The sequence below is a fragment of the Cohnella cellulosilytica genome (assembly GCF_042431195.1).
GTDB lineage: Bacteria > Bacillota > Bacilli > Paenibacillales > Paenibacillaceae > Cohnella > Cohnella cellulosilytica.
In genome coordinates this window covers 1-115343 of record NZ_JBHMDN010000013.1, presented here as the reverse complement: position 1 = coordinate 115343, position 115343 = coordinate 1, and the positions used below count along the sequence as shown (strand labels likewise).

Below are 115343 nucleotides of genomic sequence, written 5' to 3'. Positions count from 1 at the left end.
TGGGGAAACTGCTGCAAGATCATCTTGCAGGAGGCAAAACGATTGAGGAAGTGCTGCAAGGAGCCGACAAAAAAGCCGAGCAATTGATCAAGCAGGCGCAATAGTTCCGAGCTGGACCTTATGCAGCGAATTTGCAGAGATAAGAGGATGTGGTTATTCACTTGACCACATCCCTTCCATTTTGGCATCGGGAGGCAACTGCCCGAATTATTGAGGTGAGCACATTTGCAACGGACGCGATGGCGTAAAGAGCTTGTATTTCTCGCATTTATTTTGCCTGCGCTAACCGCATATTTGATTTTTTATTTGTATCCGATGCTCTCGACCTTTCTGTATAGCTTCACCGACTGGACAGGTTATCGGAAGACGATCCAGTTTGTCGGCTTGCAAAATTATATCGACCTGCTGAAAGACGACGAGGTATCGATCGGAATCAAAAATTCGGTCATCTATGCGCTGGCGATGACGATCCTTCAGAACCTGTTGGCGTTACCGCTCGCAGTGCTTCTGAATCGTCGGTTGAAAACGCGCAATTTGCTGCGCACCGTATTTTTCGCGCCCGCCGTGTTAAGCCCTATGGTTGTCGGCTATTTGTGGGGCTACCTCATGTCCGCAACGGATCATGGATTTCTGAATCAAATGCTGGCTGAATTCGGAATGAATAAAGTGAACTGGCTAGGCGACCCCAAATTGGCGTTATATTCTATTATTTTCACCCAAGTATGGCAATGGACCGGGTACGCCATGGTTATTTATTTAGCCAATCTGCAGGGGATATCAAGGGAACTGTACGAATCCTCGGGGATAGACGGCGCGAATGGATGGCAGAAATTTTGGCACATTACGCTGCCCATGCTGATTCCTTCGATTACGTTCAATACGATCATGAGCATGATCGGCGGTCTGAAGGTGTTCGACGTGATCTTTGTTATGACAAACGGGGGCCCGGGGCATTCTACGGAAACGATTGTCATGACCCTGATTTCAAAAGGGATTACGCAAGCGCAATATGGCTACGGTTCAGCGTTTGCCGTCGTGTTTTCGCTCTTGATTATGGTGATCGTCTTCTTTCAACTGCGAGTATTGAAGAGATGGGAGGACAAACTATTTTGAATAAGAATGCGCCTCTCGGATTAAGAGTGAACTGGCGGAAGCGAATGTCCGTACGATCCAAGCATGACCTTGTTTTAGAAATCATTTTGATTATCGTCGCCGCAATATGCTTGCTGCCTATCTATTATTTGCTGAATACGACTTTTCGCACGCCGAATGAGGTGTTGGCCAGTCCTTTGGGCTTGCCCAAGCAAATCGATTTTAGCGGTTATGTGAATGCCTGGAAAGTCATGAATTATCCGAATGTATTCAAGAACAATCTGATTATTGCCGTTACTTCGGTCGGAGGCGTCATTTTTCTGTCCTCTATGGCTGCATATGCTTTCGCCAGACGGTCAGGCAAGGCGTACCAGCTGCTATTCGTCACGATATTGGTCGGGGTCATTATGCCCTATCAAGTCGCCACGATTCAATTGTTTCGTGTGCTGAAGGATTTCCACCTTATCGATTCGCTGTGGGGCGTTATCCTCGTAGAAATTGCCATAGCCGTTCCTTTTAACGTGTTTCTCATTAAAAATTTTGTGAACGGCGTGCCGATTCAATTGGAGGAGTCCGCCTATATCGACGGGGCCGGCGTGTGGAAGACGTATTGGAGGATAACGTTCCCGCTGTTGAAGCCCGTCATTGCCACCTTGACGGTACTGGATTCGTTAAGCGTATGGAACGATTTCTTTATTCCTTTGCTGCTCTTGCAATCGCGGGCGAAAGGCGTCATTCTGCTCGAGGTCTATCGCAATGTCGGGGAATTCCAGACGGAGTGGACGAGCTTTTTCCCGATGATGGTGCTGGGAGTGGCTCCGCTGCTGGTCCTCTACCTCATCATGCAACGATTCATTATCGAAGGCATCTCTACAGGAGCCGTTAAGGGCTGAAGCGGAGCAGATTCAGTGCAGGATACCGATCGCGTCAAAATGACGAATACAGATGAAACAAGGAGACTTTGGGCCATGCATCCATTTAACGGTTTGAATATGGGACTCGGAAACTTGATGAGATTATCCGGTGCTAGGACACGGTCGATCAGCCCCGAGAATTTCTCCGGGGCCAAGGGAGAAGGCGGCAAGGCGGTAACGGGAACCGGCGCGAGTTGCGCGCAGGACTTGGGAGTGGGATGGAAGGTATCGCCTTCGGTCGAGATTCAGCCCGGCGAGACGTTCACCCTGGGCGAGATTCATGAAGCGGGCGCGATCCAGCATATTTGGCTGACCTGCTATCCGGCTATTTGGCGACACTTGATTTTCCGAATTTACTGGGACGGAGAAGAACAGCCTTCGGTGGAAGCGCCGGTCGGAGACTTCTTCTGCAATGGATGGCAGGATAAATGCAATGTAAATTCACTGCCCGTAGCGGTAAATCCTGCCGGCGGCATGAATAGCTATTGGCAAATGCCGTTCCGCCATTCCGCCCTCGTCACGATGGAGAATACTTCGTCTGAAAAAGCGCTGGTATACTATCAAATCGACTATACGCATACGGAGGTGCCGGAAGACGCGGCCTATTTTCACGCGCAGTGGCGGCGGAGCAATCCGGTGGGATACAAGGATGTGCATACGATCGTTGACGGCATCCGGGGCAAGGGGCAATACGTCGGCGTTTACTTGGCCTGGCAGGTGAACAATAACGGATGGTGGGGCGAGGGGGAGGTCAAGTTCTACCTGGATGGAGACGAGGAGTATCCGACCATCTGCGGTACAGGAACCGAGGACTATTTCGGCGGCGCCTTTAACTGGGAGCATCCGGCCGGGCAGTACGGCACATATTCGACGCCGTTCCTCGGCATGCATCAGGCGATCAAACCGGACGGGCTATATCTCAGCCAGCCGCGCTTCGGCATGTACCGCTGGCACGTGATGGATCCTATCCGCTTCGAGCACAATCTTCGCGTGACTGTCCAGGATATCGGCTGGCGCTCCGGCAGACGGTATTTGCCGCAGCAGAGCGATATCTCGTCCACCGCGTTCTGGTACCAGGCGGAGCCGCACGCGCCGTTCCCCGGGCTGCCGGACAACGATGCAAGAGAAGTCACTTGATGCACGTCCCATCTCCGGCGAACATTTGCGTGCTGCCGAACGGAGAGGAAGGGACCAGCACACCGAACGCCTTGCTGCGTTGCCGGTGTGTTTTTTTTGCGAGCCGGCTTTGTCCCTTCCTCTCTCCGATGACGAATGCCATGCTCAAGGCGGGCCTTCCGTAAAGGCGCTCGAGCGGGAAGACAACGATGGAGATTGAAAAACCGTAATGCCGGTGCTTGCATAGGGGAGAAAACGGGAGACGGGATGATGTATAATCAGAGCAGGAAAGGCCGCTGTCTTCCGGGCAAGCATAGGGACGAAGCGAGAGAGTCGGGAGGGGAGATGCGCAATGATTGTCATAGGCCTGACCGGATGGGGGGATCACGATCCGCTGTACCCTCCCGGAACGGCGGCGAAGGATAAATTGAAAGTTTACGCGCGGCATTTTGCCCTTGTGGAGATGGACAGCGCCTTCTACGCGGTGCAGCCTCCGGATCGGATGGCGCGTTACGCGGAGGAAACTCCGCAGGGCTTCGGCTTTGTCGTCAAAGCCTATCAAGGCATAACGGGCCATCTGAGAGGCAAGCCCTATTACGAGAACGACGACGACATGTACGGCGCGTTCCGGGACAGCCTGACGCCGCTGCGGGAAGCCGGCAAGCTGACGGCCGCGCTGTTCCAGTATCCTCCCTGGTTCGATTGCACGAAGGAGAACGTCCGCCTGCTGCGCGAGACGAAGAAGCGGATGGAGGATTTCCCCTGCGCGCTTGAGTTCAGGCATCAGAGCTGGTTCGTGCCGGAGATGAGGGAGCGGACGCTTGCCTTCATGCGGGACGAAGGCTGGATTCACAGCGTGTGCGACGAGCCGCAGGCGGGCGTCGGCTCGATTCCGACGGTCCCCGAGGCGACCCGCGCGGATTGGACGCTTGTCCGTCTGCACGGCAGGAACGCCGGGGGCTGGAACCAGAACGGCAACGCCGACTGGCGGGCGGTCCGGTATTTGTACGATTACAACGAGAGCGAATTGGCGGAATGGGCGGCGATTGTGCGAGGACTGGCGGAGAGCAACCGGTCGGTCGGCGTCGTGTTCAACAACAACTCCGGGGGGCATGCGGCCGGCAATGCCAAGCAGCTGATGCGTTTGCTGGGGCAGCCCGTATACGAGCTGCCGGTCGCGCGTGAGCCGGAGCAGCTGGATTTGTTCAACTTCTAGAACCGAGGATACGATCGAAGAGACGAACCCATGGAGCGGAGAAAGGGAAGATTGACTATGCTTAAATTCGGCATCATCGGAACGAACTGGATTACGGACGATTTCATCGACGCGGCGAAGAGGAACGAGGATATCGCGCTGACCGCGGTATACTCTCGAACGGAGGACAAGGGACGCGCGTTCGCGGACAAGCACGGCATCCCGAACGTCTATACGGATCTGGAGCGGTTCGCGGCGGCCGGGGAGTTCGACGCCGTCTATATCGCGACTCCGAACGCAACCCATGCCGATCAGGCGATTCTGTTCCTGGGCAAGGGCAAGCATGTGCTGTGCGAGAAGCCGCTGGCCTCCAACGCGCGCGAGGCGCGGCGGATGATCGAGGCGGCGATGGCCGGCGGCGTGCTGCTGATGGAGGCGATGAAGTCGACGTTCACGCCGACGTTCCGCGCGGTGAGGGACAACCTGCACAAGATCGGAACGGTGCGCCGGTATTTCGGCAGCTACTGCCAATACTCCTCGCGCTACGATCTGTACAAGCGGGGAGAGCTGCCGAACGCGTTTAATCCGGCCTTGTCGAACGGCTCGCTGATGGATCTCGGCGTCTACTGCCTCTATCCGCTTGTCGTGCTGTTCGGAGCGCCGGAGCGGATCCAGGCGAGCGCGTTTAAGCTGGCTTCGGGGGCGGACGGGGCGGGCAGCCTGCTGCTCGGCTACGAAGGCATGGACGCGGTCGTGCACTATTCGAAGATCGTCGACTCATATTCCTCCGCCGAGATTCAGGGAGAGAACGGAACGATCGTGTTTGACAAAATCAGCCGCCCCGACCAGGCGCATATCCGTTACCGCGACGGCTCGGTCGAGGAGCTGACGCAGCCCCAGGAAGACAACGCCATGTACTACGAGGTGCGGGAGTTCGCCGACCTGATCGCGAGCGGGAAGCTGGAATCGGATGTCAACTCTTACGACAACTCGCTCCAGGTGATGGAGCTGATGGACGAAGCCCGCAGGCAGACGGGGCTCGTCTATCCGGCGGACAAGGACGAGGAGTAACGGGTGTCGGCCGTTGGCAGACCCAGGGCGTTTAGCTTTTTGTATCTGGTCAAGAAACTGTTTGTAAACTTATGTCAGCGAGGCGAATCGTGATGGAAAATCAGCAAATCGGAGTCATCGTGGAGCAGGGGCCGCAGGATTGGGCGATCGTGCAGCAGCGCGGCGGCGCGGCAGCCCTCGAATTGTCCGGAAAATGGCGCATGGACGAGCCGGCGCGCGAAGCGCAAGCATACGTCCGGGCCGTTCGCGAGGAGAGCGGGGAGACGGTCGTCGGTTGGACGAAGGCCGAGATGACGGAGGAGCGGGGCTGGAGGGCTGTCTTGAACGACGTTCCGGCAGGCGGCCTGTACCGGATCGAGACCTGCCTGCAGATCGACGGCAATCCCGCGATGGAATGGGCCGTCCGCGGAGATATGATCCACCACGTCGGCGTAGGCGATCTGTGGATTATCGCGGGGCAGAGCAACGCGGCCGGCTACGGCAAAGGACCGGTCAACGATCCGCCGGAGCTCGGCATCCACCTGCTGCGCAACAGCGGCCGATGGGACCTCGCCACTCACCCTTTTAACGAATCTACGAACACGCTTCATATAGAAAACCGCGAGACGGCGAATCCGGGGCATTCGCCTTTCCTCGCTTTTGCCAAGCTGCTGAAGAAAGAGACCGGCTATCCGATCGGCCTCGTGCAGACGGCGCTCGGCGGCTCGCCGCTGAAGGCGTGGAATCCCGGGGAGGACGGAACGCTGTACCGCAATATGCTCGCCGTCTTGCGCGCCGCGGGCGGCTCCGCGAGGGGCGTCGTCTGGTACCAGGGGTGCAGCGACTGCGGTCCGGGAGATTGCGAGACTTATGAGGAACGCTTCCGGCAGACGGTCGAGCGGTGGCGGGCCGACCTGGGCGATCCGGAGCTTCCATTCGCCACCGTGCAGTTGAATCGCCATACGAAGGACGCGACGGAGGACGACAACCGTGCATGGGGACTCGTGCGCGAGCATCAGCGTAATGCCGCCCGCGTCATCCCGAACGTAACGGTCGTTCCGGCCGTCGATTGCCCGCTGTCCGACGAGATTCACAACAGTCCGGCCGGCAATCTGCTGATCGGGGAGCGCATGGCTCGGGCCGTGCTTGCCACGGTTTACGGGCGGAACGTCCATTACCGGGCTCCGGAAATCGCGGATGCGCGCTACGACGCCGGCTCCGCCACGGAAGCTCCCTTCGTCGAGGCCGTGTACGAACACGTCGGCGGCCATTTGATCTCGATCGGACCGAATCAGCCGGTGTTTACGATTGAGGACGAGCTCGGCCGGGCGGAGATTGAAAATTGGTCGATCGCCGGCGGCAGCGTCGTCCGCATCGGGCTGAAGCGGCCTCTTCGGGGGCAGGCGTATCTTCACGGCGGATACGAGAAAAACCCGGCCGTCTATTACCCGGTTGACAGCGTGACGTATATGCCGCCGCTCGCCTTTTACCGGTTTCCGATCCGGTAACGGGCTCTAGAAAGGAGGGGCCGCCGATGGCGAATACTCACGTCTATACGAAAAGGGAAGAGATCGCGAACGCGATCACGCACGGCATCGGAACGCTGCTCAGCATCGCCGGGCTCGTGCTGCTGATCGTATTCGCGAGCCGGGAAGGCACCGCTTGGCACGTCGTCAGCTTCACGATCTACGGCGTGACGATGCTGCTGCTGTACACGGCTTCGACGCTTGTGCACTCTTTTCCCGAAGGCAAGGTCAAAGATTTGTTCGAGACGTTCGATCATTCGTGCATCTATCTGTTCATTGCCGGGACCTATACGCCGATTTTGCTCGTCACCCTGCGCAGCCCGCTCGGCTGGACCCTGTTTGGCGTCGTGTGGGGGCTGGCGGTCGCCGGCGTCGTATTCAAGGCGTTTTTCACGAAAAAGTTTCTGGTGCTGTCCACGCTGTTTTACGTCCTGATGGGCTGGCTGATCGTCTTTGCGTGGAGGCCGTTGAACGCGCTGCTCGTTCCCGAAGGGCTGAACCTGCTGATCGTCGGAGGGCTGCTGTACACGATCGGTTCCGTGTTCTACGTGTGGCGCGGATTTCCGTACCATCATGCCGTCTGGCATCTGTTCGTCGTCGCCGGCTCCGTGTTCCACTTCTTCGCCATATTGCTGTACGTGCTGTGAAGCTTAATCCTCCCGCAGCAGGCCGAGCCTCTGCGCGGCGATGACGGCCTGCGTGCGCGAGGAGACGCCGAGCTTGCCGTAAATGCGGGAGGAATACACCTTGACGGAGCCCTCCGACAGGGACAGGATCTCGGCGATCCGCTTGTTGGACTCCCCGAGCCGAATCAGGTCGAGCAGGCGGATTTCCGCGCGCGTCAGCGGCTCGATCAGGCCGCCCTGCGCCGCCGCGACCTCCTCCCGCGCGTCGTCCGGGAACCGGGCGAGCAGTCCGCTCACGTACGTCCGCGATCCCGCAATCCCGGAGCCGGGATTCTCCTGGTCCAGACTGGCCAAATATTTGCGCAGCAGCTTCTCCGTCCGAACTCCCCCTTCCAGGAAAGTTCTAACATATCCGTTGGCTTCCCCGATCGCGATCGCTTCGCGCAGGGTCTTCATCGCTTCCGCACGCTGTCCCGTTCGATCCAGAAGCTCCGCCTGCAGGAGCCCGATTTCCGTCAGTCCCGCCAAGCTCCCCTCGCGGGCCGCCTGCGGCTTCATCCGCTGCAGCAGACGGAGCGCCTCGGCTTCCTTGCGCTGCGCCGACAGCAGCCGGCATAACGTCAAATAATCGTATTCGCGATGGTAGGAAGGTCTGTCCTTGGCTTCGATCCGCAGCTTGGCGACCTCCTTCTTCGCCAGATTCGTCGAGCCTTCCATCAGGTGGAGGCGCGCCTTGGCCGAGGCCAGGAAGCCGCTCCAAATCTCGTTGCCCGGCCCGGCGACGCGAGCCTCCGCTTCGTCCAGCGTCTCGTGGGCGAGCTCGCGCTGCCCGGAAAACCAATACAGGTTCGTCTGCGTGATCCGGCACGGCACGAACAGCCCCGGCACAAAGCTGCGATGCGCGGCCCGTTCGATTCTCTCCAGAAGCTCGGCGCTTTCCTCGAAGCGATCCCATTCGTAGAACCCTTCCGCCAACGCCTGCAGCACGTACAGGTTGATCAGCGATTCTCCCCAGCCGTGCCGTTCGAGCGCGCCGGCGAACAGCCGCCCGATCTGCTCCGTCTGCGCGGAGAGCACTCCCTTCAGGCCGAAGGCGGTCCGCCGGGCAAGCGGCTCCGTCAGATTGTAGTTGAAGTTGAAGAACAGCGGATTGCGCGGCAGAAACTCGTCCAGAATTCCGTCCGAGAAGGCAAACCACTGCTCGAATTCCCCGAACGTGAACAGCAGGTTCGATCTGACGAACAGCAGGCCGCTCCGCAGCCGCTGACGGTCTTCCCCGGCGTCCGGCGAACGGGCCGACGCCTCCAATTGCTCCAGACATCGCCCGGCGAGCTCGCGCTGGCCGGTTACGACATACAGGAAGGCGCGCAGAAGCGCCATGTCCGCAGACAGCTTCGTCTCCGGCGGGAAGCCGTCGAACCACCTCAGCAGGGTGGGAAATTCGCCGCGCTTAAGCACGTCCGGAGCATGGCGTTCCAGACAGCGTTCCGCAAGGTCGTAATCTCCCCCCGCCAGGGCGCAGTCGATCGCTTCGTCGAGCAGACCCCTTGCGGCGAGGCTTTCGGCCGCGGCCAGATTGGCGCTCCTCCACAGCTTCGGATCGGACTCCTTGACGCGATTGCGCAGAAAATCCGCGAACAGACGATGGTAGCGAAACCAGTCGTCATAGTCGTCCAGCGGGACGAGGAACAGGTTCCGCGACTTGAGCCGTTCCAGCATGCTCCTGCCGTCCGCACGCCCGGTGACAGCGTCGCACGATTTGGCGTCCAGCCGCCGCAGCGCGGACGTGGCGTACAGGAAATGCCGCATCTCCTCCGGCAGCCCGGCGACGACCTCGTGGAACAAGTAATCCGCCACATGGCGGTGATGCCCCTTGAACCGGTCGATGAACGCTTCGCGATCCTCGGCTTCCCGCAGGGAGATCGACGCCAGCTGCAGCCCCGTGATCCAGCCCTCCGTCCGCTCGTGCAGCTTGCGGACATGATGCGGCTCCAGGAAGGACGAAGCTTCGCGGCAGAAGCCTTCCGCCTCCTCCGCCGTGAACAGCAGCTGGGAAGCGTCAATGACGGTCAGCTCGTCGCGCGCGATCCAGCGGGATACGGGGAAGGGAAGCTCGCTGCGGCTGGAGAGCACCAGGTGGAGTCCGAACGGTTTATGCTCGATAAAATAGGCAAGGCTGTCGTGAATCCGCGGCTCCGTAATCGCGTGATAATCGTCGAGCACGAGCACGGCCGGACGACTTAAATTGCACAGCCGATTCATGAACGCGTCGAGAAAGGTGCTCGCCGACACGCCGGGAAACGTGCGGACGAGCTGTTCGTATTCCTGGCGTTCGTCGGTCTCGATCAGGGGAGACAGCGCTTCGGCCGCATACCGCCAGAAGCGGACGGGGTCGCTGTCCGCCTCTTCGAGCGACACCCAGGAAGCGTCCCTTTCGGTCAGGCTGAGCCACTGGCCGAGCAGCGTCGTTTTGCCGAAGCCGGCGGGAGCGCTGACCAGGGTGAGCCGGCCTTGGACCGCCAGCTCCAGACGTTCTATAAGTCTGCTCCGCTCGACCAGACTTTTCCTGGCGACCGGGAGACGGGTTTTCGAATAGAGCAGCACCGATTCCGGCGATCGTATCATGTTATCCCCGCGCTTCCTGCGATTCTCGTTTTCTTTCTACTTCTCTATTATAACCGCTGCGGCTGCGGGAGATCGACCGCCTCTCGCCCCCTTTCTAAGCATTCATTAAGGTTCCTTCTATAAAATGGGGGGAAAAGACAGACAGCGTCACGATACGAACGGTCGATAGAGGCGCGAAGGGGAGAGTCCGGTGAGAATTTTGGTGGTCGAGGACGACCGTCCGCTGCGCGAAGCGGTGGCGACGGTGCTTAAAGAAGAAGCCTACCAGGTGGACGAGGCGGACAACGGACCGGACGGTCTGTATATGGCGCAGCAGCGTGTCCACGACTTGGTCGTGCTGGATATTATGATTCCCGGCATGGACGGCTTGGCGGTGCTCTCCGAGCTGCGGACGCAGGGCGCCGCGATGCCGGTGCTGCTGCTGACGGCGCGGGACGCCGTGGCGGATCGCGTCAAGGGACTGGATTGCGGGGCCGACGACTATCTGGTCAAGCCCTTCGCGACACCCGAGCTGCTGGCGCGTATCCGGGCGCTACTGCGCCAGCTGTCGGCGGGAGCGCCGGACGGCGAGCTGCAATACGGAGGGCTAAGCTTGAAATGCTCGGCCAAGGAAGCCTGCGCGCAGGGGAATCCGCTTAAGCTTACGCTGAAGGAATACGAGCTGCTGGAGTATTTCATGCTCGGCAGAGAGCAGATTTTGACGAAGGAGCAGCTGCTCGACCGGGTATGGGGAATCGACTCGGACGCGGGGCTGGGCGTCGTCGACGTATACGTCCATTATTTGCGGAGGAAGCTTGCGCCGTCCGGGCTCGACAGCTACATTCAAACCGTGCGCGGAGTCGGCTATCTGCTGAAGGAGAAAAAAGGATGATTAATCGTACCCGCATGCAGCTCACGATTCGGAACGCCGCCGTGCTGTCCGTCATTTTGATCGGTTTGAATCTGACCGTGTACATCGTGATGAAGCAGATGCTGTTCGCCCAAGTCGATCGGGCGATGAACGGCGTTAACGCCACGACGACGGTGGCCGCCGTGGCGCCCCAGATTTCCGGCACGAAGGGACTTCCGTTGGACAGGGCCGTGACGTTCCGGGTCGCGCAGATGGACAGGCCCGTGATTCAATTGTTGTGGACGGACGAGGACTGGCCGCTGCCGCTGCCGAACAAAAACGGATTTACCGACGAGCAGTTGGAACGGCTGAAGCCCTCGAAGCTCGACGAGCCGTATACGGTGAAGGCGGGAAACCAGTATTTTCGGGTGCTGAACGTCGCCGGCAGCGGCTTGACGGTGACCGGGGGGCTGACGATATCCGGAGGTGAGAGCACGACCTATACGATTAAGACGCAGCAATCTCTCAGCAACGTATCCGCCGAAATCGGCATGCTGGACAGGCTGCGTCTCATTCTGCTGCTCGGAGGCGCGGCGGGGCTGATCGTAGCGATCGGAGCGGGCTTCTATCTGGCCAACCGCGCGCTGATCCCGATTCGGCTGTCGCTGGAGAAGCAGCAGCAATTCGTCTCGGACGCCTCTCACGAGCTGAGAACGCCGCTGTCCGTCATTCAGGCGCATGCGGAGCTGCTGCTGCGCCATCCCGGGCATACGATTGAGCAGGACAGCAAGCACGTATCCACCGTTCTGCAGGAGGCCCGGCGAATGAACAAGCTCGTCGGAGGCTTGCTGACGCTCGCCCGGTCGGACTCCAACCAGCTGGAGCTGGAGCGCAAGCCGGTCCGGCTGGACCTGATCGTTCGGGAGAGCGTGAGCAAGATGGAGATGCTCGCGGAGGTGAAGGAGCTGATTTTGAACGCCGAAATCGACGATTCGATTCCGCTTGAAGCGGACGAAGAGCGTCTGCATCAGTTGCTCGCAATTCTGCTGGACAATGCGATCAAGTATACGCCGGAGGGCGGCGTCGTGTGCGTCGTCTGCCGCAAATTGGCGCATACCGCCCAGCTCGAAGTCGAGGACACGGGCATCGGCATCGCGCCGGAGGAGCTGCCCCGCGTCTTCGACCGTTTCTATCGCGGCGATAAGGCCCGCGGCAGACGGGAGGGCGGGTCGGGGCTGGGCCTGGCGATCGCCCGCTGGATCGTGGAACGCCACGGCGGCAAAATCCGTCTTGAGAGCAAGCTGTCGACCGGCACTCACGTCTATGTCACCTTGCCGCTGTCTTCTAAATAATTAGAGACTTAGAGACTCGCTGGGCGGTGCCCGCCGATTTCACCCCATTGGAGCTCCGATGTCCTATTTTTTCGAGTATCGTCCCCGGATTCCGCCCCATTGGAGTGCCGATGTCCTATTTTTTCGAGTATTGTCCCCGGATTCCACCCGAGTGGAGCTCCGATGTACGATTTTTTGGAGTATTGTCCGCCGATTCCGCCTGATTGGAGCTCCGATGTACGATTTTTTGGAGTATTGTCCGCCGATTTCGCCCCATTGGAGCTCCGATGTCCTATTTTTTCGAGTATCGCCCGCCGATTCCGCCCGATTGGAGCTCCGATGTACGATTTTTGGAGTATCGCCCGCCGATTCCGCCCAATTGGAGCTCCGATGTCCTATTTTTTCGAGTATCGCCCGCCGATTCCGTCCCATTGGAGCTCCGATGTACGATTTTTTGGAGTATCGTCCCCGGATTCCGCCCGATTGGAGCTCCGATGTACGATTTTCTGGAACAATCCCTCGCGGAAGTCTCTTCATGGGGAGCGTGCCCTATGCTATGCGCGAATCGTTCGGTCGTAGATAATTCGATTTCCAAACACTCTTTCAGGGCCTCGACCTCTCTAACCGATTTTTAAGAATCGCTCCCCATACTTGGCTGTGGAAATGACCAGTCGAAGGGAGAGCGATAGGATGAGAAACAATCGCGGGAAGATCAGGAAGCTAAAGGCGGGGACAGGGGCGCTAGTTCTGGCCGTGACGTTAACGCTGACGGGGTGCATGGCCGGCGGCGGCAAGAAACCGTCGGCCGGAGGAGTGGGAAGGGACGCGCAAGGCTCGCTGAAGGTCGCTTATTTTAACGAGCAGGCGTTTTACCAGCAGTACGGCAACGCGTTCCAGGCGATGTTCCCGAACGTGCAGCTGGAGGTCGTGCCGACCGATACGGTGTTCAGCGGCGACGATCCGGTCGCCGGTATGGAGAAGCTGCTTGCGGAGCAGCACCCCGACGCGCTGATGCTGACGGAAGAGCAGTATGCGGCGCTGGCGAACAAAGGGCTGCTCTACGATCTCGACGCCGCGATCAAGCAGGACGAGTTCGATCTCGACGCCTTTGCGCCCACCGTCATCGACCTGCTGAAGGCGCGCGGGGGCGGCAAGCTGTACGGACTCAGCCCCAGCTTCAGCAGCCGGGCGCTCTATTACAACAAGGGCCTGTTCGATCAGCACGGCATCCCCTATCCGACGGACGGCATGAGCTGGGAGGAAGCGATGCAGCTGGCGGCCCGGTTTCCGGTCAAGAAGGACGGGGACGACCCGCTGTACGGATTGTTCCAGCCTTCGCAGACGACGGAGGCGTTCGAGCTGGTCCGCACGATCGGCGAAGCCAAGGGGCTTAGCTACGCGGACGCCGATGCCGGCACGGTGACGATCGACTCGCCGGAATGGAGGGAGATTATCGCAGCCGTCGTCGACGGCTACAAATCGGGCAGCATCTCGATGCCGTCCTCGCAGGACGGAGGAATGGGCGGCGGCATCTCGCTGCAGGGAGCGGGAGGCGGCCGGACGTTCCGGATCGGAGGAGATTCGATGCGCTTCATGTCCGGTCAGGCCGCGATGGCGATTGACGACTCGATGCTGATGATGATGATGGGCATCGGCAGCCGTACGGGCGGGGCGGACGTATCGGTCAAAGCCGCCGCGCCTGCCGGCAAAGGCGGACCGATCCAGTTCAAGGATATCGATTGGGACGTCGTGACGTTGCCGACGGACCCTTCCCAGCCGGACGTTGCCGACGGGATGAGCCTGGAGAACGTATTCGCGATCAACGCGTCTTCCGAGAACGTGCCTGTTGCCTGGGAGCTGCTGAAATACGCGAACGGAGAGCAGCTGGCCAGGACGAATGCGATGTCCGCCGCCTCCTTGTCCTCCAGAACGGCGTTCAAGAAGCAGGAAGAGGGCAAAAACCTCGACGCCTTCTACGCACTCGGAGTCAATGCGCAGATTTTGCTGCAAAATCTGCCGGAAGGCTTCGAGGCCTCGTTCGGCAAGCTGGCCTCCGAGCAAATCGTCCAGGCCGCGGATGGAAAAGCAACCGTAGACGAAGCCGTGCAAGCGATCCAGACGCAAGGCCAGCAGCTGCTCACCAAAGCGCTGGCGGGAGAGGAATAACCGCAATGGAGAAGGAGGAGCAATTGTTGGAGGCTTCCGGCATCCGCAAAAGCTTCCAGGCGGGAGGACGCAAGGTCGAAGTGCTGAAAGGCATCGAAATGACGCTCGTCTCGGGCTGCCTGACGATGCTTCGCGGACGATCCGGCTCGGGCAAGACGACGCTCATGAATGTGCTCGGAGGGCTCGATCGGCCTTCCGCCGGGGAGGTGCGCCTCCGCGGGCGCGCCCTGGGCGGATGGAGCGACAAGCAGCTCGCCGCCTTGCGGCGGAAGGAAATCGGGTTTGTGTTCCAATCGTCGGCGCTGCTCCCGCTGCTCAGCGTCCGCGAGAACGTGGAGCTGAGCTTGCGGATGGCGGGTATCCCGCGTTCCGAATGGCAGGCCCGGACGGCGCGCTGTCTGGAGGCGGTCGGCTTGGCCAAGCGGCGCGACCACCGTCCGCACGAGCTGTCCGGCGGAGAGCAGCAGCGGGTGGCGATCGCCAAGGCGATCGCGCACAAGCCGAGGCTGCTGCTGGCGGACGAGCCGACCGCGGAGCTGGATTCGGCGATGGCGGCGCGGATGATCGGCGTCTTTCGCGACATCGCGGCCGCGGAAGGAACGGCGATCTGCATGACGACGCATGATTCTGCGCTATGGGAGGCGGCGGATGTTGTATATGAAATGGCCGATGGCCGGCTTGTCGGACAATAGGAGAAGGCGATCGCCGCACTGGCTGCCGACCGCGGCGCTTGCGCTGGCGCTGCTTGCGGCGCTGACGGGCTGCTCGCTGCTGCCGCAGGAGGAGGAGCCGGAGCAGCTGCCCGAAATCCGCACGCCGAAAATTTCGCAGAAGCCGGAATACGAGGTGAAGCGGGGGACGCTGGAGACGAAGGTTAGCGCGGCGGGCAAGCTGATGTCCGAGAAGGAGGAAAACCTCTTCTTCACGGAGGACAACCGTCGGATCGTCGACGTCCGCGTGAAAGCGGGCGACGAGGTGAAGAAGGGACAGGTGCTGGCCGAGCTCGATACGGGCGATACGGAAAGCCAAATTATGCGCAAGGAGATTGAGCTGGAGAAGGCCGAGCTCGATCTGAAGGAAGCGATGCGCGAAGCCTCCGACGAAAGCGAGGTCGCGCTTCGCAAGCGGCAGCTCGATTACGAGCTGCTCAAGAAGGAGCTGGCCGAGCTGCGCGGCAAGCTGGACGGCTCGAAGCTGGTCGCTCCATACAGCGGTACGATCGTCAGCTTTACGGCGAAGAAGGGCGATCTGGCGAAAGCCTACGAGAAAATCGGGCGGATTGCCGATATGAACGCGCTTGTTGTCGCCGTCAAGCTGAGCTCGAGCGATCTGGAAGACGTCGCTCCGGGCATGGAGGCGATCGTCGGGATCAACGCGGCCGGCGAGCATCGGGGCAAGGTGCGGCGGCTGCCGGTCGGCACGGATGATTCGGGGGAGGATTCGCTCGATGCCTACGCTCTGATCGATCTGTCGGAGCTGCCGGACGGCGTCGGGCACGGTACGCCGCTGAACGCCTCGATCGTCGTCGAGAAGCGGGAGCGGACGCTGTATATTCCCACAGCGGCGCTGCGCAAGCAGAATAACCGCAATTACGTCATCGTGGCGCAGCCCGACGGGAGCAAGGGCGAGGTGGATGTGGAGGTCGGCATTCAGACGGCGACCGAAGCGGAAATCATCAAGGGGCTGGAGGAAGGCTGGAAGGTCGTGGGCAAATAATGCGAATCCTCGGCTATCTCCTGCTGAAAATGTGGAAAAACCGCGCCTACACGCTCAGTACGCTGCTCGGCTTGACCGTGGCCGTCTCGTTCGCGATGAGCATTCCGATGTACGCCGACGGGACATTAAAGCGGCTTGTCGCCAAAACCCTTCAGGAGGAGACGAAGGGGCTGCCGGCCGCCTCGCTGTACATCAAGTATCAGCCGGGAGCGGCGAAGGACACGGATCTCGAAAGTCTGGACGAGCTCGACCGGTGGATAGCCGGAGAGCTGCCCGGGCGGATCGGGTTTCCCGCGGACGCGTATTCCGGCCGGATGAATTTGCCGGCCTCCACGGTGCGGATGGCCGAAGCGGGGAACGGAAGCTCCTCGCGTCTCGTCCGCATGGAGCTTGCGGCCCAGAGCGGGGATTTCGAACGGCTTGAAATCGTGCAGGGACGGAGCCCCCGGGACGGCGTGCAGGATGGAGCGGTCGAAGTGCTGGCGCTGGACGAGACGCTGAACCGTTACGGCTGGAAAGTCGGCGACAGGCTGCTCTACGACGCCGTCGATATCGACGGGAAAAAGAAGCGATTGACTCTCCAGCTTTCGGGGGCTTACCGGCTGAAGGACGAAGCGGATGCGGGCTGGGCGATCGACGGCAAGGACAAGCTGGCGGAAAGTCTGCTCGTCAGCCGGGGGACGATGACGGGAAGCCTGCTCGGGGACGGCCGCCTTGCCCTCGATGCGGCGGGCTGGTTCTACGCGTTCGATCTGAGCGACATTCGCATCGGCAGCCTCTCTCCGCTGATCGGGGAGCTTGAGCGGCTGGACAACCAGCTAAGCCGGATGCTCGACAGCGCGAAGGTGAATCTGTCTTTCGTCGACATGCTGCACGACTTCAATCGTCAAAGCCTGCTCCTGCAGGCGATGCTGTTCGCGCTGGCCGCTCCGGTGCTGGCGATGGTGCTCTATTTCGTCGCGATGAACGCCAAGCAGGCGCTCGACCGGCAGCGGGGCGACATCGCGGTGCTGCACAGCCGGGGAGCCAGTCCGCGCCAGATTGTGACGCTGTACCTGATCGAAGCTTCGCTGCTGGGAGCCGCGGCGCTGCTGCTCGGCATCGGACTGGCCTGGCTGATGGCCAAGACGATCGGCGCTTCCAACGGCTTCCTCGAATTCGTCGGGCGCCGGTCGATTCCGGTCGGGCGCAACGGCGCCGCATGGCTGTTCGGCGGCCTGGCGGCGGTCGCGGCGATCGTCGCCACCGTCGCGCCGGTCCGCGCCTACGCGGAAGCTTCGGTCGTCAAGCATGCGGGCCGCTCGAGCGGCGGCAAGCCTCTCTGGCAGAGGCTGTACGTCGACGTCGTCCTGCTGGCGGCGGCCGCGGCCGCCTGGTACTTGGTGGAATCCGGCCGCATATCGGCCGGGAGCGCGGGCGGAGACGGGATCGAGCCGACGATATTCGTGCTGCCGACCTTGTTTCTGTTCGCATCGGGTTTGGTTGCGTTGCGGCTGTTTCCGCTGCTGCTCCGCCTCTGGAACGCGCTGGCGGGAAGACGAATGCCGGTGACGATCCATCTGACGATGACGCAGCTGTCTCGGTCCGCGGGCGTGTTTCACCCGATTATGATTTTGCTCATTCTGACGATCGGACTTGGCGTCTACAACGCCTCCGCGGCGCGCACGATGGACGTCAACGCGACGGATCGCGCGCAGTACCAATACGGGAGCGACGTTGTGCTGACGGCGGCCTGGGAAGGCGTCCAGGACGAGAGCGACGCGAACAAAATCTATTACAACGAGCCGTCGTACGCCGCTTATTCGAAGCTGGAAGGCGTGTCGGCCGCCGCCCGGGTGATGCGGACGAACGGCAAAGCCTCGATCGGCGGGAAGGCGGCCGGAGCGGCGCAGCTTCTCGGCATCGACAACGCCGAATTCGCCAGGGCGGCCCGTTTCCGCGAGGACCTGTATCCGATTCGTCCTTATTCTTATTTGGACGCGCTCGGCCAGACCGAGCAGGCAGCTCTCGTGTCCGCGGGCTTCGCCGAACGTTACGGCGTGCAGCCGGGCGATCCGTTAACCGTGGCCGTCGGGTACGGCAACGAGCCCGTAGAGCTGGTCGTCGTCGGAATCGTCCCTTACTGGCCCAGCCTGTATCCGGACGAAGCGCCCTTCGTCGTGGCCAATCTGGAGTACGTGTATCAACAGATCGATAAAATTCCGTACGAGGTGTGGCTTAGGATGGAGGACGGGGCCAGGCTGGCTCCCGTGCTTGAGACGTTGGCGCAGCGGGGAATCGCGGTTGCCAGCGCGGAGGACGTCCGGGGAGAGCTGGCGGAGCGGCGCAACCATCCCGCGCAGGGCGGCGTCTTCGGCATTCTCGGCCTCGGGTTTCTGATCTCGCTGCTGGTGTCCTTTCTGGGGTATGTGATTTTCTGGTTTTTCACGCTGTCGCGGCGGGTCGTTCAGCTCGGCGTTCTCAGGGCGATGGGGCTGTCGCGCGGCCAGCTTGCCCGCATGCTGCTGCTGGAGCAGCTGCTGACGACGGGGCTGTCCGTCCTGGCCGGAGGCGGTCTCGGCGCGCTGGCCGGCCGACTGTTCCTGCCCTTCCTGGGCGGCGGGACGACGGAGGGAGCCCGGCAGGTTCCTCCGCTGAGAATCGTGTTCGAGGCCGGGGACACCGCCAAGCTGGCCGCCGCCGTCGGGATTATGCTCGCGGCGGGCGCCTGCCTGTTCATCGTTCAGCTGAGGAGGCTGCGCATCGCGCAGGCCGTGAAGCTGGGCGAGGAGCACTGATTACGGGCAAGGAGGAGAGCCGCCGATGATCCATTGCGAGGACTTGGTGAAAATATTCAAAACCGACGACGTAGAGGTCGTCGCGCTGCAAGGCCTGAATTTGACGGTCGAGCAGGGCGAGATGATGGCGATTATCGGCAACAGCGGCAGCGGCAAATCGACGCTGCTCAACATCTTGGGCGGGCTCGACCGGCCCTCCGCGGGCCGCGCTGTCGTCGGATCGTGGAACCTGCTGAAAATGACCAAGGAACAGCTCATCGAGTACAAACGAAAAACCGTCGGCTTTATCTGGCAGAACAACGCGCGAAACCTCGTGCCTTACTTGACCGCGCTGCAGAACGTCGAGCTGCCGATGGTCATCGGAGGCAAGGCCGACCGCGCCTATGCCAAAAGGCTGCTGGAGGCCGTCGGGCTGGAGCATCGGATGGGCAGCCGGCTGACGCAGCTCAGCGGGGGCGAGCAGCAGCGAGTCGCGATCGCGATTGCGCTGTCCAACCGGCCCCGGCTCGTGCTGGCCGACGAACCGACGGGCTCGGTGGACAGCGCGGCCGGCGAGCGGATCCTCGATATTTTCCGCCGGCTGAACCGGGAGATGGGCGTGACGATCGTTATCGTCACCCACGATCTCTCCGTCGCGGACAAGGTCGACCGCGTCGTCGCCATCCGCGACGGCATGACGAGCACGGAATGGCTGAAGCGGGAGGATGCGGAAGCTTCGCCGCGGGAGAACGGCACGGTCGCGGGTCAAGACGGCGTTCGGTTCGGCGATCGTCACGAGGAATACGTCGTGCTCGACCGCGTCGGCCGGCTGCAAATTCCGCAAGCTTATTTGGAGGCGATGAACGTGACGGGCAAGGCGGTGCTGCAATTCGACGGGAGGACGGTCACGATCGGCCCGCCGGATGCCGCGCCCGCTGCGGGGGAGCGGGAAGGGGGCGGAGACGATGGAGCCGGCGACGGCTGACGCGGCGGGCCGGCTGTATGCGGCCTATGCGGGCGATCTGAACCGGTATATGCTCTATTTGACGCGCAATCGCGAGGAAGCCGCCGATCTCGTGCAGGAGGTGTTCCTCAAGCTGTGCCAGCAGGAGCGGCCGCCGGAGCGCGCCAAGGAATGGATGGCGTCGACCGGCTATCGCCTCTTCGTCGATCGGTGGCGCCGCGGCCGGCGCATTCGCTGGCTGCCGCTGGAAGGCGGGGAGGCGCGGAGCCTGCACGCTCCCGAGCAGGCTTTGCTGGACAAGGAGTTCGCGGAAGCGATGCGGCTGCTTCTGCTGCGTTTTCACACGCGCCGGCGGCGCGTGATGGTTTTGCGGTTTTACAAGGAGTACAGCTGCGGGGAAATCGCCCGCGTTCTCGGCTGCTCCGAGAACACCGTCAAGTCGGACATCCGGCGCGGCAAAATGCAGCTGTCCAAGTGGCTGACCGACGCGGCGCTTTCCATTCCGTCCGGCCTCGTCCATAATAGAGAGGCGAGAGCTTGACGAAAGGAAGAGATCGATGGCGGCGAAAAAAGGCAAAATCGTCGGACCGGAGGCGCCGCGGCTGCTTGAGCCGTTTGCGATGTTCGACACAACGGTGGACGATTACGAGATGGAGGACAAAATGCCGTTCGAGACGTGCCGGTTCGTTCCCGGGACAATCGCGAACCAGTCGGCGGACAAGGTGCTGTTCGACTGCGTCGTATTCGATCGGGTGACGTTCGAGAACGTGACGCTGGAGCGGGCGGAGTTCGTCGACGTCGTGTTCGACCACTGCGACCTGTCCAACGTCGTTTTCCGCGATGCGGTGCTGCACCGGGTGGAATTTAATCATTGCAAAATGCTCGGCCTGGACCTGTCGACGACAACGCTGCGCAACGTGAAGTTCGAGGAATGCGTCGGCCAGTACGCGATGTTCCGTTTCGCGGACATGAAGCATGTCGCGTTCCGCGACGGCGGCTTCGACAAGGCCGACTTCTACGAGGCGCAGTTCAATCAGGTCGAATTTTCGCGCTGCGAGCTCGATCAGGCGCAGTTCGTCGGAGCCAAGCTGAAGGGCGTCGACCTGAGCAGCTGCGAGTTCCGGACGCTCGGATCGTCGCTCGAGGATTTGCAGGGCTGCGTGATGAGAACGGACCAGCTTTCCGGCGTGGCCCATTTGCTGGGCATCGTGCTGAAGGACGATTAACGGAGCGACTGATCGAAGGACGGCCGTCGGATGCGAACGAACGCGGCGCTTGGAGAAGGACGACAATCGAGTGCGAACAGACGCGGGCGCCGATTGTCAAATGCGAACAAACGCGGTTCGGAAGAATCGAATAGACGGGCGCGAATGAACGCCAACCCTCGGCTTTGAATAGGATAATACCTATTCAAAGCTTTTTTTTCATGAGGGAGAGAACGAGGATGAGGAACAAGGGCAGAATCGCCGCGCTGCTGCTGGCGGCTGCGTTGATCGCGTTGGCCGTATCGGCCTGCGGCAAGAATGGGGGCAAGTCGGGAGAGCTGAGGACGGTCAAGTTTTCCGAGGTTATTCGTTCCATTTTCTACGCGCCGCACTACGTGGCCATGTCTCGGGGATTTTTCGAGGACGAGGGGCTTAACGTCGACATGAATACGGCGCAGGGCTCCGACAAGGGGGCCGCCGCGCTGATCGCGGGAACGGCGGATATTTCCCTGGTCGGTCCGGAGACGACGATCTATATTTTCAACCAGAAGGGCGAGAAGACGCTTAAAGCGTTCCACCAGTTGACGGACAAGGACGGCTCGTTCCTGCTGTCGCGGGAGCAATTGGACGACTTCGAGTGGAGCGACCTGAGCGGTAAAACGGTTCTCGGCTGGAGGCCGGGCAGCGCGCCGCAGATGGTCCTGAACTCGATGCTGATCAAGGAAGGGACGGAAGGCGTCAACGTGATTACCAATATCGCCTCGCCGGCGCTGGCGGGCGCGTTCGCGAGCGGACAGGGCGATTTCATCCAGCTGTTCGAGCCGGTCGCCTCCACGCTCGTTCAGGAAGGGAGGGCCCACTACGTCGCCTCGCTTGGCGAAGCGTTCGGCGAATTTCCGGAGACGTCCTACGTCGCCACCTCGGACTACATCAAGAACCATCCGGACGTGATCCAAAGCTTCGTCAACGCGGTCGCCAAAGGCGCCGAGTGGCTGAACACCGCATCGGACGACGACATTGCGAAGGCGCTGGCGCCATTTTTCGAGGGGACCTCGGACGAATTGATCCTGCAGTCGGTTAACCGGTACAAGAATCAGGGAACGTGGCCGACGCATCCGGAGCTGACGCAGGGCCAATTCGATACGCTGCAGAACGTGCTGGTGGAAAACGGCGTGCTGAAGGACGCGGAGCGAGTCGCGAACATGGACGATATCGTCGACATGAGCTTCGTGCATAAACTCGGGAAAACGGAATGATGAGGCTATGGCGCATATTGAGCTGAAAGACGTCGGACTGAGCTATTTTACGCCGAAGCAGGAGACGGAAGCGCTGCGCGACGTGAACCTGTCGATCGGCCGGGGAGAGTTCATCAGCGTCGTCGGACCGAGCGGCTGCGGCAAGAGCACGCTGCTCTCCCTCGTCTCCGGCATGCTCGCCCCGACGAAGGGGAGCGTCCGCATCGACGGGGACCCGGTATCCGGTCCTTCGCGCAAAGTCGGCTACATGCTGCAGCACGACCATCTGTTCGAATGGCGGAACGTGCTGAACAATCTGCTTGTCGGCGCGGAAATCCGCCGCATGGACCGGGAGCGGGCGAAGCGCAGGGCGCTGGAGCTGCTGGAGCGCTACGGGCTGGGGGAATTCGCTGCGCACGGGCCGGGGCAGCTCTCCGGCGGGATGCGCCAGCGGGTCGCGCTGATCCGTACGCTGGTGGCGGAGCCGGATATTTTGCTGCTCGACGAGCCGTTCTCCGCCCTCGATTACCAGACCCGGCTCAAGCTGTCCGACGAGGTGCATCGCATCATCAAGGAGCAGGGCAAGACGGCCGTGCTCGTCACGCACGATCTGTCCGAGGCGATCAGCATGGCCGACCGGGTGATGGTCATGTCGAAGCGGCCGAGCACGATCTCGGGAGTTCACGAGATTCGTTTCGCGGAAGGCGAAGGCCTGTCGCCCTGGCAGAAAAGGCAGGCGACCGGATACAACGGCATGTTTAACGTCATCTGGAAGGAGCTGGAGGAGCATGTCGTCTCCGCTATATGAACGTTACCTGCGCCTCCAGAAGCGCCGGCAGCGTCTCGTGTTGTGGTCGCGTCTGGCGGTGCTTGCCGCGTTCCTGGGCCTCTGGGAGTTCGCCGCCCGCTCGGGCTGGATCGATCCGATGCTGACGAGCCGCCCTTCGCAGCTTGCGTCCGCTTTTCGCGAGCTGGCTTTCGAGGGCAATCTGCTGCGGCATACGTGGATTACCGGCTGGGAGACGCTCGTCGGCATCGTCGTCTCGATGCTGCTCGGCACGGGGATCGCCGTCGGGTTCTGGTGGTCGACGTTTGCCTCCAGGGTGCTGGAGCCGTACGTCGTCGTGCTGAACGCGCTGCCCAAGGTGGCGCTCGGCCCGATTTTCTATATTTGGCTGGGCGATCGCTATTCGATCTACGGCATGGCGGTGGCGATCTCGATCATCGTGACGATCATCATGGTGGAGAGCGGTTTTAAGGAAATCAGCAAATCGAAGCTGAAGCTGATGGAGTCGTTCGGGGCGACGCGGGGGCAGATGCTGCGGATGGTGCTGCTTCCGGCCAGCATCCCTTACTTCATCGCCACGCTCAAGGTCAACGTCGGTCTCACTTTGGTCGGCGTCGTGATGGGCGAGTTTCTGTCGTCGAAGGCGGGGCTTGGTTACCTGATCATCTACGGCGGGCAGGTGTTCCAGATGACGCTCGTCATGGTCAGCATCGCCATGCTGGCGCTGCTCTCCGCGCTTCTGTACGGCGCGGTCAACGCCCTGGAGCTGCTCGCGCGCCGGCGCTACCATCACGAGGAATGAGCGGAGGCGAATCGTGAAAACTGGGCGTTCGTGCCTGCGGCAAGTTTATGGAGCGCAGCAACGGCCTCGTAATCCTCTTTGGCGGCTGAGCGGTATTGGCTGTCCATCAAGCGGACGCCTCCTCCTGAAACAAATACGGCACAAAAAAATCAGCGCCCTCGCGGCTGCCCTTACGGCGGCATTGCGTGCGGCGCTGTTCTGCTTTCTTGTTCATGACGACTTGCGTTTGCGGCTTTCTGTGCCAGCGAATGCGGTTCAGCTCGGGATCGATCCGACCGGACAGCTCGGCTTCGCGCTTGCGCTTCTTCATTGGCGACTTGCTCATAGTTTCATTCCTCCTGTTCATAGTACGATCATAACTTATCGGAAACCTCAATAGCAACAATAGGAGCTGGTGACCACAGAAACGGAACGGAAAAGGGGAAGGGGGCGGCGCAATCCTGTAGAAGTTGTCAGAAAACTCTTTACATCAGGGTCTATTTACCTAGATAATCAAATTGATACCGGAGCGGCCGCGAGCCGACGAAGGAGAGAACGCTTTGAATTCTCATGCCTCGTTCCAACCGATCGAAACCTATGAAATAGACGCTGTCGTTGAGAGACAGAAGCGGTATTACCTGACGGGGGAGACCAGACCGGTCCCGTTTCGCAGGGCGCAGCTGGCCAAGCTGCGGGAAGCCTTGCTGCGGTTTGAGCCCGAGCTGCTGGCCGCCCTCCGACAAGACCTGAACAAATCCGAGCAGGAGGCGTACACGACCGAGATCGGCATCGTGCTTACGGAGCTTCGGATTGCGCTGCGGCATGTCCGCCGCTGGTCGAAGCCGGATAAGGTGCGCACGCCGTTGACTCATTTCGGAGCGAGCAGCCGGATCGTCCCGGAGCCTTACGGGACAACGCTCGTTATAGGACCTTGGAATTATCCGGTAAACCTGATGCTCGTGCCGGTCGTATCGGCGATCGCCGCCGGCAACACGATCGTCATGAAGCCGTCCGAGATGGCGCCGGCGACCTCCCGCGTGCTGGCGACGCTTGTGCGCGAAACGTTCCGTCCCGAATACGTGGCCTTGATCGAGGGGGAAGCGTCCGTCAGCACCGAGCTGCTGAAGCGGCCGTTCGATCATATCTTTTTCACCGGAAGTCCGCAGGTTGGCCGCATCGTAATGGAAGCCGCAGCGAAGCGGCTTATTCCTGTCACCCTGGAGCTCGGCGGCAAAAGCCCGTGCATCGTCCACAACGACGCCTGCCTGGCGCTGGCTGCCAAGCGGCTTGTCTACGGCAAGCTGACGAACGCCGGGCAGACGTGCGTGGCGCCCGACTATTTGCTCGTGCACAAGGAAGCGAAGGCGGCGCTGTATAAGGAGATCGAAAGCGTCGTTGAAGCCTTCTACGGCAAGGAACCTCTTCGCGACCCGGATTACGGGCGGATCGTGAACGAACGGCATTACCGCAGGCTGCTCGAATACTTGAAGGACGGCCGCATCGCGTACGGAGGGCAGACGGACGACGCGGCTCTGAAAATCGCCCCGACGCTGCTGGAAGGCGTGTCTTCGGCATCGGGGGCGATGCGGGAGGAAATTTTCGGGCCGATTCTTCCCGTGCTCGAATACGAGACGCTCGACGAGCTGCTGGCGATCATCCGGGAAAACCCGAAGCCGCTGGCGCTGTACGTCTTCTCGGAAAACAAACGGTTCCAGCAGGACATTATCCGCGAGGTGCCGTTCGGCGGAGGCTGCGTCAACGATACGCTGATGCATCTGGGCACGCCGTATTTGCCGTTCGGCGGCGTAGGCACGAGCGGGATCGGCAGCTATCACGGCGAGCACGGCTTCCGGACGTTCTCCCACTACAAGAGCGTGCTGAAGCAGACAAGCCGCTTCGACTTTCCTTTTCGTTACCCGAAAGCCAAAAACGGCCTGACCATCATACGCAAGCTGCTTCGATAATACGACGAGAGGAAGATCCTTCTGACGCCCGATTATGCGACGTACAAGCAAGCGTTCGCGAATGTCCCGATGCCGTTCGCCTATCTGGATCGGGATTTGCTGGATCTCAACATTCGCCATATCGCCGCCGCGGCCGGAAGCAAAAAAATCCGCATCGCCAGCAAGTCGATCCGTTCCGTGGAGGCGCTTCGCTATATTTTTCGCGCGGACGACCGCTTTCAGGGCATCATGTGCTACTCGGCGGAGGAGGCTTGTTTTCTGGCGGGAAAAGGGTTCGACGACCTGCTGCTCGGCTATCCGACGTGGGAGGCTTCGGGCATCGGACGCCTGGTCGATCGGATCGGCGAGGGGCGCCGCATCGTCTTTATGACGGACTGTCTCGAGCATGTCGAACGGATCGAGCAGATCGCCCGGGCGCGCGGCGTGCGCGTGCCGCTCTGCCTCGATATCGATATGTCGTCGGATTATCCGGGTCTGCGTTTTGGCGTATGGCGCTCTCCTCTGAGCGAATGGGATAGCGTGCGTCCGGTCGCGGAGCGGATTGTCCGTTCCGAGTGGGTCCGGCTCGAAGGCATAATGGGCTACGAGGCGCAGATTGCCGGAGTCGGCGACAACGCTCCGGGCGCCGCGATCAAGAACGGACTGGTCCGCCTGTTGAAAAAGCGTTCGATTCGCGAGGTGGCAAGACGAAGACAGGAGATCGCGGAACGCCTTCGTTCGCTGGGAGCGGAGCCGAAGCTCGTGAACGCGGGAGGGACCGGCAGCTTGGCCAGCTCCCGCGAGGAGGAGGCTGTCACGGAGCTGACGGCGGGCTCGGGGTTTTATTCGCCCGGGCTGTTCGACCATTACCGCGATTTCCGGTACGCTCCGGCCGCCGGGTTCGCGGTCGAGGTCGTCAGGAAGCCGCGAGCGGACATCGTCACCTGCATGGGCGGCGGATATGTCGCTTCAGGGGCGGCGGATAACGCCAAGCTTCCGACGCCCTTTTTGCCGGAGGGGCTGGAGTTGCTGTCTCTGGAGGGAGCGGGAGAGGTGCAAACGCCGCTTCGCCGAAGGGGCAATCCGGAGACGGAGCTTGCGCTCGGCGATCCCGTGTTTTTCCGCCATGCGAAGGCGGGGGAGCTGTGCGAGAGATTCGATTCGTTGTTCGTCGTTTCGGATGGAACGGTGATCGACCGCTTTGCGACTTACAGGGGCATGGGGGAAAACTTCTTATGATAAAAAGCGGACGCAAGTGGCGAAATTGGTCGAGGATCGTAAGCGCGACTCCGCGAACGGTTCTGTACCCCCTGCATATCGAAGAAGTCGTGGAGGCCGTCAAGCTGTGCCGCGAGCAAGGGAGAACGCTGCGCGTGCTCGGCTCCGGGCACTCGTTTACGGCGATCGCCGCATCAGACGACGTTTTCGTCTCGCTCGACCGGATGCAGGGCATCCTGCATGTGGACTGGGAAGCCTGCACGGCGACGGTATGGGCCGGCACGAAGCTGCGGATGCTCGGAGAGCTGCTTCATTCCGAAGGGCTGGCGCAGGAAAACCTCGGAGACATCGACGTTCAATCGATTGCCGGCGCGATCAGCACCGGCACGCACGGAACCGGCCTGGCGTTCGGGAATATTTCGACCCAGGTGGTCGGTCTGACCGTCGTGACCGCAACCGGAGAGGTGCTGGACGTGACGGAGAGGTCGCATCCCGAGCTGTTCAAGGCGCTGCAGATTTCGCTCGGAGCCCTCGGCGTGATCGTCCAGGTGACGCTGCGGCTGCAGCCCTCGTATAAATTAAAGTACGAGAGCGCCCGCCTGCCGCTGTCCGAATGCATGGAGCGTTTGGACGACCTGACGCGCCGCCACCGGAACTTCGAATTTTACTGGTTCCCGTACGCGGAGCCGTGCCAGCTTAAAATGATGAACGAGACGGAGGAGCCGGCCACCCCGGATAAACTGTCAAGCTACCTGAGCGATCTCGTGCTGGAGAACGTCGTGTTCGGCGCCCTGTCCGGCCTGTGCCGCTGGGTGCCGCGGATGAGCGCGTCGGTAAGCCGGCTGTGCGCCGCCGCCGTGCCGACCGGAAGCCGAATCGAGATCAGCCACCGGGTGTATGCGACGAAACGGCTTGTCCGTTTTAATGAAATGGAGTACAATCTACCGATCGAGGCGCTGCAGCCCGTCATCCGGGAAATGAGGGAGCAGATGGCCCGCGAAGAGTATCGCGTCCATTTTCCGATTGAATGCCGGTTCGCCAAGGGCGATCAGATTTGGCTGAGTCCCGCTTACGGCAGGGATTCCGCTTATATCGCGGTTCATATGTATCGGGGCATGCCTTATGAGCGTTTTTTTGCGGATATGGAGCGAATCTTTCTTCGGCATGGGGGACGGCCGCACTGGGGCAAGCTGCATTCCCTGCAGGCCGCCGAGCTGCGGAAAGCTTATCCGATGTGGGACAGGTTCAAGAAGCTGCGCGCGGAAATGGACCCGGGCGGCAACTTCCTGACGCCTTATTTGCGGAAATTGTTCGGGATCGAAGCCGAGAAATAGTTAAAGCGCGTGTTCAGAAAGTTCCGCTTCGCGATCAAAATTGGACGTTTTGAACAACCGCTTAAAAGAAGGAGTGTCCGGATCATGCCTCATTTGCTGTTCCGGGGCGTACCGCCGGAGCAAGTCCGCGCGATCAGCGCGCCGCTTGTCGCGGAGCTGGCTTCCGTGTGCCGGTGCCCGGAGGACTATATTTTGTTGGAATGTTTACATACGACGGCCCTGTTCGGGGGAGAGATCGTCCCTTCCTATCCGTTCGTCGAGGTGGCCTGGTTCGACCGGGGAACGGCCGTACGGGACCTCGCAGCGGCTTGCATCGACCGCCATGTCCGCTCGCTCGGCGTGCCGGAGCTGGAGATCGCTTTCCGCAATTACGAGCGGGACGGCTACTATGCCAACGGAGAACGGCTCGGCGAATCGGCCTCGGCTCCGGAGGCGCAGGATGCGGAAGCGCTGCTGGCGGAGAATAGACGGCTAAAGGAAGAACTGTACAAGGCGAGAAAAGCGATTCAGTCGAAGTCGGCCGGCTCGGGCTCCAGTATGTCGAGCAAGCTCTATGACGCGTTAAGAGAGTAGATACGATTGCGAGGTTGGATGCATGGGGATGAGCAGCAGCTTGAAGTTCCGTGCCGACGGGACGTTCACGATCGTTCAATTCACCGATCTGCACTGGACGGACGGAGGAAAGAAGGACGCACTCACCCGCGCGCTGATGGAACGGATTTTGGAGGAGGAGCGCCCGGATCTGGTCGTGCTGACCGGCGACGTGATCGACAGCCTTCGCTGCGCCGATCCGCTCCGGTCCTTCCGCGAGGCGCTGTCCGCCGTCGTTGGCAGCGGCATTCCATGGGCGGCTATCTTCGGCAATCATGACAGCGAAGGGGATGTTGCGCGGGAACGGCTGCTGGACGTTCAACTGGAGCTGGCGGGAACGATTGCGCAGCCGAGTCCGCACGATATTTCCGGAGTCGGCAACTTTGTCGCGCGAATAGAGGATGCGGCGGGGCGCACGGGAGCGGCGCTTTATTTTCTCGACAGCGGCGCTTATTCGGAGCTTCCGGGCATAGACGGCTACGACTGGGTACGCGCGAATCAGATCGCTTGGTTCCGCGAGCAAGCGGGGGCGCTGCGGCGGGACAACGGAGGCATTCCGGTTCCGGCTTTGCTGTTTCTGCACATTCCGTTCCCAGAGTACCGAGAGATATGGAATACCCGCGTCTGCAGAGGCCGCCGCTTCGAAAAGGTGCACGCCCCGGGGATCAACTCCGGCCTGTTTGCCGCGCTGGTCGAGACCGGCGGGACGGCGGGCGTTTTTTGCGGTCACGATCATATCAACGACTACATTGGCGAACTGGACGGCATCCGTCTCGGCTACGGGAGAGCGACCGGCTACAACACCTACGGACGATGGTTCTACCAACGCGGTGCACGCATCATCCGGCTTCGCGACGGCGAGCCGGGCTTCTCCACCTGGCTGCGACTGGCGAACGGCAGGAAAGTCGGCCCCCAGCCCCGCCACTCTCCGCACTGGTTCTCACGCGCCTAATCGTTATGCCGCCCCTCACAAACCGGGATTCCGGCGTCCGATGTTCTACAGAATCGGTTATCGCGCCTCACAAATCAAGATTTCGCCCCACGATGTTCTAAAGAATCGGTTAACTCGCCTCACAAATCAAGATTTCGCTGCTCGATGTTCTAAAGAATCGGTTAACGCGCCTCACAAATCAAGATTTCGCCGTCCGATGTTCTAAAGAATCGGTTAACGCACCTCCCAAACCGGGATTTCGCCTCCCGATGTTCTACAGAATCGGTTAACGCGCCTCACAAACCGGGATTTCGCCTCCCGATGTTCTACAGAATCGGTTAACGCGCCCCACAAACCAAGATTTCGCCGCTCGATGTTCTAAAGAATGGGTTAACGCGCCCCACAAACCGGGATTTCGCCGCCCGATGTTCTAAAGAATCGGTTAACGCACCTCACAAACCGGGATTTCGCCCCACGATGTTCTAAAGAATCGGTTATCGCGCCTCACAAATCAAGATTTCGCCCCACGATGTTCTAAAGAATCGGTTAACGCCCCTCACAAATCGGGAATTTGGCGTCCGATGTTCTAAAGAATCGGTTAACGCGCCTCCCAAATCGGGAATTTGGCGTCCGATGTTCTAAAGAATCGGTTAACGCGCCCCGCAAACCAAGATTTCGCCTCCCGATGTTCCACAGAATCGATTAACGCGCCCCACCAGCCCCCAATTTCCCGCCCAATGTTGCCTCCCTTATCCGATAGGACAAGTTGTTACTTAACGTATCTAAATGCTAAATTTTTTCTCATAAAAGAAACAAATTGTATCTGATCCGCGTTAAATCCTATACCGCCGCAATCCGATCGGCCCAACCTCAGAGGGCGGAGGAGAAGCGGTGAATAAGAGGAGGTAGCGGGATGAGAAAAATCGTAACGGGAATGCTCGCGCTGCTGTTGGTGCTCGGGCTTCCTTGGACCGCTTGGGGGGCCGCGAACCTGTCGACGGAGCAGAAGTTCGAGGAGCTCAGGCAGAACGGCATCTTTACCGGTTTCTCGGACGGAAGCTCCCGCCTGTACGACTCGATGTCGCGGGAACAGCTTGCCGCGGTGCTGTACCGGCTGCTGGAGCTGCCGGCGGGCCGCACGGTTCCCAGCTACAACGACGTGTTAAAGACGCGCTGGTCGTTTAGCGAGGTCGAGGCCGTCGCGCGGGCGGGGCTGATGAACGGCACGAAAACCCGAACGTTCTCGCCGACGAGCAACGTGACGGTGGAGCAGCTCGCCGTCATCCTGACCAGAAGCTACGGCTTAAGCGGCCCGAGCTCTACGCCGGTAACGGGGCGAGTGTCCCCGTGGGCCAGGGGAGCCGTCGGCCTGGCGCTCGACCGTAAGCTCATTCCGCAGCTTAGCGACTACACGGTAGACGCGACGCGCGGCTTGCTCGTGGAGGCGGCCTACGAAATTTACGCGGAGATGCGCGTCAAACCGCTGTTCGTGCGTTCCGTCGAGCAGTTGACGAACCAATCGGTCAGAATCCAGCTTTTCCAATGGGCGGACCCGGGAGACAAGACGATCGACAAGAGCAGATTCGTCGTCAAGGACGTTTACGGCAATACGCGCAACGTGCTGCAAGCGACCGTCGCCCAGGATGGAATGTCCATCGTGCTGTGGACCGATCGGCAGCTTGGCGGCGTACTGCATACGGTCACGATCGACGGAGCGACATGGAGCTATATGTCCGCGCAGGAGGATACGACGAAGCCGGGGATCGTCTCGCAGCCGGTTAAGGTGGCCCACAAAACCTACGAGCTGATCTTCTCCGAGCCGGTAGAGCAGAAATCGGCGACCAATTCCGCCAACTACCAGTTGAGCGGAGGACTTCGGATTACAAGCGTTAAGCTCTCGCAGGACGGCCGCACAGTTACGTTCACGACTTCGGATCAAGCGGACGGCAAAAACTATCAGCTGACGGTGCGGAATGTGAAAGACCTTGCGGGCAACGTAATGGATACGCGCGGCGATCTGTATCTGACAGGAAGCAACGACAATACGAAGCCGAAGGTCGCGGAAGTGAAAATCGACGTGACGACGGCGCTGATCTCGGTGAAGTTCAGCGAAAAAATCGATCCGAAGCACGCGGCGCTAACGGGCCATTATACGATCGACAAAGGGCTGTCCGTCGTTCAGGCGACGCTGGACGGAGACGGAAGGACCGTCGTCCTGAAGACGACGCCGCAGCGCGACGCCACGTTCTATACGCTGACGGTAAGCGGCATTCCCGATCTGGCGGGCAACGTGATGGACGCGTCGACCAACTGGCGTTTCGGCGGGGTTGCCAACCCGCTCGAGCAGGCCGTTCTGCAGAGCGCGGCCGCGATCAACAAAAATACGGTGGAGCTGACGTTTAATCGCGCGCTGTCCGATGCCGATGTCGGCGGAGTCAAGCTCGGCGGCATGACGGATAACGGAGCCGCGGTTTCGATGTCCGACTGGAGCGCTTTCGTTCAGCGCAAGCCGGGGAGCGACAGAGCGGTGACGATTCAGTATCGGACGAAGTCCTCGGCCAATCCCGACTTGTTCCGCTCGGGTCATGTCTACACGGCCAAGGTTTCCGGCGTATCGGCCTTAAACGCGGCAGGAGGAGCGGATACGGCGGTATTCGCCGGCACGCTCGTCGATAACGCGGTCCCGTTCGTCACGCAAGCGATCGTCCTCGATGGCAAGACGGTTAAAGTGCTGTTCAGCGAACCGGTTAAAAATGTGAGTGCTTCCGCTTTTCAGCTGCGCGAGGTCGACAGGCGGGAGAGGGGCATCGATTACGTCGAACAGGAGAATCCCGGCAAAATCGTCTCGGAAGCGATTCTTAAGCTGGATGACGAATTGCGGTCCAACCGTCATTACGAGCTGACTTTCCGGGCGAATTCGGTGACCGATGCGGCGGGCTGGAACGGCTGGAAGACGAAGGAGGGGGACAAGGCGTTCGCGGTGCGATTCAACACTTAAACCGGGGCATGTATCCAAATCCGGTCCGCCGCGTTAAAATGGTCGAGTGGGCCGTCGCGCGCAGACGGCGATAATGAAGTTCGCACGGAGGAACCGGAATGTATGTAGCAGTCGGATATTTGATCGTCGTTAATCTGATCGCGTTTTATTTAATGGGGCGCGACAAAGCGTTGGCCAGAAAACGAGAACGAAGAATTGCGGAGAGGACGCTGTTTCTGTGGGCGGCGATCGGCGGTTCCGCGGGGGCGATCGTCGGGATGAGGACGTGGCGGCATAAAACCAAGCATGCTTCGTTCACGTTCGGCATGCCGGCGATATTGATCCTGCAGCTTGCGCTTGTCTACTGGTACTTCAACTGACGCTCGACAGCGATGTAAAAAGGGCCAAACCTGCGATTTTCTCGGCAGGTCAGCCCTTTTTTCACGATTCGGAAAGTATAAAATTCGCTAATCTATCCGGAATCGTCTCCGAGAACAAGGCATTCATCGTCTTAAGGACGCCGCAGGCGTTTTTGCTGGTTGCTTTTCCCCGTCAGCGCATCGTCTCAAGAAGCTTCCCGATCAGTATCCGGGTATCGTCCCATTTGTCCTCCGGCGCACGGATGCCGACGATTTGGCGTTCGCCGCCCACCTCGACGCCGTTGAATATCGGGTGCCCGGTCAGATCGATGCCGTAGGCGTAATCCGCGGTATCGTCTTCGGTCCTTGCCTTGCGGATCAGGTTTTCCGGAATCGTCAGTCCGGTCTTGGCGGCGAACTCGTCGAGCTTGACGAATAAGCCTTGCATGGCCAGACTTTCGAAGTTTCTCTCGTCCGTTACGTACACTTCGTCTTTCTCGGTAATGAGCATGAGCACGCTTTTCTGCTGCAGCGCCATGTCCTGCTGGCTCTGGATTTCCGGCGGGTTGTAGACGAGAGAGGTTTTGATTCTCTGCCATTCGGGAACAAGATTCAGCATGTTCTGCTCCAGGAGCTCGGTATCCGCAAAATAGAAGTTGCCGAATACGCTTACCGACAGGTTGGCGGGCGGCGTATTGGCGGCTTCCCTTCTCTTGTCGACGCCTTCCTTGATCATATAACCGGCGACCAGCACGATCAGCAGGCCAACGATGACATGAAGCTTGTAGTAGTAGAAAAAATGGCCGATCTTCGATTGCTTCACGACGGTAACGGTTTTCTCGGATTCGATGCCGATGATGAGGTTGTACGCCTGGTTGATCTCGGTCAGGTTCAGCGTTTCTCCGTCTTCTTCGCCGGCTTCCGAACGGGTTTTCTCGGAACGCGCCCGCTTCAACAAAATAAAGTAGCGATTTTCCACTTGTTCCCGCGTCGCGTCCTCCGGAAGTCCCAACAATTCGTAAGCCTTTTTCATTTGTTCGTCCAATTCGGTCACTCCAGTCCGCCTTCCGTTCTGTCTGCCTACTTAAGAATGATACACGAAGTGCGGAAGCTCGCGCAAACTTACCACGTTTTTAAGACGGCCACCGCTTCGCCTTCCTGCGCGGACGCGGATTTGCCTTCCGGCTCGCGGACGGACGTTCTGTCTTCGGAAGCGGCCGCGGCCTCCGCTTCGGCCCCGTCGTTCATTCTGCTCGTCCCGTGGAAAATGCCCCCGGATTCGATGGAAAGCTCCAGCGCCGACAGATTGCCGTTTAACCGGCCGGTCGACTTGATCGTCAGCTTGGCGGCCGCGGCCACGTTGCCGACGACCTTCCCGGCGATGACGATGTTGCGGGCCTGAATGTGGGAGCGGGCGATGCCGTTCTCCCCGATCGTGACATCCCCGGCGCAATCGATGTCCCCTTCCATCTGGCCTTCGACGCGCAGGCCGGCTTCCGACTTGATTTTGCCTTCGAACGCGGTGCCCTCGCCGATCAGCGTGTCGGTCATATTCGGATCGATCTTCGATTTTTTGCTTTTAAACATGTTATTGGCTCCTTCTCGTTGCTTTAAGATAGGGCTCGGGATCGACATGCTCGCCTTTAACGATCACTTCGTAATGAAGATGGGGACCGGTGCTTCTTCCTGTGGAGCCGAGCTCCCCGATAATATCACCCTTGCGCACCTTGGACCCTACGGTCGCGATAATTTTGCTCATATGGGAATAGTGCGTCTGAATGCCGTTGGAATGGTTGATCAGGACGTTGTTGCCGTGGGAGCTGCTGTGCCCGGCTTCGGTTACGGTGCCGTCCGCGGCCGCATAGATCGGTTCTCCCGTCTTGCCTCCGATATCGACGCCCGCGTGATAAGTCGCCCTGCCCGTGAACGGGTCCTTGCGAATGCCGAACGTCGACGTAATTCGCCGCGAATCGGTCGGCCAGATCGTCGGGGTGACGGCCAAAATTTGCAGCTGCTTGGCCACCGCTTCCTTCGTCAGCTCCAGCTTCGGCTTCATCGTCGCGATCTGTTTGCCGAGAGATTGAAGGCTTTCGCGGGTCTGATCGACGAGCTGGTTCATCTCGGCATCGCTGACCGGAAGCTCTTCGCCGCCCGTCCCGCCGTCCATGGCGTATTCCCCGTCGTCGTTCTCGGCTCCGGACGCTTTGCGGGACGCGGAAGAGGAGCCGGCGTCGAGGCCGACCATTTCCTTCAATTCGGATTCCAGGCTGTTGATGTCTTTCATGCGTGTGGCCATCGACTTCGCCTGCTCGGCCAGGTCGGCCAGATCGGTCTGCAGCTCGTTGATATGTACGTCCTTGTCTTCCAGAATTCGCTCGTAATCTCCCGTTGCCGCGGAAAGCTCCAGCTCAAGCTGACCGATCCGGCTGACATTCCCGCGATAGAGCCATACGGCCGTCGCGCAGCTGACGATCAGAGCGAGAACGAGCGCCACCGCGACCGCAAGCGCAAACGACGAGAGATGAAATCTTTTCACCGCGCTGTTCGCATCCGGGATCACCATGAAGGTGAATTTCCTATTCCTCCATTTCATGACTTTCCTCCTGCTTTTTCTTACATTTCGTCTTATTCGGCTTGATCTTCTCCATCATTATCTGAGGTAATTCGACCCATTTGTCGCATAATCCTTTTTTACCTTAAAAAAATGATCGGAATCAATAGTGGAAAAGGAGGAATTTGTCGGATCGGGGCGAATCCTAACTATAATATATCGATACTCGGGGACGAGTCTTAGGATTAGGGAGGACAATAATGATCAAGCTAGCAGGGATAGATATCGGCAATGACAGCGTAAAGCTGGTAGTGAGCGAATCCAACGACCCTGTCGTCATTCCGAATATCGTGTCGCCGGGGTACGAAAGGCATATTCTTCAGGAAGAGGATTCCCCCCTCAAGGCGCTCGACGTCATGGTCTATAGTCCCAAGCTGAAAAAGAAGGGACAGCGCTATTTCGTCGGCATGCTCGCGTCCGAGGACCAGGACAACGCCGAGCTCGAGGAGACCGACAACAAAGCCACGAGCGACCAGTCGCTTATCGTCGCTCTGACGGCTCTTGCTTATGCCAGCGTCACCAATGTGGCCCATTCGCTCAACCCCGGCCAAACGATCGATCAGGTCGAATACGTCATCGGCACGGGTTTGCCGGTTCGTACTTATGCGCGTTATCATCAAACCTTCGAGGAGAGGCTGGTAGGGGAGCACGAAGTGACTTTCCTGTCCACGCCGAAGCTGAGAGGTCGCACGGTAAGAGTCAATATCCGCAGGGCGATCATCTCGATCGAGGGCGCGGCCGCATTGTTTCATATGGCGACGCACGAGAATTTGCAGGTGCGGGATGAGGAGCTGTATTACGGCTGCATCGGCATTTGCGAGATGGGCGCGCTGACGACGGATTTCCCGGTCGTCAAGCGGATGAGCATCGACAATCAATTCAGCACCGGCGAACAGCTGGGCCTTGCGTCGTATTTGGATTCGATTATTCGCGATGTGGAGGACCAGTACGGCTACCGCTTCCCGAGCCGCGCGAAGCTGATTCAACGGATTCGCAAGCATGAGTTCCTGATTCAGCGGGTCGGCGAGGGCCAGGCGGATATTCGTCCGATCGTCGACAATTACTTCGGTCGCGCCGCGCAGAAGATCGTCGATCTGATTCGCAAGCGCTGGAAGAAGTATCCGGACATTCAATGCTTCTATGTGCTCGGCGGAGGGGCCGCCGCGCTTCGTCCGTACATTCTGGACGTGGCCGAGAACATGCGCCTGCGTTTCGTGGACAACAGCGAGCTTCAGAACGTCTACGGTTATTTGAAGCTGGCGAAGAACAAGACGTCCCAGCAGGAAGCGATCTAACGCAGCCGACAACGTGGAGAAGACCGCGGGAGACAGACATTCCCGCGGTCTTTTTTTGACGATTTTCCCGTAAGCCGGGGCAGCTAAAATGCTCCGTTTATTACCATGGGGATATATCTCCTTCCGCTGCTGATACGGTCATGAAATTAGAATTGATTAACCCGTAACAGGGTAATTTCATGACCGTATGAGGCAGGCGCTTCGCTCTACAGGAGATATATCCCCATTCTTTTTACGATCATTTTAGTTGCCCCTGCTTGCTTACGGAACAGCCTCTTTGGACGAACGTAGTGATACGTTATTCGGAGGAGCGGTTGCGCCTGCCGAGAAAGTCCCGGTAAATGCCCGGGGTCGAGTCCGGGATCAGGAAGGCGCCAACCGCCTTCTCGTAAAATTCGGCCGGACCGACGCCTCCGATAATCGCGTAGACGTAGCCGGCCTCCCGCATGCTGTGAAGGCTCTTGAGCAGCAGCGCCTTGCCGATGCCCTTGCCTTGCTCCGAGTCCAGCACCCGGGTCGGGCCGAAGAAATTCGGCGCCGTCGCCTCGTAGCAGGCAAAGCCGAGAATGTCGGTCCCGCGCGTCGCGAGGTAGCAGCTTACCGGCAGGCGGGCGAAGCATACGTCGGCCTCTCCCGAGGCGCTGACGGTGGAATGCTCGGCGACCCACTCGACGACGCGGCGCTTGTCCGGAGCCAGCGCGCGGTGGATGCGAACGCCTTCTTCGCGTTCCAGGCGGGCGAGCAGATCGTCGTGAGAGGGCAGGTTCAACAGGTTGACGAGCATGTCGGCCATAGCTTGATCTCTCCTTTTACAGTTGGGCGGCTTCGCTAACGGTTCAGCCGCCCATTCGTCGGTCAATTCGTCAGTACGGTAACGGACGGCTTGCCAAGGGCTTCGGTTTTTCCTTGCAGGACGTTCGCGACGGCATCGAACGCTTGAGCGGTATATTCGTAGGCGGCAAGCGACCAGACGTTCGGGCTCAGCGAGCGCAGATCGTAGGGATTGCGCAAAGCGACGGCGACGACCGGCGCGTCCAGCTCCGCAAGCCGATTGACCAGCTCCAGCTGCCCCGGGTACAGGTGCCCGTTGTACGTGCCGACGACGATGGAGGTGGCTCCACAGGCTCGTTCGGAGATTGCCGCGATTTCCTCGGCGGTCGGGTTCGAGGGCGTCACCTCGGCTTGGCCGCCCAGCTTCTCCGCCATGTAGACGGGAAAGCTCAGCGGATCGTTCGCAAGGTTGGACACCTGCGTGGCGCGGAAGACCGGACAGCCTGCGAAATAAGGACGATCCCCGAGGGGAGGGAAGCGGTTTTCGGGCATGCGGATCGGCGTTAACGTACGCCCCAGCAAGTCGAGGTTTTCCCGGCGATGGGCGTCGCTGCCGACGATGGACGGGTCCGGCGCCGGACGGTTCAGATAATCCGCCTTAAGCGCGGCGATCCGCTCTACGGACTGCTCCCATTCTTCCGGGTCCAGCTCTCCCGATTCCAGCGCCCGCAGAATCGCTTCGGCCGAGTCCGCGGCCAGTGCAGCCGTATGGGAGACGAGCACGAGGTCCGCGCCGGCTTTGATCGCCTCGACCGTGCCTTGAACCGTGCCGACGGTGTGCTGGATCGCTTTCATCTCCAGGCAGTCGGTCATGATCAAGCCCTGGAAGCCCATTTCTTCCCGAAGCAGCCCGGTCAAAATTTGACGCGACAGCGTCGCCGGCTTGCCGGGATCGACCCGGGGAAAGACGATATGCGACGACATGATCGCGGGAATGCCCGCTTCGACCGCGGCCTGGAAAGGCGCAAGCTCGACGCTCCGCAGCTCGTCCATCGTCTTGTCGACGACCGGAAGCGCCAGATGGGAATCCACGCTCGTATCTCCATGTCCGGGAAAATGCTTGCCGCAGCTGAGCGTGCCGCTGTCGTCCAGTCCCCGCATCATCGGGAGCGCGTAGCGGATCACCGTCTCCGGCCGCTCCCCGTAGCTGCGGACCCCGATGACCGGGTTGGCGTCGTTGGAGTTCACGTCCAGCACGGGGGAGAGATTGAAGTTGACGCCGAGGGCTCTCAGCTCCAGTCCGGTTATTTTCCCCGCGCTGTAGGCGTTCGCGGGATCGCCGGTCGCGGCGATCGCCATCGCCCCGGGAACCCGGGTGGCGTCGTCGGAGAGGCGGGAGACGGCGCCGCCTTCCTGATCGATGGCGATAAAAGCGGGCCGTCCGGTTTCTTGGATGACCAGACGCTGAATGTCCTCGCACAGTTCTTGCAATTGCTCCTTATCCGTAACGTTCCATTTGAACAAAATGACGTTGCCGATTTTCCATTTTTTCACCAGAGAGATAAACTTATCGTCTAGCCGCGGGCCATCGAATCCGGCCATCATTCGTTGTCCGACCTGAGCGATCAAGGATGGAGTCCCGTCCATATTAAGCACCTCCGCGTTAGTTTGCACGGCTTCGTCCGCCCCTGATGGCGGCCTTAAGCCTGCCGTCGTGCCGCTCCAGAAGAGCGGCGGCCTCGGCGGCGTCCACCTTGGCCTCGAGCATCAGAATGGCGGTCTTCACGTGCAGGTCCGCTTCCTTTAACGCCTGCCGGGCTTCCTCTTCCGAGACGCCGGTTACTTGCCTCACGATGCGGATGGAGCGGTCGTACAGCTTGCTGTTGCTGGCTTTCAGATCGACCATCAGATTGTTGTACACCTTGCCCAGCTTGATCATCGCGCCGGTCGTCAGCATGTTCAGCACCAGCTTCTGTGCGGTACCGCTCTTCAGCCGGGTGGAGCCGGAGATGACCTCGGGTCCGACGACGGGGGCGATGCAAATCTCGCACAGCTCGCTCAGGCGGGAGTTGGGGTTGGTCACGATGCCGATCGTCGCCGCGCCGATCTCGCGTGCTTGGTCGATCGCTCCCAGCACGTAGGGGGTCGAGCCGCTCGCGGTGATGCCGACGACGACGTCGCCGGCGGTCACGCCTTTGTCCAGAATGAGCTGCGCTCCGCTGCCGGAGTCGTCCTCGCATCCTTCCACGGCCGTTCTCAAGGCGACGTCGCCGCCGGCGATGTAGGCTTGAACCAGATCGGGATCGGTCCCGTAGGTAGGCGGGCATTCGCTGGCGTCCAGAACGCCCAATCTTCCCGAAGAGCCGGCTCCGACGTAGAACATCCGGCCTCCGCTTCTCAACGACTTCACGATCAGATCGACCGCCGCGGCAATGGAGTCGACCTCTTGGCGGACCGACAGGGGAACGCACTGGTCTTCGTCGTTCATCAGAAGCAGCATGTCCCGCGTGCCGGATTCGTCGATCGAAGCGGTGGCCGGATTGTTCATTTCCGTTGTCAATTGAGAGAAGTATGAAGTCATAAGTCATCCATCCTTTTCTGGACGCGATAGAGGTTTGATTCTGTCGAACGCTCTGCGTATAATGAGAATAATTTTCATGTTTATTAATTTTAGGAAGCGGGTGCGAGCTATGACCAATATAGAGATCCGCGTGCGCAACATTTACAACGATTTAAGCAATTCGGAGAAAAAAGCGGCGGATTATTTTCTGGCCGATGTCGAAAGAGTGTTTCATCAGCCGATCGCCCAATTGGCGGAAAGCGCCGGCGTCAGTCAGGTAGCCTGGGTCCGGTTGGCCAAGGCGCTCGGCTTCGACGGTCTGAAGAGCATGAAGAGAAGCCTGTTCAGCGAGCTTAACAGCAGCTACATCGAAGACGTGGACAAGAGCCGCTATATTTTCACCGATATTAAAGACTATTCCGGCCTCTCCGACGTGTTCATGGCCATCAAGAACAGCAGCGTGCAATCGATCGAGGATACGGTCAACCTGCTGAACGCCGACGTCGTGGAGGCGGTTGTGCAGCGGCTGATCGACGCACGCTCGGTCAAGCTGTTCGGCGTGGGCGCTTCCGCTCTCGTCGCCGAAGATTTCTACAACAAGCTGCTGCGCATCGGCAGCAACGTCTGCTTCAGCCATGACGGACATATCCAGCTCACCTACGCGGCCAACACGAGGGAAGGGGACGTCTGCTTCTTCATCAGCCATTCCGGCATGACCAAGGAAGTGCACGAAGCGTTCGATATCGCCTCCAAAACCGCCGGAGCCACGATGGTGTCCTTAACCAAGCTGGGCAAAAATCCGTTGGCCTCCCGCGCGGATTTCGAGCTCTATACGTCGTCCCCGGAAATCAATCACCGGAGCGGGGCGATGAGCAGCCGCATCTCTCAGCTTATCGTGATCGACGTGCTGTTCACCGCGCTGGCGAACCGCAATTACGACAACGTCATCCACAGTCTCATTCGGAGCTCCGAATCGTGCCGGTCGTACCGTAAAATTTAGCGCGTTCACCCTTTGACCGACCCGACCGTCAGGCCGGCGACGAAGAAGCGCTGCAGCAGCGGGTAGAGGATGATGATCGGCAGCGTCGACGTAATGATGACCGCCGATTTGATCGACATGGCGATCGTGCTCTTGTCCGCGGCTCCGGCGCCGTCTCCGACCATCGACGTGCCGTTGACGATGTTGCGCAGGAACAGCATGACCGGATACTGGTCGGTATTGAGATAGATCAAGCCGTTGAACCAGTCGTTCCAGAAGAAGACGGCGGTGTACAGCCCGATCGTGGCAAGCGCCGGCGTGGACAGAGGCAGGATGACCCGCCGCAAAATGCCGAAGTAGCTCAAGCCGTCGATTATGGCGGCTTCTTCTATTTCCGAGGGGATGGCCCGGAAGAAGTTGATCAGAATGATCAGGTTGAACTGGTTAAGCGCGAACGGGAGCAGCATCGCCCATACCGTGCCGGTCAGATGAAGGTTGGAGACCAGCAGATAAGTCGGGATAAGCCCGCCGGAGAAAAACATCGAGAACACGATCAGCATCATGACCAGCTTGTGCCCGTACAGGAATCGCTTGGACATCGCGTAAGCGAACAAGGCGCTCATGAGAAGCGAGATCAGCGTTCCCGCCGCGGTATAGAAAATGGTGTTGCCGTAAGCCTTAAAGAAGTTCGGATACGTGAGAATCTGGTTATAGGCCTCGAAGTTCCAGCCGACCGGGAACAGCGTTACCTTGTTGTTGATGATCGCGTCGGGGCTGGACAAGGAGAGCGCCAGCATGTAGAGAAACGGGACGAAGCAGATCAGGACGACGAAGATCATAACGGCGTAGATCAGCACGTCGGCGAAAGTCAAAGGACGAGATTTGCGCTGCGTATTCATAGGGGGCCGCTCCTTTCCGGATTAATAGATGCTTTCGCCCGACATTTTTTTACTGAACCAGTTCGTGGCGGAGACGAGGATGACGCCGATCACTCCGCTGAACAGGCCGATCGCCGTCGCGTACGAATAATTCTGATTGGTCAGGCCGGTGCGGTAGACCAGCGTATCGATGATGTCGCTGACCATGGCGTTGGACGGCGTATACATGAGCAGCACCTTCTCGAAGCCGAGGCTGAGCAGCGAGCCGACGTTCAGAATGAGCATGACCATAATCGTCGACATGATGGACGGAATCGTCACGTAGACGACCTTCTGGAAGCGGGTAGCCCCGTCGATATCCGCCGCTTCGAACAGCTCCCGGTTGACTCCGGTGATGGCGGCCAGGTAGATGATGGCGGTCCAGCCCGTAAACTGCCACGTCTCCGTTAAAATGTAGAGCGGCCGGAAATATTGCGGCTCGTTAATGAAATAGATCGGTTCCATGCCGAACAGAGCGCCCAGCAAGCGGTTCAGCAGCCCGGAGCTGGGGGACAGCAGCTCCCCCAGGATGGCGATGACGACCACCGTGGAGATGAATCTCGGCATATAGCTTACGGTCTGTACGAATTTGCGAAATCGTTTGGAACGAATCTCGTACAGCAGCAGGGCGAAGATAATCGGAATCGGAAAATTGATCAGAATGTTCCCGAACGACAGGATAAGCGTGTTGTTGAAGGCCCGCCAGAAAGCCGGGTCCTGCATGAAGCGCTCGAAATAGGCCAGCCCGACCCATTCGGTGCCGTAAGGCCCCATGGCCGGCCGGTAGCGCCGGAAAGCGAGCACGTTGCCGATCAGCGGGGCGTATTTGAACAGCAGAAAGTGGCATAACGGCAGCAGCATCATGACGTAGAGCTGCCAATAACGGCGGAAATGGCGCAGCCTCGGGTTCGGAGGAGCGTAGCTTCCGCTCGGAGTTTTCGATAGGAGTGTCGAATCTGCCAAAAGCTTCACCTTCTTCGCATGGATGAGGGACGATAGGAGCGTGCGATCCGATGAGCAAAGACCCGCCGCGGAAATGTCGGTCAGCCCGTGACTCGCTTTTTCCCGGCAGGTCTTTATTCTTATCGCTTCAGAAATACGGAATCCTTGCCTTATTTACAAGTTGTCGTTGTAGAGCTGGGTGAAGCGTTCGATCTGCAGTCCTTTCATTTCCTTGACGTACTGGTCCCAATCCTTGTCCAGGCTTTTCTTGCCGGTCAGGAACGCGTCGGCCCACACCTCGAACGTGTCGGCGAGCGGCGTCTGCAAGGACGCGGCTTCTTCGGCGATCATGTCGTCGAACATCGGCGTCGGAGGAATCGGCTGGATCGAATCCGGCATTCCGGCGACGACAGCGTTGATCTGGCCGTAGTTTTCGTCGTACTTGGTCATTTCCTGCGCGTTGATCCAGACCAGTTGGGTTACATCGGAGCCCGCGCCGTATTTCAGCTGCATTTCTTTGTAGATGCCGTTCGGCGAATTGACGATGTCGTCGGCGTATTTGATTTTGTCGCCGTCCATCGTGTACGTCTGGCCTTCCACGCCAAGCCCCCAGATTTTCGCGCCTTCCTCGGAGAAGAAGATTTCGTCGACCGTTCTGACCAGGCGCTCGAAGTCCGGCCGGTCCGCCGCTTTTTTCGGGAACAGGATGCCCGATCCGGTGCTGCTCTTCTGCTGGTGATGCGCTCCGGCCGGTCCGGCGAGCGGAGGATACATCTGCAGCTTAAAGCCGGCTTCCGTCGCGGCGCTCTCGACGCCGCCGATCTGGTCGTAATAGGCGTAGGTGGCGAACGATTTGCCGGTGGCCATCTTCTGCGACCATTTGTCGCCGTCGATCGGGTCGGCCATTTCCGGATCGAGCAGACCTTCCGCGAACAGCTTGGAGAAGAACTTCATGTATTCCTTGTACTGGTCGCTGATCGCGCCCGGGAAGTACGTTTGGTTCGCATAGTCCCAGCTCAGCGTTTTGGAGCCGTCCGCTCCGTTCTTGCCGACGCTGATTCCGTAGGACGGCATCGTCATGCGATAGAGCACGCGAGGGCCGGCGAGAATCGTCAGCGGGTAGGAATCCGGATTTTCTTCCTTGAACTTCTTCAGCACGGCGTACAGATCGTCGAACGTTTGCGGCGCTTGCAGTCCGTATTTCTCCAGCAGGTCCTCCCTCAGGATAAGACCGCCGTCGTAGAACGGCTTGTCGTACAGCGAAGGCAGATAATAGCGTTTGCCGTCCTTCAGGTTCAGGCTCGCCACTTGATCCTCCAGGCCGAAGGCTTGGACGCGGGCGTTAAAGTTCGGCGTCCAGTCGGAGTAGTCGCTGATCGGAACGATGGCGCCGTTCAGCGCCAGAGAGGCGTTCTCGCCCTTGGTGGACTGGTACAAAATGACGTCCGGAGCGTTGTTGCCGGTGTTCAGGGCGAGCGAAACCTTCGTCTGATAATCGGCGATCGGGATGATTTCGAATTTGATGTCGGCGTTAAAGCGTTTTTGCACTTCCTGCACCGTCAGCCAGTCTTCCTTAAACGGCAGCGTTGCGTTGTCGGAGTAGAAGACCGAGAACTTGATCGGTTGTTCCGATTGTCCGTCGGGCGATCCCGACGAATCGGGGCTTTGGCCCGAGGCGGCCGGCGACGAAGCCGACGGCTGGGCGTTGTCTTTTTTGGAGCTGCACGCGGCCAATGAAGACGCTGCCAATAGAAAGACGAGAATGAGGAGAGCGCTTTTTTTCTTGGACATACTTGGCATGACCTCCCGGTTTTTTGAATGGACGAACAAGTGATGGCGAAACGCTTGAGCGAATAGTAACATACTTTTATTTCAATGGTCAACGGTTAATTACGAAACTTTATTTCTGATTTTGAAAGGGCTTTCCGATCGGGAGCAAACGTTGTCGAATTGTCCTAGAGACAGGCAGCGCCCGGCGCAAATTCTGTTGTGGAAATTGCCCGAACCTCTCCCGCCGTCGCAAGAATAAAAAGGAATTCCGCGAACTTCAGGGTTTCCCATTGTGAAACTTTTTATTGCTTAATATTTTGTGAATTGAAACCGGAAGGAACTCAGCCTTGAAGGAGCGCAGCCCCAAAATTTCGCCAATCCTCCGATTGGGCGCCCGATGTTCTACAGAATCGGTTAACGTACCGCACAATCCACCAAATTCCCGCCCGATGTTCTACAGAATCGGTTATCGTACCGCCCAAGTCACCAATTGTGCACTCGATGTTCTACAGAATCGGTTAACGTACCGCCCAAGTCACCAATTTCGCACTCGATGTTCTACAGAATCGGTTATCGTACCGCCCACCACCAATTTCGCACTCGATGTTCTGACTGTCCTTTACGGGCTGGTGGACTGTCGTCGATGTGCCGATGATCCGTCAAATAACAGTCCCGCAGGGCGTTATTCGTCGATGTCACCGTTGATCGGCCCAATAATGCTCCGCCAAGATGGAACTGGACAGCTTCGTCCGATTTTGGTGTCTGAAACAAGGGGATAGGAGGAGGACTCGCACGTTGGCGCACGGAGAGGGGGCAAGCGAAAGGTTACTCTATTTTCACATCCGCTTTACCTTCGGGAGGCCTTGGCGAGAGTAAGTCCTGTGGCCGGCCATGAAAAAACGGCTCCCGCCGTCCTCGGTGAAGGACAGGGGAACCGTTAGACGAGCTTAGGAAAACAGCTTCTTGCCGTCAATCCAGGTCGATACGAGCTTCAGCTCGTCGTCGAGCAGGAGGAAGTCCGCTTGCTTGCCGGCTTCGAGCGTGCCGATCGAGGCGTCCAGGCCGAGCTGGCGGGCGGGATTGGCGCTGGCCATCCGGCTGGCTTCCTCCAGCGAAACGCCGATCTTCCGGACGAGGAAACGAACGGCGGAGATCATCGTCAGCGTGCTGCCGGCCAGGCTGTCGTTTTCCTTCAGCCGGGCGACGCCGCATTTCATGTGAACGGGCAGCCCGCCAAGCTCGTAATCGCCGTCGGGCATGCCCGCGGCAGCCATCGCGTCGGTGACGAGAATGACGTTGTCCACGCCTTTGGCCCGGGTGATGAGCTTGACGCCGGCCGGGTGGACGTGATGGCCGTCGGCGATCACCTCGGCGACGATGCGGTCGTCCGTCAGCACCGCGCCGACGGTGCCCGGGTTGCGGTGATGCAGCGGCGTCATCGCGTTAAACGTATGCACGGCGTGGCGCAGGCCGCGGTCCGCCGCGGCGACGACCTGGTCGTAGGTCGCGTCCGTATGGCCGCAGCTGGGAACGATGCCGTTGGCGGCCAGCTTCTCGATATAGTCGAGCGAGCCCTCGATCTCCGGCGCAAGCGTCTGCAGCTTGACGACGCCGGGGAAGCGTGCGACCCAATCGTCCAGCCATTCCGGCTGCGGCGGCAGAATGTAGGCCGGGTTCTGGGCGCCCTTCCATTTGACGCTGACGAACGGGCCTTCGAGATGGACGCCGACCAGCTTGGCATAAGGCATCGGCTTGGCCATATAATCGGCCGCCAGCGCAATCACGGCGGTCAACTCCTCGCGCGGCGCCGTCAACGTCGTCGCGAGCATGCTCGTCGTGCCGTTCGAGGCGTGAAACTTCGTAATCGCCCGGATGCCTTCTTCGTCGGCGTCCATAAAGTCGTGATTCGCGCCGCCGTGGACATGAACGTCGACAAAGCCGGGAACGAGCCAGGCGCCTCCGGCATCCACTCGTTCGACCTCTGTAAGCCGTCCGCCCAACTCCCGGACGCTTCCGACCTCCGCGATTTTGTCTGCTTTCACATGAACGTACCCGTCCGCGATCGTTCCTTGGGGAGCAACGACCCGGGCTCCGACGATCAACAGCTCCTTCTGCGCTTCGCTCATGCGAGTTTGCCTCCTGCGGCGGAATCAAGCAGTACGATGAGATTCGGATGGGTTTGCAGCAGCGAGGCCGGAACGTCCGTCGTGATCGACCCCTGCAGCGCTTCGCGGATAATGTCGGCTTTGTCCGCGCCTTTGACCACAAGAAGAATTTTCTTCGCCTTCAGAATCGTGCCGACGCCCATCGTCAGCGCCTGCTTCGGCACGTCGTCGATCGAATCGAAGAATCGGGCGTTCGCTTCGCGGGTTTTCTCGGCCAGCTCCACGATATGGGTGCCCTTGATCAAAGCATGCGCAGGCTCGTTAAAGCCGATATGGCCGTTATGCCCGAGACCGAGCAGCTGCAGGTCGATCTGCCCGGCCAGCTCGATCGCTTCGTCGTAACGGCGGCATTCCTCCGTCAGATTCGCGGCGTTGCCGTTGGGAATATGGCGCTGCGCCTCCGGCAAATCGATGTGCGAGAACAGATGGGCGTTCATATAGGAATGGTAGCTCTCCGGATGGTCGATCGGCAGATTGACGTATTCGTCCAGATTAAACGTGGTGACGCTGCGGAAGCTGACCATGCCTCTCCGGTAGTCGCGCACGATCTGCTCGTAAATGCCGACGGGAGTCCCTCCGGTGGCCAAGCCGAGCACCGCTCGCGGGATCGTCTGAATTTGTCCGACGATAATGTTGGCCGCCGCCTCGTTAAGCTTCTCGTCGCTGTCGAACATGAGGATGTTCATTTCGATTTTCTCTCCTTTTTGCCCGTTGAATACTGCTCTACCGTTTGATAAGACTGCTTCAGCCGCGGGACGTACAGCTCGAAATGCTCGCTGACCAAGCCCGTGAACAGCACGTCGATGACGTGCAGCGTCGCCATGCGCGAGGCCATGTCTCCGCGCCGCATCCCGATTTCCGCCGAGGAAGTGAACAGCTTGATGCTTGCCTCCTCGGCCAGCGAATTCGCCCCGAAGCGGGTAATCGACAGCGTCGTCGCTCCCCGCTCGGCCGCGCAGCGAAGCGAGTGAATCGTCTCCGGGGTTTCTCCCGAATACGAGATGCCGACGGCGACGTCCTTGTCGGTCAGCGAAGCGGCCGACGTCAGCTGGAGATGCGGATCGGAGAACGCGGCCGCCGCCTTGCCGATCTGAATCAGCTTGTGGAAGAAATCCTGAGCCACGATGCCCGACGTCGCCGATCCGTACAGATCGATGCGCGCGGCGTTGTGCAGCGCTTCGATGGCGAGGCGGAGCTGCGCCAGATCGAGCACCTGGGTCGTATCGGTAATCGACCTCAAATGGTTCGACGTAATGGCGGACACGATCTCCGGCAGCGGATTGCCCGCCACGATGTCCTGATAACGGCTCGAAGTCGATGTCATCTGGACGAGCTCGGTCGCCAGCCGCTGCTTGAAGTCGGGAAAGCTGTGGGAATGGAACGTTTTGCAGAAGCGCGAGATCGTCGCCGGACTGCTCCCGGAACGCTGCGCCAGCTCCGTGATCGTCATCTGGACGGCCTCATGGGGGTGCCGGAGCAGGAAGTCGGCCAACGCGCGCTCCTTCGCATGAAGACTGTCCCATCTTTCCTGAATCGCATGAAGCAAACTCATCGCGTACCCCCTTATTCCAGAAAATTAATTTCTTGATTTCATAAAATAATAAGAAAACCATTTTCATGATCATTCTACTGCATCTTGCGCGTCCGCGCAATCGGTTCCCGCCCTTTCCGGCGGAGTCGAACAACGCGGCAGCGGGGACAAAATTGCTTTTTTCATAGGCAATTTTGTTCTTTTGCGAAATTTTTCGCTTTTGCGGCTCGATTTTGAACTATAGTTAATTAGATAGAAGAAATTGACTCCGGCGGGGTCTGTGCTATAGTGGAGAAAGTATTGAAAATAATGGAAAACATAGCGGGCGTTCGATGCCGAGGGGAGAGAGCATTCGATGACAGGCGGGGAGACGACGGGCGAGGAAATCGTCCGCGCCGAGGGCATTAAGCGCGTGTTCGGCAGAGGATCGGGAGCGGTCACGGTTTTGAAGGATGTGGATATCCGGCTGACGGCGGGAAAGCTGGTTGCGCTTAAAGGACGGTCCGGCTCCGGCAAAACGACGCTCATCAACCTGCTGAGCGCGCTGGACCAGCCGACGGAAGGCACGATTACGTTCGACGGGCGGGAGCTCACGGCGATGTCGGGCAAGGAACGGGACGAGGTCAGGCGCAAGGAAATGGGACTTATTTTCCAATCGTTCGCCCTGATTCCGTTAATGTCGGCTTTCGAGAATGTGGAATTCGTGCTGAGAGTCGCGGGATATCCGGCGCAGGAGCGCAAGCGGGCGGCGACCGAGGCGCTGGAGAGGGTCGGCTTGAAGCAGCGGATGCATCACCGGCCGTTCGAAATGTCCGGCGGCGAGCAGCAAAGAACGGCGATCGCCCGCGCCATCGCCCACAAGCCGAAGCTGATCTTGGCGGATGAGCCTACGGCGGAGCTGGACAGCCGGACGGGCTTGCAAATTATAAAAGCGTTCAGGGATCTGGTGGAGCGCAGCGGGGTGACGATCGCCCTGACAACGCACGACCCGGCAATTATGGAAATCGTAGACCACGTATACGAATTGGAGGATGGACAAATTGTCTCGCGTTCTTAGAAAATCGGCTATTCTTGGAATCGTTTTCACGATTGGCGCCGCGCTGTCCGGCTGCTCGCTGCTGCCGAAGGAGGAGCAGGAGCTTAAGCCTCCTCTCGTCAAGCCCCGGCAGGAAAATTATTCGACGGTTACCGCGGAGAAAGGCACGATCGTCAAGGCGATATCGGGAAGCGGCGTGTTCGAGTCGGTATCGACGAGCATCGCCCAATTTTCCGGGCAAGGCGGCCGCATCGACGAGATTCTCGTCAAGTCGGGCGACCAGGTCAAGAAAGGCGATCTGCTCGTGCAGCTCATCGTTGACGGTCTGGACATCCAGCTCAAGGAGCAGCAGCTGGCGCTGGAGAAGGCGAAATACGCATTCCGGCAAGCTCGCGAATCCGACGAGCAGGCTTTCAATATCGCCGGCCTGCAGGTTGAAATTGAGCAGTTGAAGTACGATCGGCTGGCCAAGCAGTTCAATTCCAAGCAGCTCGTCTCCGAGATCGACGGGCAGGTCGTGTTCGCCGAATCCTTGACGGAAGGCGACTACGTCGAGGCGTATCAGACGCTCGTGACGATTGCCGATCCGTCCAGCCTGCGCATTTCCCTGCGCGTCGACAACGCGAACGACATTCGCGAGGTGCAGGTCGGCGTTCCCGCCGAGGTTTCCTTGAAGGGAGAGAAAATCGTCGGCACAGTGACGCAGACGCCGTCCTCCGCGCCGGAGACACTGAATCAGCAGCTGGCCGAGAAGTACGCCAAGACGCTGTACGTCGAGCTGCCGGAACTGCCCAAGGAAGCCAAAATCGGCTCGATCGCGGACGTGAAAATCATTACGCAGCAGCGGGAAGACGTGGTCAAAATCCCGCGCAGCGGCTTGCGCTCGTACCTGGGACGCAATTTCGTGCGCGTGCTGGAGGACGGCGAGCGGCTGCGGGAGGTCGACGTAGAGCCCGGCCTGGTCGGCTCCACGGAAGTGGAGGTCGTCAAAGGGCTTGACGAAGGCCAGATCGTCGTGCTGCAGTAGCAGGTTTCGCCTTCGGGGCGCAAGGGGGTTACGCTTTGGCTTTGTTCATCATGATCATTCGTAAAATGGTCAAAAATAAATGGCTCGTATCGAGTTTGTTTTTCGGCATTCTGATGACGGTGGCGTTGGTCGGCACGATGCCGATTTATTCCGAGGCGATTCTGAGCCGCATGCTCGTCAAGGATCTGGAGACGTTCCAGAACGAGAGGAGCACCTATCCCGGCCAGCATTGGTCGATGGTCGGATTTTACAACGAAAGCCTGGAGAGACGGCAGTCGGTAATCGAGACGCTGGATCGTTACATGGAGCAATCCGCCGCTCCGGGATTCGGCATTCCGGTCAAGGAATTGGTGAAGGAGCGGCGAACCAAGTCGGTTCGGCTTGTCCCGGAGCAGGAGCCGGACAAGAAAAACGCGCTTACGACGACGCTTCGCGCATACAGCGACTTCCAGAAGCATATCCGGCTCGTGGACGGACGGCTGCCCGCCCAACAGCCCGTAGACGGCGTTTACGAGGTGCTGCTGACGGAGCAGGCGCTGATCCGCTTCGGGCTTGTGCTCGACCAGGTGATGCTGCTGAAGGACGACGGCATACAGGGAACGGTCAAAATCAAGCCCGTCGGCATGTTCACGAAGCTGGAATACGACGATCCGTATTTTCGGAATTCGAGCCTGAGCGATCTGGGCGCGGCGTTCGTCATCGACTACAAGCTGTTCGAGAACGAGTTTATCCGGGGCGGCAAAGTGCCGGTCAGCGCGAGCGGCTGGTATTTCGTGCTGGATTACACGAAGATGGAGCTTCGCAACGTGAACGACTTCATTGCCACGGACAAAGCGATCCGGGCCGAAGTGCAGTCGAGATCGGCCGCGTTCCAATCCGAGTTCGGCGCGCCGACGATTCCGACGATCGAGAAATATTTCGAGCGCTCGAAGCAGCTCGGCAAGCTGATGTGGTCCTTGAACGTGCCCGTGCTGATTATGCTCGGCTTCTATATGTTCATGGTGTCCAATCTGATCATCGACCGGCAGAAGAACGAGATCGCCGTCCTGCGGAGCCGCGGCGCGGCCAGATGGCAGGTCGTCGCTTCGTTCGCGATCGAAGGGCTGCTGCTGTGCGGCCTCGCCTGGTTGATCGGCCCGCTCATCGGCCTGGGACTGACGAAGGTGCTGGGCGCTTCCAACGGTTTCCTGGAATTCGTGCAGCGCGCCCGCATGACGGTTCGGTTAAACGAGCAGGCGTATCTGTACGGCGGAATAGCGGCCGGCGCGTCGTTCCTGATGATGCTCGTTCCCGTGCTGCTGGCCACCCGGGTGTCGATCGTCGGCCACAAGCAGCAGCTGGCGAGAATGCAGAAAACGCCGTTCTGGCACAAGGCGTTCCTGGACGTGCTCGCGCTGGCGGTCGCTTTTTACGGACTGTATACGTTCCGCAACCGCTTGAAGGATCTGCAAACCCTCGGTCTCGGCGCGGACGATCTGAACCTGGACCCGCTGCAATTCGTCATGCCGGCCCTGTTCGTCGTCGGCGGAGGGCTGCTGATTCTGCGGCTGTACCCACTCATGCTGAAGCTAATTTACTGGGCGGGACGCAAGTGGTGGCCGCCGTCCTTGTACGCTACGCTTATTCAGGTCGGACGTTCGAGCAGCCAATATCAGTTTTTGATGATCTTCCTGATCATGACGATCGCGATCGGGGTGTTCAGCGCGGGGGCCGCGCGAACCCTCAACATCAATACGGAGGAACGCATTCGCTACGCCAACGGGGCGGACATCGTCCTGCAGTCCCAATGGCCCAACGACAAGCCGCCTCCGGCTCCGCCGGGCGCTCCGGCGCCGGAGCCCGTCCAGACGAACAAGCCCGTGCATTATTTGGAGCCGTCGTTCGATCCGTTCCGGACGCTGACGGGCGTGGACGAGGCGGCCAAGGTGTTCGTCAAGGACAACGCCGCGTTCTCGGCCGGGGACAAGACGGGCACGATTAAGCTGATCGGCATCGATACGGACGATTTTGGCCGCACGGCCTGGTTTCCCGATTATCTGCTGGACTATCCGCTCTACGAATATTTGAATCTGATCGCGTCGGACCCCCGGGGCGTGCTCATTTCCCGCACGATGGCGGACCAGCGCGGGCTGCAGAAGGGCGACACGATCAATATCGGGTGGGAGAACGTCAACTATCAGCCGTTCGTCGTGTTCGGCATTATCGATTATTTCCCGACGTTTAATCCGAACCCGCCGCAGGGCACCGTGAATTCGGCCGACAAGAACGGGCAAGGTTCCGCGCCGATGCTCGTCGTCGGCAATTTGAACCGGATTCAGTTCCAGCTTGCCCTGGAGCCTTACCAGGTATGGCTGAGGCTGAAGCCGGGAGCTTCGACGAACGATCTGTACGCGAGCATGGAAGAGCAGAAAATACCGCTGATCAGCATCGTCAACACGAGGGAGGAACTGACCAAGGCGAAGAACGATCCGTTCCTGCTCGCCTTGAACGGGATATTGACGCTGGGTTTCCTGATTTCCATCGTGATCAGCTTCGTGGGCTTTTTGCTGTACTGGATATTGTCGCTGAAAGGACGGACGCTGCAGAACGGAATCATGCGCGCGATCGGCGTGTCGCTGCGGCAGTTGATCGGCATGCTGGCGCTGGAGCAGCTGCTGACGTCGGGAGCGGCGGTGCTGATCGGCGTTCTGATCGGCAATCTGGCCAGTCGACTGTATGTGCCGAACTTCCAAATCGCGTTTAATCCGAGCAGCCTTGTGCCTCCGTTCAAGGTGATGTTCGAAGCGATCGATTTTGCGAGGCTCTATTCCGTCGTGGGCGTCATGCTCGTGCTGGGGCTTGGCATTCTGTCCTACATGCTGTCCCGCATCCGGGTTCATCAAGCGCTCAAGCTGGGGGAGGACTGACCGATGATTACTTGCGAAGGCTTGGTCAAAATCTACAAAGCCGCCGATCTCGAGGTGTTCGCCCTGCAAGGCTTGGACCTGCAGATCGAAGCCGGCGAGCTGATGGCGATCATCGGCAACAGCGGCAGCGGCAAGTCGACGCTGATGAACATGCTCGGCGGCCTGGACCGGCCGACGGCCGGCAAGCTGGAGATCGACGGCAAGAACATGCTGAAGATGGGCGAACGGGATCTCGTGCGCTACAAGCGGGAGAGCGTCGGCTTCGTCTGGCAGAACAATGCGCGCAATCTGATCCCGTACTTGACGGCGCTTGAGAACGTGGAGCTGCCGATTCTGCTCAAGGGCAGGCGCAAGCGGCTCCGCGCCCTGGAGCTGCTCGAGGCGGTCGGACTGACCCATCGGAAAAACAACAAGCTGCACCAGCTCTCCGGCGGCGAGCAGCAGCGCGTGGCGATCGCCATCGCGCTGGCCAACCATCCGAAGCTGCTGCTGGCCGACGAACCGACGGGGTCGGTGGATTCGAAGATGGCCGACCAGATTCTCGACTTGTTCCGCGAGCTTAACCGGACGATCGGCATTACCGTCGTGATCGTTACGCACGACCCGCTGCTGGCGAAGAAGGTCGACCGGGTCGTCGCGATCCGCGACGGCAAAATCTCCTCCGAGATGCTCCGGCGCAAATCCTACGCCGAAGAGCTGGCCGAGCTCGAGCTGGGCATCGCGCAGTCGGAGGAGGATTCGCACGTCGAGTACGCGATTCTCGACAAGGCGGGACGGCTGCAGGTTCCGGCCGCTTATCTGGAATCGATCGGCGTGAAGGACTCGAACAAGATCAAGCTGGAGCTGGCCGACGGCAAAATTCTGTTGACCTCACCGGAAGCCCCCGCGGCCAAACCGGAGGAGGAGCCGGCAGGAGAGAACGGATAAGCCCGTTCTCTTCCGGGGCCGGAGAATCCGGCAAGGCATGGCCGATGGCCCTGCTCTCCGCATCGACCGTCGCATAAGCTGAACGGGAGAAGAAATGCGGAGAGGAGGGCTCGGTTTCGTGCGGAAACGGGGGAAAGCGCGCGCCTGCGCCAGGCGGCGCAACAAATGCTGCCGATGCTGCCGGTGCCGTCGAGCGGCGGCGAGAAGAAAAGCGAAGCGCGGACGGCCGCGTGTCGGCCGCGGGAGCAAGCGCGCACGGGGCCCGACGGCAGCGCGCGTTCGTCCCGTAAACGTATTTCCGACCGTGCTGCGGCATTTTCACGTGCTGCCCGCGGATTTGGACTTTCACAGCGAAGTCGCGATTCGGGCGGACGCGTTCGTGAACGACGCCGGGGCTCCGGCTGTCGAGCTGCCGATCGCCGGCGAACGGGGATATTATAACTTGTTCGTTAACGGCGTGATGCAGCAGGGCGGGCTTTATCGCGTGACCCCCGAATCCGTCGCGATCGCCGCGACCGGACAGACGCTGAAGGCGGGAACGGCGATTGTCCTGGAAACGGTGCGGTTCCGGGCGGAGACCGCTTGAAATGGGGAAGATGGCGGCAGGATTAGCCCTATCAAAGGCCGGATACGGACATAAGCTATAGGGACTTCCGAGCGAACGAGCCGGGAAGTCCAGTCCGTCCGAGCTGGAGAAAGGGGGAAAATGCCATGGCTTTAACGATCTTCAATATTGCGGTCACGGTCGAAGCGACCGCAGAGACGACCTCCAATCCGGCCGTCTCGAAATACTATTACGTTGTGCCCGCGCCGGTTACGGTCACGAACGCGGCGCCGCTCGTGCTGGCTGCGACGAGCTTCTTCGCGGATACGGGGGACGCGGCGACCGCGTTCGAGGCCGTCGCGACGGATAACGGCTACAGAACGGTTTACGTAAACGGCATACCGCAAATGGACGATTTGATCACTCTTTCGACGACGACGTTGACGTTGACTCCGGAAGACGGAGAGACGATCGACCTGGACCTCAATACGCCGATCGTTCTGGAAATCGTCAACTTCGATCCTGCAACGACGGTGACGGTCACGACGTAATCCGCTTCCCGTCAGTCGGGCAATCTCCGGAAAAGAGAAGAGACCGGTATCGCCAAGCAGCCGCTTGAGCGCTGTTCCGGTCTCTTCGTCGTGCGCGCCGAGGCAAATCGGTCGTGAAAACCAAACATTTGGTCGGCAAATCGAAAGCGTCCGGGAACGGCCGTCAGTACAATGGGAGCAGGGCTTCCCGATTGAACAGGCGGAGGCGATCAGATGGCCGTCAGGCAAGGGAGAACGATGGCAAATACGCTCCTTTTCGCGTATATCGCGGACGTATCGGAAGAGCTATAATACAATGACAATCCCACCGAATGCGAAGGAGGAACGGCGGCCGTGCGCAAAATCCAACCCTACGTCAACTCTCTCCGCTTCAAATTTTTCGCCGCCGTTTTGGTCATTTTCGTCCCTCTCGTCACCGTGCTTGTCATCAACAACTTTTACTCGGTAGACGTGGTCCGCAACCAGGTCGCCCAATCCAATAAAAACATGCTCGGCCTGTACATGGGCCAGATCGATCAAAGGCTGGAAGAGGTCGACAAATATTTGGCCAACACTCTGGAGAGCAACTTGAGCATTCTGGACATGGAATTTCCCAAGTCGCGGGACGAGGACCGCTATAATATCGCGAAGTTGACGCTGTTCAGCACCTTGAGGGACGATCTGGGCTATTATCCTACCCTGGACGCTTTCTACGTGTACTCCTCGGTCAACCGGGACCTCGTGATCAGCCAGACGCTGCCCGACAACTTCGAAGCGCGCGAAATGGCGAGACAAGAAATGCTGAGGATGGTGGAAAGCGAAGCCGGCACGATCGATTATTCCCGCTGGCATGTCTGGAACGGCGAGAGCGGCGACTATTTGTTCCATCTCATGAAGTCCGGCAACGTGTATATGGGGGCATGGATCGGCAGCGACAAGCTGATGGTCCCTTTGAATCTGATCGATCTGGGGGAGTCCGGCGCGGCGGTGATTACGACGGAGGACAACGAGCCGATGAGCCACGACGATTTGATCGAGGACAAGGGCATCGACTTGAATTTCCCCAGCGAATCCTACGCCATCAGCGGAGAAGGCAGAGACACCTACCTGGTTATGGGCGAGAAATCCGAACGGGGCAACTTCAATCTTGTGGCGATCGTGCCCGAAAAAGAGATTTTGCAGAAGCTGCCGTATCTTCAGCGGGTTTCGTCGATCATTTCCGTCGCGGCGGTGCTGTTTCTTCTCGTATTCGTCTTTATGATGAGGAGCATTTTCCTGAAGCCGGTCAAACGGATCGTCATCGCGATGCGCAAGCTTCGGGACGGCAACTGGGACTCCCGACTGGATCAGAAGCCGACGTCCACCGAGTTTCAGATCGTGAACGAGACGTTTAATCGGATGATCGAAGAAATCCACCACCTGAAAATCAACGTATACGAGGAAAAGCTGAATCATCAGCGCGCGGAGCTGAAGCATCTGCAGCTTCAGATCAACCCGCATTTTTTCCTGAACACGCTCAACATCATTTATAACTTGGCGACGGTCAAAGAGTTCTCCCTGATTCAGGAGATGTCCAAATGTCTCGTCTCCTACTTCCGCTTCATGTTTCGCAGCAGCTCCTACTTCGTGCCGCTCGGCGACGAGCTCGCCCATACGGCGAACTATTTGCGGATTCAGCAGCTGCGCTTTCCCGACATGTTCCAGTATCGCGTCGACAAGCCGGAGGAACTGCTCGAACAAGAGGTTCCGCCGCTCATCGTGCAGACGATGGTGGAGAACACGATCAAATACGCTGTGAACATGGACGAGCCGATCCGGATCGACGTCGAGGTCGCGCAGGCTGAAGACGCTTCGGGAGATTCCCGGCTCGTCATCCACGTTAAGGACACCGGAGCCGGGTTTCCCGACGAAGTGCTCAAGCGGCTTGCGCTGGACCCGGAACCGCAAGCGGAAAGCGAGAGCGGAGAACAGATCGGAATATGGAACGCGAGAAGGCGGCTGCGGCTGCTGTACCAGGAAAAGGCGACGATCGACTTCTACAACGAAGCCGGCCGGGGCGCGGTCGTGCGGATCGAAATACCGATGGACAAGAAAACGGGGTGATTCGCGATGTATCATGCGTTGATCGTGGACGATGAGATTCATGCGGTTAGAGGTTTGCAGGCCGGGGTGAACTGGAAGCGCCTGGATGTCGGCGACGTTCATACGGCACTGAGCATGAAGCAGGCCCAAGAGATTTTTCAAAACCATCCGATCCATCTGATGGTGTGCGATATCGAGATGCCGCAGGGCTCCGGCCTGGAGCTGGCCGCGTGGGTTAAGGAGCGTTTTCCGGAGACGGAGACGATCTTCCTGACCTGCCATTCCGATTTTGCGTTTGCGAAACAGGCGATTCAGTTGGACAGCTTCGACTACCTGCTCAAGCCGGTCGATTATTCGGAGCTGGAAGTCGTCGTCGGGAAAGCGCTCGGCAAAATGAAGAAGGAAAAAGAGCTGCGCTCCTTCGAGGAAACCCATCATCATTACCGCAAGCTGTGGGAGTACCATCGTCCCGTCGTAGCGGATCGGTTCTGGCAGGACCTGATCCACCGGAAAATCCCATCGAACCCGTCTGCCATTCAGGAGCATCTGAGCGCGGCGGGATTGCCGTACTCCGAAGACGTCCGGTTTATGCCCCTGTATATTCGCGTGCAGAGATGGCACAAGGAATTGTCCGAGCGAGACCGGAGAATTATGGAATACGCGATTCGCAACGTGCTGGAGGAAGTGATGAAGTCGGTTCCGGGAACGGCCGTCATTCCGGTTGAAGACGGAGCTTTGCTCATGATCGCGCCTCTGGACGAGCCGGACGAAGAAGCGCAAATCCGGGAGCACGGAGATGCGTTCATCCGCAATTGCAATCAATATTTGTATTGCGATCTTAGCTGTTACTTCGGCGGCATGATCGCTCTTCACGAACTGGCGGATATGCTGCGGAGGCTGCAGGAGCTGGATGAAAACAACGTTACGCAGGTGAATCGCACATTCATTCTTGGCGAGAAGCGGAGGCCGGAAAACCCGATGAAGCCGGCCCCTTTGGCCGAATGGGGCGAGTGGATGAAGCAGGGGTCCCGCGACAAACTGATCGGCCAAGTCTCGCTTTATCTGGAATCCTGGAAAGGAACGGGCAGCGGCGCAGACGCGCAAACCGTTCATTCATTTTATCAGGACTTCCTGCAGATGGTGTTCTTCGTTTTGCAATCCAAGGGACTGCAGGCCAATCGGGTATTCGCTCACAATCTGCTGACGGACAAGCCGGAATCGGTGCTTCGTTCGCTTTCCTCTCTGCAGGAGTGGACCCGTTACGTGATCGAAGTGGCGATGAACCATATCCATTCCATCGAAGAGAATTTGTCCGTCGTGGATAAAGCGAAGCGATATATTTTGGAGCAGATCGGCCAGCAGGATTTGTCCCGGGAAGTCGTCGCGAGCCATGTGTTTCTGAATCCGGACTATTTGACCCGGATTTTCAAGAAGGAGACGGGCATGTCGCTCTCGGACTACCTGCAGACGACGAGAATCGATTACGCGAAGGAGCTTCTCGCGGGGACGGGCCAATCCGTCAGCGACATCGCGATCGCTTCCGGGTATTCGAATCTGTCGTATTTCTCGACCATCTTCAAGAAAGCGACCGGCATGAATCCGGTGGACTACCGCAAACGGGCCCAGCGGCATTAGGAAGGACAGAGGGGGGACCGTCAAGGAACGAAATTCGTTCCTCTGGCGGTCCTTTCTCTTTTAGCGCTATCCCGTCCACTCAGGCTTTATTTGCACAGCATTCTGGATATGCACGTCGTGCCTTTTCCGTTCATTTGCCGCTATCCCGTCCACTCAGGTTCTCTGCGCCACATTCTGAATTTGCACATAGTGCCTTCTCCGTTCATTTGCCGCTATCCCGTCCACTCAGGTTCTCTGCGCCACATTCTGAATTTGCACATAGTGCCTTCTCTGTTCATTTGCCGCTATCCCGTTTACTCAGGTTTTCTACGCTACATTCTGAATTTGCACATAGTGCCTTCTCTGTTCATTTGCCGCTATCCCGTCTAGTCAGGTTTTCTGCGCCACATTCTGAATATGTACGTAGTGCCTTTTCCGTTCATTTGCCGCTATCCCGTTTACTCAGGCTTTCTACGCTACATTCTGAATTTGCACATAGTGCCTTCTCTGTTCATTTGCCGCTATCCCGTCTAGTCAGGTTTTCTGCGCCACATTTGAATATGTACGTCGTGCCTTTTCCGTTCTTTTGCCGCGGATGAGGGATTGGCTTTGGCCCGTTCGAAAAGGAGCGGATCATCCCAATTTATGGGGTTGTTGCAGTGAGGCTCGAATCGGTTTCCCAGGCCGGGAGAGACCGCTAGACTTCGTGAGTTCAGGACAGGTGATTGTGGAAGAATGGATGCAATTGGCGGGCAACTGAACGTGACTCTCAACTGACTCAAAGGGATAGCGGCAAAAGGCGAGATAGTGGAAGACAGCGGGAGCGTGGACTGAACGGAAGGGATAGCGGCAAAAAGGGGCAAAAATCGGAAAGATAGGCATGGTGTGCACTGAATAAAGGGGATAGCGGCAAAAGGAATGGGAAGTGGAGCGGTAGGAAGTGGACGGACTGACGGAAGGGGATAGCGGAAAAAGGAGTGGAAAGTGGGACGGGAAGAAGCGGACGGACTGACGGAAGGGGATAGCGGCAGAAGGAGTGGAAAGTGGAGTGGGAAGAAGCGGACGGACTGACGGAAGGGGATAGCGGCAAAAGGAGTGGAAAGTGGGATGGGAAGAAGCAGACGAACTGATGGAAGGGGATAGCGGCGAAAGTAGTGGAAATGGAGCGGGAAGAAGCAGACGGACTGACGGAAGGGGATAGCGGCAAAAGGAGTGGAAAGTGGAGCGGGAAGAAGCGGACGGACTGACGGAAGGGGATAGCGTGAAAGGGAGAAAGGAGACGAGAGGGCTGCCTTTGTTTTCCGTTGTTCAGGAAGTCGGAATTTTGCAAGTCGGAAGTCGTTTTTTTGGTAAGCGGCCTGTCCTCGCGGGCTTTAGAATGAAAGCATAACGAAAGGCAGGAAAGAAGGGGACAGCAGTGGCAAAGACAGGATGGGTTGCGACGTTCAAGAAGCTCAAGCGCTACCGGGCATTGTTTCTCATGATGATTCCGGGCTTCGCCTATCTCGTCATGAACAACTATTTGCCGATGTTCGGCGTGGTCATCGCCTTCAAGGACATCAACTATGCCAAAGGCATTCTCGGCAGCGACTGGATCGGCTTCAAAAACTTCGAGTATTTGTTCAAGACGAAGGACGCGTTCGTCATTACCCGGAACACGATTCTGTACAACGGATCGTTCATCGTTCTCAATACGACGTTCGCCATATCGGTCGCGATTCTGCTGAACGAGGTCAGAAACAAGCTCGCGGCTCGCTTCTACCAGAGCGTCATTCTGCTTCCTTTCCTGATTTCGATGGTCATCGTCGGTTATCTCGTCCTGTCGATGCTCAGCGCGGAAAGCGGCTATCTGAACTTGAACTTGCTTCCGATGCTCGGGATGGAACCGATCTCGTGGTACTTCGAACCGAAGTATTGGCCCTATATTCTGACGATCGTTCAATTGTGGAAAGCTACGGGTTATCTGTGCGTCATCTTCCTGGCCGCGATCGTCGGAATCGACAACGAATATTACGAGGCGGCCACGATCGACGGAGCCGGCAAATGGCATCAAATCCGCAGCATTACGGTGCCGCTTATCGCGCCTACGATTACCATTATGACCCTGCTCGCGATCGGCCGTATTTTCTACTCCGACTTCGGGTTGTTTTATCAGGTGCCGCTCAATTCCGGTCCGCTTCAGCCGGTGACGGACGTTATCGACACTTACGTGTACCGCGGCTTGATGACTCTCGGAGACATCGGAATGTCCTCCGCGGCCGGTCTCTACCAGTCGCTGGTCGGATTCGTTCTCGTGCTTCTCTCCAACTACATCGTCAGCCGGCGCAACAAGGAGAACGCCTTGTTCTAGACAGAAAGGGGGAACGCCCATGAAAACCAACGATATGAACCAGGTTGCCGTCCATGCGATTTTCATTGTGCTTGCCGCCTTGTGCTTGATTCCTTTCGCGCTGCTCTTCATGTCGTCGGTTTCGTCCGAATCGTCGATCGTGAACAACGGATATTCGTTCTGGCCGAAGGAATTCAGCCTGGAAGCCTATACGTACCTGTGGTCGCAAAAGTCGGCGATGTTCAATTCTTACGGCGTCACCGTCCTGATCACGCTTGTCGGCACCTTCGCAGGCTTGCTGATCAGCGCTCTGCTCGCCTATCCGTTGTCCCGGCGGGACATGCCGATGCGCGGCCTTCTCAGCTTCCTGGTGTTCTTCACGCTCCTGTTCAACGGCGGCCTGGTGCCGACCTATCTGATCTACACGGAAGTGTTCCACATGAAGAACACGCTGATGGCGCTGATCGTTCCGGGGCTGCTGACGAACGGATTTTTCATTCTGCTCATTCGAACGTTCTTCGCCAATTCCATTCCGGTTCAAATCATCGAATCGGCGTACATCGACGGAGCCTCCGAGTTCAGGATCTTCTACCGCATGGTTCTGCCGCTGTCGCTGCCCATTCTGGCGACGATCGGCTTGATGCTGACGATCAACTACTGGAACGATTGGTTTAACGGGCTGATCTACATTACGGAACCGCGGCTGTTCAGTATCCAGAATCTGCTCAACCGGATGCTCGTCAATATCCAGTTTCTTCAGCAGAACAATTTCGGCGGGCAGAATATGGCGGTCAACCTGCCGATGAACGCCGTTCGCATGGCGATGGCCGTCGTAGGAATTTTGCCGCTCATTCTGATCTATCCGTTCTTCCAGAAATACTTCGTCAAAGGCCTTACCATCGGAGCGGTCAAGTAAAGGTTGTTTTCCGCCAGGCCAGTTCCGGCCTTCGGGTCCGGTTGGTATAGATTGTGCGTTCAATTCTATCTAGGGGGAAATCTCATGCAAAGAAAATCGAAAGCCGTTTTACCGCTTGCCGTCCTGCTCGTCCTGTGTCTGCTGCTCTCCGCTTGCGGCGGCTCCAACAATTCGGGCAGCTCCTCCGAGTCGCCCGCAAGCTCCGGCTCGACTCCGGCCTCATCCGGCTCTTCGTCCAACGACAAGGAATTGGAGCTTACGCTTGCGTTCATGGGAATCGGGAATATGAAGGAAGTCGGCCTCGTTCAGGAAGAAATCAGCAAGATCACGAAAGCCAAAATCAACGCTACGGTTAAGCTGATGCCGATCGACATCGGCGCTTGGACACAGCAGGTTAACCTGCTCTTGGCCGGCAACGAGCCGGTCGACCTGCTCGTCACTTCTTCTTTCTTCAACTACAGCTCGCAGGTAGCCAAAGGGCAGCTGCTTCCGCTCGACGATCTGCTTCCCAAGTACGCGCCGACGATCCAGGACACGATGGAGCCCGCGATCTTCAACTCCACCAAAATCGGCGGCAAAATGTACGGCGTGCCGAGCATACGGGACACGGCGGCCGACCACGGCATCGCCGCCCGCAAAGAACTGATGGACAAGTACGGCCTGACGTTCGACAACGTGGAATCGTATGCAGATCTCGATCCGATTTTCCAAAAAATCAAAGACAACGAACCGGGCGTCTACCCGCTCGTCCAGCGCAGCCAGACGAACGGCATCGCCAACGAGCTCGTCCGCGGCTATATCGACTATCTGGGAGATACGCCGGGCGTTCTGATCATCGAAAATCAGGACTTGAAAGTGGTCAACCTGTACGAGACGCAATTGTACCAAGACGCGCTGCATCAAGCCCGCAAATGGTACCAGGCCGGCTACATTATGCCGGACGCGGCGACGACGCAGGAGGGTAATAACAGCTTGATCAAAGCGGGCAAAGGCTTCAGCTACCTCAGCAACATGAAGCCGGGCTTCGCCGCCCAGGAAACGACGGTTAACGGACGGGAGATGGTGACCGGGAGCATCGTGCCGCCGATCTCGACCTCCGACTCCGGTACGGGATTCATGATCTCGATTCCGAAAAACACGCAGGACGCCGATCGCGCCGCTCAATTGCTGAACCTGCTCTATACCGACAAGGACGTCGCCAACCTGATCGCCAACGGCGTGGAAGGCAAGCACTACGTGGATGCCGGCAACGGCCAGATCAAAGCGCCGGAAGGCGGCAGCGAATACGTCTTTAACCAATGGGAAGTGGGCAACAATTCGTTGGCCAAAGTGTGGGAAGGGATGGACCCGACGATCTGGGAGCAAACGAAGGAGTTCAACAAAAATTCGACGTTCTCCAAGGCGCTCGGCTTCTCGTTCGATTCCTCGCCGGTGAAGACGGAGGTCGCCGCGGTGCTCAACGTCAACAACCAGTACAAGGCCGGGCTGGAATCGGGCACGATCGATCCGTCCAAGCTGGACGAATTCGTTCGCAAGCTGAAGGATGCCGGACTCGATAAAATCGTCGCCGAAAAGCAGAAGCAGCTGGACGAGTGGGCGCAAGCGAACAACGTGCAATAATCGGCTCCGCTGAGGGAAAGAAGAAGGAGTTATCCTATAAGTAAGGGAATACCAGATTATTGATGAAAAAAGAAGGTCATCTGTCTCTTGGAGACTGGAAGGAGGTAGAGACGCCGGCCCTTCTCTATCGATAATCGTTCGGAAGAGCTCTGGTTGCTTATAGGTTAACTCCCTTCTCATCGGAAATACCATTCCTGCATGGAGGTGGACCAAATGGCTCGCGATATTCAAAGCTTGATCGCGCAAATGACATTGGAAGAGAAGGCCGGCCTATGTTCGGGCCTTGATTTCTGGCATACGAAAGGAATCGAACGCCTCGGCATTCCGTCGATCATGCTGACCGACGGTCCCCATGGTCTTCGGAAGCAGCAGGCGCCCGCCGACCACCTCGGGCTGTTCGACAGCGTTCCGGCGACTTGCTTCCCTTCGGCCGCCGGCTTGGCGAGCTCCTGGGATCGCGAGTTGATCCGCAAGGTCGGCGTTGCCCTCGGAGAAGAGTGCCAGGCGGAAGACGTCGCGGTGCTGCTCGGGCCGGGAGCGAACATCAAGCGTTCCCCGCTCTGCGGCCGCAACTTCGAATACTTTTCCGAGGACCCGTATTTGAGTTCCCGCCTGGCCTCCAGTCACATCGAAGGCGTTCAGAGCCAGGGAGTCGGCACTTCGCTGAAGCATTTTGCGGCGAACAACCAGGAGCACCGCCGCATGACCGGCGATTCCGTGGTCGACGAGCGCACGCTGCGCGAAATCTATCTGGCCAGCTTCGAACAAGCGGTGAAGGAGGCTCAGCCTTGGACGGTCATGTGTTCCTATAACAAGGTGAACGGAACGTACGCCTCCGAGAACGAATATTTGCTGACCGACATTCTGAAGGACGAATGGGGCCACGAAGGCATCGTTGTCTCGGATTGGGGCGCCGTCAACGAGCGCGAAGCGGGACTGGCGGCGGGGTTGGAGCTGGAGATGCCTTCGAGCGGCGGGGCGGGCGACCGCAAAATCGTCGAAGCCGTACGCAGCGGCAAGCTGCCGGAAGAGAAGCTGGATCGCGCGGTCGAACGGCTGCTTGGGCTCGTCTTCAAAGCCGTCGATCATAAAAAAGAAGGCGCGTCCTACGATGCCGAAGCGCATCACGCGCTGGCCCGCGAAGTCGCGCGCGAAAGCATGGTGCTGTTGAAAAACGAGGGAGGCATCCTGCCGCTTCGCAAAGGCGGAACGATCGCCGTGATCGGCGAGCTTGCGGCGAAGCCCCGATACCAAGGGGGAGGAAGCTCCCATATCAAGCCGACCAAGCTGGAGGATATCCGCGAGGAGATCGTCGAGTCCGCGGGAGACGGCTCGCGTGTCGTATACGCCCAAGGCTACGACCTGAAGTCGGACGAGCCGGATGAGGAGCTGACGGCGAAAGCGAAGGAAGCGGCCGCGGCCGCCGACGCGGCGGTTATCTTCGCGGGCCTGCCGGACCGCTACGAGTCGGAAGGGTTCGACCGAACGCATCTGCGGCTGCCGGCCAACCAGATCGCGCTGATCCAAGCCGTCGCGGAGGCGCAGCCGAACGCGGTCGTCGTGCTGAGCAACGGGGCGCCCGTCGAGATGTCATGGCTCGGCAGCATCAAAGGGCTGTTGGAGGCCTATCTCGGAGGCCAGGCGCTGGGCGGGGCGATCGCGGACCTGCTGTTCGGCGACGCCAATCCGAGCGGCAAATTGGCGGAGACGTTCCCCGTGCGCCTGGAGCATAATCCGTCGCAGCTGAGCTTCCCCGGAGAAGGCGATCGCGTTGAGTACAGGGAAGGGCTGTTCGTCGGATACCGCTACTATGATGCGAAAGCGATCGAGCCGCTGTTCCCGTTCGGCTTCGGGCTCAGCTACACGAAGTTCGACTATGCGAATTTGACGATCGGCAAGAGCGCGATCCGGGATGACGAAGAGGTGACGGTCACCGCAGACGTCCGGAACTCGGGGGACCGCGCCGGCAAAGAAATCGTCCAGCTGTACGTACGCGACGCGCAAAGCTCCGTCATCCGGCCGCTTAAGGAATTGAAGGGGTTCGCCAAAGTCGATCTGCGGCCGGGCGAGACGAAAACCGTCGCTTTTACGCTCGATAAACGCTCGTTCGCCTACTACGATACGGCCCATCGGGATTGGCGCGTGGAAACGGGCGACTTCGAAATCGCGATCGGGAGCTCGTCGCGGGATTTGGCGCTGTCGGGCTCGATCTTCGTCGAGTCGACCGCGGCCGCTAAGCCTGTCTATCATCGCAACAGCACGATTGGCGATTTGATGGGCAATCCGGAGGCGAAGGCCGCCGTAACGGAATGGATCGGCCAAACCCCGTTCGGCGCGATGGCGGCCGATCCGGACGGAGAAGGCGCGGAGATGATGCAGGCGATGATGAAATATTTGCCGCTCCGCGGCCTGGTCGGCTTCAGCGGAGGCGCGCTAAGCGAGCAAGACCTGGAAAGCTTGTTGAGACGATTGAACGGCTGAGCACGCCGCCTGCGAAAGGAGATTCATCCGTTATGGCTTTTACCGAGAAGACGCGCATCGGCATCATTTTCAGGAACGAAGCGGCCCGGGAAGTTCTGGTTCAGCGCTTGCCGGATTTGCTCTCGGCGCCGCCTCATATTCTATCGCTCCTCAAGAGCATGACCCTCGAGACGATCTACAAATATCGTCAGGAGGAATTGGATCAGCCGGATTGGATCGCCGAGACATTGGCCGAGTTGGCCGAATCGACCGGCGCATCGGCGGATTCCGAAGAGCCGGCTCAGGAGACGGAAGCCGCGCCGTCCTCCGAATACGAGCCCGCCGTCGTGCCGGAGGGCTCCGCGGGCTTGCGGTCGCCGGAGGAGGCCGAGCAGTGGGGCGTTTGCGAAATCGAGCTGCACGGCCCCAGCCACGGCAACCCGTATACCGACGTGTCTCTGACAGCCGAATTCCGGCACGGGGACAAAACGGTTCGCATGGGCGGATTTTATGACGGAGACGGGGTGTACCGCATCCGCTTCATGCCGGACGCCCGGGGCGAGTGGACGTTCCGCACGGCGAGCAACGCCCGCTCCCTGAACGGCATCGAGGGCGCCTTCCGGGTCGCGGCTCCGTCTCCCGGCAACCGCGGGCCCGTCCGCGTGAAGGATACGTATCATTTTGCTTACGAGGACGGCACCTCCTACATTCCGGTCGGCACGACGTGTTACGCCTGGACCCATCAGGGCGCGGAGCTGGAAGAGCAGACGCTGGGGACGCTGAAGGCTTCGCCGTTCAACAAATTGAGGATGTGCGTGTTTCCGAAGTCGTACCTGTTCAACTTCAACGAACCCGTCTATTATCCGTTCGAAGGCTCCTTGGAGAAAGGGTGGGATTACACCCGCTTTAATCCGGCTTTTTTCCGCCACCTGGAAAATCGCATCGCCGACCTGGGCAGACTCGGCATCGAGGCGGACTTGATCCTGTTCCATGCTTACGACCGTTGGGGCTATTCGGAAATGGGGCCGGCGGCCGACGACCGCTACCTGCGCTACATTACCGCCCGGCTGTCCGCGTACCGCAACGTCTGGTGGTCGCTGGCGAACGAGTACGATTTGCTGTGGAACAAGGAGCTGGACGATTGGGAACGCTTCGCGCGAATCGTGACGGAGAACGATCCTGCCGGCCATCTTATCTCCAATCATAACTGCTTCGCCTTCTACGATTTCGGCAAACCGTGGGTGACGCATTGCAGCATTCAGCGGGTCGACGTGTACAAGACGTCCGAGGCGACAACCGAATGGCGGGAAAAGTGGCAAAAGCCGATCGTGATCGACGAATGCGCGTACGAGGGCGACATCGACCAGGGCTGGGGCAACATTACCGGCGAAGAAATGACGCGGCGCTTCTGGGAAGGCGCGGTACGCGGCGGGTACGTCGGACACGGGGAGACTTACCTGAACCCCGAGGAGACGCTCTGGTGGTCCAAAGGCGGCCGATTGTCCGGCACGAGCCCGGAACGCATCGCTTTCCTGCGCCGAATCACGGAAGAAAGTCCCGGAGGCGTGCTGAATCCGCTGCCGTCGGATTGGGACGTGCCGTGCGCCGGAGTGAAGGACGAATATTATTTGTACTATTTCGGCTTTAACCAGCCGCGGTTCCGGAACTTTAACCGCAAGCCGGGCACGACGTACAAGGTCGAGGTCATCGATACGTGGAACATGACGATTGAGCGGCTCGACGGCACTTACGAAGGCGCGTTCCGCATCGAGCTGCCCGGAAAGCCATACATGGCCGTTAGATTAACGAAGTCGGAATAGACGCCATAGGTGAGAGGGGAATACGTATGGGCAGCATCTATTACACGATTACGGAGATTACCGACCTGGGGCCGTTCCACACGAAGCTGGTTTTGCCGCTTGGCGCGCGCGTGAAGGCGGCTGCGGTAAGACCGGAATGCTTCAACGTCTACGTGGAACGCAAGGACGCCGGGGGAGAGACGCTTAGGCTTCCGAAAAGCTGGGAGGAGCCCGAGGCGAAGGCGCCCAGCAAAGGCTACGGCATCGTGAGGGATGCCTATCCCTCCTCCCGAAGCGGGGAACGCAGGGAGGAAGGGGATTTCGTCGCGCTGGAGATGAAGCTTCGGCCGTTTGGCGTAATCTCCCCGCTCGCCGCGCCGAATGAACGGAACGAATTCGTGTTCTGCGACTACCGGATTACCCAGATCGCCGAGATTCCGACGGAGGCGGAGCCGCTGACCGGGCTCGTATTCGACCGGTGCGCGGGCGATACGATGCGGCAGGCGGAGAAGTTTCTGCACGGCGTTTCGTCTTATGGAGAGGAGCCGCTGAAATACGGCTGCTTCGCGCCGCAGACCGGGGGCGGCAGAAGACCCCTGATTATTTGGCTGCATGGAGCGGGGGAAGGCGGAGAGGATCCGACGGTCGCCTACGCGGGCAACAAAGTCGTCCATCTGGCCGGAGACGACATCCAGGCCAAGTTCGGCGGAGCGTTCGTATTGGTGCCGCAGGTTCCGACCTTCTGGATGGACGACGGCTCCGGGCAATACGGCCGATCGGGGAAATCCAGGTATGTCCAAGCTCTAAAAGCGCTGATCGACGAGTTCGTCGCCCGCAACGATGCGGCGATCGACGCGAATCGCATCTACATCGGCGGCTGCTCCAACGGCGGATTCATGACGATGCGGATGGTGCTGGATTATCCCGACTTCTTCGCGGCGGCGTATCCGGTATGCGAGGCGCTGTACGATGAAACCGTAAGCGACGCGGACATCGAGGCGATCAAGTCCATGCCGATCTGGTTTACGCACTCTAGGGACGATTCCGTCGTGAAGCCGGAAGAGACGGCGATCCCGACGTATGAGCGGTTGATCAAGGCCGGAGCGCGGAACGTGCATTTCTCGTTGTTCGATCGAGTGGTCGATCTCTACGGTTTGTTTAACGATGAAGGGGAGGAACCGTTCGCGTACCCCGGTCATTTTGCCTGGATCTATCTCTTTAACGACGATTGCCGTCTCGATTACGACGGAAAGCCGGTTGCTGTGGACAGCAAGGAGCTGTCTCTGATGGCATGGCTCGCCATGCAGAAGCGCGGCTGAGCCGCATCTTCGCCACAGGGTGTCCCCCAAGCAGGGTCGCACAAAACGTGCGACCCTGCTTATTTGCGGAACGCCCCCGTGCCGAGCACACCGGTTTCGCATCGCTTCCGAAAATGGTAAGCTGACAACGATGAAAGATTCGAGCTTGCGATGTACGGAAGGAGCGATCGGGCGTGATGTCGAATTCGCCTTTACCGATAGACGAGGCGCTGCCGGAATTAAAGCGGGCGCTGGCCGGAAGCGGCGGCGCGGTGCTGGTCGCCGAACCCGGTGCGGGGAAGACGACCCGGGTTCCGCTGGCGCTGCTCGGAGAGATTTGGCTGCAGGGCCGCAAAATCGTCATGCTGGAGCCCCGCAGGCTCGCGGCGAGAAGCGCCGCCGCTTATATGGCGAAGGCGCTGGGAGAGCAGGTCGGCCGGACGGTCGGCTATCGGGTGAAAATGGACACAAAGGTCGGGGCGGAGACGCGGATCGAGGTGGTGACGGAGGGCGTGCTGACGCGGATGCTGCAGGCCGACCCCGCGCTGGAGGACGTCGGTCTCGTTATTTTCGACGAGTTTCACGAGAGGAGCCTGCAGGCGGACCTGGGGCTTGCGCTCAGTCTGCAGTCCCGGGCGCTGCTGCGCGAGGACTTGAAGCTGCTCGTCATGAGCGCGACGCTCGAGGCGGAGCCGGCGGCCGCGCTGCTCGGGGGAGCGCCGGTCGTTCGAAGCTCCGGCCGAAGCTTCCCGGTGGAGACGGTCTACCGGCCCAAGCCGACCGCGGAGAAGACGGAGGAAGCCGTCGCCCGGGCGGCGATGGACGCGCTGCGAGCCCACGAGGGGGACCTGCTTGTTTTCCTGCCGGGGATGGCGGAAATTCGTGCCGCGGAAGCCCGGCTGAGGGAAAGGCTGCGGGATTCCGCGTTTAACGTTCGCGTACTTCCGCTGCATGGCGGACTGTCGCACGAAGAGCAGGACAGGGCGCTGGCACCGCTCCCCGAAGGGGAGCGCAAAATCGTGCTGGCGACGTCCGTGGCGGAGACGAGCTTGACGGTGGAGGGCGTCACGGTCGTTATCGACAGCGGCTTGATGCGGGTCTCCCGGTTCTCGCCGCGCACGGGCATGTCGAGGCTGGACACCGTAACGGTGTCCGCCGCGTCGGCAGACCAGCGGCGGGGGCGCGCGGGACGCCTGCGGCCGGGCGTCTGTTACCGGCTGTGGAGCGCCGAGCAGCAGTCGGCCTTGCCGCCCCGCAGCCAACCCGAGATGATGGAAGCGGACCTGGCGCCTCTGCTGCTCGAGCTGGCCGTATGGGGCATCGGCGATCCGGGCGAGCTCGACTGGCTGGACGCCCCTCCGGCGCGGGCGCTGCAGCAGGCCCGCGAATTGCTGGGGCAATTGGGCGCGCTGGACGGCAGCGGGCGGAATGCGACGGAGCACGGACGCAGAATGGCCGAGCTGGGCAAGCATCCGCGAATCGCTCACATGCTGCTGCGCTCGCTGCCGCTCGGCTTGGGGAGCCTGGCTTGCGATATCGCGGTCGTTCTGGAGGAGCGGGATCTGCTGCGGTATTCCGGCGGACAAACGCCGACGGCGGATTTGCGGGCCCGAATCGAGGCGCTGCGCGGTTACGGCGCGTACCAGGCCGACGAAGGAACGCGCAGACGCTTGAACGAGGAGGCGCGGCGCTTGCGGCGCGAGCTGGGAGCCGAGCCGTCGGGCGAAGGGAAGGAGCGGGCCGACGACTGCGGGCTGCTGCTCGCCTTCGCTTATCCGGACCGGATCGGCCGCCAGCGGGAGAGCGGCAAGTATTTGCTTAGCGGCGGCCGCGGCGCGGAGTTCGGTCGGGGACAGGAGCTGATCCGCGAGCCGTGGGTTGTCGTCGCGGACGTCGACGACGCGGGGGCGGACAGCCGCATTCGTCTTGCCGCCCCGGCGGTATTGGAGCGATTGACCGCAGTCATGCCGGAGGCCGTCACCGCCGAATCGGACGTCTTCTGGGACGCCGAAGCGAAGGCCGTTCGCGGACGGGGACGGCGGAAGCTGGGCGCGATCGTGCTGGAGGAGAAGCCGCTCGGCCAGCTTCCCGACGAGCTGCGGACGAGGGTGCTGCTGGAGGGGATCCGCTCCGAAGGGCTGGAGCTGCTGCCGTGGACGAAAGCGGCGCGCCAGTTCCAGGAGCGGGCGGCGTTCGCGCGCCGCCACGACGAGTCGTGGCCGGACTTGTCCGACGAGGCGCTGCTGGCGACGCTGGAGGATTGGCTGGCGGGATATGCCGACGGCATGAAAAGCCGCGCCGATCTGCAGCAGCTGAACGTGAAGGAGCTGCTGGAGGCCGCGCTGCCCTGGGAGCGCCGCCGGCGGCTGGACGAGGAGGCGCCGACGCATTGGACGGTGCCGAGCGGCTCGCGCGTTCCGATCGATTACGGCGATCCGGACGCGCCGTTCGTGGCGGTGCGGCTGCAGGAGCTGTTCGGCCTGCCGGAGACGCCGCGCATCGCGGGCGGACGCGTGCCGCTGACACTTCGTCTGCTGTCGCCGGCGCAGCGGCCCGTCCAGGTGACGCGCGATCTCGCGAGCTTCTGGAGCGGCGCCTATTTCGAGGTGCGCAAGGATTTGAAAGGACGCTACCCGAAGCACTATTGGCCGGACAACCCGCTGGAGGCGGAGGCCACCCGGCGCGTCCGGCCCCGGCAGTAGACAGCGGCGTTCCCCTCGAGCGTTCCCCGTTCCCGTCTGCCGCAACTCCGCGTTTAACGAAGAGAGCAGCGAAGGCCAGGCGCCGATCGCTGCTTTTTCTTTTTAACAATCCGGCAAGTACAAGATCTGCTATCCTTTTGTCAAAAACTGCATTAAAACGCCAGATTGATATGTTATGATGGAGAAAGCGGAAAAAACTCGAACGCCGGCGAACGGGAGCGGGGGTGGCGTATTGACGGACAAGGAAGAGGGCCGCACGGGAGAAGCGGTCATTCGGCTGGACAACCGGCTGGACGAGCTGGAGCGGCTGCACGCTTTTTTCGAGGAGATCGGCGCGCGGGCGAACTGGCCGGACCGGTTGAAATTCGACATGACGCTAAGCTGCGAGGAACTGCTGACCAATACGATCAATTACGGATTCCCGCAAGGCGGACGGCACGTCATTACGCTGTCCGTGCAATCGTCCCCGTCAGCGGTCGAGATCAGGCTGGAGGACGAGGGAGTGCCGTTTAACCCGCTGGAGTTCGAGGAGCCGGACCTGTCGCCGGACCTGGAAGAGCGGAGGATCGGGGGGCTCGGCATCTTCTTCGTGAGACGGATGATGAACGAATTCATCTACGAGCGCACGGACACGGGCAACCGGATCATTCTTCGCAAAACGATCTGACATCGCGGCCCGGCTTCCGCCGATCGGAAGGCCGGCCCGCTTAACGCATTCGGGAGGAGATTAACGGTGATTATTGTAACGACGCAGCGCGAGGGCGCGGCTATCATGAGCATAGAAGGACGTCTGGACGGGCAGCACGCGCAGACGGCGGAGGCTTCGTTCCTGTCTTTGACCGCGGAGGGCAACACCCGGTTCGTATTCGATTTCTCGGCCATGCAGTACATAAGCAGCGCGGGGCTGCGCGTCGTGCTGGTGGCGGCGAAGAAAGTCAGAAGTCTGCAGGGGCGGCTCATCTGCGCGAGCATGAACGACCAGGTGCGGGACGTGTTCGAGATGTCGGGCTTCCTAAGCATTCTCGAAACGGCGGAATCGACCGAGGAAGCGCTCGAGCGCTTGAAAGCATAGGCAGCGCATCGCTCGCAAACGAAAGCAGGTGATCGAATGGACGGGCAATGGGCGGCCGTCGGAGCGCTCGTCGGGGCTGCGGCCGGAGCGGGAGCGGTATACGCGCTCGTGCGGATGCGGCTTCGCCGGATGAAAGCGCTGCTGGAAATCAGCATGCAGTTGAATTCGACCTTAAAGCGCGGCGAACAGATGGAGCTGATCATGAATACGGCCAAGCGGGTGCTGCCGGTCGAGGCGGCTTCGGTGCTGCTGGTCGACCCCGAGACGGACGAGCTGTTTTTCGAGCTGGCTCAGGGGGAGAAGGGGGCGCAGGTCCGGGAAATCCGGCTGAAGCCCGGAGAAGGCATCGCCGGAAGCGTGGCGCAAAGCGGCCAAAGCCTGATCGTCAACGATACGAAGGCCGATCCGCGATGGTCCAACCGGGTGGCGGAGCGCACCGGGTTCGAGACGCGCAACCTGCTGACGGTGCCGATCGTCAATCGCGACAAGGTCGAGGGTGTGCTGCAGGTCATCAACAAGACGGGCGGCAAGTTTACGAACCGCGACCGACTGCTGCTGGAGCAGGTGGCCCGTCCGATGGCGGTCGCTCTGGAGAACGCGCGGCTGTATGCCAAAGTCGAGGAGTCGCTCGCGGAGCTGCGGTCGACGACGGCGATCAAGGAGCGGCTGGAGAGCGAGCTGCAGGTGGCGGGCACGATCCAGATGAGCTTCCTGCCGCGCACGATGCCGTCCGCGCAGGAGCCTTACGACGTCTGCGCGCTGCTCAAATCGGCCAAGGAGGTCGGAGGAGACTTCTACAATTTCTTCAAGATCGACGACGATCACCTGTTCTTCGCGCTTGGCGACGTCTCGGACAAAGGCATTCCGGCCGCGCTGTTCATGGCGGTCACGCTGACGCTGCTCAAGGGGAAAATGGGCCCGGGCCTGTCGCCCGGCGAGCTGCTGACGATGGTCAACGAAGAACTGGCGCGCGACAACCCGCTCGTATTCGCGACGATCGTCTGCGGCGTGTATACGTGCTCCACGGGCGAGCTGGTCATGAGCGAGGGCGGCCACTGCACGCCGTATGTCGTGCGCGCCGGCGGAGAAATCGAGCCGGTGAAGCTGAAGAAGAGCCTGCCGCTCGCCGCGATGGAGGACGCCGTCTATCACGACGGCCGCCTGTTGCTGGAGCCGGGAGACCGTCTGCTGCTCTACACCGACGGCATTACCGAGGCGGAAAACGGGGAGCAGGAGCAGTATTCGTCGGAGCGTCTGCGGCAATTTCTCGAGATGACGCCGGGCATGTCCAGCGCCGAGATCATCGACGCGCTGCTGATGCACGTCTTCATGTTCGCGGACGGAGCTCCGCAGTCCGACGACATTGCGGTGCTGACTTTGATGCGGCGTTAGGCCAGGCGGCGGATAAGCGCGCCGGGTGGGCTTATTGAGCTGTCGGGTGCGAGTGTTTGGCGAATAGGTGTGTCGAGCGGGCTTAACGTGCTGCGTCGCGCGAGCGTAATGGGCGAACGAGGCCGAGGTGTCTATGAAGGGGGAAGCAGGAAGCAGTGGCGCAAGTAGAACCGTTTCTGAACGCACAGGATCATTTGAACGCCGAGCTGGCTTGGGTGGACGCGGGGCTGCTGACTTTGCTGGAGCTGGGCGGAGGCAATCCGTTCGCGCAGCCGTCGATCGGGCCTAGAGGGCTCGTCGTTACCGCGGAGGAGCTGATGGAGCCGGAGGCGGACGCGGAGGAAGCGCCGCCGGAAGCGTGGCTGCAATACGTTCGCGACCGCAGAAGCCATGAGCGGGAGATTGCCCTTGCCGCCGAAGCCTCCAGGCGCGCCGGCGTGGAGCTGCCCTTGCAGCGGCTGTGCGCCCGGCTGCGGCTTACGGTCTGGGAGCGCCGACTCGTCGTGCTCTGCCTTGCCGCCGAGACAAGCCGGAAGTACGAGAAATGGTACGCCTATTTCAACGACGACATTACCTGCAAGGCGCCGACGCCGGATTTGGCGTATCGGCTTCTTTGCGATTCGGCCGAAGAGGCTGCCGAAGCCAGAAAGCTGCTGAGCGGCGGCGCGGCGATACGCGCCCTGCTGCTCGAGCCGGAGGAGCCGTACGGCGGAGGAGGAGGACAGAACCGGCCCAAGCTGAAGACGGCGCTGCGCCTGGACGAGCGGACGATCAGCTACCTGCTGCGCACAGAGACGCTCGACGCTCGTCTGGACGGCATCGTCGAAGCGCATGAGCCGTCTCCTCCCGAGGAGCTGCCGGCGCTCGTTCCGGACGATCCGGTCATGCGCTCGCTGCAAGGACTGGCCGACGGCGGCGCGGCGGGACGGGGACATGTGCCGTTCGTTCATCTGTCCGGCCCGTCCGGCGGAGGCAAAAGGCTGCGTCTCGCCCATCTGGCCGGGGAGAGGCGGCAGCGGCTGCTTGTCGTCCGTCTGCGCGGCCTGCCGGAGGAGAGGGACGGTGCGGCGACGGCGCTGGCGCGGATCGTCCGCGAAGCGGCGCTGACCGGCGCGGCGATCGTGTTCAGGGAGGAGCATGCGGTGTCCGGCTCGGAGGTGGCTCACCGCGATGCGATCGAGACGGCGCTGAACCGCTACGTGCGCTATGCCGCCCGGCCGCTGATCGGCTGGACGTCGCAGGTCCGGCGCCAGCCCTCGGAGCTGCCGGTTCCGGAGGCGGCGGGCTGGATTTACGGCGAGGCCGGCATTCCGCCGGCCTCCGTCCGGGAAGCTTTCTGGCAGGCGGAGGCGCTGGACGGGGCCGGCGAGTACGAGTCCGGGATGTGGCGGGAGCTGGCGGACAAGTACCGGTTCACCCCGGGCCAGATCGGCAGCGCCTGGCGGCAGGCGACGCTGCTGGCGGCGAGCCGCGGAACCGCGCTGCCGGAGCGGAGCGAGATCGAGGCGGCGAGCCGCGGCCAGTTCCGGCATCGGCTGGCGCAGCTTGCCGACCGGATCGCGCCGGCGAGGACGTGGGACGACCTCGTGCTCGCGGACGAGCCGTATTCGCTTATTCGCGAGGCTTGCGACCGTTTCCTGAACCGCGAGACGGTCTACGAGCGATGGGGCTTCGGCCGCAAGCTGCCGTACGGCAAAGGGCTCAGCCTGCTGTTCGCCGGTCCGCCGGGCACCGGCAAGACGATGGCCGCCGAGATTATCGCCGGAGAGCTGGGGCTGGAGCTGTACCGGATAGACTTGTCGAGAATTGTCAGCAAATATATCGGCGAGACCGAGCAGAGGCTCAGCGAGCTGTTCGCCGAGGCGGAGAACAGCGGCGCGATTCTGTTTTTCGACGAGGGCGACGCCCTGTTCGGCAAGCGGACGGAGGTGAAGGACGCGCACGACAAATACGCCAACCTGGAGGCCGCTTATTTGCTGCAGCGGATCGAGGCGTACGACGGCGTGTCGATTCTGGCGACCAACCTGCTGCAAAACATGGACGAGGCGCTGATCCGGAGAATGAGCTTTGTCGTGAAGTTTCCTTTTCCCGACGCGGCCGAGCGGGAGCGGATCTTCCGCGTTCATCTGCCTCCAGAGGCGCCGGTATCGGCGGAGGTGGATCTGGCGTTCCTGGCGGCGCGGCTGGAGGTGTCGGGAGGCTACATCAAGAACATCGCGCTGGCGGCCGCGTTCCTCGCGGCGGGCTCCGGGAAGCCGATCGGAATGGAGCATTTCATCCGCGCCGCGAGGCAGGAGCTGCGGAAAATGGGGAAAATTCTCGTGAAAGAAAGCTTTTCCCCGTATTTAGACGAAGAAAACGTAACATTTGGATAGTCACCCCGACATTTTCCCGCTATAATAAAGTCGAAATGTAGAATTTTTTAGAAATTTTTCAGAAATCTCACGGGAAGGAGGGGCCAAAATCGGAGGATATACCGTTGTCGCAGACGTCGGCTTAAGCCTGCTCAAGCTGCTGCGCGAACAATTGTCCCCGGATCCCGTCCCCCGGCCCGATCTGATCGGTATGGCCTCCCCCGTCGACAAAGGGGATCTGGCTCTGTCGCTCTATCTGTGCAGCATCCGGGAGAACGGAGAAGCGAGGCGCAACGAGATGCTGCCGCAGGGCGGCGTGCTCCGCTATCCGCCGCTGGCGGTCGATCTGCAGTACATGCTGACGGCGCATTCCGCAGCGGATCTGCATACGCGGATTTTGGACGAGCATCGGATATTGGGAAAAGCGATGCAGGTGCTGTACGACAATTCCGTGCTGCGCGGTCCTTATCTGGAAGGGACGCTGCTGGAAAACGGGGAGGAGCTGCGGATTACGCCGGAAAACCTGAGCTCGGATCAATTAACGCAGCTTTGGCAGTTCGGGGACAATCCGTACAAGCTCTCGCTCGTGTACCGCATCGGCCCGGTGCTGCTCGAATCGAACCGCGTCAAGCCGGGCTCCCGGGTGCTGGAGCGCCGCATTACGCTGCGCGACAAGGGAGGTTGACGCCGGTGGGCGGAGCCGAGAGAACGTTCGTTACCCGCTGCTCGCTGGCGGTGAAGCCTTTCGACATATGGACCGGAACGGCCCCCTCGCCTTCCTCGCTGCAAGTGTCGTTGGAGGGAATCGGCCGCAGGCCGATTCGCAGCTCGGACGGAAGCTACGTTTTTCTGGACGTCCCGGGCGGCCGCCGCAAGCTGATGATCGCATCGGCCGTCTATCGGGAAGTGAGCGAGGAGATCGCATTGCCGGCAAATGGCGGAGCTCCCCCGGTCCTGACGGTGAGCCTGCTTCCGAACCGGGTCTACGTTCCCCCGGCAGCCGGCACGGGAGCGATCGTGGAGCTGCGCGATGCCGACGGACGCCCGCTGGCGGGCGCGGAGATCAAAGCGTACATAGACGACGAAATGGCGGTCCGCGGCCGTTTGGCGGAAGAGCGGAACGGAGGCGACGGGCTGCGGCTGAAAATCGCGCCCGGACACGGGCGGCTGGCGCCCGGAGACGCGTTCGTGCTGATCGGCAGGGACGGCTCGGAGCCGGAATGGAACCGGATGGCCGATTGGGCCGACCAGCAGAACGCGATTATGCTCGACCGGTCGCTGACCGGCGAATGGAGCAGAGGCGCGCGGCTGCTGCCGGCCGTGCGCGCGACGAGCGACGAGGCGGGCTTGGCGATTTTGCCGTTCCGGGGGCTGCTGCCCGCGGTCTGCCGGATTCATGCGGAGATCGCGGCGGGAGAACGAAGCTGGAAGACGGTGTGGCAGGCGGAAGGCGGACGAGTCTCGCGCGTGCCCGCTTTTGCCGCGGCGAAGAGCTGAGGCTGCGGTAAGTCTGGAGAGCGGACGAATCTCGCGAGTGTTTGCATGTGCCGTCGCGAAGAGCCGGAGCTGCGGTAAAGTCGGAATGGCGATGCTAGTGCCGCGCGCCTGCGTTTACCGTCGGCGTTTCATGTAGGGCGTGACGTTGATTGGACGAAATGCCGATGGGCAAGACGATTCCGGTTGACGATAAGATAAATTCATTTTGAGAGAGGAGGAACTGGTTTACCCCTTACGAGCAGCCAGAGGAAATATCATACATACGTAGCGGGGAGAAACCGGGGATCATGGCAGAGTATTTATCGCCTGGGGTATACGTAGAGGAATTCGAGAGCGGCTCCAAGCCGCTCGAAGGCGTAAGCACAAGCACCGCCGGTTTCATCGGACTCGCGCAGCGAGGAGCGGTCGAAGGACTGCCGCTGCTGATTACGAGCCCTGCCGATTTTCAGCGCAATTTCGGATCTTACTTGTCCGAAAGCGCATTCGGAAGCTATCGTTATTTGGCTTACGCGGTGGATCAATTTTTCACGAACGGAGGCTCGCGCTGCTATGTTATGCGCGTCGCTCCTTCGGATGCGAAGGCTTCCGCGAACACAGGCTCCGTCTCGGAGAAGCTGAGCATTACGGCGAAAAATCCGGGAGCCTGGGGCAACCTGGTGAAGGTCGTCGTGACCGACGCCAGCAAAGCGAAGACGCAAATTTACGAAGTGACGGAACGGCGCTATCGCGTCAAGAACGCAAGCGGATTTTACGCGGGCGACGTCGTTGCTTTTAACGCCGGCGGCGAGACGCAGTACAATCGCGTCGTGAGCGTGCAAGGCAACGTGATCGAGCTGGCCGACGAGCTGTCGGGCGACGTTGTGGACGACGCTCTGCTTCCTGCGAAAGTGCTGTCGACTTGCGAGTTTACGCTGCACGTCGTCTACAGCGACGAAGTGGAAAGCTTCGAGAAAGTGAGCCTTAATCCGGAAGCTCCGACGTTCGTCGAGAAGGTTGCGGGACGTTCCAATCTGGTTAACGTGCAGGCTCTGGTCTTGTCGACGGACGCTACGCATCCGTTCGAAACGGTATCCGGCGCGGGCACGTCCGGCAAGGTCGAATTCGTGCTGTCCGGCGGCGGCGACGGCTCGGTCGACGGCATCTCCGCGGCCGACTTCATCGGCGAGGACCGCGGTCCGGGACGCCGCACGGGCATCCAGGCGTTCATCGACAATGACGTCGTCAGCATTATGGCGATTCCGGGCGTAACCGATGCCAACGTGCAGCTGTCCCTTGTCGCGCATTGCGAAAACCTGGGCAGCCGCTTTGCGATTCTCGACATTCCGCGCGAGAAAACGAAGGTCGCGGATGTGATGACGCATCGCAACCTGTTCGATTCCAGCTACTGCGCTTTGTACAATCCGTGGCTGTCGGTGTTCGATCCGCTGGATAAAAGGAATGTGTTCGTTCCTCCATCCGGCACGATCGCGGGCATCTATTCCCGTTCCGACACGACGCGCGGCGTGCAGAAGGCTCCGGCCAACGAAGTGCTGCGCGGCGTAGTCGGTCTGGACGTGCAGTACAACAAAGGCGAGCAGGACATTCTCAACCCGGCCGGCGTCAACCTGATCCGTTCTTTCACGGGCCAAGGCATCCGCGTATGGGGCGCTCGCACGGCATCTTCCAATACGCTGTGGAAGTACGTCAACGTTCGTCGTCTGTTCATTTTCCTCGAGGAGTCGATCAAGGGCGGCACCAACTGGGTCGTCTTCGAGCCGAACAACGAGCAGCTGTGGGCCCGCGTCCAGCGCACGATCGACGCGTTCCTGACGCGCATCTGGCGCGACGGCGCATTGATGGGCAGCAGCGCTTCCGAAGCGTTCTATATCGATATCGGCCGCAGCACGATGACGCAGGACGATATCGACAATGGCCGCCTGATCTGCGTGATCGGCGTCGCTCCGGTGAAACCGGCCGAATTCGTCGTCTTCCGCATCACTCAGAAGACCGGCTCCGAATAATCGGTTGACGTTAGCTCGGGCAGATTGTTTTCGGGCGTGGACGACGCGAGCTTGAAAAGCGCGTTTTCGACGCCCGGGTCGAGAAATTGAGGAAGCACCCAATATGAACGGAAGGGGATAGAGGATATCCATGCCAGGAGAACGCAATGATCCGTACCGCAATTTTAGATTCCGTGTCGAGGTCGAAGGATTGGAGCAGGCCGGATTCAGCGAAGTCGCCGGGTTCGACGCCTCCTTCGACGTCGTGCAATACCGCGAGGGAAATGAGGTCATTACGCCCCGCAAGCTTCCGGGCCTTGCCCGGTACGGCAATATTACGCTGCGGTGGGGCGCTACCGAATCGCTCGAGCTGTACGAGTGGGTTCAGGAGTGCATCAACGGCACGGTAGAGCGCAAGACCGTCACGATTATCGCCATCGACGAGGAAGGCGGCGACGTGGCGACATGGCAAGTGATCGAGGCTTGGCCGGTTCGCTACACGGCTCCGTCCTTTAACGGATCGGGCGCGGAAGTGGCGATCGAGCTGCTCGAGCTGGCTCATGAGGGCATGACTCGTACGGCTTAATAGATTCGAATGAGAGAGAGTGGGCCTTCCTCTGCCGTGAACCGAAGCCGGGGGGCGGAACGGGGTGGCCCCAAGTGAGTCCGGCAGCGCGCAGCATCCCTCGCACCGGGATGCTGCGTCGGCGGGCAGTCCGGTCGGGAACCCCGTTGCGGCAATAACGAACGGAATAGCGTTTACCGACAAGGGAGGCCCTCTCTCTTGTTTTGCTTTTTTATGGGACGAATGAAGCAAGGAGTGAGAGCGACGATGGCTTTTCAGACGGAATACGAGTTCGAGCTGCCGCGCGGCTACGTGGACGACAGCGGCACCTTGCATAAGCGGGGCGTGATGCGGCTGGCGACGGCGGCCGACGAAATTTTGCCGATGAGAGACCCCCGCGTCCAGCAGAACCAGAGCTATCTGACGATTATTTTGCTGGCCCGCGTCATTACCCGGCTGGGGGACGTGAAGCACGTCGATACGAAAACGATAGAGAAGCTGTTTACCGCCGATCTGGCCTATTTGCAAAACCTGTACAGGCAGATCAACGATTTGGAATCGCCGAAGCTGCATACGACATGTCCGAAATGCGATCACGAGTACGAGGTGGAAGTCGATTTTTTATCCGTAACGGAGGGCCTCTCGTAGCTTATTCTCCCGAAAGAATCTACGAGGAAGTCGGCTTCATCGCCTATTATTTTCATTGGCCCCACGATGAGATCATGAACATGGAGCATCGGGAACGGCGCAGATGGTGCGACGAAATCTCGAAAATCAACCGCAAGCTTAACGACGAGCCGGAAAAGAAAAACGTGTTCGACGTATTCGGAAAGAGGTGACGACGGGACGTGTCCGCGGCTGCAACGCATCATAAGGTGAACGGAGCGTTTCGCTTCGCCGTCGAGCTCGACGGAATGCTCGTCGCCGGCTTCTCCGAAGCGCATGGCTTGGAATCGCAAATTGAATATGAGGAAATCCGGGAGGGCGGCGTTAACGGGTACGTTCACAGGCTGCCCAAAGGCGTGCGGAATTCGACGATTGTGCTCAAGCGGGGACTGACCTCCTCGCAGGAGCTGTGGAGTTGGTACGCGCAGGCGTCGCAAGGAACGGTATCCCGCAAAAGCGGCTCTATCATTTTATACAAGCAGGACGGGGCCGAGCTTTGCCGGTGGAATTTTTTCGACGCGTATCCGGTCAAATGGAGCGGCCCCAGTCTGATCGCCTCCTCCAGCGAGGTGGCGATCGAGACGATCGAACTGGTACATAACGGAGTCAAAGCGATATTCAGAGCATAGAGGCGGAAGACGCGCAGAGAGGAGGGGCAGGATGAGGATCGGCGGAAGTCGGAGTGCGGGGACGTCGCCCGCAGGTGCGGGTCGGCATGCGGGAGCGATGTCTGCGGGCGCGGGTCGGCGTGCGGGAGCGATGTCTGCAGGCGCGGGTCGGCGAAATGCGGGAACGGCGACTGCAAAGGCAGCGCTGGCAGGTGCGGGGCCCGCGCACGCGCGATTTGCCGGCGAGATCGCGGGCAAGTACGGTCCGATCCGCCCCGGCGTCCGAAGCGGTCAGCCTCTTGTGTTTCGGGTTTCATCGCAGGAGAAGAAGGGCAAAGGCCGGGAGCGGGCGCCGTTTCGCCCTCCCGAGCGTTCCGGGGCTGCCGCTCCGGTGACGCCCGCGCGGGATAAGCCGGAAATTCGGTACCGCGACGTCGTTCGGGATCGGCCCGGCCCGGCAGGGAAGGACCGCGTGATCGAGCGGGAAAAGGTGGTCCAGCGGGAGAAGCTGGTCGAGCGCGAAAAAGTGGTCGAGCGCGAGAAAATCGTGGAGCGCCGCACGATCGTCGTTCGCGAGGCGGTGCGCGTCGTCGTGGAGCAGCGGCGGATCAGGGAAGCGGCGCTGGCGGCGGATTTGACGGGACATCGGGACGAGTCGCCCGACTCGGCCGGTCCCAGCCGGGAGAGGGACGCTCCCGCTCCCGCCAAGACGGCCGGAAAAACTCGCAAGAAGCCCGGGAGCAAGACGTCCGCTTCGCTCGAAAACAAGACGACCGCTTCCCTGGGTGAAAAATCTCGTGTTCGCGGGACCAACGGCGAAACCGAAGACGGCTCGGAGGATGAGCTTTACGAGACTTCCGGGCATGATGCTTCGCGGCGTGAAATTCCAGAGCGCGAGGTTTTGAGAGACGAGGCTTCGGCGCATGGGACTTCGAAGCGCGAAGATCCGCGGCACGAGGCTTCAGGGGATGGAGCTTCGAGGGCTTCAAGGAATGGGGAGTCGAGAGCTTCAGGGAACGGAGAGTCGAGGGCTTCAGGGACCGAGGACACGAGAGCTTCAAGGCATAAGGCATCCTCCCGCGGGAGGACTTCCTTTGCCGAGTCGCTGACGCAGCGAACCGCTTGGCCTCTGGGCGCGAAGGCGAACGCGGCTTTCCGCAAGGAGCGCGACAAGGCAGCGGCGGTCAAAATTCCGCTGGGCGCTCGACCGGCTAACGAGACGGGCAGCCGGAAGAAGTCGGCAATGGGCGGGCAGGGGAGCGACTCGGGCGACGGTTCGAGGGGCAAGCAGCCCGCATATGCGCAGCTTCTGTTTGTGAATCCCAAGCTGCGCGAAGGCGGAAGCCGTTCCATTGGCGTGTCGGAGCCGCAAGCAGGCTCGAATCTGGCTGATCCGGCGTCGCCCGGAGAAGCGGCGCGGCAGCCGGAACGCTCAAGCGGCAGTGCGGAAACGCGCGGGAACGCGGAGCAGGGTTTGTCGCCGCCGCGTGCTATTGAAACACGGCGGGAGGAGAGCCTCCCCGGCGGCGTGACGCCGTCGCGGCCAGCACCTTCGACGGAACAATCGCGATTGGAAACCAGGGAATTCGACGAACGATTCGACGTTAGCCGGCGGGCAGAGGAGCCTTTAGTTGACGACTCCCGAGAGGCAGGCAAGCGACAGTCCGACAAAGGTGCGGGGCGTCAGTCTCGACAGGAGCAAGCTTCGCATGCGGCCGATTCTTCTCCCGTTCTATCAAATGCGGAGAGTCCGCCTGACATTGTCGGCGGCACAGGTGCGGATGAGGAGCAGGCGTATGCAGGGTCTTGGAGACGTCTCGCGTTTCGGCTTTCCCATGCGTCGAGGCCGGATTCGTTCGGGGCGACAGCACCTTCGTCGGGAGGGAACGCGGAGGAGCAGCCGTCAGGCTCGCTTGGGCGTTTGGAAGATTCACGCCCTGCCGAAGGATCCCGGTTCGTCGAGGCGCAGTCGGCGTCAAGCGGACGAGCGTGGCTGCTTCGCAAACCGGGCGTCAATTCTTCCCTGCCTCTCGTTTACCGGAGCTTGTCAGGGCAGCAAGGCCTGCCGATTGCGGCGAAGGGCAGCTTGGGCAGGAGAGCCTTGGGAATGCAGCCGGCTGGCGAGGATTCGGCAGAGAGAACAATGAGTTCAGGAACGCAGCCGACGGATACGAATCAGACGAAAAGAACGGCCGGTTTAAGCGCCGATGTCGCAGGAAAACAATCGACGAGCGCGGATCAGGCGGGAACGATTGGTTCGAATGCGAATGTTGCGGGAAAGCAATCGACAAGTGCGGATTTGACGAAGAGAACGATTGGTTTGAACGCGAATGCTGCAGGAAAGCAACCGACTGGTGCGGATTTGGCCAGAACGAGCGGTCTGAAGGCTAATGTCCCGGGAAAGCAATCGGCAGATGCAGATTTGACGAAGAGAACGATTGGGTTGAACGCGGATTCGGCCTCTGGCGACTCTGCTCGGGAACGGCGTAGACTTCCGCAGGCGGAGGCCAAGCTGGGTCTGGCGACAGGCTCGTTGAAGCTGTCGCATCGATTGATCCGCAGCTCTACCCGCGTCGATTCTATCGGCCGGAACGCTGCTTCCGCTGACGGGGCAGCGGGCAAACGGAGCTCGGAAAGCGGCGGCGCAAAGAGTACAGGACGCGGCACAGGTCAAGGCACAAATCAGGGGCCGCAGTCCCCGAGTCGTACAGGCGAACCGGGGCGCGTTTCCGCCGGCGGCGTTCAATCGCCGGGCATTCATGCGAATGTTCGAGGTGCGGGAGCGGTTGACGGAGCTGCCGATAAGGAGCAAAGCTCCGATGGCGCACTCCCTTCTCCGGCAATTCGCGCGAACGTTCGGGAGACGGAAAAGGGCAGTCGAGCGGGAGAACGCGGCCAAGGACTCGAAGGCGGAGGTCCGGCCCCGATGGTCCATAAGAATGCTCGAGGGCCGGGAAAGTCCGGTCAAGTCGAAGAGAGTGACCAAGGACCCGAGAGCAAGGTTTCGGCTTCGACGGCTCTTGCGAATGCTCGAGAAGCGGAAAAGCCCCCTCAACCTGGAGAAGGTGTGCAAAACGGCGGTATCCGGGCGACTCCGATTCAAGGAAGCGTGCGCGGAACGAGCATATCGAATCGTGCGAGCGATCAGGCGGGTTCAGGAATTCCGGGTTCCGCCGATACGGAAACGATTGGAGCTCGGAGCCGGAATCATCCAGGCCAACTCGTTTTATTGACTCGCGGCGAAGGGGCGCAGAAGGCGGGGGGACGAACGTCGACAGCAAATCGTTCGGGCCCGATCGGATCAATCGGCAGTTTGATCCAGCGCAATCTTCTGATTCCAACTGACAAAAACGGTAGACTCGCCGAGCATCGGCCGTCCAGTAAACCTTCGTTTCCGATATCGCAAGGCGAGACGTCAAGAGGGACAGGAACGTCCATGCTCCTTAGACGCAACGTCCCGACCGAATCCGGGCCGGATGGATTCGCCAATCCGGGAATGCCAGCGGCGCGAGGAACGGAGGCCGCGGCCGGAGTTGCGACATGGAACGTTCAGCCGCATGATGCGAGCGGAACGGCTGTTGACGACCGGCAGCGGGAGCGGTCGCCGTCGGTTCGGATTACGGGAAGACGGCTTTCTCTCGGCTCCGCAATTGCGGATGGCAGAGAGGGGCGGACAGCATTGCCTGCAATGCTGGCAGTGCATCCGATTCGGCGCTCTGCCCAAGATCCGCGACAGCCAGTCCAACAAGATTCGGCCGTACTGACCGGTCGGGCTGAAGTTCCACGCTTGTCGCTGGCTCACGCCGCGCTGTCGGCGACCGGAGAGAGACGCGACGCGTCCGAACCGGGCAACGCTGCAGAATCGCCTGGCCCAACGCACGAACCGGACACAACTTTAGAATTTCGCCGCAGCGCGACGATCACGGCGGAAGGGTCGAGCCAAGTACGGAACGTCGCGCCCGAACCGGCCCCGGAGATTAGCGAGGAAGCGCTGCAGAAGGCAATCAGCTCCCTGCCGCAGCTTCATCCGGACCAGCTTGCCGACCAAGTGTACAAATCGCTGGTGAAACGGATGAAAATGGAGCAGAGGCTTCACGGCTTTTAGCTCAAAGTCAGGTGGGAGGATGGCCTCGCGAGGCTCCGCGAATAAGCGTGCCAGGCGGGCTTGAGGGCGTAGCTCAGGCCGAGGCTTCGCGAATAAGCACGCCCAGCGAGCTTAAAGGCCGAGTCAGCGCCGAGATTCCGTGAATAAGCACGCCCCGAGGGCTTAGAGGCTGGGCCCGGGCCGAGGCCCCGCGAATAAGCACGCCCAGCGAGCTTAAAGGCCGAGCCAGCGCCGAGATTCCGCGAATAAGCGTGCCTGGCGGGCTTAAAGGCCCGGCTCAGGCCGAGACCTCGCGAATAAGCGTGCCCCGCGGGCTTAAAGGCCGAGCCAGCGCCGAGATTCCGTGAATAAGCACGCCCCGAGGGCTTAAAGGCTGGGCCCGGGCCGAAATCCCGCGAATAAGCACGCCTGGCGAGCTTAAAGGCCGGGCCAGTGTCGAGGCTTCGCGAATAAGCACGCCCAGCGAGCTTAAAGGCCGAGCCAGCGTCGAGATCCCGCGGATAAGCACGCCCCGAGGGCTTAAAGGCCGGGCCGGCGCCGAGATCCCGCGAATAAGCACGCCCCGCGGGCTTAAAGGCCCGGCCCAGGCCAAGCCGCGGACCCTGCCGGCGGCGAAGACGAAGACGAGGAAGGGAGCCGGTCGAGATGGCGCTCAGCAAAGCGAAGATCATCATCATTAAAAGCAACGGCCAGGAGTCGGTCGATGTGTTGTTTAACCCGAACGAGTATGTGCTGCAGTCGAGTAACCAGTTCTCGTGGCAGACGATTCCGGGGCTGCAGTCTCCGATTGCGCAGTTTGTGAGCGGGGAAGCGACGACGCTGACGATGGATCTGTTCTTCGATACGTACGAGAAGGGTGTCGACGTTCGGACGCATACGGCGAAAATATCGGGTCTCCTGAACGTCGACCGCGACCTGCACGCGCCGCCGCAGTGCCGGTTCGTGTGGGGATCGCTCGATTTCAAGGGCGTGGCGGAGAAGGTGCAGCAGCGGTTTACGATGTTTCTCGACTCGGGCGTGCCGGTGCGCGCGACGCTGAATGTGACGTTCCGCGCCGTGCAGTCGATGACCGAGCAGTACCAGAACGTCCCCCGGCAGAGCGCCGACCGCACGAAGCAGAAAATGCTGAAGCAGGACGAGCAGCTCTGGATGCTGGCGGCCGAGGAGTACGAGGACCCGAGCCATTGGCGGGCGATCGCGGAGGCGAACGGCATCGACAATCCGCGCAGATTGCCGTACGGACGGAAGCTGATTATACCGAGGCTGGAGTGAGCGCGTCGTGGCGAAAATCAAATTCGACAGCAAGACCTACGAGTTGGCCGATCTGGAACGGAAATATCGCAATTTTTTCGCTCCGGCGTTCGATATTCAGGTAGACGGTCAGAGCTTTACGCTCAAACAGATTGCCGTATCCATGCTTAAGGTGGAGACGTCGATCGCCGCCAAGTCGGACAGCTTCCAGTTCCGCATCGAGAATGCTTATGATGCCGTGGCACGCCAGTTCAAGTGGATCGGCTCGCTCATCGACGTCGGCAAGACGATTACGATCGAGATGGGCTACACCGACAAGCTGGAGACGGTGTTCGACGGCATCATTACGGGGATATCGGTAGATTACCCGGCGGAGGGACAGCCCTCCATCGTCGTTCAGGGGATGGACCGCTCCTTCTTCATGATGCACAGCGCCAAGTCCAATCTATGGCTGAACAAAAAGATCAGCGACGTCGTCAAGGAGATCGGCGGCAAGTACAGCTTCCAGCTGGACGTGGACGACACGATGACTCCGAAGCCGACGATCGAGCAGTTCAAGACGAGCGATTTTCATTTTCTGAAAAAGCTGGCCTCCGAGATCAACCACTATTTCTTCGTGATCGAACAGAAGCTTTACTTCAAGAAGCCTTCGCCTTCCGGGAGTCCCGTCGTTACGCTGATGTACGGCAAAAACCTGAGAAGCTATTCCGCCAACGTGGACATCTCCGATCAGGTCGGCCAGTTCATCGTGCGGGGCTCCGATCCGAAGACGCGCCAGCCGTTCCAGGCGACCTCCCAATCGGTGAACAAATACGGCACCAACGGGAGGACGGGCAAGGACATCATGTCCGCGCTGTCGAGCCAGTCCGTCGAAATCGTCTACAGCGACGCCACCGCCCAGGCGGAGGCGCAGACGCTGGCCAATGCGATGCTGAACGAAAGAGCGATGCATCTGGTAGGCGGCGAAGGGGAAAGCATCGGCATTCCGGAAATGCGTGCCGGGCGCAACATTAAGCTGGAAGGGCTGGGGACCAAGTTTAGCCAGACGCTGCTGCTCGTCTCCGTCACCCACGTCATCAACAACCGGGGATACGTGACCCAATTCAGAACGGAAGGGAATGCATTCTGATGGTTTCCATGAACGATATTTTCCCCGGCCGCTCCGAGGCGGAAAGCGGCGGAAGCGCCAACTTCGTTCACGGAGTCATGGTCGCGACCGTGACGAACAATCAGGACCCGGACGGCTTAAACCGCGTCAAGCTGAAGTTTCCGCTGCGAGAAAATTCGCACGAGACCGATTGGGCGCCGATCGCTTCGCTGATGTCGGGGAGCGGCAAAGGCACGCTGTTCGTCCCCGAGGTCGGAGACGAGGTGCTGGTCGCGTTCCATCTCGGCAACCTGAACCAGCCCTTCGTTATCGGATCGCTGTGGAATACGTCGAACAAGCCGCCGACCAAGGACGAGAAGAACAATTTGCGGAAAATCCATTCGCGAGACGGGCACGAGCTCATTTTCGACGATACGGAATCGAAAGGGAAAGTTACGCTCAAGACGAAGCAGGGGCTGAAGCTGGAGATCGACGAGGGCGCCGACAAGGTGACGCTGGCGACGAAGAACGCGGCCCAGACCGTCATCCTCGAAGGCAGCTCCGCGGGCACGATTACGGTCAAAAGCGGCTCGAACAAAATTACGATCGACAACAAGGGAGACGTCAAGGTCGAGTCGACCAAGGAGATTACGGTCAAGAGCACACAGATCAACCTGGAGGCGACCGCCGCGATGAAGGTGAAGGCGGGAGGAAAGCTCGACCTGATGTCGGACGGGATCGTCACAATCAAAGGCGCGATGGTGAAAATCAACTGATTCGAAGCAAGGCGAAGGGGGACAAGCGATGAGCGCATCTTTTCTCGGGAGAGGCTGGAAGTTTCCGATTGCCGTGGACGCCACGACGGGCCGATTCCTGCTGTCCGAAGGGGAAGACGATATCGCGGAGGCGATCCGCATCATTCTGATGACCTCCAGAGGAGAGCGCGTCATGCGCCCCGACTTCGGCTGCGGACTTCGCGACTTTGCGTTCGGCACGACCGACGAGACGACGCTGCGGCTGCTGGAGACCGACATCACGCAGGCGATTACGGTATGGGAGCCGCGGGTGACGGACGTCGAAGTGACGGCCGGGCTCGACCCGTCCCATTCCGGGAAGCTGTCGATCGGCATCTCGTACGTCGTTCGTTCCACGAACAATCTTTTTAACCAGGTATATCCCTTCTATCTCGAAGAAGGCACGAAATAAACGGGAGCGACGAATCGGATGAAATCAGAGCTGTGGCAGTACGGGCAAGCCCGCGCCCCCGCGATCGACGGAAGGGATCTGAACGCCCTCGTCGAGCGGATGAAGGCGATGGCTCCGCATTATACGCCGGAATGGCGCTTCTCGCCGGAAGATCCCGACGCGGGCGCCGCGCTGTTCTATCTGGCCGCGGAGATGCTCGGGGAGAACATCAAGCGGCTGAACCGGGTTCCGCTGAACAACTTCATCGCTTTTCTGGACCTGCTGCAGGTGCAGCTCCAGCCGGCCCGGCCCGCGCGCGCGAACGTCGTGTTTTCGCTGAACGAGGGGGTCCGGGAATCGGTGTACGTGCCGGGCGGCACTCTGCTGACGGCGCCTGCCGAGGACGGCGGGGAAGAGCTGCCTTTCGAGACGGAAGGCGCGCTGCTGGTCAGTCCCGCCAAGCTGATGGAGCTGTACAACGTTCATCCCGGACGGGACCGCATCGTGCTGGCGGGGGACGATTACAGCGACCGGACGGACACGGGGACGGCCGAGGAGTTTGCGCTGTTTTCGACCGCCGGGGACAATCTGCAGGACCACGTCTTCTACGTGCGGCACGACGACCTGCTGCGGCTCGATCATCCGGCTCTGGTGACGCTCAAGTGGCATAACGCCGAGCGTAGATACGTCGAGGAGGAGCTGGCGTCCCTGTTCGCCCGGACGGACTGGCTGGAATGGAGCTATTCGAGCGGCGAGGAATGGATTCCGTTCGACTCGGCGACCCTTGAAGGCCGGGAAGTTACGCTGCGCAAAAAAGAGAAGGGTCCCGTGAGCGAGACGGAGGTTGGCGGAATGGCGGGGCGCTGGATTCGCTGCCGCGTCCGGCCGCTGGCCGACGGCTCCGACGGGCCGGCGATTTTGCGGGCTTTGCCGGAGATGGACCGGCTGACGCTGAGGGCTGCGCACGATCTGCGGGAGGACCCGGACGCGATTCCGGCCGGCGAGCTGTATTTTAACGACGTGGAGCTGGACAAAGCGGGATTTTATCCGTTCGGGGAGCATTCGATTCCGTATTCGGTGTTTTACGTCTCCTGTTCGGAGGCGTTCAGCAAGAGGGGCAGCAAGCTGCGGATGACGTTCCGGGCGCGCAACGTGCCCAACGAGCTGCGCGTCGGTCCGGACCCGGAAATTCGCTGGAAGATGATTATGAGAACGGCGGATTTCGAGACGAATCCGCCGCCGCGCCTCTACATCCGCAAAGTGCTGTGGGAGTATTGGAACGGCGACAACTGGATGAGATTGCCGGGAAGCGGTCCTTACGAGGAAATGTTCGCAAGCCTGCCGCACGAGGAGCCGCGGGAGTACGAGCTGGAGTTTCCGTGTCCGGAGGATATGGACGCCACGCTCGTCAACGGACGGGAGGATCTGTGGATTCGCGCGCGGGTGGGCGCGACCGATACGCCGACCGCTCCGATCGTCGAATATATGAGTCCGAGGCTGGAAAATGTAGCATTCTCTTACGCGTACCCGTCTACGGCCGAGCTGCGTCCGGAATGGGCTTTTACGCTCAATAACGCCGTGTTGACGGATGTGACGGCTACGGTGCGGCAGGGGGGCGACGCGTTTAAACCGTTCCTGCCCGTTCCGTGCCCGGCGCCTGCCGTGTACTTCGGCTTCGACGTTCCGCCCGTCCGGGGGCCGATCCGCATGCAGTTCGCGATGGGCAGCAGGCCGGAGGCGGAGGATCAGCCTCCGTGGATCGAATGGGAGGCGTACGTTCGCAAAGGCGGAGAATGGACGTGGGAAGCGCTGAAAACGGTCGACGACACGCAGAGCTTTACGCAATCGGGCCTGCTCCAGTTCGTCGGGCCCGCGGCGCTTGCTCCGGCCTCTCTGTTCGGCAGGACGAGAGCGTGGCTGAGAGCGGTTAACCGCGACGGCAAATACGGCCGGGACGGCGCCGATCTGCCGAGCGTTAAAGCGATCCACCGCAACTCCGTGAAGGCGGTGCAGCTGCGCACGATCGAAGGGGAATTTCCCGAACCCGGCAGGGGAGGGTTCGTACTGTCGCAGACGCCGGTCGTCGGCCAGGAAGTATGGGTCGACGAGACCGGCACGATCGGCGAGCACGAGCTTGAGCGGCTGACGGAAGCGGACCCGGAGCGGTACGAGGCGTTTCGCGACAGCGAAGGCAACATCCAGAAGCTGTGGGTGCGCTGGGAAGAGGTCCGTTCGCTGAACGGCTCCGCCGCGAACGACCGGCATTACACGATGCAGCCCGCGACCGGCGTGCTCGGGTTCGGCGACGGAACGCGGGGCATGCAGCCTCCGCTAAGAGGCGGGGACAAAATCCGCGTCGCCTACCGGGTGACGGACGGAGCGCGAGGCAACGTCGGCCCCGGGCGGGTGACGGGACTGATGCAGTCGATCGCCTTCGTGCAGGGCGTGTCCAACCCGCTGCCGGCAACGGGCGGAGGGGACGCCGAGCCGCTGGAGGGAGCGCTGCGCAGAGGACCGCAGCAGCTCAAGCATCGGGGACGGGCGATCTCCGCTTCCGACGCCGAATGGCTCGTCAGGGAGATCGAGCCGGGCATCGTGAAGGTGAAATGCCTTCCCAACCGCAACGTGCGGCTGGAGAGCAGCCCGGGCTCGCTCGTCGTTGTCGCCCTGCCCTTCGGGGGAGAGGCGGGAAGAGAGCATTTCGCCGAGACGAAGCGCAAGCTGGAGACGGAGCTGCGCCGGCGGGCGCCCAACCTGGTGGCGCAGGACGGCAGGCTGAACGTCATCGCCCCGGCCTTCATCGAAATTTCGGTGTTCGCCACCATCGTCGCCGACTCGCCGGACATTCTCGTTCCGGTCGAGACGGCTTGCCTGGAGGCGCTGAACCGGTTTCTCGATCCGCTCTCCGGGCAGGCGGACGGCCGGGGCTGGGAAATCGGCGAACCGATTCACGCTTCGGTTTTCTACGGCCTGCTGCAGGCGATCAAAGGCGTGCAAAGAGTGGAGCAGCTCTACCTTGGCGTCATGCGCACGGAGAACGGCAAGTCGACGGAGATGCTGCCGGACGACTTCCGCCGCGTACCGCACGGCATCATCAGCCGCGGACACGGGCACCGGCTCATTATGACGGTGAAATAAGCCGGATAAACGGAACGACGAACGGCCCATAAGCCCGGTTCAACTATTAGCCGAAAGGAGGGAATCCCGATGCTTCCCAGAATTCCGCTCGACGACCGCACGTTCGAGAACATCGTGCAGGAGTCGCGTCGCGGCATTCCGCGGCGCTTGCCGGAATGGACGGACGAGAACGCGCACGATCCCGGCATCACTTTCGTGGAGCTGTTCGCCTGGCTCAGCGAGATGCAGCAGTATTATTTAAGCCGCGTGCCCGAGCGCAACGTCCGCAAGTTTCTGGAATTGCTCGGCATCTTCCCGCGCGAAGCCGCGCAGGCGGAAGCCGACGTCACGTTCGGCAACGTCCGCGAGCCGGTGACGCTCCCGGCAGGAACGAAGCTGCAGGCGGAGGATCAGGTGTTCGAGACGACGGAAGCCGTGAAGCTGCTGCCGCTGGAGATCGAACGCATCGTCACGCGCACGGAGAAGGAGACGAGCGACCGGTCCGCTTCCAACGAGCGGGGCAACGTGGCCTTCTACGCGTTCGGCCGCGAAGCCGAGGCCGACAGCCGGCTGTACATCGCGTTCGACCGCGAAGTCGAGGCGGGGGAATCGCTGTCGCTGTACGTCAAGCTGGCGGACGGCGAGGAGACGAAGGCGGGCGGAATTATTCCGTCCGCGCGCGTCTCCTGGAAAGCTTACGGCTGGGACGAGGAGAACGGCAACTCCTGGCTGCCGCTGGAGCTGGTGGAGGACGGCACGCTGCATTTGACGAGCAGCGGGCGGATTGCCTTTCGCGTCGTTTCGCCGATGCGTCCGGTGATCGTCCACCCGGCGGCGGATCGGCCGCGTTACTGGATTTGCTGCATTCTGGAGGAAGCCGGCTACGAGCTGCCGCCGCGAATCGATCAGGTGCTGCTGAATACGGCCCGGCTGCGTCAGCGGGATACGAAAAGCGAGCAGATGACGTTCGACGGCACCGGGCTTGCCGATCAGGAGCTCGAAGCGGACAGTCTGCTGGCGCGCTGCGGCAAGCTGAGAGTCCAGGTGCGGCAGAGCGACGGCCGCTGGAGAGAATGGCGCGAGGTCCCGGACTTCGCTTTGGCCGACGCCGGGAGCGAGGTATACGTCGTCGAACGCGAATCCGGGAGCGGAGGCGCTTCGCGAGTTAGGTTCGGGGACGGCGTGCGCGGCGCGATTCCCGGCGAGGGCGCCGGCAATGTCCGGCGAATTCATTGCTCGGAGGATTTCGCCGAGCTGCGCTGGATCGGACGCAGCAACGGCTTGCCGCATCAGAAGCTGCGGCTGTACGATCTGCCCGTAAAGCGCCGGGACGGACTGCGCCTCCAGGTCGGCGTGCCGGAGGGCAAGGACGGCCGTCTCGTCTGGGAGGACTGGGAGCCGGTGAGCGACTTCGACCGTTCCGGTCCGCTCGACCGGCATTACAGGTTCGATCCGGCCACCGGCGAGCTGACGTTCGGCAACGACGAGCGCGGAGCGATTCCGGCGCTGGCGGCGGAGCCGAATCTGTGCGTTACGGTATGCGAGTTCGGCGGCGGGGAACGCGGCAACATCAAACCGGGGCTGCTGAACCGGTGGGTGATGGAGGAGCAGGACGTGCTGCTGCTGACCGCGGACAATCTCGACTACGGCTTCGGCGGAGCGGAGGCCGAGACGCTGGAGGAGTGCGTGGAGCGCGCCCGGACGCAGTGGCAGGTTCCCTACTGCGCCGTGACCGACGAGGATTACGTCCGGATTGCGATGGACACGCCGGGATTAAAGGTATCGCGGGTGCACGTCATTCCGAACTATGCGCCGGGTCGGGAGCGGCCGGCCGACGGAGCGGTCACCGTCGTTGTCGTGCCGAAGGGGCTCAGCGAGACCCCGGTCCCAAGTGCCGGATTTCTGGCGACGGTGGCGAAGCACCTGGACGATAGAAGGCTCATTACGACGGAGGTTCACGTCGTGGCGCCGGATTACGTGAAGGTGACGGTGCATGCGGTCGTTGTTGTGGAACCGCATTTTATGGAGGAAGGTCACCGGATCGTCGCGGCGCTTAACCGGCTGCTGGCTCCTCTCGACAAGCCGGGCGGCATCCAAGGCTGGCCCTTCGGCAGAACGGTGCACAAGGGCGACATTTACGGCGCGATCAGCCAGGTCAAGGGCGTCGCTTACGTTCAGGATCTGTGGCTCGACGCGGAAGGCACGGCCGTCAGGAAAAGCGCGGGAGGCGATCTGGAGCTGCCGGAAACCGCGATCGTATATTCGGGAGCGCATCGCGTCGAATTGATCAGCAGCGCACAGCTGTAAGCATCGGGAAGACGAGGGAGGGACGAACATGCAGGGCGGGACGACGTATTTCTCGCTGAATCGGCCGGAGCATTGGGCCCGCCGCGGAATCGGACGCAACCTGGAGCTGGACGAACGGGTTTCCATCCGCCGCGGGGAAAAATACGGGGTGCTCGAGACGGTGCATCTGGCGCAGCTCGAAGGCGTCGGCGACGTGACCGCCTTCGCCGTTCACCCGCAAGGCCGTCTGGTATTCCTGAACGCCGAAGGGGACTTGTGGACGTACGACCGGGGCAGCGGGCATCATGAGCGCCTGTTCGTTCCGGGGCATCATCTGTTTACGGCCTCGGCTAACTTGGCGATTACCGGCGATACGCTGTTCGTCGCCGACGCGGCCGGAGAGCCGTCGATCTCGGCGTTCGACATGGCTAACGGCCAGTTGCGTTTTCGCAGGTCGGGGAACGAGCTGGACGGCATTCCGTTCCATCCGCTCGCCATCGCTTCGGACGAATACGGCTTATACGTGCTGACGACGCGGCAGGCCGTCGACGATCCGGTCGCGGCCGACGAGCTTGGCTTTCGGCAGCTCGCGCTGGTGCGGCTGACGATGTCCGGAGCGGTCGCGGACGTCTACACGAACGAGAAGTTTACGGCCAAGCTGCCGGAAGAGACGGACCGCTGGCGCGGAACGCAGTTTATTTCCGTCACGCCGCAAGGAGACGCCTTCGTGCTCGAAACGCTGACCTGCGCGCTCTACATTCTCCAGAGGTCCGCGGGAGAGCGGCGGCTCGACCGCATTCTGATGCCGCCGCAATATTTTGCCGGACTGGGCGTCGATTCCCGCAAGATGATCTACGTCGGGGATTCGCGGGAGATCGGGGAGGACGGAGAGGATGACCGCTTCATCGTGCGGTTCAGCAGCAACGGAGAGCATCAGGACCGGATCTCCGGCTTCCGCGGCAAAGCCGGCTCCATCGTCGTCGACGGACGCGACCGGATGTACGTCTGGAACGGGGAGGAGAGCACGGTAACGGTGCTTGAGCTGCAGCCCCAGACGATGGGGTGGGAAGGCAGCTCGATTCCCGAAGGGGTGTGGCTGTCCAAGGCGTTCGACAGCGCCGAAGCGGAGACGGTATGGCATAAGTTCGCGCTGGACGCGGACATTCCCGACGGCACGCAAATCCGCGTGTCCTACTACAGCTCGGATTCCGAGTTTCTGCTGATCCAAGGCACCGTATGGAAGGTGGACGACTGGATCGCGGAGGAGGAGCATTCGTTCCGGGAGAAGCTGATGGGCATGGCGCCGTATTGGTCCGCGCCGATCGTTAATCCGGCGGACGCTTTGTTCTTCGGAGCCCAAGGCCGATACCTGTGGCTGAAAATAGAGTGGATCGGCAGCGACCGCCAGACGCCGCTGCTGGGCAGGCTTCGCGTTTATTTTCCGCGGGAAACGCTGCTGAGCTATTTGCCTGCTGTATACCAGGAAGAGGAGGGTAGCCGAGACTTCCTGGAGCGGTACCTGTCGCTGTTCGGCACGCTGTTCGACAGCGTGGAGGAGAAGATCGACGGCATGGCCGCCTATTTCGACAGCGAGCAGGCGCAGGGCGCGCAGCTTCGCTGGCTCGGGTCGTGGCTTGGCCTCGACAGCGACGAGCACTGGCGGGACGACAAAATCCGCGGGTTGATCCGCGCGGCGCCGGAGCTCTACCGTTACAGAGGGACGAGGCGCGGCATCGCGAAGCTCGTCGAGACGTTTACCGGGCGGCCGCCGATCATCGTCGAGCCGTTCCAGTACAAGGCGATGAGAGACAACGCCGAGCTGCGAAAGCTGATGGACGGACTCAACGGAGACAATCCGCATACGTTCACGGTGCTGCTGGATCAGGGCCAGGCCCCTTCGGAAAAGGAGCGCGTGCTGCTGCGCAGCCTTATCGAGGAGCATAAACCGGCCTTTACGGAGGTGCGGCTGGTGTGGCTGGAGCCTTGGACGTACCTCGACTTGCATACCTATCTGGGCGTCAATACGGTATTGGCCGAGCCGTCCCTGTTCACGCTCGGACCGGACAGAAGCATGCCGAACGATACGCTGATCGTGGATCAGGACATGGACGGCCGAATGGACGCGCATACGAGGCTTGGAATGGATTCGGAGTTGGAATGATGCTGCACCGATGCGACACGAGCCGCGGCTGCCATGCCGTCCGGTGGATCGCACCGATGAGTCGATAAACCGAGGAGGCGGAGCGCCGCTTGTTTGATCGCACCGATGTGACGACAAACCGCGGACGCGGAACGCCACTCGTTTGGTCGCACCAATTAAGGAGGGGTTTCGGTGAAAAAGGCGAGAATGTTTCCATTTGAGAGAAACCGGTATTTTTACGGAAAGCTGCTGACCGTGCGGGATTTCGAATCGGAGCAAAAGTATTTCAACGACAAGAGGAGATTGCTTAACCGGCTTCTGTTCGGCAGCGGCGTCCTCGCCGGCATGCAGGTGGTGGCGGTGGACGACAAGACGATTACGGTGGAGATGGGTGTCGCGCTCGATTATCTCGGCCGCGAGATCGTGATCTCGGCCCCGGTGACGTTAAAGCTGTCGATGATCGACGGGTTTACGAACAACGAGTACAAGAAAAACGTCTATCTGTACGTCGCCTACGACGAAAAAGGACGCGAGCCCGTGCATTCGGTCGGCAATTCCTCAGTGCGCGGAGAGGAAACCAGCGAGTACAACCGGTTTCTGGAAAGCTATCGCTTGTACGTGAAGGAAGAAGCGCCGGCGCCGCAATCGTTCGAGCATGACGGTCTGCTCGAGGACATCGTGACGATCTATCAGGATCAGGACGTTCGCGTGACCCAGAGAATGCCGAAATTCGCCAATCCGGGCGAAGTCCTCGACGTTACCCTCGTCGTGGAAAAAACGCTGCAGGCGCCGCGCGTCTCCCTCTCCTTGGCGTATACGGCGGAAGGCTTCGATCCCCTGGGCAAGGACGGCAACCTCGTCAAATTCATCGAGCCCGGAGACAAGCAGGATACGGAATACCGGTTGAGCTACAGCGTGAAGGTGCAGGATCTCCCGGGAACGACCGGCAAGCTGACGCTGAACGCGGGCTCCGTCGAGCTGCTGCTCGGAGACAATCGCGTGCCGATCGACCATACCGTCCGCCATTCGATCGATATCATCTCCGAGCCGGTCGAGGAACGGATTACGAAAGTCTGGTACGAGCGCTCCCTGGATCAGGCGGTGGAAGGCTATGCCGATCGCGACGTCTGTCTGGCGAAAATCGGGCTGCTGCAGCTTGGGCCGACTTACATGATCGAGCAGGTGGAGCGGGTACCGTTCGGCGAATATATTCCCAATGCGTCTCTGGCCCGGCGGCTGTCCCGCAGCGGAAAAGCTTCGGCCTTGCATCGTTTCTACGCGGAGGCCCGGGCTTACGATCTCGAGTACGGCAGCAAGCCGGAGCTGGACGTCGTGTACCATCCCGAGCGCAACGCCTTCGAGTTTACGCTGGGTATCCCCAAGCCTCAGACGATTCAGGACGAGATGGCGACGGGATACGTGGAAGTGCCTCTTGACCCGCAGGCCAAGCAAGGACCGCGCTTCTTCTCGCGCGGCAAGCGAAATTATGTGACCGATGAAATCGTGCACGGTCTGGGAGAGGGCCAGGTGACGGTCGTCGTCGGACTCGAGGAGGTTCCGGATTCGCAGGCACCGGTCGGATCGGGCGGTTCGAAGGTCTATTTCGGCGAGACGGACGTATTTAAAGATACGGAGTACGAAGCGGAGCTGCCGAATATCAGCTTCGGTACGCTGATCTACCCGGACAAGGGCAGCTTCCGGATCGGCATGAAGCTGGCCGGCTCCGCCACGGGCACTTCGCTGCGCATTCGCTGGTGGGCGTTCAAGAAGCTGCCGGAAGGCTCGCGGTATCCGGTCGCCGACTTGCGCAAAGCGGTCGACGAAGCGGCCGCGGGAAGCGATAACGTCTAAACGAGCTCGCAACAAGTCAGCCGCCATCGCGATCGGGCCGTAAAGGCGAGAGGGACAGGAGGCTTGAGCATGAGCAAAATTTTGCTGTTTTTCGGTTTGACCTGGCTGTTGGGCAATCCGTTCCTTGCGATTATTGTGCTGTTGGTCGTCATCTATGTGCTGGAGAGGCGGTTTATCGGTCTGTCTCCCAGCCTGGTCAAGCCGCTGCGCAGGCGCGGCTCGATCTCCAAATGGAGAAAGCAGCTGGAGATGAGCCCGCATGACGTCTCGGCCAAATCCGAGCTGGCCAGGCTGCTGATCGAGAGCGGGAAACACGCGCAGGCTCGCGACATTTTGCGGGGCATCGAGGAGCAGATGGAGCATTCGGCCGAGTACTGGAGCGATCTCGGAGCGTGCGAGCTGGCGCTCGGACGGCCGGAGGAAGGCGAGCAAGCGATGAAGCGGGCGCTGTTGATCAGCCCGAAGGTGAAATACGGTCAGCCCTATCTCAAGCTCGCCGAGGCGCTGGCCAAGACGGAACCGAACCGGGCGATCGATTATTTGCAGCAGTTCAAGGACGTCAACTCTTCTTCGTGCGAGGCCTATTACCGGCTGGGGACGATCTATGAGAGCCTCGGCAAGTCGGCGGAAGCCGCCGAAGCGTACAAGGAGTGCCGGCAGCTGTACCGTACGCTGCCCAAGTACATGAAGCGGCATGAGCGCAAATGGGCTCTGCGCGCGTCGCTGCGCGGCCGAGCCTGATTCTCCGCGCATAGAACAAGGGGCTTGCCGCCAGCGGGCGGCTCCCGCGCCGATAAGCCCCCAGTCGTTGCCCGATCGGGAATGAACGGTTACTCGGCTTCCTCTTGCGAATCGGAAGCTTCGCTCTCGTGAGCGGCGACCTCGGCCAGCGCAGGCTCGTCCGCCTCGGCTTCCGCAACCGCCTGGTCTTCCGCCGCTTCCTCCGCTACAGCTTCTTCGGCTTCCGATTCGGCAACGGCCGCTTCCTCTGCATCCGCTGCCGCCGAAACTACCGCCACGGCTTCTTCTTCGGCTTCTTCGTCCGCTTCCGCAACCGCCTCATCCTCGGCGACGGCCGCTTCTTCCTGCTCTGCGGAAACCTCTTCAACCGCTTCCGCAGCCGTTTCATTTTGCTCCGCGCCCGCTTCGGCTACGGCTTCATCGTCAATCGCCCCTTGAGCGACCTCCTCCGAGACTTCCGCAACCGTTTCCACTTCCGCTTCCAGCCCATCTACCGCTACTACTTCTTCTGCATCCATCGATACTACCTCCCGGGCTCCATAATAGGGGGGACAACCCCCTAAAATCAACGTTATCTCTAAAGAAAAAAATTGGCAACGGTGTTATTTTGTTAGTTATTGACTGCTTTCCACGAAAGCGGGAGCAGTCGAGCCGATCCGCCGAATAACGTCAGAGATTCCTAAGCGAGTCGAATGGGAAAAGTGGCGGATGCCGACAGGTGGGATCGCTTTTCTACGACTGTCCGCTTCGCCTCCCCCGTTCGCTTAGGGCTTAATGCGCAAGGAGAAATGCCCAAAAAAATCACACATCGGACGCGCGAAAGGGCCCAAACCGAAACGAGAGGCGTTAAGCGAAAAAATCGTACATCGGCGCGCGTCTGGGGCGGAATTGGGACGGGATACTCGAAAGAATCGTACAACGGGGGGCGAAAGAAGCGAAATTGGTGGGAGATACTCGAAAGAATCGTACAACAGGGCTCAAATTGGACAGAATTGAGAGACGATGTTCGAAAAAATCGTACATTGGCGCACGGCTGGGGCGAAATTGGGACGGGATGCTCGAAAAAATCGTACAACGGGGGCTTGAACGAAATAGAAACTAATTAGCACGATAAAAAAACCGCCCAGGATAGAGATCATTCTCTGATCCTTGGGCGGTCTTTCAGCTAGTAAGAGGTCGGCCAGGCGGCTGTACTGCATTGCTCGCTCGGAGGCCGCCCGGCGACTACGGCTTAAGCGGATGAACGCTTAACCGGACCGGGACGTCTTTGTTGTAGGTGAAAATGTAGAGCGCGTCGTTCCAGGCATAGGTCATTTCGTATTTGCCGCCGTCGAGCGTTTGTTTGAGTCCTTTTAGCTGTTCGGCCTGGATCGCTTTGGCAAGCGCCTCCAGCACCGTTTTGTTCCAAGTGTTGATTTCGGTGACGGCGTAAGCTTCCGGATTATCCTCGTCGGCCTTCAGCTTAAACGAGAATTGATGGGACGCGTAAGTGAAATCGAGAGGCTCCGGAGGCAGGTCCGGTAAAAATGCCTCCTCTGCCGGGTCCGGAGACGGAGGCAGCACCTTCATCATTTTTGTCTTAGCCGCGGCCAGCGCGATAACCGGCGACGAACGATAGCTTGCTTTGCTTAGGCTCGCTCCAGCAGCCTCTGAGTTGCTTCCGATGGCACTCTTTGCATTAGAGCTGCTTCCGGTGCCAATGTTCACGCTCGTCACATTCGACCCGCCACTGACGCCACTGTTCACGCCTTTTGCACTCAACCTGTTACCAACGCCACTATTCGTATTCTTCACAATTGAGCCGCTGTCGGTGCCATCATTCGAATCCTTCGCATCCGATCCGCTGCCGCCGTTGGAACTATCCGCATTCGGGCTGGCACCGGAGTCGGTTGTACCCTGCGCATTCGAGCCGCTATCGGCGCCGCCGGCACTCGGATCGGCAGCGTTGCCGTTCGCATCGCCGCCGCTGTCTGCTTCCGGGCCGCTTGCGTTGTCCGCTGCCGCCTCGCCGCCGGGCTCTTGTCCGGCGCCGTCGTTTGCGCTTTGCGATCCGCCCGCATTCTCCGTGCCCGCGCCACCTGCGTTCTCCGCGGGCGTTGTGTCCGAGCTCCCGCTGCCATCGCCGCTGCCGCTCTCTTCCTCCGCCGCAGGGTCAATCGGCAGCTCCGCGTCGTCGATCGGCTCCAGCTCTTCGGGAAGGGTCTCGGCATCGTCAGCGGGAGGGGTGTCGGGCGCTCCCAACAGTTCCTGAAGCTTCGGCTGCGAGACACCGAGGAAGCCTTGTACGTAAATTTCCCCGCTGCGGAAATAGCCGGTATAGACGGCCGCGCCGTCCGCGTCGAGCAGTGTGCCGACGCCCTCGTACTTGTCGCCCTTGAACTTGCCGGCGTAGAGCCCGATCCCGTCCGGGCTGAACGCTTTGCCGTCACCGTCGCGCAGGCCGCCGACGAAGCCGCCCTCGTACAGGACGATGCCTTGCTCGTTCAACAGCTTGCCGGCGCCATGATACTTGCCGAGCAGGAACGCGCCCTCGTACTTGGACACGCCGGAAGCAAAATATTCCTTGCCGGTTCCGGACAGGACGCCCGCAAGAAACTGGCCTTCGTAATGCAGGGATCCGTCCGGACGATACAGCTTGCCGGCGCCTTCGTACTTGCCGGCGTTAAAAGCGCCCTCGTACACGAGCGCCCCGCTCTCGTCGTAGAGCTTGCCCGCGCCCTGATACTCGCCGCCGGCGAACGCTCCCGCGTACAGCGGCTGGTCCGGGGCGGCGTACAGCGTGCCTTTGCCCTCGTACTTGCCCGCCGCGAAACCGCCTTCGTACAGGAAGGAACCGTCCGGCTTGAACAGCGTGCCCTTGCCCTCGTACAGATCGGCCGCGAATTGCCCCCGGTAGAGGAGAGTTCCGTTCGCATCGTAAAGCTCGCCCTTGCCCGACTTCAGCCCCTGACTGAAGTCTCCGATATAGAGCAGCGTGCCGTCCGCGGCGTACAGCTTGCCCGCGCCGGAGAATTGGCCGTTATCGAGCGGACCCTGATACACCAGCTGGCCGTTCTCGTCGACGATTTTGGCCACGCCGGTAAAGCCTCGCGCCATCGCGGCCGACGCTTCGATCTTCGGCGTTCTCGCAAACCACTTGTCCACGAACTTGGGCGGCTTGATAAAGCCGAAGTAGACGACGACCAGCGTCAGCAGAACGAGGATGACGAACAGCTTTTTGGCGATGTAGAAGGTTCCGACCTTCCAGTAGTTCTCCAGCGAGCGAAGCTTGCCGCCCATAATGCTTCGCATCCATTTGACCAGCCAGCGCACGAGCAGCTTGGGCCATTTTTTGGCGCGTTTGAGCGGCATGATGATCATGCGTTTGACCGGCTTGATGAACGGCTTCAATATCATTTCGATCATGTTATGGCACCTGAATCGTTAATTGTCCCGGATTTACGATCTGTATAACACCGCCGAAGTTGCACATGCATTTGGAGGAATTGTTCAAGGCGGGCATGTTGGCGACGAGCACCGTCGGGGAGCCGGGAGCCCAGGGCGCGGCGATGGCCGGCATGCAGGGCATGGGGGTCAAAACTCCCAAAGCCGCGGCCGTTGCGGATGCGACGGCGGGGTTGGCCATCGAGTTGCACATTCCGAAAGGCGCAATATTGAGCATCGGTTTGTTATCCATAATATTGGCGATCGGCATCGCCGTCGTCGTCCGGTTGACCGGAAGCACGTTAAGCATGCCGGGCGCCATGCCGAACGAGCATTGCAGAGAAGCGCCTCCGCATACGAGCTGTCCCATTGACCCATCCTCCATTGGCGTTTTAACACGAATCATTTCTATCAATTTCCATACTACAATATTCCTTGAAAAATGTCATTTTAAATAGGAAAAAGGATGTAAAATGTCGTCGTTTATAGTACGATGGAAATAACAGGTTAAGTGACGGGAACAGGCATTGCGCGTATGCCGATTCAAGGAGAGACGGTATAACGATATGAAAAAATTGGCGTTATTGGCGCTTGTCGCCGCGTTGGCGTTGACGGGATTGTCCGTCTATTGGATCATGCAGGAGGGCGGCTTTCAGAAGGGACCTTGGTCTCGGGAGCAGCCGCTTACGAACTTGTCGAGAGCCGCGGAGGCGACCGGCGGCTCGCTCATCGCAATCGGTCAGTCGAAGCAGGAGATCATGCGCCTGTCTCCGACGGGCAAGCTCGAGGCGTCGGCCGGGCACGACGGCATTCGCAGCGATTCCCGGCAGGACTTTACGGAGGCGGCCGTCGACGGGCAAGGCCGGACGATTGTACTGGATACGGTGCTCGATTCCTACGGACTGATCGTTCAGAGCGAACGAATCGTCCGCTACGGGGAGAAGGGCAATTCGCCGGAAACGCTCTATGAATGGAAGGGCAACGGAACAAGCAAGCGGATCGGCCAAATCCAGGGCCTCCAGGTGAAAGGCGACAGCCTCTATTTCTTCCTGTCTTCTGCGGAGAAGATCGCTCTGATGCGGCTGCCGCTTGGCGGCGGCCAGCCGCAGGAAGCGTTCTCGTTCGCCCTGCCCGCGGAGAGGTATCTGTCCGAGATTGTCGGAACGGAGCCGGGCGAAATCTATTATACGACCAAACGCGGCAGCATCTTTCGCGTAGCGAAGGACGGAGCGAGCGAGATCCTGTACCCGCTCGAGAGCATGGACCGCACTCGCAAAAACTTCCCCGAGAGGCTGTCGATCGCGCCCGATGGAAGTCTTCTGTTCGTCGACCGTCTTGTGAACGCGGTAACGCTCATGCCGGCGGGAGGCGCCGATCTGAAGGTGCTGCTCGACGGATCTTCGATCGTACGGTCCGTTCCGGACGCGGAAAGCGCCGAGATCATGGACGTCGTTCCAAGGACGGACGGAGGGTACGCCGTCGTGCTGAACGACCGCATTCTGCTCTACGACGAGACGAACCGGCTGACTCAGGCGCTCGATCAGGCGGGATTTTCCGGCGGGGTGCTCGCTTCGGGCTGGCTGAAATGGGGAGCGGCAGCAGCCGGGGTCTTGCTGCTGATCGTCGCGCTGCGGCTGGTCTACGTACATCTGATGAATCGTCGGGTATCCCTTTTTCTCAAGCAGGGGATTGTGATCGTTCCGATCATTTTCGTCGGGATGTTCCTGCTGGCGAATTCCATCTATAACAGCTTCTCTTCGCGAATGGAGGAAGAGATGCAGCGCGAGCTCATGCTGTTGGCCCGCAACGGGCAGCAGCTGATCGACGGGAATCGTCTGGAAAAGATGCATTCGCCGGCGGATTACCGCAACGAGGATTACGAATTCATCCGGGAGAAAATGGACTTCCTGTTCGCGAACGAGCAGGATATCGAGCGCCAGGGTTTATATACCACATTATACAAGTACGATGGGGATCAGCTGTATATCATTATGGACGACGACGACGGCGTGAACATGTTCAAACCGTTCGAGATGAACGAGGAGAACGAGGCGGTTCGCCGGGAAGGCATCATTCAGACCGGCCAATGGGAGGACGCGGACGGCAAATGGATGTATGCGATCGGTCCGATCTACAACGGCAAGCACGAGGTTGTCGGCATCTATGAGACGGGGCGCGATCTGAGCGTTCTCTATCAGGCCAATCAGAAAATCTATCAAAGCATTTTGCAAAATATCGCGATTATCACCGGCGTGCTGCTGGCCGTCATTTTGGCGGGAACGTATTTCATGCTGTCGACGGTGCGCAAGCTGCGCAAGAGCGTCATGGCGATGGCGGACGGCAACTGGGACGTCGAGGTGAGCGTCAAGAGCCGCGACGAGGTGGGCGATCTCGGCGAGCAGTTCAACCGCATGGCCAGATATATCCGGCAGTACGTATCGGACATTACGAGCTTCTCCGAGGCGTCGTACCGGTTCGTTCCGCAGCAGATTTTCAAGTCGCTCGGCAAAAAGGGCATTCTGGATATTCGGTTGGGCGATCAGGTTCAGCAGGACATGTCGGTGATGGTCGTCAATTTGCGAGATTTCCGCAAGCTGTCGCAGTCGCTGACGCCGAAGGAAAACTTCAACTTCATGAACTCTTTCCTGCGCCGCTTCGGTCCGCTCGTGCGCCGGGAGGACGGGCTGATCAGCAAATACCTCGGAGCCGGCTTCATGGCGCTGTTCCCGGGCTACGCGGAGGAGGCGCTGAGGGCGGCGATCGCGATTCGCCAGGAGCTGGACGATTATAACGTCAACCGCCGGCTGTCCGGCTACGCCCCGGTCGACATCGGCGTCGCCATTCATCGCGGTCCGCTTATGATGGGCATTATCGGCGAAGAGAGACGCTGGGAGGGCAACGTCATCTCGGACGATGTGCATTTGACCGCCACGCTGGAGAAAATGTCCGAGGAACTGGGCGCGTCGGTGCTGGTAACGCGGGATTTCTTCGAGCGGCTGCGGGAGCCGGAGCGGTTCCGGTACCGCTCGCTCGGACGGGTTACGCCCGAGGGGCAGGAGCAGTCGATCGAGCTGATTGACGTGTTCGACGGGGACTCGGAGCCGGTCCGGCAGGCGAAGGAGCGCACGAAGGCGTTGTTCGAGAGAGGGCTTATGCTGTGTCAGGAAGGCCGGTTCTATGACGCGCGCGAAACGTTCGTCGAGGTGATCAAGCAGAACCGGATGGACAAGGCCGCCAAGCTGTACTTCTATCTCTGCGACGAATACTACCAGAAGGGCACGTCTTCCGGCTGGAACGGGACGCTGGCGGTATAGCGCGAAAGGGAGGAAGCGGGAATGATTACCCGGACTTACGAGATTCATCTGCTGGATTCGGCGGCAAGGGCGCGGAGCATCGTGGAGTTCCTGTTCTCCGAGCATTCGTTCGACGATACGAGATATACGCCCGGCGAAGAGGAGCAGCTCAGAGCTTTGCCGTACCGGGCGCTCGACGGACAAGCCGTCGTCTGGTACGCGACCAACGAGCGGGACGAGATTATCGGCGTGAGCTGCGCGGCCGAGAACGATCAGAAAACCGGAGGTTACAGCTGGGACTACGTGGTTGTGCATCGCGATCATCGCGGCTGGGGCATCGCCGGAGCGCTGCTGGAACGAATGCTCGTTTATTTGCGCCAGGCGTCCGCCCGATATTTGATGACGTACACCTGCAGCCTTCCCGAATACAAGACGGCCCGCAAAATGTTCGAGAAAAACGGGTTCAAACTGATCGGCCAGTGCCCGGACTATTATTTCGACGGGGAAGACCGGCTCATTTACTGGTTACGGATTTCATAAGAGAGTTGAGTAGGTATGATTGCACAACAATGGATTCGCCGCTTGGGAATTATGACGGAGGACCGGCACAAGCTCGCGCTGATGGTGCCGGTCTTCCTGCTGTGCGGCATCGCCGAGATGCTGAATTACAACGGCTTCATGACGCTGTTCAACCAGCGCTTCGGCAGCGCCTATCTGCCTTACGTGTATGCTGCGGAGGCGGTGGTTCTGCCGTTGGAAGCCTGGTTTATGACCTGGCTCGCCGGCAGAATGACGAAGCCGGGATTGATGCGGACGATGTATTCCCTGATGATCGGCATCGTAGCTTTTAACGCGATTGTGCTGATCGGTTTGCGGGCGGCCGGAATCGACTTCAAGTTTTATTATCCGTTTCTTTTTTTGACGTCGAACTTTGTCGTCCGTCAGCAGACGATTCTGCTGTGGAGTCTGGCCGTCGATCTGTGTCCGACGCAGCAGGCGAAGCGGCTGATGCCGTTCTTCGTGGCGGCGGCGACGCTGGGCGGCGTGGCCGCCGGTCTGATCACGCAGGCGGTCAGCCCGCTGCTCGGTCCCGATATCGTCTACGTGCTGGGGCCGCTGTTTCTGCTGGCCGCTTTGTACAATTATCGCAAAGCGATCGCGGATTACCTCGTGCCGCTGGCGCTCAGATCGGCGGGAGGAGACGAAAGCGGTCAAGAGACGCTGACGTCGATGGATTATTTCAGACGGACGCTTAAATCTCCGTTCCTGCTGGGTGTGCTGGGGATGATGACGATCATGCCGGCGCTTTATTTTCTGATGGAGTTCGTGTTTCTGAATACGGCGCATACCGCTTATCCGAACGAGGCCGACTTCGGCAAAATGTTCGGCGTCGTCACGACCGTTCTGTTTGCGCTGGCGTTCCTGCTGCAGCTTGTCTCGGGGCGTCTGATGACGTGGTTCGGAGCGAGCGGCATGCTGGCTGGCATCTCGGCCGTCTACGTGCTCGCTTTCGCGGCCGCATGGGGGATGATCGGCTCGCCCGCGGCGATGCTGGCGGTGTCCGGCGGCTATATGCTGACGTATTTGTTGATCTATTATTCGGCTGAGCCTTCCTATCAATTGTTTTATAAAATGCTGCCGCTGCAGCAGCGGGACGGCTTTCGTTATGTGGCGCAGGGCGTCGCTACCTTCGCGGGCATTCTGCTCGGGGCGGGATTGCAGTTTCTGCACACGGGCTTCGGCTGGAGCTTCGCCGCGTTGGCGGCGTTCGGTCTGGGCGGCGCGGCGATCATGCTCGTCTTGTCGTGGATCGTTCGCCAGCTTTATATGAAGGAACTCGTCCGCAGCCTGCAGACGGCCGGCTTCTCGGAAGACCAGGAGCTGGCGGAGAGCTATCAGGAGTTTTTCCGCAATTCGCGCACGATGGGCGCGGTGCAGGCGATGCTTGGGCATGACAGCGAGGAAGCCCGGGAGATCGCGCTGAATTTGCTCGGACGCAGCAAAGATCCGCGCTATTTGCAGGAAATTCTCGCCAAAATCGACGACGAAAGTCCGCGGGTGAAAATCGCCGCGTTGAAGGCGCTCGATCTGTCCGGGGCCGGCCTGGAGGAGATGGCCAAGGTAGCCACGCTGCTGGAGGACCCGGAGCCGGACGTCCGTCAGGAGGTTGTGCGCAACCTGGCGCGGATGAAGCATATGTCCTCGCAGGCTTTCTTCTTCCTGCGGATGAAGCTGCTCGACACGTCGCCGATGGTGGTGGCCGAAGCGGTCAAAGCGATGTATATGCTGGAGAGCGCGCAAAGCTACGAAGCCTGCTACGAGGTCATCGAGCGGATTCTCAAGGAAGGCGGAGAATCGTCGATCCACGTCTGCCGGGTCGTGGCGGAATTGCGGCTGGATCGTTTTGCCGCAGAGGTGAAGGAGCTGCTGGAAGACCCGCATCCCGCGGTGAGAGTGGCCGCGACGGCTTGTCTCGGCGTGCTGAAGCGGACGGAGGTCGTTCCCGGATTGCTGGCGAAGCTGCCGGTAGCCGATCAGGAGCTGTACCGCGTTACGGTGCGGGCGCTGATCGATATGGGCGACGGCGTCATTGACTCGCTGAAGAAGGCGCTGCCGGCTGCTTCGCCGAAAAGCTGGAGCGCCTGCGTCACGGCGCTGGCGAAGCTGCTTCCGGGCGAGGAGGTGCGCGGCTGGCTGGCCGAGCAGGGCGCGGACAAGCTGACGGAGCATGCGCAGTCGGCGCTGCTGCCCGCGGCCTACGAGGCGCTGGGCCGCGCGGATTTAGCGGAGCTGGCGGAGCTCCGGCAGCGCGATCTGGAGCGGACGATCCACGACGGCGTCTGGGCGATTCTCGAGCGGTTGACAGACGAACAGGTCGTCGCCTCCGTGAAAAAGGCGCTGGCGGATGAGGACGAGGAGGTTCGCAGCGGCGGTCTGGAGGTGCTCGCCGAAGGAATCGGCGGCGTGCGCAGGCTGTCGCAGAGGCTGGCGGCGAGCTGGCAGACGGATTCGGAGCGCGCGGCCAATCCGACCGCGGAAGCGGCGGCGGAGGCGGTCGCCCTGTCGGCGGAATCGTCCGACGACTGGTGGCGGGAGATGGCCGAAGAATGGCGGCGAGGGGAGGAGGGACAAGCGATGAAGGAAGAGCAGAGCGTTGGTGCCGGCTCGGGTGCGGGATCAGGTTCAGGTACGAATGCGGGTACAGGCGTGGGATCAAGTTCAGGTGCCAGTGCCGGTTCGGGTACAGGTTCAGGTACAGGTTCAGGTACAGGCGTAGGATCAAGTTCAGGAGCCGGGGTGCTTGGTCGGTTAAACAAAGTCGTTTTCCTGAAGAAAGTACCGTTTTTCGCCGACCTGTCGCTTGAAGAGCTGGGCTTGATCGCAGGCGCGGCGACAGAGATGACGTTCGAGGACGGCAGCTATTTGCTGCACAGGGGAGAGAAGAACCCGGCGATGTATGTCGTCATCGAAGGCAACGTCGAGCTGACGAGCGTATCCGCCGCAGGCTGGGAGGGCACCTTGGGCGTACTCGGAGCCGGCGAGGTGTGCGGCGCGACGTCGGCGCTCGATGAATCGCCTTCATCGGTGACCGCGCAGGCGTTCTTCGGCGACGTTCGCGTGCTGGCGCTGCAGCGCGAGGACGTGACGAGGCTTGTCCGTCTGTATCCGGAGATCGGAATCGGGCTGCTGCGGGCTTCTCTGGCGCGAATCCGGCTGCTGGAAGAGATGATGATGAAAATCGATTCGTGATCCTATCCGACGAGCCTAGATGATTTGGGCTGCTTCGAGCGATTTCGTTCTTCGAGATCGTTTGATAATTGACGTTTCTTACGGACGGTGGGCGCCATGTCATACGTGTTGCGGCGAGGCAAGGAGATACGGGGAAAGAATATAGATATGTAGATTAGACCCTGCTTGCTTGAATATTTCTACGATACGTAAGGCATAGGCGTTACTGCAATGTTTCGCGCGGTTGAACCCTGTTTCTAATTTGCGATTGGACATTGCCTTCTTTCCCGCTCTACATTATTTGATACGGCGCAGCTCCGCAATATCGGCTTCGTGCGAGATTGATCTAACCGATAAACGTTCCAGTATTTTTTGCTGCTCCTGCTGGATATTAATGACGGTTTGTTGATTATCTTTAAGGATCTGGACATCATCGTTCAGTTGATTGATGCTATTATTCGCTTCCAACACTGCCTGTTGTACCAACGGGATTAGGGCGGTGTCTTTTTTCATTTCGGTAATATCGGTCTCCATTCGGTCAAGTCGGCCTTCCACCCGATCAAGACGTGAGCTGAATCCGGTCTCCATCTGGTCAAGGCGACCATCCATCTGATCGAGGCGATCTTCCATCCGATCAAAGCGACCATCCATCTGATCGAGGCGGCCTTCTATCCGATCAAAGCGATCATCCATCTGATCGAGGCGGCCTTCTATCCGATCAAAGCGATCATCCATTCGATCAAGGCGTACATGGATAGGTGTCAAAGCTTCCGCTAATACCGATTGAAGTACCTCTTTCAAGTTGTCGCTCATAGTGCGTTTCCTCCTTGGGGCTTCTAGAACCGCATAATTCGACTTTCAACTTCAATAAGCGCGACCACGAACAAGTTATTGTATAAATACTCTAACATGTTTTTAAACAAAAATAAATGATATTTAACGATATATAAATGTGCTTGAGATACAATTTTTTGATATGTATAATTCTAATTATAGTAATGGAAATTTACACGGATAGATGAGAGTAAAATGGAGCGGAACAGGTCAGTAAAGCTTCTGAATTCAAAGAGCTAATTCAAGAAGAATTCGTAGATAATTGTCAAATCTAGAGACCGGGACCGTTTTATACAATGATGCCGTCCCAGTGCAGTTCTTGCCCGAACGAGGACGCGATCGGGACTCGAGCGGGCAGTTTGCAGACGAAGCGAATGTGCGGCGTTAGAACGTTCCGGAAGAGAGTTGACTTTGCTCGAGCGTTCCCGTATATTGGTCGGCAAAGCCTTGCAAAGATAGCGGGCGAGGAATGGAAATCGGAGGAACGACAGCGATGAACGGAGCGGGGAGAAATCGGACGCGTGGTGGGCATAAGCCGACCGGCGGCCAGGAGAAGAACGGACGTCGGGAACGCGGGGCTTCGGGAGCCGGACGGAGCGGAGGAGCAGCGCGGGTGGGAACGGCCGGACGCAGAAGCGAACGCGCAGCGAAGGCTGGAAGCTATGGACGCGGGGAGCCAGCGGCGAGGGGAGCAGGTCAAGGGCGAGAAGAGCATGCGGCGAAGGCTCCAAGCCAGGGGCGCGCTGGAGGCAGACGCAGCCTGCGGGCGGAGACGCCGGTTGGCAACGGAGGCGGCGCGCGTCCGGCCGAACGCAGCTCCGGCGGCAGGCGAGCAGGGGCAGTGACCGCATCGGGAACCGCCGCTCGGGGCGGGGGGCAAACGCAGCCTATGCTCGGGATGGGCCGCATCAAAGGCGAGTGGATGGACATTCGGCTGCCGGATAGTTTGACAGGCGCGCCGCTGGCGGCCGTCGCGAAACATTTGCCGCTGCCGCCCAAGCTGCTTTCCAAGCTGATGCAAAATCGCGGCTGCTTGCTGCAGGGAGCGAACCTGCGGCTGCATCTGTTTCCGCGGGAGAGCCGCGATTATCCGTCCGACTGGATGGAGCTCAATATCCTGTACGAGGACGAGTTTACGCTTGTTGTCAACAAGCCGGCGGGCATCGAGGTGCATCCGAGCGAGAAAGGGCAGCGCAAGACGCTCGCGCATGCGGTCGCCGCGTATTACGAGATGACGGGGCAGGATTTGCGGATACGCCACGTGCACCGCATCGACAAGGATACGACCGGACCGGTATTGTACGCGAAAAACGAATTCGCCCAGTATCAATATGATAAAGGAATGCGCGAGAAAACGATCGGGCGCGTCTATGTGGCGTTGGCCGAAGGCGGCGTGGAAGGGAACAAGGGCAGGATCGACAAGCCGATCGGCCAGGACCGGCACCACTCCACGCGCCGCCGCGTAAGCGAGACGGGCGATCCGGCGGTAACGCATTACGAGGTCGTCGAGCGGTTCGCGGATCATACGCTCGTTCGGCTGCATCTGGAGACGGGGCGTACGCATCAGATTCGCGTCCATCTGTCGTCGATCAACCATCCGCTGGCCGGGGACGGTCTATACGGCGGCAAACGAGGGATCATCTCCCGTCAGGCGCTGCACGGAGAGAGGCTCATCTGGCGCCACCCCTGGACCGGGGAGAAGCAGCAGGTGACCGCTCCGCTCCCGGACGACTTCCGGGAAGCGTTGGATAAGCTTCGCCGCGCTAAGCAAAATTGATCTCACATATGAAACAAACAAAGCACCTTCAAGCCTCCATGTCGTAGGATATGGTGGACAACTTTGAAGGTGCTTTATGTTGAAAATTATTCGAGTAACTATTGATATTAGAAAGAAGATAAGTACTTAAACTACTCCATGGCTGCCCCTAATAAAGCTTATCAGATGTACTCGGTATGAAAAGTAATCGACTAGAAAATGTTTTGGTGACAAATGGTAGAAAATAAAGTAGGATTATGGATGTCGAAGAAAAGGGAAAAACAGGGGGATATGGCATGTTATTCAGGTCGGTAAGTGTGCTCGTGGTTCTTGTTATGATTCAACTAGCACTTGGAGTAGGTGTTTTTGCCAGTGGCTCCTATCAGTATGAGTATGATCTTAATAATAGATTGATGGGGATCAAGAAGAATGGCATTTATATAAAAAAGTTTACATATGACGCTAATGGCAATCAATTGACCTCGACAATCGAGGGGCGTCCAGAAGCAGCATTAACGTTCCCTACGGGAAGCGAAAGCAACCCCAGTTCGATCGATACTGCAGTTGTAAATATTGCATGGACACAAACGGCCTCACCTGCAAGTGGCGCTTTTGAATATGTTCAAATTCAAGTACGGGATGCTGGTGGGGCTCTGGCTTGGGATTCGGGTACGCTTAATCAGCCTACTTCCACTGCAACAGGAAGTTTCGAATGGGTTTCGGCTTTGCCTCAGAATGAGAAGTTTCAATTACGTTTGCGCGTGAAGGATTCGGAAAGCTGGTCGAGTTGGACAGAATCAGGCTGGTTCGTGCTGAACGATGCGGAAGAAATCGATAATCTTATTAAGAACGGTGGTTTTGAGAAGGCTTATGGTGACTCTCAATATTATTGGGATCATCGTGCCGATGCTTTCGATACTGGCGAAATTGCTCTTGTTTCAACACCTGTTGTAAAGGGAGCCCGAGCGTTAAAGATCGAAGCGACCGGATTGGCGTCGTGGGCGAGAGCGCAAGTCTTGCAATCGGTGGCAGTTGAAGGCGGAAAAGCCTACCTGTTATCCGGCGATGTGTATACGCCGCAGTTGCAGAACGCATTCGCGGAGCTGCATATCCAATACTACAATGCAAGCAACAGCAGTCTTGGTCAGGATTATGTCCGCCAGGAAACGGCTATAACGGGCTTCGCGCATTTGGAGAAACGTAGTGTCGCACCGGAGGGGACGGTTCGTGCACAGGTCAGCGTCAGACTTTCCGCGAATGCAGTGGGTAACGGCAGTGGTTTGCTATATGCCGACAACATCGACCTGCGCGAGACAACGGATCCGAACCTGCTGGTGAATGCGGACTTTGAGCATACACTGGACACAAGCGCGACCAACTGGCAGAGCTTTAACGCCGGCACAGGTACGATTGGCTCGACATATTCACCGGTAGCGAGCGGAAGCAAGGCGATGAAGATCGAAGCGGCAAACTTGCCGATCTGGCAGAGCGGCTATATTCGTCAACGGATTAATGTAGAGGCAGGTCAAACCTTTAAGCTGAGCGGACAGCTGCATGCGGAAGAACTGAACAATTCTTCCGGACAGCTACTCGTGTGGTTCTACGATGAGGACTGGACAGAGGTAGGATCGTTTACAGCTGAACTGAATCAAACGACAGAAGGTTATGTGTATCTGGAGAAGCAGGGCATCATTCCAGAAGGCACGGTGTTGGCGGAAGTCGGAGTGCATTTGACGGCCAATCAGAGCGGCGGCTCGGGTACGTTGTATGCCGATGCGCTGAAGTTTGAATACGAGGAACCGCTGATTGAGGAC

The 115343-nt window shown here is 59.9% G+C and carries 89 protein-coding genes (1 of these 89 running past the window's edge); 71 read left to right on the top strand and 18 right to left on the bottom strand.

Annotated features, from left to right (window positions below; all coding sequences use genetic code 11):
- The 8 genes from ACFFT4_RS10265 to trhA all read left to right on the top strand — a co-directional run.
- Positions 1–104: the 3' portion of an ABC transporter substrate-binding protein gene (locus tag ACFFT4_RS10265; protein ID WP_378047327.1), read on the top strand. Its footprint begins 1252 nt before the window's first position; only the last 104 of its 1356 coding nucleotides appear in the window; its start codon lies off the left edge, out of view; its stop codon occupies positions 102–104.
- Between the two features lie 121 nt (positions 105–225).
- Complete coding sequence (locus ACFFT4_RS10260) at positions 226–1113, top strand: carbohydrate ABC transporter permease (protein ID WP_378047325.1); 888 nt, start codon at positions 226–228, stop codon at positions 1111–1113.
- Positions 1110–1985: a carbohydrate ABC transporter permease gene (locus tag ACFFT4_RS10255; protein WP_378047324.1), complete on the top strand. Its 876-nt coding sequence runs from the start codon at positions 1110–1112 to the stop codon at positions 1983–1985. Before ACFFT4_RS10260 ends, ACFFT4_RS10255 begins: the two co-directional genes overlap by 4 nt.
- A gap of 75 nt (positions 1986–2060) precedes the next feature.
- Positions 2061–3143, top strand: coding sequence for a glycoside hydrolase family 172 protein (locus ACFFT4_RS10250; protein ID WP_378047322.1), 1083 nt, complete (start codon positions 2061–2063; stop codon positions 3141–3143).
- 331 nt (positions 3144–3474) lie between these two features.
- Positions 3475–4338, top strand: a complete 864-nt coding sequence (locus tag ACFFT4_RS10245; protein WP_378047320.1) for a DUF72 domain-containing protein — start codon at positions 3475–3477, stop codon at positions 4336–4338.
- A 57-nt stretch (positions 4339–4395) separates the two neighbouring features.
- Positions 4396–5388, top strand: a complete 993-nt coding sequence (locus tag ACFFT4_RS10240; protein ID WP_378047542.1) for a Gfo/Idh/MocA family protein — start codon at positions 4396–4398, stop codon at positions 5386–5388.
- 92 nt (positions 5389–5480) lie between these two features.
- A complete protein-coding gene (locus tag ACFFT4_RS10235; protein ID WP_378047319.1) occupies positions 5481–6875 on the top strand; it encodes a sialate O-acetylesterase in 1395 nt (464 codons plus the stop codon).
- A 26-nt stretch (positions 6876–6901) separates the two neighbouring features.
- Positions 6902–7540 carry a PAQR family membrane homeostasis protein TrhA gene (gene trhA, locus ACFFT4_RS10230; protein WP_378047317.1) on the top strand — a complete coding sequence of 213 codons (639 nt, stop codon included), beginning with the start codon at positions 6902–6904 and terminating at the stop codon, positions 7538–7540.
- 3 nt (positions 7541–7543) lie between these two features.
- Here trhA and ACFFT4_RS10225 read toward each other — a convergent pair whose 3' ends face one another.
- On the bottom strand, positions 7544–10144 hold the full coding sequence (locus tag ACFFT4_RS10225; protein ID WP_378047316.1) for a winged helix-turn-helix domain-containing protein: 2601 nt from the start codon (positions 10142–10144) through the stop codon (positions 7544–7546).
- Positions 10145–10334: 190 nt separating this feature from the next.
- On the opposite strand from ACFFT4_RS10225, the gene ACFFT4_RS10220 reads away from it, so the two are divergent.
- The 12 genes from ACFFT4_RS10220 (at position 10335) to ACFFT4_RS10165 (ending at position 23935) form a co-directional block, all read left to right on the top strand.
- Positions 10335–11015 carry a response regulator transcription factor gene (locus ACFFT4_RS10220; RefSeq protein WP_378047314.1) on the top strand — a complete coding sequence of 227 codons (681 nt, stop codon included), beginning with the start codon at positions 10335–10337 and terminating at the stop codon, positions 11013–11015.
- Complete coding sequence (locus tag ACFFT4_RS10215; protein WP_378047313.1) at positions 11012–12325, top strand: sensor histidine kinase; 1314 nt, start codon at positions 11012–11014, stop codon at positions 12323–12325. The genes ACFFT4_RS10220 and ACFFT4_RS10215 overlap by 4 nt, the downstream gene beginning before the upstream one ends.
- A 669-nt stretch (positions 12326–12994) precedes the next feature.
- Entirely contained in the window at positions 12995–14470 is a 1476-nt protein-coding gene (locus ACFFT4_RS10210; RefSeq protein WP_378047311.1) for an ABC transporter substrate-binding protein, read from the top strand.
- A 5-nt stretch (positions 14471–14475) separates the two neighbouring features.
- The gene (locus tag ACFFT4_RS10205) at positions 14476–15162 is read left to right on the top strand and encodes an ABC transporter ATP-binding protein (RefSeq protein WP_378047309.1); all 687 of its coding nucleotides are present in this window, start codon (positions 14476–14478) and stop codon (positions 15160–15162) included.
- Positions 15119–16186, top strand: coding sequence for an efflux RND transporter periplasmic adaptor subunit (locus ACFFT4_RS10200; protein WP_378047307.1), 1068 nt, complete (start codon positions 15119–15121; stop codon positions 16184–16186). The genes ACFFT4_RS10205 and ACFFT4_RS10200 overlap by 44 nt, the downstream gene beginning before the upstream one ends.
- Positions 16186–18963 carry an ABC transporter permease gene (locus tag ACFFT4_RS10195; RefSeq protein ID WP_378047305.1) on the top strand — a complete coding sequence of 926 codons (2778 nt, stop codon included), beginning with the start codon at positions 16186–16188 and terminating at the stop codon, positions 18961–18963. The genes ACFFT4_RS10200 and ACFFT4_RS10195 overlap by 1 nt, the downstream gene beginning before the upstream one ends.
- Before the next feature lie 25 nt (positions 18964–18988).
- Positions 18989–19927: an ABC transporter ATP-binding protein gene (locus ACFFT4_RS10190; RefSeq protein WP_378047303.1), complete on the top strand. Its 939-nt coding sequence runs from the start codon at positions 18989–18991 to the stop codon at positions 19925–19927.
- On the top strand, positions 19908–20447 hold the full coding sequence (locus ACFFT4_RS10185) for an RNA polymerase sigma factor (protein ID WP_378047301.1): 540 nt from the start codon (positions 19908–19910) through the stop codon (positions 20445–20447). Before ACFFT4_RS10190 ends, ACFFT4_RS10185 begins: the two co-directional genes overlap by 20 nt.
- Positions 20448–20463: 16 nt before the next feature.
- Positions 20464–21132, top strand: a complete 669-nt coding sequence (locus ACFFT4_RS10180; RefSeq protein ID WP_378047299.1) for a pentapeptide repeat-containing protein — start codon at positions 20464–20466, stop codon at positions 21130–21132.
- 218 nt (positions 21133–21350) lie between these two features.
- Positions 21351–22367: an ABC transporter substrate-binding protein gene (locus ACFFT4_RS10175; protein ID WP_378047297.1), complete on the top strand. Its 1017-nt coding sequence runs from the start codon at positions 21351–21353 to the stop codon at positions 22365–22367.
- Positions 22368–22374: 7 nt separating this feature from the next.
- On the top strand, positions 22375–23154 hold the full coding sequence (locus ACFFT4_RS10170) for an ABC transporter ATP-binding protein (protein ID WP_378047296.1): 780 nt from the start codon (positions 22375–22377) through the stop codon (positions 23152–23154).
- A complete protein-coding gene (locus ACFFT4_RS10165) occupies positions 23135–23935 on the top strand; it encodes an ABC transporter permease (protein WP_378047295.1) in 801 nt (266 codons plus the stop codon). The genes ACFFT4_RS10170 and ACFFT4_RS10165 overlap by 20 nt, the downstream gene beginning before the upstream one ends.
- Before the next feature lie 106 nt (positions 23936–24041).
- Here the strand turns inward: ACFFT4_RS10165 and brfA are convergent, their stop codons facing one another.
- On the bottom strand, positions 24042–24260 hold the full coding sequence (brfA, locus tag ACFFT4_RS10160) for a ribosome rescue factor BrfA (protein WP_378047293.1): 219 nt from the start codon (positions 24258–24260) through the stop codon (positions 24042–24044).
- Between the two features lie 241 nt (positions 24261–24501).
- Between brfA and ACFFT4_RS10155 the strand changes: the two genes are divergently transcribed.
- The 7 genes from ACFFT4_RS10155 to ACFFT4_RS10125 all read left to right on the top strand — a co-directional run bounded on the left by ACFFT4_RS10155 (position 24502) and on the right by ACFFT4_RS10125 (position 33288).
- Positions 24502–25878, top strand: a complete 1377-nt coding sequence (locus ACFFT4_RS10155) for an aldehyde dehydrogenase (protein WP_378047541.1) — start codon at positions 24502–24504, stop codon at positions 25876–25878.
- Between the two features lie 69 nt (positions 25879–25947).
- Positions 25948–27096, top strand: a complete 1149-nt coding sequence (locus tag ACFFT4_RS10150; protein ID WP_378047292.1) for an amino acid deaminase/aldolase — start codon at positions 25948–25950, stop codon at positions 27094–27096.
- Entirely contained in the window at positions 27093–28409 is a 1317-nt protein-coding gene (locus ACFFT4_RS10145) for a D-arabinono-1,4-lactone oxidase (RefSeq protein WP_378047291.1), read from the top strand. The genes ACFFT4_RS10150 and ACFFT4_RS10145 overlap by 4 nt, the downstream gene beginning before the upstream one ends.
- Before the next feature lie 84 nt (positions 28410–28493).
- Positions 28494–28982 carry a DUF1904 family protein gene (locus tag ACFFT4_RS10140; RefSeq protein ID WP_378047289.1) on the top strand — a complete coding sequence of 163 codons (489 nt, stop codon included), beginning with the start codon at positions 28494–28496 and terminating at the stop codon, positions 28980–28982.
- A gap of 28 nt (positions 28983–29010) precedes the next feature.
- Complete coding sequence (locus ACFFT4_RS10135) at positions 29011–29952, top strand: metallophosphoesterase family protein (RefSeq protein WP_378047287.1); 942 nt, start codon at positions 29011–29013, stop codon at positions 29950–29952.
- 892 nt (positions 29953–30844) lie between these two features.
- On the top strand, positions 30845–32929 hold the full coding sequence (locus tag ACFFT4_RS10130) for an Ig-like domain-containing protein (RefSeq protein ID WP_378047285.1): 2085 nt from the start codon (positions 30845–30847) through the stop codon (positions 32927–32929).
- Between the two features lie 98 nt (positions 32930–33027).
- Positions 33028–33288 carry a DUF1294 domain-containing protein gene (locus ACFFT4_RS10125; RefSeq protein ID WP_378047283.1) on the top strand — a complete coding sequence of 87 codons (261 nt, stop codon included), beginning with the start codon at positions 33028–33030 and terminating at the stop codon, positions 33286–33288.
- 172 nt (positions 33289–33460) lie between these two features.
- Here ACFFT4_RS10125 and ACFFT4_RS10120 read toward each other — a convergent pair whose 3' ends face one another.
- The 3 genes from ACFFT4_RS10120 to ACFFT4_RS10110 all read right to left on the bottom strand — a co-directional run bounded on the left by ACFFT4_RS10120 (position 33461) and on the right by ACFFT4_RS10110 (position 35860).
- A complete protein-coding gene (locus ACFFT4_RS10120; RefSeq protein WP_378047281.1) occupies positions 33461–34321 on the bottom strand; it encodes a hypothetical protein in 861 nt (286 codons plus the stop codon).
- 68 nt (positions 34322–34389) lie between these two features.
- Positions 34390–34854 (bottom strand): bactofilin family protein, encoded by a 465-nt coding sequence (locus tag ACFFT4_RS10115; RefSeq protein WP_378047279.1) that lies wholly within the window; start codon positions 34852–34854, stop codon positions 34390–34392.
- Position 34855: 1 nt separating this feature from the next.
- Positions 34856–35860, bottom strand: coding sequence for a peptidoglycan DD-metalloendopeptidase family protein (locus ACFFT4_RS10110; protein ID WP_378047277.1), 1005 nt, complete (start codon positions 35858–35860; stop codon positions 34856–34858).
- Between the two features lie 218 nt (positions 35861–36078).
- On the opposite strand from ACFFT4_RS10110, the gene ACFFT4_RS10105 reads away from it, so the two are divergent.
- A complete protein-coding gene (locus ACFFT4_RS10105) occupies positions 36079–37173 on the top strand; it encodes a ParM/StbA family protein (protein WP_378047275.1) in 1095 nt (364 codons plus the stop codon).
- 298 nt (positions 37174–37471) lie between these two features.
- Here ACFFT4_RS10105 and ACFFT4_RS10100 read toward each other — a convergent pair whose 3' ends face one another.
- The 3 genes from ACFFT4_RS10100 to murQ all read right to left on the bottom strand — a co-directional run bounded on the left by ACFFT4_RS10100 (position 37472) and on the right by murQ (position 40525).
- A complete protein-coding gene (locus ACFFT4_RS10100) occupies positions 37472–37966 on the bottom strand; it encodes a GNAT family N-acetyltransferase (protein WP_378047273.1) in 495 nt (164 codons plus the stop codon).
- Positions 37967–38028: 62 nt separating this feature from the next.
- Positions 38029–39618 (bottom strand): beta-N-acetylhexosaminidase, encoded by a 1590-nt coding sequence (gene nagZ / locus ACFFT4_RS10095; protein ID WP_378047271.1) that lies wholly within the window; start codon positions 39616–39618, stop codon positions 38029–38031.
- Complete coding sequence (gene murQ, locus ACFFT4_RS10090) at positions 39608–40525, bottom strand: N-acetylmuramic acid 6-phosphate etherase (RefSeq protein ID WP_378047270.1); 918 nt, start codon at positions 40523–40525, stop codon at positions 39608–39610. Before murQ ends, nagZ begins: the two co-directional genes overlap by 11 nt.
- Before the next feature lie 109 nt (positions 40526–40634).
- On the opposite strand from murQ, the gene ACFFT4_RS10085 reads away from it, so the two are divergent.
- A complete protein-coding gene (locus ACFFT4_RS10085) occupies positions 40635–41504 on the top strand; it encodes a MurR/RpiR family transcriptional regulator (RefSeq protein ID WP_378047269.1) in 870 nt (289 codons plus the stop codon).
- A 5-nt stretch (positions 41505–41509) separates the two neighbouring features.
- Here ACFFT4_RS10085 and ACFFT4_RS10080 read toward each other — a convergent pair whose 3' ends face one another.
- The 6 genes from ACFFT4_RS10080 to ACFFT4_RS10055 all read right to left on the bottom strand — a co-directional run bounded on the left by ACFFT4_RS10080 (position 41510) and on the right by ACFFT4_RS10055 (position 48829).
- Positions 41510–42382 (bottom strand): carbohydrate ABC transporter permease, encoded by an 873-nt coding sequence (locus ACFFT4_RS10080; RefSeq protein WP_378047268.1) that lies wholly within the window; start codon positions 42380–42382, stop codon positions 41510–41512.
- 21 nt (positions 42383–42403) lie between these two features.
- On the bottom strand, positions 42404–43363 hold the full coding sequence (locus tag ACFFT4_RS10075) for an ABC transporter permease (protein WP_378047267.1): 960 nt from the start codon (positions 43361–43363) through the stop codon (positions 42404–42406).
- A 153-nt stretch (positions 43364–43516) separates the two neighbouring features.
- The gene (locus ACFFT4_RS10070; RefSeq protein ID WP_378047266.1) at positions 43517–45133 is read right to left on the bottom strand and encodes an extracellular solute-binding protein; all 1617 of its coding nucleotides are present in this window, start codon (positions 45131–45133) and stop codon (positions 43517–43519) included.
- Positions 45134–46059: 926 nt separating this feature from the next.
- Positions 46060–47238: an N-acetylglucosamine-6-phosphate deacetylase gene (gene nagA, locus ACFFT4_RS10065; RefSeq protein ID WP_378047265.1), complete on the bottom strand. Its 1179-nt coding sequence runs from the start codon at positions 47236–47238 to the stop codon at positions 46060–46062.
- Positions 47235–47963: a glucosamine-6-phosphate deaminase gene (nagB, locus tag ACFFT4_RS10060; protein ID WP_378047263.1), complete on the bottom strand. Its 729-nt coding sequence runs from the start codon at positions 47961–47963 to the stop codon at positions 47235–47237. Before nagB ends, nagA begins: the two co-directional genes overlap by 4 nt.
- Positions 47960–48829: a MurR/RpiR family transcriptional regulator gene (locus tag ACFFT4_RS10055; RefSeq protein ID WP_378047261.1), complete on the bottom strand. Its 870-nt coding sequence runs from the start codon at positions 48827–48829 to the stop codon at positions 47960–47962. The genes nagB and ACFFT4_RS10055 overlap by 4 nt, the downstream gene beginning before the upstream one ends.
- Before the next feature lie 334 nt (positions 48830–49163).
- Here ACFFT4_RS10055 and ACFFT4_RS10050 point away from each other — a divergent pair, with 334 nt between their 5' ends.
- The 36 genes from ACFFT4_RS10050 (at position 49164) to ACFFT4_RS09875 (ending at position 100494) form a co-directional block, all read left to right on the top strand.
- A complete protein-coding gene (locus tag ACFFT4_RS10050) occupies positions 49164–49865 on the top strand; it encodes an ABC transporter ATP-binding protein (protein WP_378047260.1) in 702 nt (233 codons plus the stop codon).
- Positions 49840–50871: an efflux RND transporter periplasmic adaptor subunit gene (locus ACFFT4_RS10045; RefSeq protein ID WP_378047258.1), complete on the top strand. Its 1032-nt coding sequence runs from the start codon at positions 49840–49842 to the stop codon at positions 50869–50871. The genes ACFFT4_RS10050 and ACFFT4_RS10045 overlap by 26 nt, the downstream gene beginning before the upstream one ends.
- 35 nt (positions 50872–50906) lie before the next feature.
- The gene (locus tag ACFFT4_RS10040; RefSeq protein ID WP_378047257.1) at positions 50907–53777 is read left to right on the top strand and encodes an ABC transporter permease; all 2871 of its coding nucleotides are present in this window, start codon (positions 50907–50909) and stop codon (positions 53775–53777) included.
- A gap of 3 nt (positions 53778–53780) precedes the next feature.
- Positions 53781–54704, top strand: coding sequence for an ABC transporter ATP-binding protein (locus ACFFT4_RS10035; RefSeq protein WP_378047256.1), 924 nt, complete (start codon positions 53781–53783; stop codon positions 54702–54704).
- A 118-nt stretch (positions 54705–54822) separates the two neighbouring features.
- The gene (locus ACFFT4_RS10030; protein WP_378047254.1) at positions 54823–55290 is read left to right on the top strand and encodes a DUF4183 domain-containing protein; all 468 of its coding nucleotides are present in this window, start codon (positions 54823–54825) and stop codon (positions 55288–55290) included.
- Positions 55291–55415: 125 nt separating this feature from the next.
- The gene (locus ACFFT4_RS10025) at positions 55416–55799 is read left to right on the top strand and encodes a DUF4183 domain-containing protein (protein WP_378047252.1); all 384 of its coding nucleotides are present in this window, start codon (positions 55416–55418) and stop codon (positions 55797–55799) included.
- Between the two features lie 333 nt (positions 55800–56132).
- A complete protein-coding gene (locus ACFFT4_RS10020; protein ID WP_378047250.1) occupies positions 56133–57881 on the top strand; it encodes a sensor histidine kinase in 1749 nt (582 codons plus the stop codon).
- Positions 57882–57887: 6 nt separating this feature from the next.
- The gene (locus tag ACFFT4_RS10015; protein WP_378047249.1) at positions 57888–59495 is read left to right on the top strand and encodes a helix-turn-helix domain-containing protein; all 1608 of its coding nucleotides are present in this window, start codon (positions 57888–57890) and stop codon (positions 59493–59495) included.
- Between the two features lie 1459 nt (positions 59496–60954).
- On the top strand, positions 60955–61824 hold the full coding sequence (locus tag ACFFT4_RS10010) for an ABC transporter permease (protein WP_378047539.1): 870 nt from the start codon (positions 60955–60957) through the stop codon (positions 61822–61824).
- Positions 61825–61843: 19 nt separating this feature from the next.
- Complete coding sequence (locus tag ACFFT4_RS10005; RefSeq protein ID WP_378047248.1) at positions 61844–62719, top strand: carbohydrate ABC transporter permease; 876 nt, start codon at positions 61844–61846, stop codon at positions 62717–62719.
- Positions 62720–62803: 84 nt separating this feature from the next.
- The gene (locus tag ACFFT4_RS10000) at positions 62804–64339 is read left to right on the top strand and encodes an ABC transporter substrate-binding protein (protein WP_378047246.1); all 1536 of its coding nucleotides are present in this window, start codon (positions 62804–62806) and stop codon (positions 64337–64339) included.
- 213 nt (positions 64340–64552) lie between these two features.
- Positions 64553–66820 (top strand): beta-glucosidase family protein, encoded by a 2268-nt coding sequence (locus ACFFT4_RS09995; RefSeq protein WP_378047245.1) that lies wholly within the window; start codon positions 64553–64555, stop codon positions 66818–66820.
- A gap of 32 nt (positions 66821–66852) precedes the next feature.
- Entirely contained in the window at positions 66853–68619 is a 1767-nt protein-coding gene (locus tag ACFFT4_RS09990; RefSeq protein WP_378047243.1) for a DUF5605 domain-containing protein, read from the top strand.
- Positions 68620–68645: 26 nt separating this feature from the next.
- Positions 68646–69917 carry a prolyl oligopeptidase family serine peptidase gene (locus ACFFT4_RS09985; protein WP_378047241.1) on the top strand — a complete coding sequence of 424 codons (1272 nt, stop codon included), beginning with the start codon at positions 68646–68648 and terminating at the stop codon, positions 69915–69917.
- A 176-nt stretch (positions 69918–70093) separates the two neighbouring features.
- The gene (hrpB, locus tag ACFFT4_RS09980) at positions 70094–72598 is read left to right on the top strand and encodes an ATP-dependent helicase HrpB (protein ID WP_378047537.1); all 2505 of its coding nucleotides are present in this window, start codon (positions 70094–70096) and stop codon (positions 72596–72598) included.
- A 232-nt stretch (positions 72599–72830) separates the two neighbouring features.
- Entirely contained in the window at positions 72831–73265 is a 435-nt protein-coding gene (locus tag ACFFT4_RS09975) for an ATP-binding protein (protein ID WP_378047239.1), read from the top strand.
- 66 nt (positions 73266–73331) lie between these two features.
- Positions 73332–73670, top strand: coding sequence for an STAS domain-containing protein (locus ACFFT4_RS09970; RefSeq protein ID WP_378047238.1), 339 nt, complete (start codon positions 73332–73334; stop codon positions 73668–73670).
- A 36-nt stretch (positions 73671–73706) separates the two neighbouring features.
- Entirely contained in the window at positions 73707–75062 is a 1356-nt protein-coding gene (locus ACFFT4_RS09965) for a PP2C family protein-serine/threonine phosphatase (protein ID WP_378047236.1), read from the top strand.
- 155 nt (positions 75063–75217) lie between these two features.
- Positions 75218–77437 (top strand): ATP-binding protein, encoded by a 2220-nt coding sequence (locus ACFFT4_RS09960; RefSeq protein WP_378047234.1) that lies wholly within the window; start codon positions 75218–75220, stop codon positions 77435–77437.
- Between the two features lie 64 nt (positions 77438–77501).
- The gene (locus ACFFT4_RS09955; protein ID WP_378047536.1) at positions 77502–78101 is read left to right on the top strand and encodes a Pvc16 family protein; all 600 of its coding nucleotides are present in this window, start codon (positions 77502–77504) and stop codon (positions 78099–78101) included.
- 5 nt (positions 78102–78106) lie between these two features.
- On the top strand, positions 78107–78913 hold the full coding sequence (locus ACFFT4_RS09950; protein WP_378047232.1) for a hypothetical protein: 807 nt from the start codon (positions 78107–78109) through the stop codon (positions 78911–78913).
- Positions 78914–79200: 287 nt separating this feature from the next.
- Entirely contained in the window at positions 79201–80913 is a 1713-nt protein-coding gene (locus ACFFT4_RS09945) for a phage tail sheath family protein (protein ID WP_378047231.1), read from the top strand.
- 130 nt (positions 80914–81043) lie between these two features.
- Positions 81044–81478 carry a phage tail protein gene (locus ACFFT4_RS09940; RefSeq protein ID WP_378047230.1) on the top strand — a complete coding sequence of 145 codons (435 nt, stop codon included), beginning with the start codon at positions 81044–81046 and terminating at the stop codon, positions 81476–81478.
- A gap of 246 nt (positions 81479–81724) precedes the next feature.
- Complete coding sequence (locus ACFFT4_RS09935; protein ID WP_378047229.1) at positions 81725–82105, top strand: phage tail assembly protein; 381 nt, start codon at positions 81725–81727, stop codon at positions 82103–82105.
- Positions 82036–82296 (top strand): DUF6760 family protein, encoded by a 261-nt coding sequence (locus ACFFT4_RS09930; protein ID WP_378047228.1) that lies wholly within the window; start codon positions 82036–82038, stop codon positions 82294–82296. The genes ACFFT4_RS09935 and ACFFT4_RS09930 overlap by 70 nt, the downstream gene beginning before the upstream one ends.
- A gap of 9 nt (positions 82297–82305) precedes the next feature.
- Complete coding sequence (locus ACFFT4_RS09925; RefSeq protein ID WP_378047226.1) at positions 82306–82752, top strand: phage tail protein; 447 nt, start codon at positions 82306–82308, stop codon at positions 82750–82752.
- 31 nt (positions 82753–82783) lie between these two features.
- On the top strand, positions 82784–86836 hold the full coding sequence (locus ACFFT4_RS09920) for a hypothetical protein (protein WP_378047225.1): 4053 nt from the start codon (positions 82784–82786) through the stop codon (positions 86834–86836).
- Positions 86837–87481: 645 nt separating this feature from the next.
- Entirely contained in the window at positions 87482–88108 is a 627-nt protein-coding gene (locus ACFFT4_RS09915; protein WP_378047224.1) for a CIS tube protein, read from the top strand.
- Positions 88109–88115: 7 nt separating this feature from the next.
- On the top strand, positions 88116–89216 hold the full coding sequence (locus ACFFT4_RS09910; protein WP_378047222.1) for a phage late control D family protein: 1101 nt from the start codon (positions 88116–88118) through the stop codon (positions 89214–89216).
- Entirely contained in the window at positions 89216–89950 is a 735-nt protein-coding gene (locus ACFFT4_RS09905) for a phage baseplate assembly protein V (protein ID WP_378047220.1), read from the top strand. Before ACFFT4_RS09910 ends, ACFFT4_RS09905 begins: the two co-directional genes overlap by 1 nt.
- A 28-nt stretch (positions 89951–89978) precedes the next feature.
- Positions 89979–90380 (top strand): gp25 family contractile injection system sheath assembly initiator, encoded by a 402-nt coding sequence (locus ACFFT4_RS09900; RefSeq protein ID WP_378047219.1) that lies wholly within the window; start codon positions 89979–89981, stop codon positions 90378–90380.
- Positions 90381–90398: 18 nt separating this feature from the next.
- Positions 90399–93497 (top strand): baseplate J/gp47 family protein, encoded by a 3099-nt coding sequence (locus ACFFT4_RS09895; protein ID WP_378047218.1) that lies wholly within the window; start codon positions 90399–90401, stop codon positions 93495–93497.
- A 69-nt stretch (positions 93498–93566) separates the two neighbouring features.
- On the top strand, positions 93567–95783 hold the full coding sequence (locus tag ACFFT4_RS09890) for a putative baseplate assembly protein (RefSeq protein WP_378047216.1): 2217 nt from the start codon (positions 93567–93569) through the stop codon (positions 95781–95783).
- A 28-nt stretch (positions 95784–95811) separates the two neighbouring features.
- On the top strand, positions 95812–97923 hold the full coding sequence (locus ACFFT4_RS09885; RefSeq protein WP_378047214.1) for a phage tail protein: 2112 nt from the start codon (positions 95812–95814) through the stop codon (positions 97921–97923).
- A 171-nt stretch (positions 97924–98094) separates the two neighbouring features.
- Positions 98095–99753 (top strand): hypothetical protein, encoded by a 1659-nt coding sequence (locus tag ACFFT4_RS09880; protein WP_378047212.1) that lies wholly within the window; start codon positions 98095–98097, stop codon positions 99751–99753.
- Between the two features lie 69 nt (positions 99754–99822).
- Positions 99823–100494, top strand: a complete 672-nt coding sequence (locus ACFFT4_RS09875; protein ID WP_378047210.1) for a tetratricopeptide repeat protein — start codon at positions 99823–99825, stop codon at positions 100492–100494.
- Positions 100495–100583: 89 nt separating this feature from the next.
- On the opposite strand, the gene ACFFT4_RS09870 is transcribed toward ACFFT4_RS09875, so the two are convergent.
- The 3 genes from ACFFT4_RS09870 to ACFFT4_RS09860 all read right to left on the bottom strand — a co-directional run bounded on the left by ACFFT4_RS09870 (position 100584) and on the right by ACFFT4_RS09860 (position 104287).
- Positions 100584–101012, bottom strand: a complete 429-nt coding sequence (locus ACFFT4_RS09870; protein ID WP_378047208.1) for a hypothetical protein — start codon at positions 101010–101012, stop codon at positions 100584–100586.
- Positions 101013–101718: 706 nt separating this feature from the next.
- Positions 101719–103899 (bottom strand): MORN repeat-containing protein, encoded by a 2181-nt coding sequence (locus ACFFT4_RS09865; protein WP_378047206.1) that lies wholly within the window; start codon positions 103897–103899, stop codon positions 101719–101721.
- 1 nt (position 103900) lies between these two features.
- Positions 103901–104287 (bottom strand): DUF4280 domain-containing protein, encoded by a 387-nt coding sequence (locus tag ACFFT4_RS09860; protein WP_378047204.1) that lies wholly within the window; start codon positions 104285–104287, stop codon positions 103901–103903.
- 196 nt (positions 104288–104483) lie between these two features.
- On the opposite strand from ACFFT4_RS09860, the gene ACFFT4_RS09855 reads away from it, so the two are divergent.
- The 3 genes from ACFFT4_RS09855 to ACFFT4_RS09845 are packed head-to-tail and all read left to right on the top strand — an operon-like array spanning position 104484 to position 110960.
- Positions 104484–107231, top strand: coding sequence for a HAMP domain-containing protein (locus ACFFT4_RS09855; RefSeq protein WP_378047203.1), 2748 nt, complete (start codon positions 104484–104486; stop codon positions 107229–107231).
- 21 nt (positions 107232–107252) lie between these two features.
- Positions 107253–107750, top strand: coding sequence for a GNAT family N-acetyltransferase (locus ACFFT4_RS09850; protein ID WP_378047201.1), 498 nt, complete (start codon positions 107253–107255; stop codon positions 107748–107750).
- Between the two features lie 15 nt (positions 107751–107765).
- A complete protein-coding gene (locus tag ACFFT4_RS09845; RefSeq protein WP_378047200.1) occupies positions 107766–110960 on the top strand; it encodes a cyclic nucleotide-binding domain-containing protein in 3195 nt (1064 codons plus the stop codon).
- Positions 110961–111236: 276 nt separating this feature from the next.
- On the opposite strand, the gene ACFFT4_RS09840 is transcribed toward ACFFT4_RS09845, so the two are convergent.
- The gene (locus ACFFT4_RS09840) at positions 111237–111752 is read right to left on the bottom strand and encodes a hypothetical protein (protein WP_378047199.1); all 516 of its coding nucleotides are present in this window, start codon (positions 111750–111752) and stop codon (positions 111237–111239) included.
- 542 nt (positions 111753–112294) lie between these two features.
- Here ACFFT4_RS09840 and ACFFT4_RS09835 point away from each other — a divergent pair.
- From ACFFT4_RS09835 to ACFFT4_RS09825, 3 genes are all read left to right on the top strand, one after another.
- Positions 112295–112618 carry a hypothetical protein gene (locus ACFFT4_RS09835; RefSeq protein WP_378047197.1) on the top strand — a complete coding sequence of 108 codons (324 nt, stop codon included), beginning with the start codon at positions 112295–112297 and terminating at the stop codon, positions 112616–112618.
- Positions 112615–113550: an RluA family pseudouridine synthase gene (locus ACFFT4_RS09830; protein WP_378047196.1), complete on the top strand. Its 936-nt coding sequence runs from the start codon at positions 112615–112617 to the stop codon at positions 113548–113550. Before ACFFT4_RS09835 ends, ACFFT4_RS09830 begins: the two co-directional genes overlap by 4 nt.
- Before the next feature lie 275 nt (positions 113551–113825).
- The coding region (locus ACFFT4_RS09825) for a glycoside hydrolase family 78 protein (protein ID WP_378047194.1) at positions 113826–115343 on the top strand (1518 nt) is incomplete at its 3' end.

Bases quoted from the DNA above. Each gene is read 5' to 3' on its own strand.
- ACFFT4_RS09940 (WP_378047230.1), top strand. From the start codon at position 81,044: ATGCCAGGAGAACGCAATGATCCGTACCGCAATTTTAGATTCCGTGTC.
- ACFFT4_RS09840 (WP_378047199.1), bottom strand. From the start codon at position 111,752: ATGAGCGACAACTTGAAAGAGGTACTTCAATCGGTATTAGCGGAAGCT.
- ACFFT4_RS10175 (WP_378047297.1), top strand. From the start codon at position 21,351: ATGAGGAACAAGGGCAGAATCGCCGCGCTGCTGCTGGCGGCTGCGTTG.
- ACFFT4_RS10180 (WP_378047299.1), top strand. From the start codon at position 20,464: ATGGCGGCGAAAAAAGGCAAAATCGTCGGACCGGAGGCGCCGCGGCTG.
- ACFFT4_RS09885 (WP_378047214.1), top strand. From the start codon at position 95,812: ATGCAGGGCGGGACGACGTATTTCTCGCTGAATCGGCCGGAGCATTGG.
- ACFFT4_RS09850 (WP_378047201.1), top strand. From the start codon at position 107,253: ATGATTACCCGGACTTACGAGATTCATCTGCTGGATTCGGCGGCAAGG.
- ACFFT4_RS10035 (WP_378047256.1), top strand. From the start codon at position 53,781: ATGATTACTTGCGAAGGCTTGGTCAAAATCTACAAAGCCGCCGATCTC.
- ACFFT4_RS10170 (WP_378047296.1), top strand. From the start codon at position 22,375: ATGGCGCATATTGAGCTGAAAGACGTCGGACTGAGCTATTTTACGCCG.
- ACFFT4_RS09935 (WP_378047229.1), top strand. From the start codon at position 81,725: ATGGCTTTTCAGACGGAATACGAGTTCGAGCTGCCGCGCGGCTACGTG.
- ACFFT4_RS10055 (WP_378047261.1), bottom strand. From the start codon at position 48,829: ATGAGTTTGCTTCATGCGATTCAGGAAAGATGGGACAGTCTTCATGCG.
- ACFFT4_RS10085 (WP_378047269.1), top strand. From the start codon at position 40,635: ATGACCAATATAGAGATCCGCGTGCGCAACATTTACAACGATTTAAGC.
- ACFFT4_RS10145 (WP_378047291.1), top strand. From the start codon at position 27,093: ATGATAAAAAGCGGACGCAAGTGGCGAAATTGGTCGAGGATCGTAAGC.
- ACFFT4_RS10140 (WP_378047289.1), top strand. From the start codon at position 28,494: ATGCCTCATTTGCTGTTCCGGGGCGTACCGCCGGAGCAAGTCCGCGCG.
- ACFFT4_RS09905 (WP_378047220.1), top strand. From the start codon at position 89,216: ATGGTTTCCATGAACGATATTTTCCCCGGCCGCTCCGAGGCGGAAAGC.
- ACFFT4_RS10245 (WP_378047320.1), top strand. From the start codon at position 3,475: ATGATTGTCATAGGCCTGACCGGATGGGGGGATCACGATCCGCTGTAC.
- ACFFT4_RS09860 (WP_378047204.1), bottom strand. From the start codon at position 104,287: ATGGGACAGCTCGTATGCGGAGGCGCTTCTCTGCAATGCTCGTTCGGC.
- ACFFT4_RS10100 (WP_378047273.1), bottom strand. From the start codon at position 37,966: ATGGCCGACATGCTCGTCAACCTGTTGAACCTGCCCTCTCACGACGAT.
- ACFFT4_RS10005 (WP_378047248.1), top strand. From the start codon at position 61,844: ATGAAAACCAACGATATGAACCAGGTTGCCGTCCATGCGATTTTCATT.
- ACFFT4_RS09900 (WP_378047219.1), top strand. From the start codon at position 89,979: ATGAGCGCATCTTTTCTCGGGAGAGGCTGGAAGTTTCCGATTGCCGTG.
- ACFFT4_RS09990 (WP_378047243.1), top strand. From the start codon at position 66,853: ATGGCTTTTACCGAGAAGACGCGCATCGGCATCATTTTCAGGAACGAA.
- ACFFT4_RS09855 (WP_378047203.1), top strand. From the start codon at position 104,484: ATGAAAAAATTGGCGTTATTGGCGCTTGTCGCCGCGTTGGCGTTGACG.
- ACFFT4_RS09930 (WP_378047228.1), top strand. From the start codon at position 82,036: ATGTCCGAAATGCGATCACGAGTACGAGGTGGAAGTCGATTTTTTATC.
- ACFFT4_RS09895 (WP_378047218.1), top strand. From the start codon at position 90,399: ATGAAATCAGAGCTGTGGCAGTACGGGCAAGCCCGCGCCCCCGCGATC.
- ACFFT4_RS10050 (WP_378047260.1), top strand. From the start codon at position 49,164: ATGACAGGCGGGGAGACGACGGGCGAGGAAATCGTCCGCGCCGAGGGC.
- ACFFT4_RS10185 (WP_378047301.1), top strand. From the start codon at position 19,908: ATGGAGCCGGCGACGGCTGACGCGGCGGGCCGGCTGTATGCGGCCTAT.
- ACFFT4_RS09890 (WP_378047216.1), top strand. From the start codon at position 93,567: ATGCTTCCCAGAATTCCGCTCGACGACCGCACGTTCGAGAACATCGTG.
- ACFFT4_RS10125 (WP_378047283.1), top strand. From the start codon at position 33,028: ATGTATGTAGCAGTCGGATATTTGATCGTCGTTAATCTGATCGCGTTT.
- ACFFT4_RS10200 (WP_378047307.1), top strand. From the start codon at position 15,119: ATGTTGTATATGAAATGGCCGATGGCCGGCTTGTCGGACAATAGGAGA.
- ACFFT4_RS10000 (WP_378047246.1), top strand. From the start codon at position 62,804: ATGCAAAGAAAATCGAAAGCCGTTTTACCGCTTGCCGTCCTGCTCGTC.
- ACFFT4_RS09875 (WP_378047210.1), top strand. From the start codon at position 99,823: ATGAGCAAAATTTTGCTGTTTTTCGGTTTGACCTGGCTGTTGGGCAAT.
- ACFFT4_RS10190 (WP_378047303.1), top strand. From the start codon at position 18,989: ATGATCCATTGCGAGGACTTGGTGAAAATATTCAAAACCGACGACGTA.
- ACFFT4_RS10250 (WP_378047322.1), top strand. From the start codon at position 2,061: ATGCATCCATTTAACGGTTTGAATATGGGACTCGGAAACTTGATGAGA.
- ACFFT4_RS10150 (WP_378047292.1), top strand. From the start codon at position 25,948: ATGCCGTTCGCCTATCTGGATCGGGATTTGCTGGATCTCAACATTCGC.
- nagA (WP_378047265.1), bottom strand. From the start codon at position 47,238: ATGAGCGAAGCGCAGAAGGAGCTGTTGATCGTCGGAGCCCGGGTCGTT.
- ACFFT4_RS09845 (WP_378047200.1), top strand. From the start codon at position 107,766: ATGATTGCACAACAATGGATTCGCCGCTTGGGAATTATGACGGAGGAC.
- ACFFT4_RS10130 (WP_378047285.1), top strand. From the start codon at position 30,845: ATGAGAAAAATCGTAACGGGAATGCTCGCGCTGCTGTTGGTGCTCGGG.
- hrpB (WP_378047537.1), top strand. From the start codon at position 70,094: ATGTCGAATTCGCCTTTACCGATAGACGAGGCGCTGCCGGAATTAAAG.
- ACFFT4_RS10010 (WP_378047539.1), top strand. From the start codon at position 60,955: ATGATGATTCCGGGCTTCGCCTATCTCGTCATGAACAACTATTTGCCG.
- ACFFT4_RS10225 (WP_378047316.1), bottom strand. From the start codon at position 10,144: ATGATACGATCGCCGGAATCGGTGCTGCTCTATTCGAAAACCCGTCTC.
- ACFFT4_RS10045 (WP_378047258.1), top strand. From the start codon at position 49,840: ATGGACAAATTGTCTCGCGTTCTTAGAAAATCGGCTATTCTTGGAATC.
- ACFFT4_RS09985 (WP_378047241.1), top strand. From the start codon at position 68,646: ATGGGCAGCATCTATTACACGATTACGGAGATTACCGACCTGGGGCCG.
- brfA (WP_378047293.1), bottom strand. From the start codon at position 24,260: ATGAGCAAGTCGCCAATGAAGAAGCGCAAGCGCGAAGCCGAGCTGTCC.
- ACFFT4_RS10195 (WP_378047305.1), top strand. From the start codon at position 16,186: ATGCGAATCCTCGGCTATCTCCTGCTGAAAATGTGGAAAAACCGCGCC.
- ACFFT4_RS10105 (WP_378047275.1), top strand. From the start codon at position 36,079: ATGATCAAGCTAGCAGGGATAGATATCGGCAATGACAGCGTAAAGCTG.
- ACFFT4_RS10135 (WP_378047287.1), top strand. From the start codon at position 29,011: ATGAGCAGCAGCTTGAAGTTCCGTGCCGACGGGACGTTCACGATCGTT.
- ACFFT4_RS10115 (WP_378047279.1), bottom strand. From the start codon at position 34,854: ATGTTTAAAAGCAAAAAATCGAAGATCGATCCGAATATGACCGACACG.
- nagB (WP_378047263.1), bottom strand. From the start codon at position 47,963: ATGAACATCCTCATGTTCGACAGCGACGAGAAGCTTAACGAGGCGGCG.
- ACFFT4_RS09865 (WP_378047206.1), bottom strand. From the start codon at position 103,899: ATGATCGAAATGATATTGAAGCCGTTCATCAAGCCGGTCAAACGCATG.
- ACFFT4_RS10210 (WP_378047311.1), top strand. From the start codon at position 12,995: ATGAGAAACAATCGCGGGAAGATCAGGAAGCTAAAGGCGGGGACAGGG.
- ACFFT4_RS09945 (WP_378047231.1), top strand. From the start codon at position 79,201: ATGGCAGAGTATTTATCGCCTGGGGTATACGTAGAGGAATTCGAGAGC.
- ACFFT4_RS10215 (WP_378047313.1), top strand. From the start codon at position 11,012: ATGATTAATCGTACCCGCATGCAGCTCACGATTCGGAACGCCGCCGTG.
- murQ (WP_378047270.1), bottom strand. From the start codon at position 40,525: ATGACTTCATACTTCTCTCAATTGACAACGGAAATGAACAATCCGGCC.
- ACFFT4_RS10235 (WP_378047319.1), top strand. From the start codon at position 5,481: ATGGAAAATCAGCAAATCGGAGTCATCGTGGAGCAGGGGCCGCAGGAT.
- ACFFT4_RS10025 (WP_378047252.1), top strand. From the start codon at position 55,416: ATGGCTTTAACGATCTTCAATATTGCGGTCACGGTCGAAGCGACCGCA.
- trhA (WP_378047317.1), top strand. From the start codon at position 6,902: ATGGCGAATACTCACGTCTATACGAAAAGGGAAGAGATCGCGAACGCG.
- ACFFT4_RS09995 (WP_378047245.1), top strand. From the start codon at position 64,553: ATGGCTCGCGATATTCAAAGCTTGATCGCGCAAATGACATTGGAAGAG.
- ACFFT4_RS09870 (WP_378047208.1), bottom strand. From the start codon at position 101,012: ATGGATGCAGAAGAAGTAGTAGCGGTAGATGGGCTGGAAGCGGAAGTG.
- ACFFT4_RS09915 (WP_378047224.1), top strand. From the start codon at position 87,482: ATGGCGCTCAGCAAAGCGAAGATCATCATCATTAAAAGCAACGGCCAG.
- ACFFT4_RS09965 (WP_378047236.1), top strand. From the start codon at position 73,707: ATGGACGGGCAATGGGCGGCCGTCGGAGCGCTCGTCGGGGCTGCGGCC.
- ACFFT4_RS10015 (WP_378047249.1), top strand. From the start codon at position 57,888: ATGTATCATGCGTTGATCGTGGACGATGAGATTCATGCGGTTAGAGGT.
- ACFFT4_RS09920 (WP_378047225.1), top strand. From the start codon at position 82,784: ATGAGGATCGGCGGAAGTCGGAGTGCGGGGACGTCGCCCGCAGGTGCG.
- ACFFT4_RS10205 (WP_378047309.1), top strand. From the start codon at position 14,476: ATGGAGAAGGAGGAGCAATTGTTGGAGGCTTCCGGCATCCGCAAAAGC.
- ACFFT4_RS10240 (WP_378047542.1), top strand. From the start codon at position 4,396: ATGCTTAAATTCGGCATCATCGGAACGAACTGGATTACGGACGATTTC.
- ACFFT4_RS10080 (WP_378047268.1), bottom strand. From the start codon at position 42,382: ATGAATACGCAGCGCAAATCTCGTCCTTTGACTTTCGCCGACGTGCTG.
- ACFFT4_RS10110 (WP_378047277.1), bottom strand. From the start codon at position 35,860: ATGAAATGGAGGAATAGGAAATTCACCTTCATGGTGATCCCGGATGCG.
- ACFFT4_RS10165 (WP_378047295.1), top strand. From the start codon at position 23,135: ATGTCGTCTCCGCTATATGAACGTTACCTGCGCCTCCAGAAGCGCCGG.
- ACFFT4_RS10070 (WP_378047266.1), bottom strand. From the start codon at position 45,133: ATGTCCAAGAAAAAAAGCGCTCTCCTCATTCTCGTCTTTCTATTGGCA.